82 protein-coding genes, 3 tRNA genes and 1 pseudogene (1 of these 86 running past the window's edge) are annotated in these 97,324 nt (G+C 67.3%); 43 read left to right on the top strand and 43 right to left on the bottom strand.

Annotation, left to right across the window (positions count from 1 at the left end):
* Nucleotides 1-16 precede the first annotated feature (16 nt).
* Nucleotides 17-1,597, top strand: coding sequence for an IS66 family transposase (gene tnpC / locus IE88_RS0106890; RefSeq protein WP_051881615.1), 1,581 nt, complete (start codon nucleotides 17-19; stop codon nucleotides 1,595-1,597).
* A 56-nt stretch (nucleotides 1,598-1,653) separates the two neighbouring features.
* On the opposite strand, the pseudogene IE88_RS18685 reads toward tnpC, so the two are convergent.
* The 4 genes and pseudogenes from IE88_RS18685 to IE88_RS0106870 all read right to left on the bottom strand — a co-directional run.
* Nucleotides 1,654-2,055 (bottom strand): annotated as a pseudogene (locus tag IE88_RS18685) (beta-L-arabinofuranosidase domain-containing protein); the annotation flags it as partial.
* A gap of 90 nt (nucleotides 2,056-2,145) precedes the next feature.
* Entirely contained in the window at nucleotides 2,146-5,028 is a 2,883-nt protein-coding gene (locus IE88_RS0106880) for a TonB-dependent receptor (protein WP_031552091.1), read from the bottom strand.
* A 185-nt stretch (nucleotides 5,029-5,213) separates the two neighbouring features.
* Nucleotides 5,214-6,770 (bottom strand): alpha-N-arabinofuranosidase, encoded by a 1,557-nt coding sequence (locus tag IE88_RS0106875; protein WP_031552087.1) that lies wholly within the window; start codon nucleotides 6,768-6,770, stop codon nucleotides 5,214-5,216.
* A 76-nt stretch (nucleotides 6,771-6,846) separates the two neighbouring features.
* The gene (locus tag IE88_RS0106870) at nucleotides 6,847-7,881 is read right to left on the bottom strand and encodes a LacI family DNA-binding transcriptional regulator (RefSeq protein WP_081871487.1); all 1,035 of its coding nucleotides are present in this window, start codon (nucleotides 7,879-7,881) and stop codon (nucleotides 6,847-6,849) included.
* A 226-nt stretch (nucleotides 7,882-8,107) separates the two neighbouring features.
* On the opposite strand from IE88_RS0106870, the gene IE88_RS0106865 reads away from it, so the two are divergent.
* From IE88_RS0106865 to IE88_RS0106840, 6 genes are all read left to right on the top strand, one after another.
* The gene (locus tag IE88_RS0106865) at nucleotides 8,108-9,124 is read left to right on the top strand and encodes an arabinan endo-1,5-alpha-L-arabinosidase (protein ID WP_036766721.1); all 1,017 of its coding nucleotides are present in this window, start codon (nucleotides 8,108-8,110) and stop codon (nucleotides 9,122-9,124) included.
* Nucleotides 9,125-9,182: 58 nt separating this feature from the next.
* Entirely contained in the window at nucleotides 9,183-10,835 is a 1,653-nt protein-coding gene (locus tag IE88_RS0106860; RefSeq protein ID WP_031552080.1) for a sodium:solute symporter, read from the top strand.
* Between the two features lie 118 nt (nucleotides 10,836-10,953).
* Nucleotides 10,954-12,450: an L-arabinose isomerase gene (araA, locus tag IE88_RS0106855; RefSeq protein ID WP_031552077.1), complete on the top strand. Its 1,497-nt coding sequence runs from the start codon at nucleotides 10,954-10,956 to the stop codon at nucleotides 12,448-12,450.
* 28 nt (nucleotides 12,451-12,478) lie between these two features.
* Nucleotides 12,479-13,171 (top strand): L-ribulose-5-phosphate 4-epimerase AraD, encoded by a 693-nt coding sequence (gene araD / locus IE88_RS0106850; protein ID WP_031552074.1) that lies wholly within the window; start codon nucleotides 12,479-12,481, stop codon nucleotides 13,169-13,171.
* A gap of 23 nt (nucleotides 13,172-13,194) precedes the next feature.
* Complete coding sequence (locus IE88_RS0106845) at nucleotides 13,195-14,856, top strand: ribulokinase (protein WP_031552071.1); 1,662 nt, start codon at nucleotides 13,195-13,197, stop codon at nucleotides 14,854-14,856.
* A complete protein-coding gene (locus IE88_RS0106840) occupies nucleotides 14,853-15,647 on the top strand; it encodes an inositol monophosphatase family protein (RefSeq protein WP_031552069.1) in 795 nt (264 codons plus the stop codon). Before IE88_RS0106845 ends, IE88_RS0106840 begins: the two co-directional genes overlap by 4 nt.
* On the opposite strand, the gene IE88_RS0106835 is transcribed toward IE88_RS0106840, so the two are convergent.
* The 3 genes from IE88_RS0106835 to gltX form a co-directional block, all read right to left on the bottom strand.
* Complete coding sequence (locus IE88_RS0106835; protein ID WP_031552065.1) at nucleotides 15,631-15,864, bottom strand: hypothetical protein; 234 nt, start codon at nucleotides 15,862-15,864, stop codon at nucleotides 15,631-15,633. The genes IE88_RS0106840 and IE88_RS0106835 overlap by 17 nt on opposite strands.
* Nucleotides 15,865-16,113: 249 nt before the next feature.
* Nucleotides 16,114-17,403 carry a citrate synthase gene (gltA, locus tag IE88_RS0106830; protein ID WP_031552062.1) on the bottom strand — a complete coding sequence of 430 codons (1,290 nt, stop codon included), beginning with the start codon at nucleotides 17,401-17,403 and terminating at the stop codon, nucleotides 16,114-16,116.
* A gap of 108 nt (nucleotides 17,404-17,511) precedes the next feature.
* Nucleotides 17,512-18,903 carry a glutamate--tRNA ligase gene (gene gltX / locus IE88_RS0106825; RefSeq protein WP_031552059.1) on the bottom strand — a complete coding sequence of 464 codons (1,392 nt, stop codon included), beginning with the start codon at nucleotides 18,901-18,903 and terminating at the stop codon, nucleotides 17,512-17,514.
* A gap of 26 nt (nucleotides 18,904-18,929) precedes the next feature.
* On the opposite strand from gltX, the gene IE88_RS0106820 reads away from it, so the two are divergent.
* Nucleotides 18,930-21,059: a ComEC/Rec2 family competence protein gene (locus IE88_RS0106820; protein WP_156032444.1), complete on the top strand. Its 2,130-nt coding sequence runs from the start codon at nucleotides 18,930-18,932 to the stop codon at nucleotides 21,057-21,059.
* On the opposite strand, the gene ubiG is transcribed toward IE88_RS0106820, so the two are convergent.
* Nucleotides 21,044-21,850, bottom strand: coding sequence for a bifunctional 2-polyprenyl-6-hydroxyphenol methylase/3-demethylubiquinol 3-O-methyltransferase UbiG (ubiG, locus tag IE88_RS0106815; protein WP_238319272.1), 807 nt, complete (start codon nucleotides 21,848-21,850; stop codon nucleotides 21,044-21,046). The two genes, IE88_RS0106820 and ubiG, sit on opposite strands and share 16 nt — an antisense overlap.
* Before the next feature lie 104 nt (nucleotides 21,851-21,954).
* On the opposite strand from ubiG, the gene IE88_RS0106810 reads away from it, so the two are divergent.
* Together IE88_RS0106810 and ptsP are read left to right on the top strand one after the other, a co-directional pair.
* Complete coding sequence (locus tag IE88_RS0106810) at nucleotides 21,955-23,205, top strand: aspartate kinase (protein ID WP_031552050.1); 1,251 nt, start codon at nucleotides 21,955-21,957, stop codon at nucleotides 23,203-23,205.
* Nucleotides 23,202-25,493 (top strand): phosphoenolpyruvate--protein phosphotransferase, encoded by a 2,292-nt coding sequence (ptsP, locus tag IE88_RS0106805; protein WP_051881614.1) that lies wholly within the window; start codon nucleotides 23,202-23,204, stop codon nucleotides 25,491-25,493. Before IE88_RS0106810 ends, ptsP begins: the two co-directional genes overlap by 4 nt.
* A 3-nt stretch (nucleotides 25,494-25,496) precedes the next feature.
* Here the strand turns inward: ptsP and IE88_RS0106800 are convergent, their stop codons facing one another.
* The 5 genes from IE88_RS0106800 to IE88_RS0106780 form a co-directional block, all read right to left on the bottom strand.
* Entirely contained in the window at nucleotides 25,497-28,052 is a 2,556-nt protein-coding gene (locus IE88_RS0106800) for an HWE histidine kinase domain-containing protein (protein WP_031552044.1), read from the bottom strand.
* Nucleotides 28,049-28,585, bottom strand: coding sequence for a biliverdin-producing heme oxygenase (locus tag IE88_RS17220; protein ID WP_051881613.1), 537 nt, complete (start codon nucleotides 28,583-28,585; stop codon nucleotides 28,049-28,051). The genes IE88_RS0106800 and IE88_RS17220 overlap by 4 nt, the downstream gene beginning before the upstream one ends.
* Nucleotides 28,586-28,657: 72 nt before the next feature.
* Nucleotides 28,658-29,398, bottom strand: a complete 741-nt coding sequence (locus IE88_RS0106790) for a slipin family protein (RefSeq protein WP_031552039.1) — start codon at nucleotides 29,396-29,398, stop codon at nucleotides 28,658-28,660.
* A gap of 24 nt (nucleotides 29,399-29,422) precedes the next feature.
* Nucleotides 29,423-30,805 carry an NfeD family protein gene (locus IE88_RS0106785; RefSeq protein WP_051881612.1) on the bottom strand — a complete coding sequence of 461 codons (1,383 nt, stop codon included), beginning with the start codon at nucleotides 30,803-30,805 and terminating at the stop codon, nucleotides 29,423-29,425.
* Between the two features lie 53 nt (nucleotides 30,806-30,858).
* Complete coding sequence (locus IE88_RS0106780; RefSeq protein ID WP_031552034.1) at nucleotides 30,859-31,557, bottom strand: hypothetical protein; 699 nt, start codon at nucleotides 31,555-31,557, stop codon at nucleotides 30,859-30,861.
* Nucleotides 31,558-31,673: 116 nt separating this feature from the next.
* Between IE88_RS0106780 and lpdA the strand changes: the two genes are divergently transcribed.
* From lpdA to IE88_RS0106765, 3 genes are all read left to right on the top strand, one after another.
* Entirely contained in the window at nucleotides 31,674-33,083 is a 1,410-nt protein-coding gene (gene lpdA / locus IE88_RS0106775; RefSeq protein ID WP_031552029.1) for a dihydrolipoyl dehydrogenase, read from the top strand.
* A 10-nt stretch (nucleotides 33,084-33,093) separates the two neighbouring features.
* Nucleotides 33,094-33,360 (top strand): CBU_0592 family membrane protein, encoded by a 267-nt coding sequence (locus IE88_RS0106770; RefSeq protein ID WP_202900447.1) that lies wholly within the window; start codon nucleotides 33,094-33,096, stop codon nucleotides 33,358-33,360.
* A 114-nt stretch (nucleotides 33,361-33,474) separates the two neighbouring features.
* A complete protein-coding gene (locus IE88_RS0106765; RefSeq protein WP_202900446.1) occupies nucleotides 33,475-35,091 on the top strand; it encodes a peptide MFS transporter in 1,617 nt (538 codons plus the stop codon).
* A 100-nt stretch (nucleotides 35,092-35,191) separates the two neighbouring features.
* Here the strand turns inward: IE88_RS0106765 and IE88_RS0106760 are convergent, their stop codons facing one another.
* On the bottom strand, nucleotides 35,192-35,995 hold the full coding sequence (locus tag IE88_RS0106760) for an inositol monophosphatase family protein (protein WP_031552024.1): 804 nt from the start codon (nucleotides 35,993-35,995) through the stop codon (nucleotides 35,192-35,194).
* Between the two features lie 37 nt (nucleotides 35,996-36,032).
* Nucleotides 36,033-36,437 carry a helix-turn-helix domain-containing protein gene (locus tag IE88_RS0106755; protein ID WP_031552022.1) on the bottom strand — a complete coding sequence of 135 codons (405 nt, stop codon included), beginning with the start codon at nucleotides 36,435-36,437 and terminating at the stop codon, nucleotides 36,033-36,035.
* A gap of 174 nt (nucleotides 36,438-36,611) precedes the next feature.
* Between IE88_RS0106755 and IE88_RS0106750 the strand changes: the two genes are divergently transcribed.
* The gene (locus tag IE88_RS0106750; RefSeq protein WP_031552020.1) at nucleotides 36,612-37,391 is read left to right on the top strand and encodes an SDR family oxidoreductase; all 780 of its coding nucleotides are present in this window, start codon (nucleotides 36,612-36,614) and stop codon (nucleotides 37,389-37,391) included.
* 3 nt (nucleotides 37,392-37,394) lie between these two features.
* Here the strand turns inward: IE88_RS0106750 and IE88_RS0106745 are convergent, their stop codons facing one another.
* Genes IE88_RS0106745 through IE88_RS16400 form a run of 3 tightly spaced genes read right to left on the bottom strand, consistent with a single transcriptional unit; the run spans nucleotide 37,395 to nucleotide 40,769 of the window.
* On the bottom strand, nucleotides 37,395-37,736 hold the full coding sequence (locus IE88_RS0106745; RefSeq protein WP_031552018.1) for a YdbL family probable chaperone protein: 342 nt from the start codon (nucleotides 37,734-37,736) through the stop codon (nucleotides 37,395-37,397).
* A 22-nt stretch (nucleotides 37,737-37,758) separates the two neighbouring features.
* On the bottom strand, nucleotides 37,759-37,944 hold the full coding sequence (locus tag IE88_RS0106740; RefSeq protein ID WP_031552016.1) for a YnbE family lipoprotein: 186 nt from the start codon (nucleotides 37,942-37,944) through the stop codon (nucleotides 37,759-37,761).
* 53 nt (nucleotides 37,945-37,997) lie between these two features.
* The gene (locus tag IE88_RS16400) at nucleotides 37,998-40,769 is read right to left on the bottom strand and encodes an intermembrane phospholipid transport protein YdbH family protein (RefSeq protein WP_036766719.1); all 2,772 of its coding nucleotides are present in this window, start codon (nucleotides 40,767-40,769) and stop codon (nucleotides 37,998-38,000) included.
* A 225-nt stretch (nucleotides 40,770-40,994) separates the two neighbouring features.
* Here IE88_RS16400 and IE88_RS0106730 point away from each other — a divergent pair, with 225 nt between their 5' ends.
* The 5 genes from IE88_RS0106730 to IE88_RS17215 all read left to right on the top strand — a co-directional run bounded on the left by IE88_RS0106730 (nucleotide 40,995) and on the right by IE88_RS17215 (nucleotide 46,948).
* A complete protein-coding gene (locus tag IE88_RS0106730; RefSeq protein ID WP_238319271.1) occupies nucleotides 40,995-41,729 on the top strand; it encodes an SRPBCC family protein in 735 nt (244 codons plus the stop codon).
* 9 nt (nucleotides 41,730-41,738) lie between these two features.
* On the top strand, nucleotides 41,739-42,914 hold the full coding sequence (locus IE88_RS0106725; RefSeq protein ID WP_031552011.1) for a zinc-dependent alcohol dehydrogenase: 1,176 nt from the start codon (nucleotides 41,739-41,741) through the stop codon (nucleotides 42,912-42,914).
* 13 nt (nucleotides 42,915-42,927) lie between these two features.
* Nucleotides 42,928-43,704 (top strand): SDR family NAD(P)-dependent oxidoreductase, encoded by a 777-nt coding sequence (locus IE88_RS0106720; protein ID WP_031552008.1) that lies wholly within the window; start codon nucleotides 42,928-42,930, stop codon nucleotides 43,702-43,704.
* Nucleotides 43,705-43,807: 103 nt separating this feature from the next.
* Entirely contained in the window at nucleotides 43,808-45,004 is a 1,197-nt protein-coding gene (locus tag IE88_RS0106715) for a Gfo/Idh/MocA family protein (RefSeq protein ID WP_051881610.1), read from the top strand.
* 93 nt (nucleotides 45,005-45,097) lie between these two features.
* A complete protein-coding gene (locus IE88_RS17215; protein ID WP_081871485.1) occupies nucleotides 45,098-46,948 on the top strand; it encodes a YbhB/YbcL family Raf kinase inhibitor-like protein in 1,851 nt (616 codons plus the stop codon).
* Between the two features lie 22 nt (nucleotides 46,949-46,970).
* Here the strand turns inward: IE88_RS17215 and IE88_RS0106705 are convergent, their stop codons facing one another.
* Nucleotides 46,971-48,215 carry a cytochrome P450 gene (locus tag IE88_RS0106705; RefSeq protein WP_036766717.1) on the bottom strand — a complete coding sequence of 415 codons (1,245 nt, stop codon included), beginning with the start codon at nucleotides 48,213-48,215 and terminating at the stop codon, nucleotides 46,971-46,973.
* A 150-nt stretch (nucleotides 48,216-48,365) separates the two neighbouring features.
* Between IE88_RS0106705 and IE88_RS0106700 the strand changes: the two genes are divergently transcribed.
* The 3 genes from IE88_RS0106700 to IE88_RS0106690 all read left to right on the top strand — a co-directional run bounded on the left by IE88_RS0106700 (nucleotide 48,366) and on the right by IE88_RS0106690 (nucleotide 53,240).
* Entirely contained in the window at nucleotides 48,366-49,967 is a 1,602-nt protein-coding gene (locus tag IE88_RS0106700; RefSeq protein ID WP_031551996.1) for an alpha-amylase family glycosyl hydrolase, read from the top strand.
* A 265-nt stretch (nucleotides 49,968-50,232) separates the two neighbouring features.
* A complete protein-coding gene (locus IE88_RS0106695) occupies nucleotides 50,233-52,227 on the top strand; it encodes a protein-L-isoaspartate(D-aspartate) O-methyltransferase (RefSeq protein WP_031551993.1) in 1,995 nt (664 codons plus the stop codon).
* A 122-nt stretch (nucleotides 52,228-52,349) separates the two neighbouring features.
* Nucleotides 52,350-53,240 carry a bacteriorhodopsin gene (locus tag IE88_RS0106690; protein ID WP_051881608.1) on the top strand — a complete coding sequence of 297 codons (891 nt, stop codon included), beginning with the start codon at nucleotides 52,350-52,352 and terminating at the stop codon, nucleotides 53,238-53,240.
* A 33-nt stretch (nucleotides 53,241-53,273) separates the two neighbouring features.
* On the opposite strand, the gene typA is transcribed toward IE88_RS0106690, so the two are convergent.
* The 3 genes from typA to IE88_RS0106675 form a co-directional block, all read right to left on the bottom strand.
* Nucleotides 53,274-55,109, bottom strand: a complete 1,836-nt coding sequence (typA, locus tag IE88_RS0106685; RefSeq protein ID WP_031551987.1) for a translational GTPase TypA — start codon at nucleotides 55,107-55,109, stop codon at nucleotides 53,274-53,276.
* Nucleotides 55,110-55,205: 96 nt separating this feature from the next.
* Nucleotides 55,206-55,281: transfer RNA gene (locus IE88_RS0106680), tRNA-Ala, on the bottom strand.
* Between the two features lie 85 nt (nucleotides 55,282-55,366).
* The gene (locus IE88_RS0106675) at nucleotides 55,367-57,211 is read right to left on the bottom strand and encodes an ABC transporter ATP-binding protein (RefSeq protein WP_031551984.1); all 1,845 of its coding nucleotides are present in this window, start codon (nucleotides 57,209-57,211) and stop codon (nucleotides 55,367-55,369) included.
* A 419-nt stretch (nucleotides 57,212-57,630) separates the two neighbouring features.
* On the opposite strand from IE88_RS0106675, the gene IE88_RS0106665 reads away from it, so the two are divergent.
* Nucleotides 57,631-58,665 (top strand): hypothetical protein, encoded by a 1,035-nt coding sequence (locus IE88_RS0106665; protein WP_031551978.1) that lies wholly within the window; start codon nucleotides 57,631-57,633, stop codon nucleotides 58,663-58,665.
* Here the strand turns inward: IE88_RS0106665 and fumC are convergent.
* A complete protein-coding gene (fumC, locus tag IE88_RS0106660; RefSeq protein ID WP_031551975.1) occupies nucleotides 58,662-60,062 on the bottom strand; it encodes a class II fumarate hydratase in 1,401 nt (466 codons plus the stop codon). The genes IE88_RS0106665 and fumC overlap by 4 nt on opposite strands.
* 161 nt (nucleotides 60,063-60,223) lie before the next feature.
* Here fumC and IE88_RS0106655 point away from each other — a divergent pair, with 161 nt between their 5' ends.
* Nucleotides 60,224-60,619 (top strand): RusA family crossover junction endodeoxyribonuclease, encoded by a 396-nt coding sequence (locus IE88_RS0106655; protein WP_162178307.1) that lies wholly within the window; start codon nucleotides 60,224-60,226, stop codon nucleotides 60,617-60,619.
* A gap of 6 nt (nucleotides 60,620-60,625) precedes the next feature.
* On the opposite strand, the gene IE88_RS0106650 is transcribed toward IE88_RS0106655, so the two are convergent.
* The 3 genes from IE88_RS0106650 to IE88_RS0106640 form a co-directional block, all read right to left on the bottom strand.
* Complete coding sequence (locus tag IE88_RS0106650; RefSeq protein WP_031551969.1) at nucleotides 60,626-60,991, bottom strand: hypothetical protein; 366 nt, start codon at nucleotides 60,989-60,991, stop codon at nucleotides 60,626-60,628.
* Nucleotides 60,992-61,030: 39 nt separating this feature from the next.
* Nucleotides 61,031-61,792: a hypothetical protein gene (locus IE88_RS0106645; protein WP_031551967.1), complete on the bottom strand. Its 762-nt coding sequence runs from the start codon at nucleotides 61,790-61,792 to the stop codon at nucleotides 61,031-61,033.
* A 182-nt stretch (nucleotides 61,793-61,974) separates the two neighbouring features.
* Nucleotides 61,975-62,436 (bottom strand): Hsp20 family protein, encoded by a 462-nt coding sequence (locus tag IE88_RS0106640; RefSeq protein ID WP_031551963.1) that lies wholly within the window; start codon nucleotides 62,434-62,436, stop codon nucleotides 61,975-61,977.
* 212 nt (nucleotides 62,437-62,648) lie between these two features.
* Here IE88_RS0106640 and IE88_RS0106635 point away from each other — a divergent pair, with 212 nt between their 5' ends.
* Genes IE88_RS0106635 through IE88_RS0106625 form a run of 3 tightly spaced genes read left to right on the top strand, consistent with a single transcriptional unit; the run spans nucleotide 62,649 to nucleotide 65,070 of the window.
* Entirely contained in the window at nucleotides 62,649-63,764 is a 1,116-nt protein-coding gene (locus tag IE88_RS0106635; RefSeq protein ID WP_051881606.1) for a class I SAM-dependent methyltransferase, read from the top strand.
* Between the two features lie 6 nt (nucleotides 63,765-63,770).
* A complete protein-coding gene (locus tag IE88_RS0106630; RefSeq protein WP_031551957.1) occupies nucleotides 63,771-64,079 on the top strand; it encodes an SCP2 sterol-binding domain-containing protein in 309 nt (102 codons plus the stop codon).
* Nucleotides 64,072-65,070 carry an alpha/beta hydrolase gene (locus IE88_RS0106625; protein WP_051881605.1) on the top strand — a complete coding sequence of 333 codons (999 nt, stop codon included), beginning with the start codon at nucleotides 64,072-64,074 and terminating at the stop codon, nucleotides 65,068-65,070. The genes IE88_RS0106630 and IE88_RS0106625 overlap by 8 nt, the downstream gene beginning before the upstream one ends.
* Here IE88_RS0106625 and dprA read toward each other — a convergent pair.
* Together dprA and IE88_RS0106615 are read right to left on the bottom strand one after the other, a co-directional pair.
* Entirely contained in the window at nucleotides 64,998-66,161 is a 1,164-nt protein-coding gene (gene dprA, locus IE88_RS0106620; RefSeq protein WP_081871484.1) for a DNA-processing protein DprA, read from the bottom strand. The two genes, IE88_RS0106625 and dprA, sit on opposite strands and share 73 nt — an antisense overlap.
* 156 nt (nucleotides 66,162-66,317) lie before the next feature.
* Complete coding sequence (locus IE88_RS0106615; protein WP_031551948.1) at nucleotides 66,318-66,656, bottom strand: P-II family nitrogen regulator; 339 nt, start codon at nucleotides 66,654-66,656, stop codon at nucleotides 66,318-66,320.
* 70 nt (nucleotides 66,657-66,726) lie between these two features.
* On the opposite strand from IE88_RS0106615, the gene IE88_RS0106610 reads away from it, so the two are divergent.
* The 3 genes from IE88_RS0106610 to tig all read left to right on the top strand — a co-directional run bounded on the left by IE88_RS0106610 (nucleotide 66,727) and on the right by tig (nucleotide 69,692).
* Nucleotides 66,727-68,196, top strand: a complete 1,470-nt coding sequence (locus IE88_RS0106610; protein WP_031551946.1) for an NAD(P)H-hydrate dehydratase — start codon at nucleotides 66,727-66,729, stop codon at nucleotides 68,194-68,196.
* A gap of 38 nt (nucleotides 68,197-68,234) precedes the next feature.
* Nucleotides 68,235-68,319: transfer RNA gene (locus IE88_RS0106605), tRNA-Leu, on the top strand.
* A gap of 50 nt (nucleotides 68,320-68,369) precedes the next feature.
* Nucleotides 68,370-69,692: a trigger factor gene (gene tig, locus IE88_RS0106600; protein ID WP_031551943.1), complete on the top strand. Its 1,323-nt coding sequence runs from the start codon at nucleotides 68,370-68,372 to the stop codon at nucleotides 69,690-69,692.
* A gap of 72 nt (nucleotides 69,693-69,764) precedes the next feature.
* Here the strand turns inward: tig and panC are convergent, their stop codons facing one another.
* Entirely contained in the window at nucleotides 69,765-70,646 is an 882-nt protein-coding gene (gene panC / locus IE88_RS0106595) for a pantoate--beta-alanine ligase (protein WP_031551940.1), read from the bottom strand.
* A 60-nt stretch (nucleotides 70,647-70,706) separates the two neighbouring features.
* On the opposite strand from panC, the gene IE88_RS0106590 reads away from it, so the two are divergent.
* Genes IE88_RS0106590 through IE88_RS0106575 form a run of 4 tightly spaced genes read left to right on the top strand, consistent with a single transcriptional unit; the run spans nucleotide 70,707 to nucleotide 74,409 of the window.
* A complete protein-coding gene (locus tag IE88_RS0106590; protein ID WP_031551936.1) occupies nucleotides 70,707-71,624 on the top strand; it encodes an SPOR domain-containing protein in 918 nt (305 codons plus the stop codon).
* 24 nt (nucleotides 71,625-71,648) lie between these two features.
* On the top strand, nucleotides 71,649-72,563 hold the full coding sequence (locus tag IE88_RS0106585) for a division plane positioning ATPase MipZ (protein ID WP_081871483.1): 915 nt from the start codon (nucleotides 71,649-71,651) through the stop codon (nucleotides 72,561-72,563).
* Nucleotides 72,564-72,574: 11 nt separating this feature from the next.
* Nucleotides 72,575-73,054 (top strand): J domain-containing protein, encoded by a 480-nt coding sequence (locus tag IE88_RS17800; protein ID WP_081871482.1) that lies wholly within the window; start codon nucleotides 72,575-72,577, stop codon nucleotides 73,052-73,054.
* Nucleotides 73,055-73,059: 5 nt separating this feature from the next.
* Nucleotides 73,060-74,409 carry a cation:proton antiporter gene (locus IE88_RS0106575; RefSeq protein ID WP_051881604.1) on the top strand — a complete coding sequence of 450 codons (1,350 nt, stop codon included), beginning with the start codon at nucleotides 73,060-73,062 and terminating at the stop codon, nucleotides 74,407-74,409.
* A gap of 24 nt (nucleotides 74,410-74,433) precedes the next feature.
* On the opposite strand, the gene IE88_RS0106570 is transcribed toward IE88_RS0106575, so the two are convergent.
* Both IE88_RS0106570 and tdh read right to left on the bottom strand, forming a co-directional pair.
* Nucleotides 74,434-75,453 carry an alkene reductase gene (locus tag IE88_RS0106570; RefSeq protein WP_420330129.1) on the bottom strand — a complete coding sequence of 340 codons (1,020 nt, stop codon included), beginning with the start codon at nucleotides 75,451-75,453 and terminating at the stop codon, nucleotides 74,434-74,436.
* A gap of 170 nt (nucleotides 75,454-75,623) precedes the next feature.
* On the bottom strand, nucleotides 75,624-76,652 hold the full coding sequence (tdh, locus tag IE88_RS0106565; RefSeq protein WP_031551922.1) for an L-threonine 3-dehydrogenase: 1,029 nt from the start codon (nucleotides 76,650-76,652) through the stop codon (nucleotides 75,624-75,626).
* A gap of 126 nt (nucleotides 76,653-76,778) precedes the next feature.
* Here tdh and IE88_RS0106560 point away from each other — a divergent pair, with 126 nt between their 5' ends.
* Nucleotides 76,779-77,168, top strand: coding sequence for a hypothetical protein (locus IE88_RS0106560; RefSeq protein WP_031551920.1), 390 nt, complete (start codon nucleotides 76,779-76,781; stop codon nucleotides 77,166-77,168).
* Entirely contained in the window at nucleotides 77,165-77,365 is a 201-nt protein-coding gene (locus IE88_RS0106555; RefSeq protein WP_031551917.1) for a helix-turn-helix transcriptional regulator, read from the top strand. Before IE88_RS0106560 ends, IE88_RS0106555 begins: the two co-directional genes overlap by 4 nt.
* Before the next feature lie 3 nt (nucleotides 77,366-77,368).
* Here the strand turns inward: IE88_RS0106555 and kbl are convergent, their stop codons facing one another.
* The 4 genes from kbl to IE88_RS0106535 all read right to left on the bottom strand — a co-directional run bounded on the left by kbl (nucleotide 77,369) and on the right by IE88_RS0106535 (nucleotide 79,551).
* Complete coding sequence (gene kbl, locus IE88_RS0106550; protein WP_031551916.1) at nucleotides 77,369-78,562, bottom strand: glycine C-acetyltransferase; 1,194 nt, start codon at nucleotides 78,560-78,562, stop codon at nucleotides 77,369-77,371.
* A 197-nt stretch (nucleotides 78,563-78,759) separates the two neighbouring features.
* Nucleotides 78,760-78,835 (bottom strand) — tRNA-Trp (locus tag IE88_RS0106545).
* 43 nt (nucleotides 78,836-78,878) lie between these two features.
* Complete coding sequence (locus IE88_RS0106540; protein ID WP_031551915.1) at nucleotides 78,879-79,100, bottom strand: helix-turn-helix transcriptional regulator; 222 nt, start codon at nucleotides 79,098-79,100, stop codon at nucleotides 78,879-78,881.
* The gene (locus IE88_RS0106535; RefSeq protein ID WP_031551914.1) at nucleotides 79,090-79,551 is read right to left on the bottom strand and encodes a hypothetical protein; all 462 of its coding nucleotides are present in this window, start codon (nucleotides 79,549-79,551) and stop codon (nucleotides 79,090-79,092) included. The genes IE88_RS0106540 and IE88_RS0106535 overlap by 11 nt, the downstream gene beginning before the upstream one ends.
* A gap of 198 nt (nucleotides 79,552-79,749) precedes the next feature.
* Between IE88_RS0106535 and secE the strand changes: the two genes are divergently transcribed.
* Both secE and nusG read left to right on the top strand, forming a co-directional pair.
* Entirely contained in the window at nucleotides 79,750-80,127 is a 378-nt protein-coding gene (secE, locus tag IE88_RS17210) for a preprotein translocase subunit SecE (RefSeq protein WP_051881603.1), read from the top strand.
* A gap of 12 nt (nucleotides 80,128-80,139) precedes the next feature.
* Nucleotides 80,140-80,676: a transcription termination/antitermination protein NusG gene (nusG, locus tag IE88_RS0106525; protein WP_031551910.1), complete on the top strand. Its 537-nt coding sequence runs from the start codon at nucleotides 80,140-80,142 to the stop codon at nucleotides 80,674-80,676.
* A gap of 143 nt (nucleotides 80,677-80,819) precedes the next feature.
* Here the strand turns inward: nusG and IE88_RS0106520 are convergent, their stop codons facing one another.
* Together IE88_RS0106520 and ctrA are read right to left on the bottom strand one after the other, a co-directional pair.
* Complete coding sequence (locus IE88_RS0106520) at nucleotides 80,820-82,349, bottom strand: DUF1996 domain-containing protein (RefSeq protein WP_081871481.1); 1,530 nt, start codon at nucleotides 82,347-82,349, stop codon at nucleotides 80,820-80,822.
* A 227-nt stretch (nucleotides 82,350-82,576) separates the two neighbouring features.
* Nucleotides 82,577-83,269 (bottom strand): response regulator transcription factor CtrA, encoded by a 693-nt coding sequence (gene ctrA / locus IE88_RS0106515; RefSeq protein WP_031551906.1) that lies wholly within the window; start codon nucleotides 83,267-83,269, stop codon nucleotides 82,577-82,579.
* Nucleotides 83,270-83,590: 321 nt separating this feature from the next.
* On the opposite strand from ctrA, the gene IE88_RS0106510 reads away from it, so the two are divergent.
* Nucleotides 83,591-84,076 carry a YajQ family cyclic di-GMP-binding protein gene (locus IE88_RS0106510; RefSeq protein ID WP_031551903.1) on the top strand — a complete coding sequence of 162 codons (486 nt, stop codon included), beginning with the start codon at nucleotides 83,591-83,593 and terminating at the stop codon, nucleotides 84,074-84,076.
* 36 nt (nucleotides 84,077-84,112) lie between these two features.
* On the opposite strand, the gene IE88_RS0106505 is transcribed toward IE88_RS0106510, so the two are convergent.
* Both IE88_RS0106505 and IE88_RS0106500 read right to left on the bottom strand, forming a co-directional pair.
* Entirely contained in the window at nucleotides 84,113-84,907 is a 795-nt protein-coding gene (locus tag IE88_RS0106505; RefSeq protein ID WP_031551900.1) for a DUF1338 domain-containing protein, read from the bottom strand.
* Nucleotides 84,908-84,926: 19 nt separating this feature from the next.
* Nucleotides 84,927-87,842: a helicase-related protein gene (locus tag IE88_RS0106500; RefSeq protein ID WP_031551897.1), complete on the bottom strand. Its 2,916-nt coding sequence runs from the start codon at nucleotides 87,840-87,842 to the stop codon at nucleotides 84,927-84,929.
* Between the two features lie 194 nt (nucleotides 87,843-88,036).
* On the opposite strand from IE88_RS0106500, the gene IE88_RS17205 reads away from it, so the two are divergent.
* Nucleotides 88,037-88,909, top strand: coding sequence for an alpha/beta fold hydrolase (locus IE88_RS17205; RefSeq protein ID WP_162178306.1), 873 nt, complete (start codon nucleotides 88,037-88,039; stop codon nucleotides 88,907-88,909).
* Here the strand turns inward: IE88_RS17205 and sciP are convergent.
* Entirely contained in the window at nucleotides 88,906-89,199 is a 294-nt protein-coding gene (gene sciP, locus IE88_RS0106490; protein WP_051881601.1) for a CtrA inhibitor SciP, read from the bottom strand. The genes IE88_RS17205 and sciP overlap by 4 nt on opposite strands.
* A gap of 273 nt (nucleotides 89,200-89,472) precedes the next feature.
* On the opposite strand from sciP, the gene aspS reads away from it, so the two are divergent.
* On the top strand, nucleotides 89,473-91,296 hold the full coding sequence (aspS, locus tag IE88_RS0106485) for an aspartate--tRNA ligase (RefSeq protein ID WP_031551887.1): 1,824 nt from the start codon (nucleotides 89,473-89,475) through the stop codon (nucleotides 91,294-91,296).
* Nucleotides 91,297-92,219: 923 nt separating this feature from the next.
* Nucleotides 92,220-94,280, top strand: coding sequence for a M36 family metallopeptidase (locus tag IE88_RS0106475; RefSeq protein WP_051881600.1), 2,061 nt, complete (start codon nucleotides 92,220-92,222; stop codon nucleotides 94,278-94,280).
* A gap of 85 nt (nucleotides 94,281-94,365) precedes the next feature.
* On the opposite strand, the gene IE88_RS0106470 is transcribed toward IE88_RS0106475, so the two are convergent.
* Genes IE88_RS0106470 through IE88_RS0106460 form a run of 3 tightly spaced genes read right to left on the bottom strand, consistent with a single transcriptional unit; the run spans nucleotide 94,366 to nucleotide 97,011 of the window.
* Entirely contained in the window at nucleotides 94,366-95,208 is an 843-nt protein-coding gene (locus IE88_RS0106470; RefSeq protein ID WP_031551877.1) for an AAA family ATPase, read from the bottom strand.
* 26 nt (nucleotides 95,209-95,234) lie between these two features.
* Nucleotides 95,235-96,116 (bottom strand): isopenicillin N synthase family dioxygenase, encoded by an 882-nt coding sequence (locus IE88_RS0106465; protein WP_051881599.1) that lies wholly within the window; start codon nucleotides 96,114-96,116, stop codon nucleotides 95,235-95,237.
* A gap of 46 nt (nucleotides 96,117-96,162) precedes the next feature.
* A complete protein-coding gene (locus IE88_RS0106460; RefSeq protein WP_031551870.1) occupies nucleotides 96,163-97,011 on the bottom strand; it encodes an aldo/keto reductase in 849 nt (282 codons plus the stop codon).
* A gap of 139 nt (nucleotides 97,012-97,150) precedes the next feature.
* On the opposite strand from IE88_RS0106460, the gene gabT reads away from it, so the two are divergent.
* On the top strand, nucleotides 97,151-97,324 hold the beginning of the coding sequence (gene gabT / locus IE88_RS0106455) for a 4-aminobutyrate--2-oxoglutarate transaminase (protein WP_051881598.1). The gene runs 1,155 nt beyond the window's last position; 174 of the gene's 1,329 nt are visible here — the first part of the coding sequence; it begins with the start codon at nucleotides 97,151-97,153; the stop codon falls past the right edge of the window.

Genomic DNA, 97,324 nt, shown 5'->3' with positions numbered 1-97,324 from the left:
CAGGGTACGCTTTGGCATGCCCGCGATAGAGACGCCTCGTCCGGCAGCGTCCGTCCCGCCCCTCGCGGCGGAGGCGCTGCCGGACGACGTGGGAGCGCTCAAGGCCATGGTCGCGCAGCGCGACGCATCCCTCCGCGAGCAGGGCTTCCTGATCGAGAAGCTAAAGGTACAGCTCGCCATGCTGCGGCGGCAGCGCTTCGGGGCGAAGAGCGAGGGGCTCGACCAGCTCGATCTCCTGATCGAGGCGCTTGAGGAGGAGATCGGTGCGGCTGAAGGCGCGGCACCCGGAGCGGCAGCCGTCGACGCCGACGAGGTGGCTGGCGAGGAAGAGGCGGACGTCCGCGCGGCACCGAAGCGCAAGCCCTTCCCGGATCACCTGCCGCGCGAGGTGGTCGTGCACGCGCCGGACGAGAGTTGCGCCGGCTGCGGCGAGCCTATGCGTCCCCTCGGCGAGGACGCGCGCGAGCTCATCGAGTACGTCCCCGGACGCTTCGTCGTGCACCGCCACGTGCGGCCCAAGCTTGGCTGCCGATCCTGCGGGACGATCGCGCAGGCGCCGATGCCGTCCCTGCCGATCGAGCGAGGCAGCCCCGGTCCTGGCCTGCTCGCGCACGTCCTGGTCTCGAAGTACGCTGACCACGCGCCACTGAACCGTCAGTCTGAGATCTACGCGCGAGAGGGCGTGGAGCTCAGCCGGTCCACGCTCGCGGACTGGGTCGGCCAGTCGGCGGGCCTGCTTCGCCCGCTCGTGGATGCGGTCGGCCGACACGTCATGGCGGGCTCCTCGATCCACACCGACGACACGCCCATCCCGGTGCTCGACCCAGGCCGCGGCAGGACGAAGACGGGGCGCTTATGGACCTACGTCCGGGACGAGCGGCCTTGGGCCGGGCCTGCCCCGCCTGCCGCCTTCTACCGCTACTCGTCGGACCGGAAGGGCGAGCGGCCGCGCGATCACTTGAAGGGTTACTCAGGCCTCCTGCATGCTGATGGCTATGCGGGTTACGACAAGCTGACCGCCGACGGCACCGGCATCACCGAGGTCGCCTGCATGGCGCACGTCCGGCGGAAGTTCTTCGACATCGCGAAGAGCACCGGCTCGCCGGTCGCGACCGAGGCCGTTACCCGCATCGCCGCCCTCTACGGGGTCGAGAAGCGGATCAGAGGCTGCCCGCCGGAACACCGCGCCCAGGTCCGCCAAGCCGAGGCGAAGCCGCTCTTCGAGGACCTCGAGCGGTGGCTCGCCGCGACGCTGCCCAGCTTGCCGGGCCGCTCGTCCCTCGCGCAGGCCATCCGCTACGCCCTGACCCGCATGAAGCGGATGACGACCTACCTCGAGGACGGCACGGCGGCCATCGACAACAACGCGGCGGAACGTTCCTTACGCGGCATCGCGATCGGGCGTAAAAACTGGACTTTCGCAGGCTCCGACCGGGGCGGCGAGCGCGCCGCCGCGATCTACACCCTCACCGAGACCGCCAAGCTCAACGGCATCGACCCACAAGCCTGGCTCACCGACGTGCTCGGACGCATCGCCGACCACCCTGTGAACAAGGTCGACGAGCTGCTGCCCTGGAACTGCCCCTTAGCACGCTGACGGTGCCGTCGGCGTACGCTTACGGTCGTGCCGCCGACATAGCCGTCGCCATGCGCCTCCTGGCAGGCTGCGAGTTCGGAAAGGACATAGGCGGCCCGCTCCCTGGCCCGCCGATCGCCGCGCGCCGCCGTCAGCGACAGCGCGGTCAGGTAGTGGCCGAGCGTGTGCCCGGCGATCCCTCTCGCCTCCCAGCCGCCATAAAGCGCGCCTTTGGGTTCGAGACCGGCGAAGCGGCGGAAATTGTGGAGCAGCCGATCGGCGTCGAGAAAGAGGAGGTAGTCCGTATTCGCATTGACCGCGTCGAGGAAGGGCGAGGGATCGAGCGCCAGGTCCCGGAGCGGAAGCGGCTGGACCGGGCCCGAAGCCAGGGCGCCGGTGCCTGCCGCCGCGCGGCCCGCAAGCCCCAGAAGAGCGATCGATGCGGAGGAGGCGAGGAATGTGCGGCGACGGATCTTCATGACGGCTTCCTTCCGTGACCATGCCTCGGGGCCCGATCGCCCCGCGCGATGTTCCCCCGATCCGCTCGCGCGGGATCGGGGGTTCAGGGCCTAGTACTCGTAGCGTGCGCCGAAGATGAAGCGGCGCCCGATCAGGTAGTTCCGGAAGTTGTGCAGCTCGGGCGTGCCGAAGTCCTCGAAGCGGTAGTAATCCTGCGTCAGCTCATCGGTCAGGTTGATCGCATCGAAGGTCAGCTCGATGTGCTCGCCGATGTCGAGGCTGGTGGACAGGTCGAGGCTCTTTTCGGGTCGGCGCCAGATGCCGAGCGGGTTGGCGAAAAGGGCCGCTTCGTTTTCGAGCAGGAATTCCTCCCGCCAGACATAGGAAAGCCGGGCGCCGATCGGGCCGCGCTCATAGGCGAGCGTCGTGTTGAACGACAGATCGGACACGCCGAAGAAATCGTTCTCCCTTTCATCGACGATCTCGCCCCTATCGTTCGGGATCGGGATCGTCTGGTTGGAGCTCAGGATCGTCGCGCTGCCGAGGAAGCCGAGGCCGTCGAGAGGACCGGGCAAAGCGTCCGGGAACCAGGTGAAACCGACCTCGGCGCCTTCGAGCGTGCCGTCCGACGCGTTGACCGGCTGGGTGACGATGAAGAGCGATGTGTCGGGAAAGCGCGAGTCGTTGATGATCTGCGGATTGCGGATCGTGACGACCAGCCCCTCCACCTCGCGGCGGAACAGCGTCGCGTAGATCGCGTCATTGTCCCCGAAATACCATTCGGCCGAGAAGTCGATATTGGTCGCCTTCGTCGCTTCGAGATCGGGGTTGCCGCCCGCGCCCGAGCCGTAGCCGAGATCGCTCAGATCACCGGTCAGGCCGATATTGGGGTTGAGGTCGCCAAAGGCCGGCCTGCGGATCGATTCGCCATAATTGAACCGGAACAGGAGGTCGTCGGTCGCATTATAGGTGAGGAGCGCGAAGGGCAGGATCTCCCTGTCGTCCTTTTCGACCGAGGTGACCGGCGCCTGACCGGTGTTGAGGAACTCGCCATAGTCCCGGAACTCGATCTCGGTGTTGAGATCGACCAGACGCACGCCGAACTGCGAGGACAACGGACGGCCGAACAGCTCGTGCTCGGCATCGATCTGGGCGTAGAGCTCCATCGTCGTCTCTTCGACATCGAAGGTCTCGAAGAGGTCGAGGTCGTCTTCGAACAGGACGTTCAGATCGGGGAACCTGTCGGCATAGAGCTGTCGGACGGCATCCCGGTTGTCGAGGAGATAGTATCCGTTATTGACCACCCAGCTTTCCGGAATGCTCGCGCGGCCGTCGAAGAAGTTCTCGTTATAATACTGGAGGTCCGGATCGAGCTCTGAGAGCACGACGCCGAGATCGGGGAATTCCTGCGGCTGACCGACTTCGGAGGCGGTCGCGCCGCGGCGGTCCCAGCGGACGCCGAAGCTGATCTGCTTCCACGGCCTGTCTCCGTCCCAGCCGAGGTCGTAATCGACGTCGGTCATGAAGGTGAGCCCGTCGCCGGTATTGGCTGCCTTGTTGTCGAACAGCGCGCCGACGAGCCAGCTGTTCGGATCGGTGAGGTGGGAATTGTCCGGCACCCCGCCAAGAATCGAGCCGCCTTCGGGAATGTCGAGGAAGGTATAGGCGGGCAGACCGTCATCCGCGTTGAAGTCGATGAAGAGGGCGTCAGGGTTCTGCACCGGCACCAGGCGCTGGGCGAAGAACTGCGTGTCGAACTTGCTGTCCTGATAGGACAGGTCGGACACGATGTTCATGCGGCCGTCGAGCACCGTCCAGTCGGCGTTGAAGCCGACCGCATGAGTGTCCGTGCTGGACTTGGTGATGTCGCCGCTTTGAAACCCGGCCGGGGCGCCGACGAAACGCTCGGAGATGATGTTGGTGCCGTCATAGAATTCGGCTGTCGCAGCCGGATTGGGTCCGAGAGCGCCCCAGAAGTCGACGAAGGCGAAGTGCAGGTTGTTGAAGAGCTCGTTGCGGAAGCCCTGGTAGAGATATTCGAGCGTGTAGGTCGTGTCCTCATTGGGCTGCCATTGCAGGGCAGCCGATGCGGCCGGGCGTTCGCGGTCGCCATAGCCGTCGGTATTGATCATGGCGTCCCGGCTCAGGACGTAAGGACGGCCGTCGGGCAGGGTCGCGCCTTCTTCATAAGACAAGCCCGTCGGCAACCCGACCGGCCAGCCATCGAAATAGCGCTGGAGAGGAGTGAATCCGGCAGGGGGATCGTTCGGCGGCGCGAAAGGCACCATGGCGCCGGCGAAGGTCAGCTGGTCGCGATACTCGGTCGACTGATAGCTGAGATTGACCGAGGCGCCGAAGCGGCCGGCATCCGTGTCCCAGGTGTCCTTGATCAGGATCGAACCCGCCGGGGTCCAGCTGTCGCCCTGCTCGTTGTAGAAGGCGCGGCCCTGAAGGTTCAGGTCGAACCCGTCCGTATCGAGAGGGCGCCGCGTGCTGATGTTGATGAGGCCCGCGAGGCCGGCGGGAATCTGCTCGGCCGACCGGGTCTTGTAGACGTCGATCCGGTTGACCAGCGTCGAGGGAATATCCTGAAGCGCGAGCGCGGTGCCGCCGGCGGTGAAGACGTTGCGCCCGTTCCAGGTCGTGGTGGCGTCGGGAAGGCCGCGGATCGTGATCGCGGACGCCTCGCCGGCCTGCCGGTTGGTGACCTGCACGCCGGTGACCCGCTGAAGGGCCTCGATCACGTTGTTGTCCGGGAACTTGCCGATATCTTCGGCGACGATCGAGTCGACGATCTGGGTGGAGCCGCGTTTGAATTCGAGGCCCTGCTCGATCGACTGCCGGATGCCCTCGACGACGATGACGTCCGTTTCGGGCGCATCGAATTGCTGGCTGTCGGCGTCCGCGTCGGTCTCGACCTGCGCCAGGGCCGCGCCTGTCGCCGATAGGGCAAGAGAAGACGCGGTTGCGTAGACGATTCTCTTCAAGATCATGTTTCCGTCCCCGTTTTTGTACGCGATCGTCGCCGCGCTCTTTGTTCGTTACCTACGCTTCCCCTGTCGCATTGGTCACGTTGGAAACGTTTGCGGTCCCCGCAGCGCAGGGGCTTCGCTGCCCCTTCGCGCTGCGGGAGAGGGCGCCGGGCACCGGGGCTTGCGACCCGCTGCCCGGCCGTCAGCTACTCGGTGTCGACCGTCACGACGGCGAGGGAGCGCGGCGGCAGTTCGAAGCGCAGGCCGGAGCGGGTTTCCTCCCCGGTGAAGTCGGTCGGCACGACCCTTTCGGGCGCTTCGAACGTGTTGTGCGCGTCGATCTCGTCAGCTGTCAGGAGCTGCCCTGTCGCAACGCTGCCTCGAAGTCCGGTGCGGATGCGCGCCGGCTCGTCCGGCGACAGGTTCACCATGGACAGGACCACCGTGCCGTCCTCCTGCCGCGCTGCCGAGACGTCGACATGCGGCATCGAGGTCTCGCCGATCTCCACGTTCGGCGAATCGAATTCGACCTCCAGCGGCGTCGCGCCCTTGAAGGGCTTGTACATCATCAGCGAGTGGTAGGTCGGCGTGAGGATCATGTCCGGCCCGTCCGTCAGGATCGAGGCCTGCAGGACGTTCACCATCTGCGCGATGTTCGCCATCTTCACCCGGTCGGTATGCCGGTGGAAGATGTTGAGCGTCAGGCCGGCGACGAGGGCGTCGCGGATCGAGTTCTGCTGGTAGAGGAAGCCGGGGGTGGAGCCTTCTTCGGAGTCGTACCAGGTCCCCCATTCGTCCACATAGAGCGCCACGCGGCCTTCGGGGTCGTACTCGTCCATGCGGGCGACATGCTCGGTGATGAGGTCGTCCATCCGCAGGCTGTTCTTGAGCGTGCTCGCCCAGGCCGCCTCGTCGAAGCCGGTCGCCGCGCCCTTGTTCTCCCAGCTTCCCGGGAAGGTGTAGTAGTGGAGGCTGACCGCATCCATGAGCCAGGGCTTCACGTCGCGCATCAGCACTTCGGTGAAGTTGTAGTCGTCGACATTGGCTCCGGTCGCCACACGCGTCATGTCCATGCCGGGAGGCGTGTCGACGAAGGTCGCATAGCGGTTGTGAAGCTCGGCCGAGTATTCCGGCGTCATGTGGCCGCCGCAGCCCCAGCTCTCATTGCCGACGCCGAAATAGGGCACGTCCCAGGGCTCTTCCCGGCCGTTCTCCGCCCGCTCACGCGTCAGGGTCGTGTCCTCGTCCGAGGTCATGTACTCGATCCAGCGGCTCATCTCGCGCGGCGAGCCGGAGCCCATATTCCCCGCGACATAGGCGTCCGCGCCGATCCGCTCGGCGAAATTGAGGAATTCATGAGTGCCGAACGCATTGTCGTCCGTCACCCAGCCCCAATGCGTGTTGATCCGGACCGGGCGCTCCTCGCGCGGCCCGATGCCGTCGCGCCAGTTGTATTCATCGGCGAAGCAGCCGCCGGGCCAGCGCAGGACCGGCACTTCGAGGTCTTCAAGGGCTGCGAGGACGTCGTTCCGATAGCCGTTCGTATTGGGAATTTCCGAGTCCTCTCCGACCCAGATGCCGCCATAGATCCCGCGGCCGAGATGCTCGGCGAAGTGGCCATAGACCTCCGGCTCGATGGGATCGCCGGCTGCTTCGTCCGAGATCGAGACCCGTATGGTCGGGCCCTGCTGCGCGAAGGCCGCGCAGTGAAGGGTCGCGGCCGCCGTGCCGATGGCAAGCGCTGCCTTGAGCGAGTTGATCATTCCAGTCTCCTCCTTCTCGCCGGGCGCGCTCGCTGACGCCCCGGTCGTCTCGTTGCGATGGCGGATGCCATCGGGTTCAGCCGATGCTGCTTTCCCGAACGATCAGCTCGGGCGGAAGCAGAGTGGTCTGCGCATTGCCGCCATCGATCAGTTTCAAGAGCAGCTCGACCATGGTCACGCCGCCCCGCTCGATCTGCTGGCTGATCGTCGTCAGGGCGGGATCGAAATTCGCTGCCATGCGGATGTCGTCATATCCCACGATCGCGACGTCATCCGGAACCGAAAAGCCGGCCCGCCTCAGGGCGGTCATCGTGCTCATCGCGATGACGTCGCTCGCGCAGAAGAGCGCGTCGAAGTTCACGCCGCCCGCGATGATGCGCTCCGCGGCCGCGCGGGCCTCGCGGCCGTCAAAGGGCGCATCGAAGATGATGCCGTCATCGACCTTGCGGCCCGCGGCCGCGAGCGCCCTCTTATAGCCCTCGAGCCTGAGAGCGATTTCGGGCTCGGCGGGATCGCCGACGAAGCCGACCACCTTCCGCCCGACATCGATCAGGTGCTCGGTCGCCATCATCCCGCCGGAGACATTGTCCGTTCCGACCACGACGTAATTGTGGTCGGGAAGGTGGCCGCCCCAGACGACGATCTGCGGGTACATACTGGCAAAGCGCTGAAGCGCCTCGAGATCCTGGCCCTGTCCCATGATGATGATGCCGTCGGCGCGTCCGCACTGGATCGAGTTCTTCTCGACCCCGTCGAGCCAGGGCGCCTTCTTCGTCAGGAGGAGATCGTAGCCTTGATCGGAAAGCGCGTCCGAAAGCGCGCCGAGCATGTCGAGATAGAAGGGGGCCGACATGTGCTGACGGCCGCGCGTCGCCAGCGGGATCAGGACCTCGATCGAACGGGTTCGCTTCTGGCGCAGGCTGCGCGCATTGATGTTGACGTGGTAGTTCGCGCTCCTCGCGATCTGGAGGACGCGCATGCGCGTCTTCTCGGCGATGAGGGGAGAACCGGACAGGGCCCGCGACACGGTGGCCTCCGATACGCCGGCGAGCTTGGCGATGTCGAACATCGTCGTCTCGGTGCGCGTCCGGCTTGGGCGGTCCTGCTCCATCCGCGGATCACACGACCGATTGCAAGAATTTGCAAGCGGCGCTCCCTTTGTAAAGGTTTGCAACGGGGGCCTCTTCACAAAACTCAGTTTGCGCTCTGGAGGCGGCGTCCACCTCTCGACTATGCAGTGTCAGGGAAGCTGGCGATGAAGCCGGATAACTTCGCGTTGTCTCTTTGCGCCCGACTGCCCCAAGACATGCCGGTCGAGCGCAAGCGGAGGTTCTGAGATGGCAATGGGAGCGGCGTTCATCCTCGCCGGGCTGGCCGGTCTGCTCGCGGCGGGCGCGGACGGGCCTCTGGCGCTCAGCGGGGATGTCGCCCCGGTGCACGACCCGGTCGTCCTGAAAGACAACGGACGCTTCCACCTCTTCAACACCAGCCATCTCGGCGACGGGCCCGGCCTGATCGCATGGCGGACCTCGCCGGACCTCCGGCGCTGGTCGGCGAACGGTGCCGTCTTCCAGGACTTGCCGGAATGGGCGCGCGACTACGTGCCCGGAACCCGCGGGCTGTGGGCGCCGGACGTGATCGCGGCCGAAGACGAGGTCCGCGTCTATTATTCGGTCTCGACCTTCGGAAAGAACCGCTCGGCGATCGGCCTCGTCACCACGCCGACGCTCGATGAGAGCGACCCCGGATTCGGCTGGACCGACCGGGGAATGGTCTATGCCTCGGACGCGGAGGACGACTTCAACGCCATCGATCCGAACATCCTGATCGATGGCGAGGGGCGGCACTGGATGTCGTTCGGAAGCTTCTGGACCGGCCTCAAGATCATCGAGCTGGACCCCGCCACCGGCAAGCCGCTGGAGGGTGCCGAACTGATCGCGATCGCGAAGCGGCACGCCGAAACGGACGAGGAGGCGCCCATCGACGCGCCGAACGCGATCGAGGCGCCGTTCATCGTCGCGCATGAAGGCGACTACTACCTCTTCGCATCGCGCGGCTTCTGCTGCCGCGGCGAGGACAGCACCTACAATGTCGTGGTCGGGCGCGCTGAGGCGCCGACCGGCCCTTATCTCGACCGCCAGGGCATTCCGATGACGATGGGCGGGGGGACGCAGGTCCTTTCCGCTGCCGATGAGGGTGGACGGTTCGCCGGGCCCGGTCACAACGCGGTGCTGCAGCGCCCGTCCGGCGACTACATCCTCTACCACGCCTATGACACGGAGGCCGGTGGCCGGCCGACGCTGAGGATACGGCCGCTCTCATGGGGGCAGGACGGCTGGCCGTCCATCGACTGAGGCCGGAAGACGAACATCAAAAGAGGCCGTGAAGCGCCTTGCTGGGTAGGAAACGAGAATGAGTTTCGGCGTTTTGGATTGGGTCGTGCTCGGCCTGTTCATGCTTGCCCTTCTGGGCATCGTGGTCTGGGTCGCTCTTCAGAAGGAAGACGATACCGAGGACTATTTCCTCGCGGGGCGGAATGCGGGGTGGCTGGTGATCGGGGCGTCGATCTTCGCCTCGAATATCGGCTCGGAGCATCTGGTCGGCCTCGCCTCCGCGGGCGCGGAGAACGGCTTCGCCATGGCCCATTGGGAGCTCCAGTCCTGGATCATCCTGATGCTGGCCTGGATCTTCGTGCCCTTCTACTGGCGCACAAGGATCTTCACGACCCCGGAATTCCTCGAGCGGCGTTATTCGCCGGAAACCCGAACCTTTTTCTCCTTCATCTCGCTCGTCTCCTATGTCCTGACGAAGGTGTCGGTGACGGTGTTCGCGGGCGGGCTCGCCATCCAGGAAATCTTCGGGATCGACCGGATGTTCGGCGTCGACTTCTTCTGGATCGCGGCGATCGGCCTGGTCATCCTGACCGGGATCTACACGGTCGTCGGGGGCATGAAGGCGGTCCTGTGGACGTCCGTCCTGCAGACCCCCGTCCTGCTTCTCGGCTCGATCATCATTCTCTTCGCCGGCCTGACGCAGCTCGGCGCGGGGCAGGGGCTTCTCGAAGGCTGGGCGACGATGAGCGAGGTGTCCGGCGAGCGCATGCATCTCTTCCGCCCGGCCGACGACCCGGAATTCCCGTGGCCGGCGGTGATCGGCGGCTCGATCATCATCGGCCTCTGGTACTGGTGTACCGATCAGTACATCGTCCAGAGGGTGCTGTCCGCCCGGAACATGACCCAGGCTCGGCGGGGCGCCATTTTCGGCGGTTACCTCAAGCTCTTCCCGGTCTTCATCTTCCTGGTGCCCGGCATGATCGCCTTCGCGCTCGCCGAGGAAGGATTGCTGGACCTCTCCGCGGGACCGAACGCGGCCTTCCCCGTCCTGGTCCGCGAGCTCCTGCCTGCCGGCGTGAAGGGGATCGTGCTCGGCGGAGCGATCGCGGCGCTGATGAGCTCGCTCGCCTCGCTGTTCAACTCGTCGGCGACGCTCTTCACCGTCGACTTCTACGAGCGGATGCGGCCCGGCCGGACGCAGCACCACTACCTCAATGTGGGCCGGATCGCGACGGCGGTCGTCGTGCTTCTCGGCGTCGCCTGGGTGCCCGTCATCCCGCTGCTCGGCGACAGCCTCTACGAAGCGCTTCAGAAGGTGCAGGGCCTGATCGCGCCTTCGATCGTGGCGGTGTTCTTCCTCGGCATCTTCTCGAGCCGGATCACGCCCAAGGCGGGCTATTTCGGACTGATCATCGGCTTCTGCGCCGGGATGCTCCGGCTGGTGCTCGACCTGTCGCCGCAACTCGCCACGTCGAACGCGTTCTTCAACAGCATCCAGACGATGAACTGGCTCTACTATTGCTGCGCGCTCCTGATCTTCACGATCCTCGTGATGATCGCGATCAGCCTGATGACGAAGGCCAAGACGGCCGCCGAACTCGGCGGGCTGACACTCGGCTCGACCACGCCCGAACAGCGTCAGGAAGTGCGCGAAAGCTGGTCGGGCTGGGACGTGTTCCACTCCGCGGTGATTGTCGGGATCATCGCGCTGATCTACGTCGTGTTCTGGTAGAGCACGGCCGATCCTCGACAACAGTGCCGGAAGCGGCTCCTGGCGAGCGCTTCCCTTCCTTGAAGAAAACGACAGCGGCGCGCGGCGCTGCGGGTCCATCAGGCCGAGGAGCCAGACAATGACGACTTCCGATCTCAAGCAGCACAAGGTGTGGTTCGTCGTCGGCAGCCAGCACCTCTATGGTGAGGAGACGCTCAGGCAGGTCGACGCGCAGTCGCGCGAAATCGCCGCCCATCTCCACGATGCCAGCGAAATTCCGGTCGATGTCGCGTTCGAGGGCGTCGTCAAGACGCCCGGCGAGATCATGGAGGTCTGCCGCCGCGCGAATGCGGATGACAGCTGCGTCGGCCTGATCTTGTGGATGCACACCTTCTCGCCGGCGAAGATGTGGATCGGCGGGCTGCAATCGCTCGACAAGCCCTTCATGCAGCTGAACACGCAGCATGGCGCGCAGATCCCGTGGTCCGACATCGACATGGACTACATGAACCTCAACCAGTCCGCCCACGGCGACCGGGAATTCGGCTATATCTGCAGCCGCCTCAGGATCGACCGCAAGGTGGTCTGCGGGCACTGGAAGGACCCGTCGGTCCTCTCCCGGATCGGGGGCTGGACCCGCTCGGCCGTCGGCCGCCAGGCCCTGCGCACCACGCGCATCGCGCGCTTCGGCGACAATATGCGCCAGGTCGCGGTCACCGAAGGCGACAAGGTCGAGGCGCAGATCAAGCTCGGCCTCACCGTCGACGGCTATGGCCTGGGAGATCTCGCCACATTCGTCGAGGGCGTCTCCGATGCGCAGATCGGCCGCGAGGTCGAAGCGGTGCAGGAGGCCTATGACGTGCCGGACGAGCTGGCCCCGGGCGGCGAGCGCCACGCATCCCTGACGGACGCGCTGAGGATCGAACTGGGCCTGCGCGGCTTTCTCGACGAGCACGGCTATCACGGCTTCACCGACACCTTCGAGATCCTGCACGGCGTCAAGCAGCTGCCCGGCATCGGCGCGCAGCGCATGATGGCGGACGGCTACGGCTTCGGCGCGGAAGGCGACTGGAAGACCGCCGCGCTCGTCCGGGTGATGAAGATGATGGCGAGCGGCCTGGAAGGCGGCACCTCCTTCATGGAGGACTACACCTACCACCTCGCCGAGAGCGGCGGCCTGGTCCTCGGCTCCCACATGCTCGAGGTCTGCCCGACCATCGCCGCGGGGCGGCCGCGTGTCGCCGTCCACCCGCTGTCGATCGGCGGCAAGGAGGACCCGGTCCGCCTGATCTTCTCCGCGCCCGAAGGCGAAGCCATCAATGTCGCGATGATCGATCTCGGCAACCGCTTCCGCTTCGTGTGCGGCGAACTGGACGTGTTGTCCCTGCCACACGAAATGCCCAAGCTGCCGGTCGCTTCGGCCCTGTGGAAGACCCGGCCCGACTTCGAGACCGGGACGGCTGCCTGGATCCATGCCGGCGGAGCGCACCACTCCGGCTTCTCGATGGCGCTGAACGCGGAGCATATGCGCGATCTCGCCGAGATGGTCGGCGTCGAATTCCTGACGATCTCGAACGACACGACGATCCAGAGCTTCAAATCCGAGATCCGGACGGGCGAGGCCTATTACCGCTGAGGCGCGGGAAGCGCGCCGGGAGAGCAAGATGAGCACGATCGACGATCTCAAAGAGGCGGTCTTCGCCGCCAATCTCGACCTCGTCAGGCATGGCCTCGTCATCCTGACCTGGGGGAATGTCAGCGGCATCGACCGCGAGCGGGGCCTCGTCGTGATCAAGCCGAGCGGCGTGCCCTATGACGGCATGACCAGGGACGACATGGTGGTGATCGATCTCGACGGGAAGGTCGTGGACGGAAAGCTGAAACCCTCTTCGGACACGGCCACCCATCTCGTCCTCTACAAGGCGTTCGAAAGCATTGGCGGGGTGGCTCATACCCATTCGACCCATGCGGTCGCCTGGGCGCAGGCCGGCCGTTCGATCCCGCTTCGAGGCACAACGCAGGCGGATTATTTCTCCGAGGACATTCCCTGCACCCGCGACATGCGGCAGGAGGAGATCGAGAGCGAGTTCGAGCACGAGACGGGGAATGTCATCGCCGAAACGATCGGCGAGCGCGACCCGCTGCACGTTCCCGGCATCCTCCTCAAGAACCACGCCCCCTTCACCTGGGGACGCAGTCCGGGCGAGGCTGTCCGCAACAGCGTCGTCCTCGAAGAGGTCGCGCGCATGGGCGTTCTGACGGAACAGCTCAATCGCGACGCGACCATGAACCCCCATCTCGTCCGCAAGCATTTCGAGCGCAAGCACGGCCCGAATGCCTATTACGGGCAGAAATGACGAAGAACGAAGGAGGCCAGGCGGTGACGGAACGGACGCTGGTTCTGGGACTGGATTACGGCACGGACTCTGCGCGTGCGCTGCTCGTCGACGCGGAGAGCGGCGAGGCCCTGGCGAGCGCCGTCGCGCCCTACAGGCGCTGGGCCGAGAAGCGCTATTGCGATCCGTCCAAGGATCAGTACCGCCAGCATCCGCAGGATTATCTCGATGCGCTGGAAGAGGCGGTGTCAAAGGTCCTCGCCGATGCGGGCGAGGGAAGCGGCCAGCGCGTCGCCGGCCTGTCCTTCGATACGACCGGATCGACGCCCTGCATGGTGGGCGAAGACGGCGTCCCGCTCGCCCTGAAGCCGGAATTCGCCGACGACCCCGACGCGATGTTCGTCCTGTGGAAGGATCACACCTCCGTCGAGGAGGCCGAGCACATCAACAAGACGGCGAGAACCTGGAACACGGACTATCTCAAGCATGTCGGCGGGATCTATTCCTCCGAATGGGGGTGGGCGAAGGCCGCCCATGTCCTCCGGCACAATGACGCCGTCCATAAGGCCGCCCGTTCCTTCGTCGAGCATTGCGACTGGATGCCGGCCCTGCTGACGGGGCGCCAGGGCCTTGTGGACATGCCGCGCGGGCGCTGCGCCGCCGGGCACAAGAACCTCTGGGCCGAGGAATGGGGTGGCCTGCCCGAAGAAGGCTTCCTGACGGCGATCGAGCCGCGTCTCGCAGGGTTCCGCGAGACCTTCGCGCGCGAAACGCTGACGAACGATCAGGCCGTCGGAAAGCTGACGGCGGAGTGGGCCGGGCGCCTGGGGCTGACCGAAGACGTGGTCGTCGGCGCAGGCGCCTTCGACTGCCACATGGGCGCGGTCGGCGGCGAGATCCGCCCGGGCAGCCTGTCGCGCGTCATCGGCACCTCCACCTGCGACATCATGATCGTGCCCGAGGACAAGCTGCGCGACCGGACCGTCGCGGGGATCTGCGGCCAGGTGGACGGCTCGGTCATGCCGGGCTTCATCGGCCTCGAGGCCGGCCAATCCGCCTTCGGCGATCTTTACGCCTGGTATGCGGACCTTCTCGCCTGGCCCCTGCGGGAACGGGCGCGGCGCGATCCGTCCCATGCGCAGGAGGCCGAGGCGCTCAGGGACGAGATGATCGGGATGCTGAGCGAGGCCGCGGCGCGGATAGAGCCCGGCGAGTCGAGCATTTTCGCCATCGACTGGATGAACGGCCGGCGCACGCCCGATGCGAGCCAGACGGTGAAGGGGGCCATTGCGAACCTCTCCATGGGCTCGGATGCGCCGCGCATCTTCCGCGCCCTGGTCGAGGCCACCTGCTTCGGCAGCCGCGCGATCGTCGAGCGCATCCGCGAGGAGGGCGTGGCGATCGAGGAGGTGATCGCGCTCGGCGGGGTCGCCCAGAAATCACCGCTCGTCATGCAGATCATGGCCGATATCCTCGACATGCCGATCCGGGTGGCGCGCTCCGAGCAGACCTGCGCGCTCGGCGCGGCGATGTTTGCGGCCGTGGCGTCCGGGCTGCACGGCGACGTCAATCGGGCGCAATCCGCGATGGGGGCGGGGTTCGAAACCGAATACACGCCCGATCCGGCGCACCGCGACCACTATGAGAAAGTCTATAACGAGCACTACAAGCCGCTCGGCGCGCTGATCGAGAACCAGCTGACATGAGCGGATCGCTGCGCCCCTATCTCGACACGATGATCCGCGCCGCCGAGGCGGCCGGCGAGGGCCTCACCGAGAGCTTTTCGCGCCTCGGAAGCCTGGCGGTCGACAAGAAGAAGCCATCCGACTTCGTCTCGAGCGCGGATCTCGAAGCCGAGAAGACGATCTTCGGGATCCTGCGCGGGGACTGGCCGGAGATCGGCGCGCTGCTGGAGGAGGGGGGCGTCGTCGAGGGCGAAGACCCGGACCATCAGTGGGTGGTCGACCCGCTCGACGGAACGACCAATTTCCTGCACGGCATTCCGCATTATTCGGTTTCCATCGCGCTGACGCGGCAAGGCCGGCCGGTCGCCGGAGTGGTCCTCAACCCCGCAGCGGGCGAGCTTTATTGCGCGACCGAGGGCGGCGGCGCCACGCTCAACGGCGAGCCGATCGCCGTCTCCGCGGACGCGCCGCTTGAGGAACTCGTGTTCGGGACCGGACTGCCGTTCCGCGACAAGCGGGGGCACGAGGCGTTCGCGCGGGAACTGATCGCCCCGATGAAGGCGCTGGCGGGCATCCGCAGATTCGGTTCGGCGGCTCTCGACCTGGCCTTCGTCGCCTGCGGGCGCTTCGACGCCTTCTGGGAACACGACCTGAACCAATGGGATGTCGGCGCGGGCATTCTCCTCGTGCGAGAAGCCGGCGGCGAGGTGACGGAGGCCGACGGCAAGACGGCCGATCTGCCCTACCGCTCCATCCTCGCGACCAATGGCGGGTGCCACCGGCAGGCGCTAGAGCTCATCGCCGGGCGTTGACCGAGGCCGGAGAGGTCAGGCTCCCGTTGAAGACGATCAGCGTCGCAGCGAGGCCGTGAATGAGCGCCAGGACGGCGAACGCCTTCTCGCGCGCCTCGGCAATGGGAAGCGGCAGGATGATCGCCGCGACCAGCGTCGCCAGAAACAGAGCCGCGATCAGCGGCTGTCCCGCGGCCTGCCTGCTCTGACTGTCTGACGGATGTCGGGTCTTGAACATGTCGTGCCCCCTTCCGGGCTCTTCTTCAGCTGGAGGGTCTGACCTCTCCAGCCAAGATATGTTGCAATGCAGCATGAACGACAATGCCGTGTCGCTCCCGACAGTCGTGACGGACAGGCACGAGTGGGCGCTTCGAGCGGCCCTTCCGCGCCGTCCCGCCCCCCGAGAGGGCGGAGAAGGCCGCCTCTGCCGAAAAAAAAGCCGCCGACCCGAGGGCCGGCGGCTTCGATCCGAGCGATGTCTCGCAGATCAGCGCTGATGCATCGGCACGTAATCGCGCTGCGCCGCGCCGGTGTAGATCTGGCGGGGACGGCCGATCTTCTGGTTGGGATCGGACAGCATTTCCTGCCACTGCGCGATCCAGCCTACCGTGCGGGCGAGGGCGAAGAGCGGAGTGAACATCTCGGTCGGGAAGCCGAGCGCCCGCAGCGTGATGCCCGAATAGAAGTCGATGTTCGGATAGAGCTTCTTCTCGACGAAATAGTCGTCCTCGAGCGCGATCTTCTCGAGCGCCACCGCCACGTCGAGCAGCGGGTCCTTGACCCCGACCGCGTCGAGCACTTCGTGACAGGCCTTCTGCATGACCTTCGCGCGGGGGTCGTAGTTCTTGTAGACCCGGTGGCCGAAGCCCATCAGGCGGAAGGGATCGGACTTGTCCTTCGCCTTCTTGACGTATTCGCCGACCCGGTCGGGCGTGCCGATCTCCATCAGCATGCGCAGCGCCGCCTCGTTCGCGCCGCCATGGGCGGGACCCCAGAGGCAGGCGATGCCGGCCGCGATGCAGGCGAAGGGGTTGGCGCCCGAAGAGCCCGCGAGCCGCACGGTCGAGGTCGAGGCGTTCTGCTCGTGATCCATGTGCAGGATGAAGATCTTGTCGAGCGCGGCGGACAGCGTCTTGTTGACCTGATAGTCCTCGGCCGGAACGGCGAAGCACATGCGCAGGAAGTTCTCGGTATAGTGCAGGTCGTTGCGCGGATGCACGAAGGGCTGGCCGACCATGTACTTATAGGCCATCGCCGCGATGGTCGGCACCTTGGCGATCATCCGGTGCGTCGCGATCTTGCGGTGCTCCGGATCGTTGATGTCCGTCGAGTCGTGATAGAAGGCCGAGAGCGCGCCGACCGCGCCGCACATCACCGCCATCGGGTGGGCATCGCGGCGGAAGCCGTTGAAGAACTGCTTGAAGTGCTCGTGGACCATCGTGTGATAGGTGATGGCGTCCCTGAACTCCACGCACTCATCATGGTTCGGCAGCTCGCCGTTGAGCAGGAGATAGGCCGTCTCGATGGAGTCGGAGTTCTCGGCCAGCTGCTCGATCGGGTAGCCCCGATAGAGGAGCGTGCCCTCGTTCCCGTCGATGAAGGTGATCTGGCTTTCGCACGAGGCCGTGGAGGTGAAGCCCGGGTCGAAGGTGAACTTGCCCGTCGCCTTGGTCAGGCCGCGAATGTCGATGACGTCATTGCCGTGCGTGCCGGAGTAGACGGGAAAGTCGTTCCCCTCGATCGAGGCCGTGTCGGTCTGGTTGAGCTTTGATTCCATCGTCAGTCTCCGATTGTGAGCGCGCCCGGCAGGAGGCCGATCGCAGCGTCGGCGGGGCGAAGAAGGCCCCGAAAGGATCGTGTCTTTGTGCGGCGCGACAATACCGAGCTACAGCCGGTCCGCAAGGCGCGCGAGCGCTTCATCCCGTCCTAGGGCATGTAGCGTCTCGCCGAGCGAAGGGGAGGGATGCCCGGCGGTCAGCGCCGCCCGCACTGGCGGGCCGACCTGGCCGAAGGACAGGCCCTGCGCCTCGGCGAAGGCCTGAAGGCGCAGGTCGAGCGCCGCCGCGGACCAGTCCTCGGCGCCTTCGAGGTTCTCGCGCACGCCGCGCAGGACATCGCCCGCCGCCTCCTTCTTGAGCGGCTTGGCCGCCTTGCCCGTCACCTCGAAGGGGCGGGAGAGGAGGAGGAAGGCCGCAGCGGGTCCGATATCCGTCAGAAGCTGGCAGCGCGGCTTGAGGAAGGGGGCCGCCCGCGCGAGCATGTCCCGCTGCGCATCGGTGGGCGGCTCGTCCAGGAAGGGCAGGGCGCGGCTCACGAACTCCTCGTCGGGCAGCGCCGAGAGATGGGCCGCGTTGAGGCTTTTCATCTTGTCGGGGTCGAGCCTTGCCGCGGCCTTGCCGATGCCCGACAGCGAGAACCATTCGAGCGCCTGGTCCCGCGTGATGACCTCGTCGTCGCCATGGCTCCAGCCGAGCTTGAGGAGGGCGTTGAACAGGCCCTCCGGCGAGAAGCCTTCTTCGGCATAGGCCTCGACGCCGAGGGCGCCATGGCGCTTGGACAGCTTCTTGCCGTCCTGGCCGTGGATGAGGGGCACATGGGCGAAGAGCGGCACGTCCCAGCCCATCGCGTCATAGATGTGCTTCTGCCGGGCGGCATTGGTCAGGTGGTCGTCGCCCCGCACGATATGGGTCACGCCCATGTCGCGGTCGTCCACCACGACCGCGAGCATATAGGTCGGCGTCCCGTCAGAGCGCAGAAGCACCACGTCGTCGAGCGCGCCATTGGGAAAGCGGACCTCGCCCTGGACGGCGTCATCTATGACCGTCTCGCCTTCGAGCGGCGCCTTGAGGCGGATCGAGTAGGGCCCGTCCTCCTCGCCGCCTTCGCGATAGGGGCTGGTGAAGCGGGTGTTCGCTTCCCGCGCCTCGGCCCTGGCGGCATCGAGCGCTTCGCCCTGAAGCCAGCATCTGTACGCCTTGCCTTCGGCGAGGAGCTGCCGCGCCACCTCGGCATGGCGCTCCTGATTGGCATGCTGGCTGACCGGCTCGCCGTCCCAGTCGAGCCCGAGCCAGCGGAGGCCGCCGAGGATCGCCTCCACCGCGCTCTCGTCGTGGCGCGCCCGGTCCGTGTCCTCGATGCGCAGCAGGAACTTCGACCCTTCGGGCGCCGCCTTCCCTCTGGCGAGCAGCCAGTTGAACAGCGCCGTGCGGGCGCCGCCGATATGCAGGTAGCCTGTGGGCGAAGGCGCGAAGCGTGTCACGATGGGCGTATCGGGCATGGGTATCCTTGGTTGGGAGCGGGACGGTGATAGGAGCGGCGGCGGGCACTGCCAAGCGGTGGCAGGCAGGGGACACCCTGCCTCAGGCGATCGTGCGCACCGCCCGCGACTGGGCCGGGCGCGAGGCGCAGCGTTTCCTTCTTGCTGCGCCGCTCTTCATGATCGCCGGCATCGCTCTGTGGCTCTTCCTGCCGCGGGACCCGCCGGCCCTGGCCGGACCGGCCCTGCTGGCCGCGGGCATCGCAGGGTGGTGGATCGGCAGCCGCCGGGACCGCCAGCGCCTCCGGCTCGCCTGCCGGATGGCAGCTTTCGTGATGCTCGGCTTCACGCTGATCGATCTGCGCAGCGCCAGCGTCGCCGCGCCGGTGCTGACCCGCGAAACCCCGCCCGTGACCGTCGAAGGCGTGCTCGAAGAGATCGAAAAGCGCGATAGCGGAAGACGCTATACGGTGCGCGTCGAGCGGATCGCCGCCTTCGCGCCCGAACGCACGCCGAAGCGCGTGCGGATCACCTGGCGCGGGCGTCCGACATCCGCCGAGCCCGGCGACCGGGTGCGCCTGCGCGCCGTCCTCTCGCCCCCGCCGCCGCCCGCTCTGCCGGGCGGCTACGACTATGCCCGCCAGCTCTGGTTCGAGGGGATCGGCGGCGTCGGCTACAGCTATACCGGCGCCCGGGTCATCGAAGAGGCGGCGCGCCCGGGCCTCGGCGCCCGGATCGAGCGGCTGCGTGAAGCGGTCGCCGACAGGGTGCAGCGCCTGAGCGGCGAGACGGCTGGCGGGCTCGCCGCGGCGCTCGTCACCGGCAAGCGCGAACGGGTGCCAGAAGAGATCGTCGAGCGGCTGCGCGATACGGGGCTCGCCCACCTCCTGGCGATCTCGGGGCTGCATATGGGGCTCGTCTGCGGCTTTCTCTTCTTCGGCCTGCGCTGGCTCCTGGTGCGCTCGGAGTGGCTGGCTCTGGAATACCCCATCAAGAAATGGGCGGCGGCAGGGGCGCTTCTCGGCGGGGCAGGCTATCTCGTCCTGTCCGGCGCCCCGATCAGCGCCCAGCGCGCATTCGTCATGGCTGCGATTACCTTCACCGCCATCCTGTTCGACCGCCGGGCCCTGTCCTTGCGCAATGTCGCGCTCGCCGCTCTCGTCGTTCTCTTCATTCGGCCCGAAGCCGCCGTGTCGGCCGGGTTCCAGATGTCCTTCATGGCCGTGACCATCCTCGTCGCGGCCTTCGAGGCCTGGGAGCGGCGCGGGAGCGGCGCTGCGGCGGGGGCGACGGGAGCGGGTCGGACAGGGCGTTTCTTCGGCGGGCTGTTCATGACCAGCCTCCTCGCCGGTATCGCGACCGCGCCTTTCGCCGCCTACCATTTCGGCCGGGTGGCCACCTGGGGGCTTCCGGCAAACATGGCGGTGATGCCGCTTGTGACCGTCATCGTCATGCCCGCTGCGGTGCTGGGCCTCCTCCTCATGCCGCTTGGGCTGGACGGGCCGCTCTGGTGGATCGTCGGGCGGGGGCTCGAGATCCTTCTCGCCGTGACGGGGTGGTTCGAGGACCTGCCCCACGCGGTGCAGCTCGTGCCCCAGCCGCCTTTCCTCGCCTTCCTCCTCGTGATCGGGAGCCTTCTCGTCCTCTGCCTGTCTGCGGCGCCCTGGCGCCTGGCGGGCCTGCTCCTCCTGCCGCTCGCGGCGCTCATGGCGCAGAGCGCGGTCCCGCCGGACGCCTTCATCGGGCGGGAAGCCCGGCAGGTCGGCGTCCGCACGCCGACCGGCGAGGGCTTGCGCCTCTCGCTCCTCTCGCGGCGCCGCGACCGGTTCTCCGCCGAGGTCTGGATGCGCACGCTCGGCATCGACCCGGTCATCCGGGACCAGCCGAAATTCGGCGAATGCGATGCGCCCGCCTGTTCGGCTGTTCTTCCGGATGGCGGGCGGCTGGCGGTGGCGCAGAGCCCCGAGGCGGCGGCGCAGGCCTGCCGGGAGGCGCAGGTCGTGGTCTATGCCGGCTGGGCGCCCGAAGCCCTCGCGGGAAGCTGCGATGCTCTTTTGCTCACGGCGGAGACCATCGCGCGCGGCGGGCCGGCCCTCCTGACGCGCGGCCGCCTCGTCACCAGTGCGCAAGGACGGGGCTGCCGGCCGTGGACCCGCTGCGGTCAGGCCGCTCCCTGAGGGGCGGCGGGCTTGGTCGCGAAGATCATGTAGTTGACGCTCGCGTCGTCACTGACCCGCCAGCTGTCGAGGACCGGCATGTATTTGACGCCCTTGACCGCCTCGAGCGTCATGCCGGCCGCTTCGAGCGCGCGGCCCGCCTCGTCGGGGCGGACGAATTTACGCGGATCGTGCGTGCCCGCAGGCAGCCAGCGCAGCACGTATTCCGCGCCGATCTTGGCGGTCAGCAGCGCCTTGAAGGTGCGGTTGATCGTGGCGAGCGCCATCAGCCCGCCCGGCTTCACGAGCTGCGCCGATTTGCCGAGGAACAGGTCCACATCGGCGACATGCTCGACGACTTCGAGATTGAGGACGGCATCGAAGGGGGCCTCGCCGCTTTCGACCAGCGCCTCGACCGTCATCGCGCGATAGTCGATGTCGAGGCCTGTCTCGCGGGCATGGGCCATTGCGGTCTTCACATTGCGCTCCGCCGCATCGATGCCGACGACTTCGGCCCCGAGGCGCCGCATCGGCTCGCAGACGAGCCCGCCGCCGCACCCGATATCGAGGAGCCGCAGGCCCTCTAGGGGTTTCTTCGTATGGCGATCGCGGCCGAAATGCTCGCAGATGCGGTCGCGGATCAGGCCGAGCCTTATGGGGTTGAACTTGTGCAGCGGCTTGAACTTGCCGAACGGGTCCCACCACTCGGCGGCCATGGCCGAGAATTTCTCGATTTCCGCGTCGTCGATGGTCGTCGCGCCGGGGAGGCTTTCGTTCGCCATGTGTTCGGGCTCTCGTCTTGCAGGCGTCATAGCCTTCTCGTAGCTAGACCCGTCGGAGGAGGAGACCAAGTACGGCCGTGACGCATCCTGAGGCGAGACAGACACCGCGCGGCCGCAGGGACGACCGCCTGGTCATGAAGTTCGGCGGCACTTCGGTCGGAGATCTTGACCGGATCGAGCGCGTGGCGCGCCATGTCCGGGCGCAGGTGGCCGAAGGCAAGAAAATCTGCGTCACCGTCTCGGCCATGGCGGGCGAGACCAATCGCCTCGTCGACCTCACCCGCAGGGCGGGCGGCGGCGATGTCAGCCGGACGCCCGATTACGACGCCGTGGTATCGACCGGCGAGCAGGTGACCGCGGGCCTTCTCGCGCTCGTCCTGCAGCGCGAAGGGCTCAAGGCCCGCTCCTGGCAGGGATGGCAGGTGGGCCTGCGCACCGATGCCACCCATGGCGCGGCCGTGATCGAAGGCATCGATTCGGAGCGGCTGGGCGGCTCGCTCGATGCCGGAGAGATCGCCGTCGTCTCAGGTTTCCAGGGTGTCGCGCCGGGCGGGCGCATCTCGACCCTCGGTCGGGGCGGATCGGATACGACTGCCGTCGCACTGGCTGCCGCACTGGATGCTGCGCGCTGCGACATCTACACTGACGTCGACGGCGTTTACACGACCGACCCGCGAATCGTCCCGGGCGCCAGGCGCCTCGACCAGATCTCCTTCGAGGAGATGCTGGAAATGGCGTCGCTGGGCGCAAAGGTCCTGCAGACCCGTTCGGTCGGCCTCGCCATGAATCACGGCGTGCCGATCCGGGTCCTGTCGAGCCTCGAGGAACCGCGGGCCGACGCGCCCTGCACGCTGATCGTCGATGAGGAGGCCATTATGGAAAGAAGAGTCGTCTCCGCCGTCGTGCCGAGCCGCGCCGAAGCGAAGATATCCCTGCTGGGCGTTCCGAACACGCCGGGCAAGTCGGCCATGATCTTCGCGGGCCTGGCGGGCGCCAAGGTCAATATCGACATGATCGTGCAGTCGCAGGCCCGCGCCGGCGAATCGGCCAACGTCTCCTTCACCCTCAAGGAGGCGGACCTCGCCAGGGCCCTGGCCCATCTGGCCGAGGTGAAGGACCAGGTCGGCTACACCGATGTGCTGGCCGACCAGAACGTCTCCAAGGTCTCGATCATCGGCGTCGGCATGAACGACCACACCGGCATCGCCGCGAAGATGTTCGAGACGCTGGCCGAGCGCGGGATCAACATCCAGAACATCTCGACCTCCGAGATCAAGATCAGCGTGCTGATCCCGGCCGAATACACGGAACTCGCCGTGCGCGCCCTTCACGACGCCTTCGGCCTCGGCGCGGTCCGTTCCGAGATGGCGGGCGCCGTGTCGTGAGCGTCTCTTCGTCGACGGGCTATGTCCCTCGGCCCCGGTCATCGCCGCGCGTCCTGCTCAAGCGGCTCCGCGAGATCATGGCCGAGGAGACCGAGCCGGAAGCGCGGCTGAATGCGCTGGTCCGCGCCATCGCGGCGAACATGGTCGCGGATGTCTGCTCGATCTATGTCCGCCGCACCGACGATGCGCTCGAGCTTTTCGCGACGGAGGGGCTGAACCCCCGCGCGGTCCACGAAACCCGCCTCAACTGGGGCGAGGGGCTGGTCGGGCGGGTCGCGCAGGACAAGAAGCCGCTCGCCGTGCGCGACGCACCGGCTCATTCGGCCTTTTCCTACAAGGCGGAGACGGGGGAGGACCCGCTCCACGCCTTTCTGGGCGTGCCGATCGTCCGGTCCGGCCATGTTCTGGGCGTGCTCGTCGTGCAGAACCGCGCCCACAGGCGCTATTCCGAGGACGAGACGGAGGCCGCGCAGATCGTCGCCACCGTTCTCGCCGAGATCGTGCAGGCCGGCGGCCTTCTCGACGAGGCCGATACCGAAAGCGCGCGGGCGCTTCTCGCCGCGCCGGAGGATGCGGTCGGCACCGGCGTGTCGCCGGGGATCGTCACCGGCACCGTGGCGCTGCTCGAGCCGGGGCTGCGCGAGCACAAGGTCTTCGCCGACTCGGTCGCGGCCGAGAAGGAGCGGCTCGAGAACGCGATCGCAGGCCTTCAGAAATCCGTCGACGAGATGATCGCGTCCGATGCCCAGCTCTCGGGCATTTCCCGCGACGTGCTCGAGGTCTACCGCCTCTTCGCCTATGACCGCGGCTGGGTCCGCAGGCTCGAGGAGAAGGTGCTCGCGGGGCTGACCGCCGAGACTGCCGTGGAGCAGGTGCAGGCGGAAAACCGCGAGCGGATGCGGGCCGCGCCCGATCCCTATATCCGCGAACGGCTGCATGATCTCGAGGATCTCTCTCGTCGCCTGATCCGCGCCCTGAATGGCGGGGAGGGGCCTCCGCCCCTGCCGGAGAATGCTGTCCTCCTGGCCGACACGCTCGGGCCGGCCGAGCTTCTGGAGCTGGACCGCGACCGGCTGGCGGGGCTGGTCCTGGGCGATGGCGGGGGAACGAGCCATGCGGCCATCGTGGCCCGCACGCTCGGCCTGCCCTTCGTCTCGGGCGTGCCGCAGATCGTCGAGAGCGCGCGCACGGGCGACACGATCATCGTCGACGGCGATCACGGCGAGGTGCATCTGCGCCCGCCCGACGACCTCATCCGCACCTACGAGCAGAGACGCGAACTGCGTTCGGCGCGGCTCGCGGACTATGCGGCGCTGCGCGATAGCCCGGCCCGCACGCTCGACGGCGTGGAGATCGACCTCCAGATGAATGCGGGCCTCGTCCTCGACATGCCCCATCTGAGAGAGACCGGCGCGAGCGGCGTGGGGCTGTTCAGGACCGAACTGCAATTCCTGATCGGCTCGACCCTGCCCACCGCATCCGAGCAGGAGGCCCATTACCGGGAAATCCTGGATGCGGCGGGGGGCAAGCCCGTCGTCTTCCGCACGGCCGATATCGGCTCGGACAAGCGCGGCGGCTACATGCTGCATCCCGCAGAAGCCAATCCGGCCATGGGGTGGCGAGGCCTCAGGCTGTCGCTCGACCGCGAAGGCCTTCTGCGCACGCAGGTGCGGGCGCTGATCGCCGCGGCCGACGGGCGGGAGCTTCGCGTCCTCCTGCCGCTCGTGACCGCCTGCAGGGAAGTGCGCGCCGCGCGCGGCGTCCTCGGCAAGGAGCTCGCGCGCCGCGAGCGCATGGGGAAAAGCCTGCCGGAGCGCGTCCTGGTCGGGGCGATGATCGAGATTCCCGCCGCGGCATGGGAGGCGGGACGGATCGCCGAGGAGGCGGATTTCCTGTCGATCGGCGGCAATGACCTCGCCCAGTTCTTCTTCGCCGCCGACCGGGAATCGGAGCGGGTGTCCCGCCGCTACGATCCGCTCTGTTCGGGATTTCTCAGCTTTGTCGGCCATGCCGCCCGCGAGGCGCAGGCGGCGGGCAAGCCGATCGGCTATTGCGGCGAGCAGGCCTCCGATCCCCTCATGGCGCTCGCCCTTCTGGGGCTCGGCCTGCGATCCCTCTCGGTCACCGCTTCCGCCATCGGCCCGCTCAAGGCGATGATCCGCACCGTCGACCTGGCGGCCCTTAGGTCCTGGCTCGAGCGTGCGGAAGATGGCGCGGAGGGCTCGCTGCGCAGAGACATGGATGTCTATGCGCGGCAATCGAGAATCGTCCTGCCGGACTGGAGCTGACCGTCAGGCGCGCTGCGCCTCGGCGAAGGCCTTGCGGACGGCATCGACGACATAGGGCTTGCGCAGGATCGGAACGTCGAATTCGCTCGTGAAGCTGTCCGCCTCGCCATAGCCGGTGGCGAAGACGAAGGGCACGCCGTCCTGCTCGAGGCGCTCGGCGACGGGCTGGCTGGTCTCCGATCCGAGATTGACGTCGAGGAGCGCGAAGTCCGGACGCTCCGTCTCGATTGCCGAAAGCGCGTCGCCGACGCTCGAGGTCAGCACCACCTCCTCGCCGCCGAGGTCCTGCGCCATCATCTCGGCGTCGAGGCCGATGATCATGTTGTCCTCGACGATCAGCACCCGGCCATGCAGCCCGGCCTCTGCTGCCGGACCCGCCGCGTCACCGGGTCCGGCCCGGTCCTGTCGCGTTCCGGCGACACACCCCGCGGGAATGACGAACCGGCCGCGCAGGCCCGACAGCTCATAGGTCAGCTCGGCTTGGCCCTTGAGATCGAAGGGAATCGAGCGCTCGATGATGGTGCTGCCGAAACCGCGCCGCTTCGGCGCCTGCACGGGGGGACCGTTCCGCTCCTGCCATTCCAGCACCAGCGCGCCGGTCTCGTTCAGCGCCAGATCGATCTGGACCGAGCCGCGGGAGTCCGACAAGGAGCCGTATTTCATCGCATTGGTGAGCAGCTCGTGGATCACCAGTGACACCGTGGTGAAGGCGAGCGGCTCGATCAGGACATCGGGGCCGCGGACCTCCACCCGGTCGCTCTTTTCGTCGCAATAGGCCTTGGCCTCGGTCTCGATGAGATCGCAAAGCGATCCTGCCTGCCACTGCTTTTCCGTGACCTGGTCATGGGCGCGGGCCAGCGCCTGGATGCGGTGGCCGACCGTGTCCATGAAGTCTTCGGGCGTTTCGGCATTGCCCCGCGACTGGCTGACGAGGCCGCGAATGAGGTTCAGAATGTTCCTCACGCGGTGATTGAGCTCGGCGATGAGCAGCTCCTGGCGCTCCTGTGCTGCCTTGCGTTCCCGCGCCGCCTCGTCGGACAGGCGCAGGATCACTTCGAGCATGGTCACGCGCAGGTCCTCTGCGGCAGCCCGTTCGGCAGCGCTCCAGGGCTCCGACCGTCCCGCAACGGCTTCCTGCCATGCGGCGAAGCTCTTACGGGGGCTGAGGCGGGGGCCGCTTGGGCCCTCCTCGACCGCCTTATCCGGCCGTCCCGCCCAAGTCACGGTGCGCGCGACCTCCTGCCGGAAGAGGATCAGGTGGTCGCGCGGGGTGCGCGAGATCGGCAGCGCGAGAATGCCCGCCGCCCGGTCCGCATAGCGTTCCGCCTCGGGCAGGTGCCCGGCGAGATGGTCAGTGGCGAAGATCTCGCTCGCGCTGCCGCGGTTGAGGAAGCGGATGATGGCCCGGATATCGTCCTCGGCCGGCTTGCTGCCGCTCGTCTGGATCTCGCCGTCGAGCGAAAGGGCGAGCCCGTCAAAGGGGATGACGCTGCCTAGATGCTTGGCGAACTGATCGAAATTCTCGCTGAAATCGCCGCCCTCGGCGAGAATCATCGACAGGGCCTGATGCGACGCGCGCGTCCGCTCGGCGAGAACCCGCTCGAGGTCGGCTTCTTTCTGTTCGAGCGCGTAGGAGAAGAACTGTCCGAACAGCTCGCAGAGCGTTCGGGTCGAGTAGGGCAGCACGCGCGCCTTGTCGTGATGGCAGGCAATGAGGCCCCAGAGCTTGCCGCGCTGGATGATCGAGATCGACATGGACGCGCCCACGCCCATGTTTCTGAGATATTCGATATGGACCGGAGAGACCGCCCTGAGCGTGCTCAGCGACAGATCGAGCGGCTTGCCGTCGGGATCGAGATAGGGCTCGACCGGCACGGGCGTCAGCGAAACGTCCGGCATGATGCGAAGGAGGTTGCGCAGATAGAGGGCGCGCGCTTGCTTCGGGATGTCCGTCGCCGGGTAGCGGAGATTGAGGAAGGGTTCGAGATGGTCGGCCCTGGCCTCGGCAACGACCTCGCCCGCTCCGTCTTCGGCGAACTTGTAGATCATCACTCGCGAGAAGCCGGTGAGGAGCTGGACCTGCCGCGCGCCGATGTCACACATCTCGACCGGCGTCCTGGCGCGGTTGAGGCGGTCGATCAGGGGGCGGATGCGGCTTGCGTCATGTCCGGTCCTTCCGCCCTGGCTCGGCTCCATCTCGATGACGATGCGGGAGCCGGAGACATGGATCGCCATGTCGTAGGGGCGCCCGCCCTCGATCAGGCGCTGCTGGAAGACCCGTTCGACCGCATCGGGAAAGCCGAGCTGCCGCATCCGGTCGGCAATGGCTTCGGCCGCTTCTCCGATGAGATAATCCGACAGGCGCGAGCCGATCAGATCCTCATGCGCGACCGGCAGGACGTCGGAGACGTTTCTGGATGCCGCCGCCACGATCCAGTCCGAGGACATCGCCACCAGCACGCCGAAGGGCTGGATTCCGCCCGGGATATGAATGGGCTCGCGGTCGCAGTTCGTCAGATCGGCGTCGGGCACCGCCTGCTTTTCGAGCACTTCATTCATGCGGAGACGGCCTCGTTGCCCTGTTCGGCAAGGCCTGCGCTATGAAAATGATCGAATGTGCGCAAGGCGCCGTCGAGGACCGAAGAGGGGCGCATCGCCCCCTCCTGGCGCAGGAATGCGGTCAGATCCCGCCAGGCGTCATGCGATGCCTCGTCGCTCAGATAGCGGCCCGCCGACAGAAGCACGCCGTCCGCGCCCTCGCGCCATTGCCGCGCCAGCAGGCGGCTGCCGAGGCGGGAGCCGGCGACGACGTAATAGGCCCCGAGCGCTTCCGCCTCGCCCGAGAAGCGGGGCGCAGGCAGCGGCGCGGGAAGCGGTTCGCCGAGGGTCCGGAGATCGGCTGCGACGAGCTCCATGAGCCCGAGAGGCTTGAGGCCGAAGGGAGCGGGGTCGAGCGGCAGGCCGAAGAGGCCCCGGTAATGCGCGCGCAGAAAGGCGGTATAGCCCTCCCGCCGCGTCAGGTCGAAACGGCCGAAGACCGCATCCACCGCCTCGTGGGCGGTGCGCGTTCCCTCCCGCAGATAGTCTCTCATCCCTCGGTCCATCCGGGCCTTATGAGGAAAAACCATTTAGCGGACAAATACTTCCTGATCTCGCTTTCGTGATCAGCGCTTCAGGAGCTGCCCCACCTCGTCGGGCGCGAAGGGGAAGACAATCGTATTGGTCCGGTCGCCGGCGATCTCCTGCAGCGTGTTCAGATAGCGCAGCTGCATGGCGCTCGGCTCCTTCGCCAGCATCGCGGCGGCCTCGGCGAGCTTGGCGGCGGCCTGATGCTCGCCTTCGGCCAGGATGATCTTCGCGCGACGTTCGCGCTCGGCCTCGGCCTGCCGCGCGATGGCGCGGATCATCGAGGGGTCGACGTCGACATGCTTGATCTCGACATTGGCGACCTTGATGCCCCAGGCCTCGGTCTGCTCGTCGAGGATGACCTGAATGTCGCGGTTCAGCTTGTCGCGCTCCTGCAGCATCTCGTCGAGCTCGTGCTTGCCGAGGACCGAGCGCAGCGTGGTCTGGGCGAGCTGGCTGGTCGCGCCCTTGTAGTTCTCGACCTGGACGGTCGCCTTCACCGCGTCGACCACGCGGTAATAGATGACGGCGTTGACCTTCACCGAGACGTTGTCGCGGCTGATTACGTCCTGGCTCGGCACGTCATGGACCAGGGTCCGCATGTCGATCTTCTGGATGGTCTGGATGCCCGGCAGGATGAAGACGATGCCGGGACCCGCGCCGCGCCGCGACACCTTGCCGAGCGTGAAGACGACGCCGCGCTCGTATTCCTTCAGGATGTTGACGGCCGCGAACAGGATGACGACCGCCAGCACGATCGCGAAGAAGATGATGGGCATGCGGGTGTCCTTTCGCCTTGCGGATCAGCTGTGCGGTGCCGGGTCGGGCTGGGCGGGGGTGCGGCGGGGGGTTCCGCCGAGCGACCGCAGCGGGACGACGTCGAGAACGAGCCCGTCGGCCTCGGTCACCACGACCTGGTCGCCGGGCGCGAGGACCGCCGCGGCGCGCGCGCGCCAGCGCTCGCCATCGAGGATCACCCAGCCCGAATCGCCTTCCCAGACATCGACCCGGGCCTCGTGCCCGGGCAGCGCCTCGTCGCCCGTCATCGGCTTGCGCCGGCGCGTGCGCATGAAGGTGAGAAGCGCGGTGCCCAGGAAGGCCGCTGCAAGCAGGAGGAGGCCAGCGACCACCCAGAGGGCGATCCGAAGCTCGCCCGGGAAGAGGAAATAGAGGCCGATGCCGAGCAGGATCAGCCCGGCGAGGCCGACGAGGCCGAAGGTCGGCGTGAACGCCTCGACCGTCATCAGGACGGCGCCGAGCAGGAGGAGGGCGAGATAGACGCCCTCGAAGGGCAGGACCTGGAAGCTGTAGAGGGCGAGGAGAAGGCAGATCGCGCCCATCAGGCCGGGAAAGATGCTGCCGGGGTTCCACAGCTCGACGATCAGCCCCGTCACGCCGAGCGTCATCAGGATCGCCGCGACATTCGGATCGGCGAAGAAGGAGAGGATCTCCTGCACGAGGGTCGGCTCGACCCGGTCGAAGGCCAAGTCCGCGGTCTCGAACGTCACAGGACCCGAAGCCGTCTCGACGGTCCGCCCGTCCAGCTGTGCCAGGAGATCGGCGCGGTCCTGCGCCACGATGTCGATCACACCGAGCTCCAGCGCCTCGCGCGCGGGCACATTGGCCGAGGGCGGGCGCACGGCATCCTCGGCCCATTCGGCGTTGCGGCCGCGCTCTTCGGCCAGGGCGCGGATATAGGCGACCGCGTCCTCGATCACCTTGGCGCGCATGGAGGCCTCGTTCGAGGTGTCGCCGCCGTCTTCGCCCGCCGGTTCGCCGCCGAGGCCGACAGGCGTCGCCGAACCCGTATTGGTGCTCGGCGCCATGGCCGAGAAATGGGCGGCATACATGATGTAGAGCCCGGCCGATGCCGAGCGCGCGCCGTCCGGCGAGACATAGGTGACGACCGGAACGGGCGAGGCCAACGTGGCCTTCACGATCGACTTCATCGAATCCATCAGGCCGCCCGGGGTGTCGATCTCGACCAACAGGAACTGCGCCCCGCTCTGCGCCGCTCGCGCCAGCGCGTCCTCGAACAGCTCCGCGCTGACCGGCGTGATCGGGCCGTCGAGGCTGACCACCGTGGCCGTGCGCGGGCCTTCGGCACGCTGGGCCGCGGCATGACCGTTCCAGGCGAAGAGGATCGCGAGGACCGGAAGGAGCCCAAGGATTGAGCGCGCTGACATGGATGTAATCTAGGAAGAGCGGGGCGCTGCCACAATGGACAAGCCGCCGCGCCTCAATCGAGCGTTGCGGGATCCCAGAAGAGACCGAGCGCCACCGCCCCGACGATCATCGCTTCGCGCAGCGCCGGCTCGGCGGTCGTCGGCATGAGCACGCTCGGCGCGCCGTTGAGGTCGACCGCACCGATCACCGCCCCGTCCCGCAGCACGCGATAGCCGAGCGCGTCGGCGGTGCCGAGCGGGCTGCCCTCGATCGCGTGGACGGATTCGAAGTCGAGGCGGATGTTCTCCCAGGTCAGCATGCCCCGCCGCGCATTGCGGAAGAGTGCGTCGCGGCCGCGCGCCTCCTGGACTTCCATGATGTCGGTGACGCTCCCGCCGCGCGACAGGCGGCAGGAATAGGCGAGGGGCAGGACATCCGCGCTGACCCCCCAGCGGGGAAAGCCGACCGTCTTGAGCCGCGTCTCGCACTCGCCCGAGAGGACCGGTCCTCCGCCGGCCGGGGTCAGAGCGAAGAACGCGCCGCCGCCGCTGCTCGAATAGCGTCCGGAGAGATCGAAGCGGCTGGCGGAGCGCTCGAACGGGCCGCTGAACCCGGCAGCGGTCACCGTGCCCGTGCGTGCGCTGCCAATGCCCGACAGAAGTATGCGCTGCGTGCTTTCCCGAACGCCGTCGGGCAGCGCCATCTCGGCGGGACGGACCGCGCTGCAGGCGCAGAGGGCAAGGGCCAGAAGGGCCGCGGGAAGGGCGCGCATGATCGGCGAAGCTGCGCGCGCGCCCCCGGCCGGTCAAGCGAAAGCCGCCGCTCGTGTTGACGCCCCCGGAGGCGCGGATTACCTGCGCTGGAACCGGATCACGGGCGGGAAGACACATGGCTCAAGACTACGATGTCGTCGTCATCGGCGGCGGCCCCGGCGGCTACAATGCGGCGATCAGGGCCGCGCAGCTCGGCCTGAAGACGGCCTGCATCGACGCGCGGGAGACCGCGCGCTTCGGCGGGACCTGCCTGAATGTCGGCTGCATTCCCTCCAAGGCCATGCTGCATGCCTCCGAGGCCTTCGAGCACGCCGACAAGCATTTCGCCGATCTCGGGATCGAGACGGGCAAGGTGAAGCTGAACCTCGAGAAGATGCTGGCGCAGAAGGCCGACGCGGTGAAGGGCCTCACCGACGGCATCGATTACCTGTTCAAGAAGAACAAGGTCGAGGGCATTCACGGCCGCGGCCGCATCGCCGGGCCCGGCAAGGTCGTCGTGACGACCGAAGAGGGCGACAGGACCCTCGAGACGAAGAACATCCTGATCGCCACGGGATCGGACATCCTGTCCCTGCCGGGTGTCGAGATCGACGAGGAGCGCATCGTCTCCTCGACCGGCGCGCTGTCCCTGTCGAAAGTCCCAAAGAAGATGATCGTCGTCGGCGGCGGCTATATCGGGCTCGAGATGGGCTCGGTCTGGCGGCGCCTGGGCGCGGAGGTCACCGTGGTCGAGTTCCTCGACCGCATCACGCCGGGCATGGATGCGGAGCTCTCCAAACAGTTCATGCGCGTCCTCAAGAAGCAGGGCATGGCCTTCAAGCTCGGCACGAAGGTCACGAAGATCGACAAGACCAAGACCGGCGTGAAGGTCTCGGTCGAACCCGCCAAGGGCGGCGACGCGGAAACGCTCGACGCCGATGTCGTGCTGATCGCGATCGGCCGGAAGCCCTATACCGAAGGGCTCGGCCTCGACGAGGTCGGCATCACCACCGACAAGCGCGGCTTCATCCCGGTCGACGATCACTGGCGCACCGGGGCGGAGGGCATCTATGCGATCGGCGACGTGACGCCGGGGCCGATGCTGGCGCACAAGGCCGAGGAAGAGGCCGTCGCCGTCGCCGAGGTGATCGCGGGCAAGCCCGGCCATGTCGATTACGGCATCATTCCGGGCGTGGTCTACACCGACCCGGAAGTTGCCACGGTCGGCAAGACCGAGGAGCAGCTCAAGGAGGAGGGCGTCGACTACAAGGTCGGCAAGTTCCCCTTCACCGCGAACTCCCGCGCCAAGACGAACCATGCGACGGACGGCTTCGTGAAGGTCCTGGCTGATGCGAAGACGGACAGGGTGCTCGGCGTTCACATGATCGGCACGGGCGTCGGCGAGATGATCGCCGAGGCCTGCCTCGTCATGGCCTTCGGCGGCGCGTCCGAGGACATCGCGCGGACCTGCCACCCGCACCCGACCCGCACCGAGGCGCTGCGCCAGGCGGCGATGGGCGTCGAGGGCTGGACGATGCAGGCCTGACGGATCGGTCGTGCAGGACTGGTCTCTCACACTGCCCGACGCCGTGGGCTTTCTCGGCGTCGGGCTCCTGATCGGCACCTATGCCGCCTTGCAGTTCGGCAGGCTGGCCGCGGAGAACCCGTGGTATTCCGCGCTCAACGCGCTGGCGGCGGTGCTGATCACGGTCAGCCTCTTCTACAGCTTCAATGCCGCGAGCTTCGTGATCGAGGTCTTCTGGTTCGCGATCAGCGCCTACGGGCTCTGGCGCGCGCTCAGGCGGCGCCGCGCGGAGGGCTGACGAGCTTTTCCCGCAGGCGGGTTTTCACACCTGTGCGAGTCCCCTAGTGTCAGCCCTTCTTCATCTTGATAGCGGGCGCCGCATGCCCCGCACCTGAGCAAGGGCAGTGCTCGTATGACATTCATCCTCATCCTGAGCGCGATCGGCCTTCTGGGGGTCGGCGTCGCGCTCTATCTGATGCGGCACCAGCCGAAGGGGCTTTACATCCTCTTCTTCGTGGAGCTGTGGGAGCGCTTCTCCTATTACGGGATGCGCGCGCTGCTGGTCTTCTACCTGACCAAGCACTTCCTGTTCGATCAGAGCGCGGCCTACGGCCTGTACGGGGCCTATACGGCGCTCGTCTACATCACGCCCGTGATCGGCGGCATCCTGGCCGACCGCTATCTGGGCCAGCGCAGGGCGGTGACGCTCGGCGCCATCCTCCTGGTGGCGGGGCACGGCCTGATGGCCGTCGAAGGCGAGCCCGCGACCAGCCCCGACGAGGTCAATCCCTTCGTCATCAACACGTTCTACATGGCACTCGCGCTCATCATCATGGGCGTCGGCTTCCTCAAGGCGAACATCTCCGCGCTGGTCGGCGAGCTCTATCCCAAGACCGACAAGCGGCGGGACAGCGCGTTCACCTATTTCTATGTCGGCATCAATGCGGGCTCCTTCTTCGGCGCGCTCTATGCCGGCTATCTCGGCGAGACCTTCGGCTGGTCCTATGGCTTCGGCCTTGCGGGCATCGGCATGCTGGCCGGCCTCCTCGTCTTCATCTGGGGCAAGCCGCTGCTCGAAGGCGCGGGCGAGGCGCCCGATCCCGCCGCGCTCAAGCAGAAGCGCTTCGCGGGCCTTTCGACCGAGTGGCTGATCTATATCGGCACGGCGATCGGCACGGTCGCGGTCTGGCTCATGGTGCGCGACCAGGACACGGTGGGCGTCGTGCTCGGCCTGACCGGCCTCGTTACCGTCGGCTACATCCTCTACCGCTCGGTCTTCACGCTCGAGCCGCATGCGCGCGACCGCATCTTCGCCGCGCTCTTCCTCATCTCGGTGCAGATCCTGTTCTGGGCCCTGTTCGAACAGGCGGGCAGCTCGCTCAACGTCTATGCCGACGAGCGGGTCGACCGGACGCTGTTCGGCGAAGAGGTGCCGGCTTCGGTCTTCCAGTCGCTGAATGCGATGTACATCATCTATCTGGGGCCGGTCTTCGCCGCGCTCTGGGCGTTCCTCGCCAAGCGGAACCTGGACCCGAGCGCGCCGCAGAAATTCGGCCTCGGCGTCATCCAGCTCGGCCTCGGCTTCCTCGTGCTGGTCTGGGGCGCGAACAGCGCGGCGGGCCTGACACCGGTGCTGTTCATCTTCCTCATCTACCTGCTGCACACGACCGGCGAGCTCTGCCTGTCTCCGGTCGGCCTGTCGGCGATGACGCGCCTGTCCGTCCGCTCCATCGTGGGCCTGATCATGGGCACCTGGTTCCTCGCCTCGGCGGGCGGGAACTTCGTGGCCGGCCTCATCGCGCAGGCGACCGAGGCCCCGGGCGCCGATGTCCTGCAGGTCTACAGCAATGTGGGATGGCTGGCCGTGGCGGTCGGTATCGGGCTGATCGTGATCTCGCCGGGCATCAACTGGCTGATGCATCTCAAGACCCTGTCCGACGACCCCGAGGCCGGCCTCCGCAGGGGCGACGCGGAAGTCGCCGGTGCCGCCGAGGCGCACGGCGTGCCGCTCGACCGGGCAGCGCCCTAGGCGGCTCGGCGCGGCCAGCCCGCTGGCCGTACAGGTTCTCGAAAAAAGAAGGCCGCTCCTCAAGGAGCGGCCTTTTTCGTTCGGCCCGCAGCAATTGGCGTCAGGCGGTCATGACCGCCCGCGCCGCTTCGGCGAGCGCCAGCGACGATGCGGCGATGCAGGTGCCGTCCCAGCCTTCGCGCGGGCGCTCGCCCTGCCAGTCCGTGACGGTGCCGCCCGCCGCTTCGACCACGGGAATGACGGCCGCGATGTCGTGCCAGTGAAGTCCCGCCTCGACCACGAGGTCCATCCTGCCGGAGGCGACGAGGCCGAAGGCGAAAGAATCGAGGCCCTGCCGCAAGAGGCGGCAGCGGCGCCACAAGGCGGCGAGGCGCCCGGCCTGGCTTTCGGAGAGATACCCCTCCGGCGCCGTCCTGATATCGGTGATCATCAGCCGCGCGTCCTCGAGCCGTTCGCAGCCGGAGGTGCGTGCCGGATCGCCGTTGAGGAGGGCGGGGTTGTCCATGCCGCCGGTCCAGCGCTGGCCGAGAACCGGCTGGTCGATGACGCCGTGAACCGGCACCCCCTCATATTCGAGTGCAATCAGCGTGCTCCAGACCGGCACGCCGCAGACGAAGCTGCGCGTGCCGTCGACCGGATCGACGACCCAGCGCCAGGGGGAGGCGCCGCCGGAGGCGCCGTCTTCTTCGCCGAGAAAGGCATGATCGGGAAAGCGGTCGGCCACGGCGGCGCGGAGCGCGCGCTCTGCCTGCCGGTCCGCCTCGGTGACCGGGTCGTAGCCGCGATCGGGCGTCTTGTTCTGGGCATCTGCGGCGTCACGGAAACGGGGCAGCGTTTCGGTGGCGGCGCGCTCTGCGAGCGCTTCGGCGAAGCGGGCGAGGTCGGCGGGAACGGGATGCGTCATCCGCTCCGTCTGCGCCGCCGGGCGGGCGGCGGCAAGATCACGCCGCCGCGCTGCTCGCCAGCGTCTTGGCGAGGTCGAGGAGCCTGCGCCGGGGCGCTTCCTTGAGGTTGTAATAGGCCCGGATGAGGTCGAGCGTCTCCTTGGAGGAGAAGACTTCCGGCGCGATATACTCCTCGCGATCCTCGGAGAGCTCGTGGCGTTCCTCAAGCTCAGCCCGGTCCTCGCGCGAGAGGCCTTCGAAGAAATGGCTCACCGGCACTTGCAGCGCCTCGGCCAGGACCCAGAGGCGCGAAGCGGAAACGCGGTTGGCGCCGCTTTCATATTTCTGGATCTGCTGGAACTTGATTCCGACTGCGTCCGCGAGCTTCTGCTGCGTCATGCCGAGCAGGCAGCGCCGCTGACGCAGCCTCTGGCCTACGTGAAGATCGATCGGATGGGCCATCGCCGACACTCCTTGTGGTTCTCGTCACGGTGGCAATGTTCAAGATGCGTGCCGGTCGGACGTGTAAGCGGCAAGATTGCGGCAAAGGAGCGATCTGCACGGAATGCTGGCCAGCGCGCTGCGTCCCTGCGACGAGCGTTGCTCGCAAAGCACAAGAAGGAGCGCCCCTTGAGCATGAAAGCTTCGGATCTCTTCGACGTCACCGGCCGCGTCTGCGTCGTCACCGGCGGCACGCGCGGCATCGGCCTCGACATGGCGCGGGTTCTCTGCGCGAACGGGGCGGAGGTCATCGTCAGCTCCCGCAAGGCCGATGCGGTCGAGGCGGCGACGAAGGAGCTGTCCGATCTCGGAACGGCCCACGGCATCGCCGCCGACCTCGGCACGCGCGAGGGAATCGAGGCGCTGAAGGGCTTCGTCGCCGAGCGGACGGACACGCTCTCGGTCCTCGTCAACAATGCCGGCGCGACCTGGGGCGCGCCGCTGGAGGACTTTCCCGAAGCGGGATGGGACAAGGTGATGGACCTGAACGTGAAGAGCCCGTTCTTCCTGACCCAGGCCCTGTTGCCGCTCCTCAAGGCGGGGGCGAGCAGGGAGCGCCCGGCCAAGATCGTCAACATCGCCTCGGTCGAGGGGATGCGCGCGGGCAATATGGAGACCTATAGCTACGGCGTTTCCAAGGCGGGGCTCATCCATCTGACCCAGCAGCTCGCCGTCCAGCTCGCGCCGCGCAACATCACGGTCAACGCCGTCGCGCCGGGGCCGTTCGCGACCAAGATGATGAAGGGCACGCTGGAAATGGCCGGAGAGGACGCTGTGGCCGGCATGGTCCCGCTCGGGCGGCTCGGGCGCCCGGAGGATGTCTGGGCAACCACGCTCATGCTGGCGTCCTCGGCCTCGGACTACATGACCGGCAGCACGATCCCCCTTGGCGGCGGGCTCGGCCCGATCGCCTGAGGCTCAGGGAACCTCGATCCACTCTCCGGCGGCGTTCTGGACGCAATTGCCGGAGGGGGCGGAGTTGATCAGACGCTCCGCCGTCGCCTTGGCCGCCGCCTGCACCGTCACGCCGTTGCGATTGGCGAGGCCCTCATAGGCGGCGGCGCGCTTCTGGTTGACCTCGCGCATGCGGCGCAGCGTGGCGGCGTCGGCATTCTCGCCCGCCACGACGCCCAGATAGCCGTCGATGCGCTCGCCGATGATGCAGTCGGCCTTGGCCTGTTCGAGGCCTTCCTGCGCCTGGGCGGGAACGAGGCTCAGCGCGAGGAAGAGGCCCGCAAGGGTCGAAATGATCCGTTTCACGTCGCGTTCTCCATTCCGGCCATCAGAAGATGTCCGGATTCTCGTCGATCAGTTCCTCGATATCGCGGTCGAGCCGGACGCGGACTTCCTGCTCGATCTTGACGTTGAGGTTGATCTCGATGGGCTCTTCGGGCGCCCTGACCTGAACGGTGGCGCAGGCGGGGAGGGCGAGAAGCACTCCCAGGCTCGCATATCCCGCTGTTTTCATGCCGCTCCTCGCGCCCCTATTCCTGTCTAAGCTAAGCATGGCCGGGCGCGGCATCAACGGTCGCGGTCCTCGAGCGCCCGGTCGATCTGCCGGCGCGCATCGGTGGACAGGCGCGCCTGGTCGATGAGCTGGAGGAGCGGCGCCTCGATATTGATGTTGTAGAGGATCGGCGCCACGACCGGCTCCTTCACGCGCGTCCCCCCAAGGTCGACCGCGCTCGTCCCCTCGATCCGGAAGCTGAAATTCAACGCGCCGCTCAAGGGACCGTCCACTGTGCCGGAGAGACGCTCGAAATGCAGCTCTTCGAGGGCATCGAAGGCGAGTTCGGTCTGCTCGCTGCGCGAGGCGACCGCATCCGTGGCCTGGCCCTTGTAGCGCAGCACGCCCGCTTCGGTTGAGGAGAAGCGGCCCTGATCGATGCCGACCGAGAAGGCGTCGAGGGTCAGCGGCAGCACGGCCTCCACCTCGCCTTCGCCCGACAGGCCGGGCACGTCGATCTGCGCCAGCGCCTGCGCGATATCGACACCCTCGGCCCGCAGGACCGCCTCGCCGCCGCCGGCGAAATCGATCTGGGTCTCATAGGCGCCGAGCGTGCCGCCGAGCCAGGGGAAGGCGGCCCGCTCGAGCAGGACCGTTCCGTCGCCGGGCAGGGCGAAGGTGGCCTCTCCGTCCTCGAGTTGCAGCGCCCGCAGATCGAGGAGGCCGATATCGAGCGTCTGCAGGCCTTCCGTCGCGACGGGCGCCAGAGAGGAGAGGGTGACGGTGCCGCTCACGCCGCCCGTTCGCGCGACGGCGACGCCGGGTCCTCGGAAGGACAGATCGTCGAGGCTCAGGACCGCGCCGGAGCTGAGACCCTCCTGCGACCACTGCGCCGTCAGATTCGCCGAGACCGTGCCCTCAGCCGCGCTGACGATACCGCTGAGCGGCGGGAGCAGGCGGGTGGGCTGCAGCGCGCCTGGGGCGAAGGCGAGCGGGCGGCTGCCGAAGCGCAGCCGGCCTTCGCCGGAGGCGAGGGCATGGCGCCCCTCTCCCTCGCCGAGCGGCAGGCCGTCCGGCAGGGACGCAGCGAGCGAGAAGCGGAGAACGTCCTCAGCGATCCGGCCATTCCCCTGCAGGACGAAGGTGCCGAGGAAGGGGGCTTCGCCGCGCTGCCGCAGCACGGCCCGTTCGAGGGCGATGCGGGCCGTCACCTCCGGCTGGGAGAGCGGCAGGACGATCCGGCCTCGCAGATCCTGCGCCTCGAGCGCGGCTGGCAGGACTGCCGTGCCGTCCCGGAGGGCGATGCGGACGGCCCGCTCGGGCCCGCTGCCGCCCAAGGAGACGTCGAGGCGCGGCGTCATCAGAGGAATCTCTGTCTCCCCCGCCTCGATTGCGAGGCGTCCCGCCCCGGCTTGCAGCGCCAGCGCAGGCTCGGCCCCAGCGGTGAAGAGCGGCCCGTCGCCCGCACAGAGCCGGACCGCCTCGGCACTGGCGGTCACCGCGCCGCCGGGTAGGGCCAAATGAGCTGACGGGGCCGTGACGCACTCGCCCTCCTGCACGGAAACGGTCAGCCCGGCATCGGCCGATTGGCGGAGGACCAGCGGGGCTTCGATGTCGGCGCGGGTCACCGTCAGGCCGCCGAGATCGGCGGTCCGCAGCCTGCCATCGAGATCGAGCGTCGCGGCGAGGCCGCTCTCGCCGAAGCGTCCTGCCGCCTCCGCCTCAAGGTCCGAAAAGGCGCTGCCGAAGAGATTCGCCCTGTCGAGCCGCGCCGAGCCGCGCAATTGCCAAGGAGAGCCGTTCTTCCTCGTGGCGGCAACGAGCGCCTCGCCTTCGGCCAGCGGGGTATCCGCCAAGATCCGGGCATCTGCGCTGACGGCATTCGCCTCGAGCCGCAGGAGCGGACGGCCTTCTGGCGCCAGCACCGTGATTTCGGCGCCATCCGGCGTCCGCGCCGAGAGGCGGCTTCCGGGCCCGATCATCGCCTGCCCCTCTGCAAGCGTCACTGCGGCCTCGCCGGACAGGTTGAAGGGGCGCGGGCCATCGCCGCCGAAGAGCTGTGCCGGGAGGCTGTTTTCCGGCGCTTCGATCCTGGCGGAGCGCAGGTTAAGGGCCGCTTCGACCGGCGCTGTCGTCGAGCCGCCGCCGAGGAGGGGGCGCCAGGCCGGCGTGAGCGCCGTCAGAGCGAGGTCGGCATCCTCGACCCGGACTCCCTCGAACGTGCCGCTGCCGCGCATCCCTGCGGCGAGGGCGGCGCTGCCGTCTTCTGCCAGGGTGAGGCGTCCGTCGGCTCCGGCCCCTTCGAGGCTTAGGCCCGCCGCGCCGGCGCGATCGGTCCGCAGAGAGAACCGGAATGCGCCTTCCCCCGAAGGCGCGAGACGGCCCGACAGGGTTCCGCGCGCCTGTCCCTCGGGCAGTGCGATTTCGGCGGAGGCATTTTCGATCCGCAAGGCGTCGAAGGGCAGGGCGCCCGCCCCGCCGCCGCGGGTCGGCAGATCGAGGCCGGCGATCGCGATCCGCCCATCGGAGCCGACCCTGACCTGCGCTTCGAGTTCGCGCAGCACCACCTTCTCCGCGACGCGGTCGCGCAGCAGGCGCCGCCAGTCGTAATCCACCGTGAGCACGCCGCTCAGCGCGCCGTCCCCGGCAGACAGCGACAGCTCGGCCCCGCCCAGCGTGAGCTCTTCGACCTCGACTTGCGGCCGGTCGAGGCCGGCAGCGGGAAGTAGGCGTTCCAGAACGGCCTCCGCCGCCCGTTCCCGCCAGAAGGCGACAGCGAGCAGGAGCGCCATGAGGACGAGTGCCAGCGACAGGAGCGCCGCTGCGGCTGCCTTGCGCAGAGGCACTCTCAAACCGTCCGCTCGTGCCGGGCCGCTCTTGCGGCGCGTGCTGCCCTGCCCCTGCTCACGCTGTCCTCCGATCCCGCGGCCTGAAGGCCTTCTAGCGCGCTCGGAGCCGCTGCACGAGGCAGGCTGCGACATCGCGCGGACATGACCGTCCGCTCATGCCGGAACGTCCGGCCGGAGAATTTGTTGGAGGAGGACGGAAGATCAGCACACGAGAGGTCCGCGATGGACGAGAGAGAGCGCCCTATAGACCCCGCCGGCACCTATGGCCGTCCCGGCAGATCTGCGATGCCCGCAAGAGGCGGGGGTGTCCCTTCACGAAGCCATGATGACGGCTCGCACGGCTCGTCGCGCGACCTCCAGATCGCGGCGGCCCTCGTTCTTGGGGGCGCCGTGGGCACGATCTTCGGCGCGAAGGCACTGCGCGAGCGTCGCACGGGCCATCCCGACGACGATGCCCCGATGACCGCCGCGCGGCGACAGGGCGGGGATTTCGACCTCGTCGGACGGAGCGTGACGATCAACAAGCCCCGTGCCGAACTCTATGCCTTCTGGCGGGATTTCTCCAACCTTCCGCAGGTCATGGAGAACGTCGAGCGGATCGAGCCCAAGGGCGCCAAGATCAACAACTGGGTCATCGACGCGCCGGCCGGGCGCACGGTGAACGTGGTCACGGAGACGGTGGACGACGTGAAGGACGAGCGCATCGGCTGGCGCTCGACCCCGGACTCCGACATCCAGACCCACGGGCACGTGACCTTCCGCGACGCTCCGGGCGGCCGCGGCACCTATGTGGACCTGGTCATCGCCTACGACCCGCCGCTCGGAGAGATGGGGCGGCTCGCCGCCAAGCTCTTCCAGCGCGAGCCGGAGATCCAGGCGAGGCGCGATCTGAAGCGCTTCAAGATGCTGATGGAGACCGGAGAGGTCGCCACGTCCCGCAACCGCAAAGCTTCCTGAGGTTTACCCATGCGCGCACTCACCTGGCATGGCACGCACGACGTCCGCGTCGACAGCGTTCCCGATCCCGAAATCGTCAATCCCCGCGACGCGGTCATCAAGGTCACCTCGACCGCGATCTGCGGCTCTGACCTTCACCTTTATGACGGCGTCATTCCCGGCATGCAGTCGGGCGACGTCCTCGGCCATGAATTCATGGGCGAAGTCGTCGAGACCGGTTCCAAGAGCACGCTGAAGAAGGGCCAGCGGGTCGTCATCCCCTTCACCATTTCCTGCGGCTCCTGCTTCTTCTGCGAGAAGCAGCAATATTCCGCCTGCGACAACTCCAATCCGGTCGCCAAGCAGGACGCCTCGGAGGCGCTCTACGGCCACGCGATGAGCGGGCTGTTCGGCTACAGCCACCTGACCGGCGGCTATGCGGGCGGGCAGGCGGAATATGTCCGCGTGCCCTTCTCGGATGTCGGGCCTCTCGTGGTTCCCGACCACCTCGAGGACGACAAGGTCCTGTTCCTGACCGACATCCTGCCGACCGGCTGGATGGCGGCGGACAATGCCGATATCGAGCCCGAGGACACCGTCGCGGTCTGGGGCTGCGGACCCGTCGGCCTGTTCGCGGTGCAGAGCGCGCTCCTGATGGGGGCGCACAAGGTGATCGCGATCGATCATTATCCGCACCGCCTGGAGCTTGCGAAGAAGCTCGGTGCTGAGACCATCGACTTCCAGAAGACCGATGTGCGCGAGGCGCTGATGGAGATGACCGGCGGCATCGGCCCCGATGCGGTCATCGACGCGGTCGGCATGGAAAGCCACGGCTTCGGCGTGCAGAACGTCTTCGACAGCGCCAAGCAGAAAGTCGGCATCGGCGCGGATCGTCCCGATGCGCTGCGCCAGGCGATCCTGGCCTGCCGCAAGGGCGGGCGGGTCTCGATGCCGGGCGTCTATGGCGGCCTCGTCGACAAGTTCCCGCTCGGCGCCCTGATGGAGAAGGGCCTGCAGCTTCGCACCGGCCAGACCCATGTGCAGCGTTACATCAAGGACCTGATGGACCGGATCGAGAAGGGAGAGATCGATACGACCTTCCTGATCAGCCACCACCTGCCGCTCGAGGAGGCGCCCACGGGGTACAAGAACTTCTCCGAGAAGCAGAACGAATGGACGAAGGTCGTCCTTCGTCCCGGTCAGTGAACGGAGGTCCGATATGACGAACGGCAAATTGGCAGTCGTGACCGGCGCCTCGAGCGGCATCGGCTACGAACTCGCAAAGCTCCTGGCGCAGGACGGCTATGACCTGATCCTCGCCGCGAACGAAGCCGAGATCGACAGCGTCGGCGAAAAGCTGCGCAGCGGCGGCGTGGCCGTCGAGACGGTGCGGACGGACCTTGCGACCGAACATGGCGTCACCGCGCTGTGGGAGAAGATCGCGGGCAGGCCGGTGGACGTCCTCTGCGCGAATGCGGGCCGGGGGCTGGGCGAGGCCTTCCTCGATCAGGAATGGGACCGCATCAAGGAAGTGATCGACCTGAACACGACCGGCATGGTTTCGCTGGTCCACAAGGTCGGGCGCGGGATGCGGGAGCGGAACGAAGGCCGCATCCTGATCACCGGCTCGATCGCGAGCTTCCTGCCTGGCGCCTATCAGGCCGTCTACAACGCGACCAAGGCGTTCGCCGAAAGCTTCTCCTATGCGATCCGCAACGAGTTGAAGGACACGGACGTGACCGTAACCTGCCTCATGCCGGGGCCGGTGGATACCGAGTTCATGGAGCGGGCCGACCTCGAAAACACGCCTGTCGGCGAGAGCGACTCCAAGTCCGATCCGGCCAAGGTGGCGAAAGACGGCTACAAGGCCATGATGAAGGGCGAGCCCGGCATCGTCAGCGGGTTCATGAACAAGGTGCAGGTGGCCTTCGCGGGCGTCCTTCCCGAGACGATGCTCGCCGAGATGCATCGCCACATGGCGAAGCCGAAGGACTGAAGCCTTAAAAGCCGCGAGCGACAGGAATGCGGGGTCCCGATCATGGCCGGCCCCGCATGCCGTCTTGCGGCGGCTGGCACGAAAAGGAAAAGGGGCCGGAGCGATGACACAGGAGCAGGAGCGGAAGCCGGGTCCGGGCGCTCTTCGCGACCATGCGGTCGGCCGGCCGTTCCCGACATCCTTCGACGCTTCGCGCCTGCCCTCCGCCAGAAGCGTTCCAGCGCTTGGGGTCGGGCCGGCGCCTGAGGGCGGAACGGGCAGGATCGGCATCGCCTTGATGGGGCTCGGCGACTTCACGTTGCGCACCGTGCTGCCGGAACTCATGCATTCGGAACGCTGCGCGCTCGCCGCCCTCGTCTCGGGGAACCGCGAGAAGGCGTTGCAGGTCGCGGCGGCCTACGGCCTGCCGGACAATGCGGTCTACGACTATGACGGGTTCGACGCCATCGCGGAGGACGAGCGCGTCGATGCCGTCTACAACGTCCTGCCGAACGGTCTGCATGCGGACTGGACCGTGCGCGCCTTCGCCGCGGGCAAGCATGTCCTTTGCGAGAAGCCGATGGCGAACACGGCCGAGGAGTGCCTGCGCATGATCTCGGCGCGCGACGAGGCGGGCAAGGCGCTGATGATCGCCTATCGCGCCCATTTCGAACCTCATAACCAGCGTGCGATCGCCCTGATCCGCGAGGGGGCGCTGGGCGAGTTGCGGACGATCGTCTCCGATCATCACCGCATTCTGGACCTGTCCGACAGCCGCGATGTCTGGCGTGCCGATCTCGGTCTCGCCGGCGGCGGCGCGCTTCCCGATCTCGGCATCTACGGCCTCAACGCCGCCTGCTATCTGACGGGCCATGCGCCCGAAGAGGTCTTCGCGCGCATCTCGACACACAGGGAGGATCCGCGCTTCTCCGAGGTCGAGGACCAGACCGCGATCCAGCTGCGTTTCCCGGGCGGGGTGCTCTGCACTCTCACGACGTCCTATTCGGCGGCGGGCGTGAACACGGCGGCCGCATTCGGGACGGAAGGAAGCTTCTTCATGCAGCCCGCCACCTCCTATCGCGGCAATACGCTGACGCTGCGCAAGGGCGGGAAGACGGAAGCCATCGATGCCGGTGACGGCGCGATCCAGTTTCCACGCCAGTTCGACCACTTCGCTGCGGCGATCCTCGACGGCACTGAACTCCTCACCCCTGCGGAGATGGGCCTGCGCGACATGCGGCTGATCGAGGCGATCTATGCGTCCGCCCGCGAAGGGCGCCCTTTGTCGCTGAACCCCGACGGGACGGTTCGCGGCCCCTGAAGCAGCGGGAACGCTTTGCCGCGGAAGGCCTTAGGGAGGAGCGTCCGTCCTTCCGGCGGGCGTGAACTTTCGGACCGCCAGCGGAGAGTGATCATGTCGGCCTCGCTTATTCTACCCTTGTTGGGCGCCGCCGCCCCGCTTGCGCTCGCCGCGCCGCAACAGGCAGCCGCTCCCGATGCCATGGTCCCGCCGGTGGATGAGCAGCTCGAGACACCGAAAGAGGCGAATGTCACCGTCGTCGGCCATGTGCTGCAGCCCGTGCAGCTCGAGCCGACGCCCGAACGCCTCGCCGGGCTGGACCTGCCCGAAGGGTTCGAGATCTCGGTCTTCGCGACCGGATTGAAGAACCCGCGCATGATCGCCGTCGCGGATGACGGGACGGTCTATGTCACCCGCCGCGAAATCGGCGATGTCGTCATGCTGAGGGACGAGGATGGCGACGGGCGCGCCGATGGTGCGCGGGTCGTCGCCTCCCGTCCGATGATGCACGGCATCGAGGTCGATGGCGACGAGGTTTATCTGACCACGGTGTCCGAGGTTTTCCGCACGACCCGCAATGCCGACGGAACCTTCGGCCCTCTGGAGCGGATCGTGGACGACCTGCCCGCAGGCGGCCAGCACCCGAACCGGATGGTCAAGAAAGGGCCGGACGGCAAGCTTTACGTCTCGGTCGGCTCGACCTGCAATGCCTGCGGGGAGACCGATCCCGAAAACGCCACCATGGTCACGATGAACACGGATGGGTCGGGCCGGACGATCTTCGCGAGCGGCCTGCGCAACACGATCGGCTACGGCTTCGAGCCGCAGAGCGGCGAGCTCTACGGCATGGATCACGGCATCGACTGGCTCGGCGACAATGTTCAGCACGAGGAGCTGAACCATCTCGTGCAGGGCGCCAAATATGGCTGGCCCTATGTCTATGCCGACGGGCAGGCCAACCCGCAGGACTATCCGCCGGGCGGCATCTCGATGGAGGAGTGGGCGGCCCAGAGCATCGAACCCGTCGGTCTCTACACGCCCCATGCCGCGCCCATGCAGCTCGCCTTCTATACGGGCGACGCCTTCCCGCAAGCCTATCGCGGCGATGCCTTCATCGCGATGCGCGGATCGTGGAACCGTCAGCCGCCGTCCGGTTATGAAGTGGTGCGGATCGATTTCGAGAATGGCGAGCCCGTCCGGTTCGAACCTTTCGTGACGGGCTTCCTCGTCCAGGAAGACGGGAAATGGGGGCATCTCGGCCGCCTCGCCGGCATGGCGCAGGGGCCGGAGGGCGATCTCTACCTGTCGGACGATACGGGCGGCGTCGTCTATCGCATCAGCTATGCGGGCGGCGGCGAGCCCGGGGAGCGCGCCCGGGCGCAGCCGACCGGAGAGGGCGAGGCGGATGTGCGCATGACCGGCACGATCTCGAAGCCCGCTGCGCTGAAAGGTCCCGAAACCATTGCGTCCGAAGCCGTAGGCGCCGAGGCGGCCAGCCTCGCCGTTTCGTCGCCGGCCTTCGATCAGGGCGAGCGCATCCCCGAGAGGTTCGCCGCCGAAAAGGAGAACATCTCTCCCGCCATCGGCTGGGCGGAAGGGCCGGAGGGCACGCAGAGCTATGCCCTTCTGCTCGAAGATCCCGATGCGCCGATGCCGAAGCCCTTCGTGCACTGGGTGGCCTACAATATCCCGGCGGGCACGACCTTCCTGCCCGAGGCCGTGCCGGGGCAGCCCCGCCTGTCGCAGCCAGAGGGTGTCCTGCAGGGGCCGAACAGCTATGGGAGCATCGGTTATTACGGACCCCGTCCGCCCAAGGACGATCCGGCCCATCACTACCACGTGCAGGTCTTCGCGCTCGACACCATGCTGGACCTGCCCCACGGCGCCAGCCGGGCTCAGGTGATCGAGGCGATGGAAGGCCACATCCTCGCCCGGGGCGACCTCGTCGGCACCTATCGGCGATAGGGCGCGCAGCCGCGGCGGGCGTTCAGCCCGCCGCCGGCTTGATCACGATGCCGCTGCCGGGGAGGGCGGGGAAGCGGGTGAGCTTCACGCGGAGGTCCTGTTCCGGCAGCACGTAATCCTGCGCGATCAGGACCCTGAGCGCAGCCTCCATCAGCGCGATCGTCGCGCGTTCGCCCGGGCAGCGGTGCGTGGTCTCGTAAGGGCCCGCGCCCTGAGGCGCCATGGCATAGGCATCGCCCGGCCAGTCCGCGAAGCGCTCGGGACGGAACTCCTCCGGCGCCTCCCACGCGGCGGGGTCGCGGTTGGTGCCGTAGAGGTCGAGGATGACCCAGTCCTCTTCCGCGAAGTCCTCGCCCCGCCACGAGAAGGGCTTAAGAACCCGCCCCGCTATCACCGGAAAGAAGGGCGACAGGCGCCGCACTTCCTGCGCGAAGGGGCGGATCATCGCCTCGTCCTCGCGCAGTCGGCTCTTCCATTCGGGGTGCTTGTGGAGTTCGAGCGCGGCGAAGGCGACGAAGCGGGCGACGGCCACGGCGGGCCGCAGTGTATTGAGCAGCTCCACGACCGCCGAAGTCTCGTCGAGCGGCTGGCCGTCCGCATCCCGATGCTCGGCGAGCATGCGCAGCGGGGATCCCTCGGCCGCGCGGGAAGGGTCCTGAAGGACCGGCGCCATGACGCCGCGCGCCCAGCGCTCCGATCGCTGGCGCAGGATCTGACCGCGCAGCTGGGCCCCGCCGAAGGAGCCCGCGCCGTCGATCATGGCCGAGAACTCCTTCTTGCGCTGCTCGAGCTCTGCGCCCTCCTGCGGCAGGCCCACCCATTCGCAGGCGGCTTCCGTCAGCGCCCAGCGGGCTTCGTCATGCAGGACGAGGCCCGCTGGCGGCGCCGTCTTCCAGCGCTCTGCCCGCCTGGCGAAGGCTTTCTCGAAGCGGGAGGACAGGTCGCCCACCGCCTCTTCGCTGGCCGCCAGGCGCATCCACAGCGCCTTGCGCTGCCGGTGTGCCTCGCCATCCAGCGCCTGCACGCTTCCGCGATCCTGAAGCAGGGTCAGCGTGGTGACGGGCATCGCGCCGCGGCGGGTGAAGCGGCCGGGGGCGTAGAACATCTCCGCCGCGGCGCGGCCGCTGACGAAGGTGACGGGCTGCAGGCTCAGGCGAGCCTTGAAACCGTCCGCGCCCAGGCGCGCGCAGCGCGAGCGCACGAAGGGGTAGCCTTCGCGGAGAAAGGCCAGGGTGACATCGGGCTCGGGCGCGTGAGGCAGGGACATCCGGTCTCTTCGAAGTGGCGGTTGCCGCTGCGAACGCCCCGGGCGGCGCGAGGGTTCGCCGAAAGCTGCCGCTGCGCCTGAATAGGAAGCGGCCGGAACGCGTCAGCGCCTCGCCCTGTTTTCTCCTTTTGGCGAAGGCAGGAGAGGGGCATGACCCGCTGGTGGCACGACGAGGCGATCTATCAGATCTATCCCCGGTCTTTCCAGGATAGCGACGGCGACGGGGTCGGCGATCTCGAAGGCATCCGCCGCCGTCTGCCCCATATCGCGGAACTCGGCGTCGGCGCGATCTGGCTGTCGCCGATCTTCCTCTCGCCCATGCGCGACTATGGCTACGATATCGCGGATTACCGCGCCATCGACCCGCTCTTCGGCGATATGGAGGATTTCGACCGACTGCTCGAGGAGACGCATGCGCAGGGCCTCAAGCTGCTGCTCGACTTCGTGCCGAACCACACCTCGGACGAGCATGAGTGGTTCAAGGAGAGCGCGAAGAGCCGCGAGAATCCTCGGCGCGACTGGTATATCTGGAAGGACCCGGCGCCCGATGGCGGGCCGCCCAATAACTGGCAGAGCAATTTCGGCGGTTCGGCCTGGGAATGGGACGAGGCGACAGGCCAGTACTACTACCACGCCTTCCTGAAGAGCCAGCCGGACCTCAATTGGCGCAATCCGGCCGTGCGTTCGGCCATGCTCGACCATCTGCGCTTCTGGCTCGACAAGGGCGTGGACGGCTTCCGGGTCGACGTGATCTGGCACCTGATCAAGGACGCGCAGTTCCGGGACAATCCGCCCAACCCCGACTGGCATCCCGGGCGGCCCGACATCGACCGCTATCTTCAGACGCACTCTGCCGATCAGCCGGAGGTGCACGGAGTGATCGCGGAGATGCGGGCGGTCATCGACGCCTATCCCGGCCGCCTGCTGATCGGCGAGATCTACCTGCCGATCGAGCGCCTCGTGACCTATTACGGCGAGGCCGGAGAGGGCGTGCACCTGCCTTTCAACTTCCAGCTTCTGAGCGCGGCGTGGGAACCCCAGCATCTCGCCGCGCTCATCGACGAATACGAGGAGGCGGTGCCCGGCCATGGCTGGCCGAACTGGGTCCTCAGCAACCACGATCAGCCGAGGATCGCCGCGCGGGTCGGCGAGGCGCAGGCCAAGGTCGCCGCCATGCTGCTTCTCACCCTGCGCGGGACGCCGACCCTCTATTACGGCGACGAGATCGGCATCGGCCAGGTCGAGATTCCGGCCGACCGCATTCATGACCCCTGGGCGAAGCAGGAGCCCGATACGAGCTTCAACCGGGACAAGGCCAGAACGCCGATGCAGTGGTCCGAAGCCGAACATGCAGGCTTCTCGACCCAGGAGCCCTGGCTGCCGCTGACCGATGACCGGGCCGGACGCAATGTCGCGGCGCTTGCGCGGGACAATAGCTCGATCCTCTGCCTCTACCGCGCGCTGCTGGGCCTGCGGCGTCAGGAAGAGGCGTTGCGGACGGGCAGCTACCGCCTGCTTTGCGCCGATGAGTCCGTGCTTGCCTATGAGCGCTGCACGGCGGAAAGCCGGATCGGTGTTGTCCTCAACATGACGGACCGGCCCGCCGAGATCGTTCTGCCCGACCGCTTCGGGGGCGCTGAGGTCCTGTTCGGGATCCTCCCGGGCGCGGACCGGCCTTCGGGCGATGGGCGGCTGTCCGTGCGGCCCGGCGACGGGATCATCCTGCGCGGCAAGGCAGGCGAGGGGTCGTGATCGGAAACCTGCGACGCGCAACGCGGTCTGCCGCTTCCGCGGCACAGGTGGCGCCCGCGCCGGCCACACTATGGGTTCCTGCGGCTTCCGTTCGGCCTGCCCGCAGGATCGGTCTGCCAGGCGTCTTCGCACCGCGCTGAGGCGGTCTCGCACCGCGCGGCTGTCCGGCAGGAAGCAGGCAGTCGGCGCTGAGAGCGGGCACCGGTCGCCCTGCACGGTGTTGGCGTGAGTGACCGTCTCGCCGCCTGCCAAGGATGTGACCGCCATGACCGACCACGATACCGCCCGCGAACGCATGGTCGCGCGCCAGATTCGGGCCAGAGGCATCCGGTCGCCTGCGGTGCTTCGCGCGATGGAGACCGTGCCGCGCCACCTCTTCGTCGCGCCGGGGATGGAGGAGTTCGCCTATGAGGACGGGCCGCTCTCCATCGGAGAGGGGCAGACCATCTCGCAACCTTATATCGTCGCCCTGATGATTGACGCAGCCGAGCTGTCGCCCGGCTCGCGCGTGCTGGAGGTCGGTGCGGGGTCGGGCTATGCGGCGGCGGTGGCGAGCCGCATCGCGGCTACCGTCTTCGCGATCGAGCGGCACGAGAGCCTCGCTTCGGCGGCGGCCGAGAGGCTCCATCGCCTCGGCTACGACAACGTGACGGTGCGCGCAGGAGACGGCACCAAGGGTTGGGAGGAACCCGCGCCCTTCGATGCCATCCTCGTCGCGGCCGGAGGAGAGGACATACCGGCACCGCTCAAGGCGCAGCTCGCTCCGGGCGGCAGGCTCGTGCTGCCGGTCGGCTCGGCAAGCGGCGTCCAGGCCCTGCGCAAGATCACCCGCACCGGTCAGGACAGCTTCGAGGAGGAAAGCCTCGGCGCGGTGCGCTTCGTGCCCCTCGTCAGCGACCCGCCGCCGGAGGACGGAACACGCTCGGCCAGCGACCTTCGGCCCGGCCGGTCCAGGAACCGCAGTCCCGTCCAGCTGGTCGCGGAGAGCGCCGAAGCGCTGCCCGACATCGACGATCCCGCCTTCGGCGCGATGTTCGAGCGCTTCGCGGATGCGCGCGTCGTCCTGCTCGGCGAGGCGAGCCACGGCACTTCGGAATTCTACAGGGCGCGTGCCGCCATCACCAAGCACCTGATCGAAAAGCACGGCTTCACGATCATCGCCGCCGAAGCGGACTGGCCCGACGCAGCGGCAGTGGACCGCTATGTGCGGCATAAGGAGAAAACCGATGCGCCGGCGCCTTTCCAGCGCTTTCCTACCTGGATGTGGCGCAATACCGACATAGCGGCGCTGACCGGCTGGCTGCGCAGCTACAATGCCGACCGGGAAGAAGAAGGGCGAGCGGGCTTCTACGGTCTCGACCTCTACAGCATGAACGCCTCGATCGGGGCGGTGCTCGACTATCTCGACGAGGTCGATCCGCAAGCGGCGGCGGTGGCGCGGGAGCGCTATGGCTGCCTTACGCCCTATCAGAACGAGCCCGCGGCCTATGGCCGTGCCGTCCTCACCGAAGACTACGAGGCGTGCGAGGAGGAGGTGATCCGTCAGTGCCGGGAGCTTCTGGAGGCGCGGCTGGCCGACGGGGGCGGGGAAGGCCTGTTTGACGCAGCCCAGAACGCGCGCCTCGTCGCCTCGGCGGAGCGCTACTACCGGATCATGTATCATGGCGGCGCGGAGAGCTGGAACCTGCGCGACACACACATGGCCGAAACGCTGGAGCAGCTTCTGGAGGCGAAGGGGCCGGGAGCGAAGGCGGTCGTCTGGGCCCATAACAGCCACATCGGCGACGCGCGGCACACCGAGATGGGCGCGGTCCGGCACGAGGTGAACCTCGGTCAGCTCTGCCGGGAACGCATCGGGGACTGCGCCCTGATCGGCTTCGGCACCCATGCTGGGACCGTCGCCGCAGCCTCAGACTGGGACGGCGACATGGAGGTCAAGCGCGTGCGCCCCTCGCTGGAAGGCAGCGTCGAACGCCTGTGCCACGATGCGGGCGAGGCCGGGGCGGGGCCCGCCTTCCTCCTCGACCTGCGCGAAGGACGGAACGAAGCGATGCGTCGCGTGCTGCTGAGCGAGCGCATCGAGCGGTTCATCGGCGTCATCTACCGGCCCGAGACCGAAAGGCTCAGCCACTATGCCGATGTCTCGCTGGCCCGCCAATTCGACGCCTATGCCTTCTTCGACGAGACGGAGGCCGTGACCCCGCTCGGGCCGGACCACGCTGCGGGGGGCGTGCCAGACACCTATCCGTTCGGCCTCTAGGCTGCGCCCCGGACCGTGCGGAGGCCAAGCGGGCGCGCGGCGATCCCGGAGGTGCGGGAAGGCGGATTCGCCGGCGGTCCTCCCAGCCCTAGACTCGGCTTTCCTCCAGGAGGGCAAAAGCCATGGACGACCTGCCGGTCAATATCGAAAATCTCACCAGCCTGACCCATCCGCAATATCAGATCGTCGCCGTCCTCCTGATGGTCGGCTACGGCGCGCATTTCGCCTTCACCCTGTTCTTCCTTTCGACGTCGACGCTGATCGCGCCGCGCTATCGGCTCGTTCCGTGGATGTCGGCCGTCGTGATGGTCGCCGCCGGGCTGAGCCTCCTGCGCGAATCCATGGTCTTCACGGACAGCTACAGCTTCGTCGGCGGGCTCTGGATGCCTGTCGCCGATCAGGTCTTCTCGAACGCCTATCGCTATGCGAACTGGACGATCACGATCCCCCTCCTGATCGCGCAGCTGCTCTTGGCGCTGAACCTGCCCGCCAAGACGACCCGTCACCGCTTCTACGCGCTCACGGCCGCGGCGATCGCGATGATCTGGACCGGACTGATCGGCCAGTTCTACGAGAGCCAGGCCGTCGGGACCATGCTGCTCTGGGGGTTCATCAGCACGATCCCCTTCGTCTATCTCGTCTGGGGCGTGCGTTCGGCGCTGAAGGATTCGGAGGCGAACAGCCCGGTCCAGCTGCACCCGTGGACGCGGAAGCTCTTCTTCTACTTCCTGTTCTTCTGGGGGCTCTACGCCCTCGCCTATATGGTGCCGGCCTTCGGCGACGGCGGGAACGCGGTGGTCGTCCGCCAGTTCATGTACACGGTCGCCGACATCTTCTCGAAGCTGGTCTACGGGATCATCCTCAGCCAGTTCGTCCTGCGCCGCTCCGCGCTGGAAGGCTTCGGGCCGGCCGAGCAGGCGCTGACCAAATGGGCCGGCGGGCCGGGCGGCGTCGATGCCTCCACGCTTCCCGACGAGGTGGCGACACCCACGCCGGACAGAGGAGCAAGCTGAAAGACGAGGAGGAAGGCCGGAAGGCCTTTCTCCTCAGGCCGCGCGGGCGGCCTTCTTGCGCTCATGCGGGTCGAGGTGGCGCTTGCGCAGGCGGATCGACTTCGGCGTCACCTCCACGAGCTCGTCGTCCCCGATATAGGAGATCGCCTGCTCCAGGCTGAGGCGGCGCGGCGGGGTCAGGCGGACCGCATCGTCCTTGCCCGCGGCCCGCACATTGGTCAGCTGCTTGGCCTTGAGCGGGTTCACTTCGAGGTCCTGCGGCTTGGCGTTCTCGCCGATGATCATGCCCTGATAGACCGGCGTGCCCGGATCGATGAACATGACGCCGCGCTCTTCGAGGTTCCAAAGCGCGTAAGGCACGGCCGTGCCGGAGCCGTTGGAGATCAGGACGCCGTTGCGGCGGCTCTCCACCGTGCCCCTGTGGGGCCCGTGCTCCTTGTAGACGCGGTTCATCACGCCGGTGCCGCGCGTGTCGGTCAGGAACTTGCCGTGATAGCCGATCAGCGAGCGGGCAGGGCCTTCGAGGACGAGGCGCGTCTTCCCCCCGCCTGCGGGCTTCATCTCGACGAGGTCGCAGCGGCGCTGGGTCAGCTCGTCGATCACCGCGCCCGAATAGTCCTCGTCGACGTCGATGACGATCTCCTCGATCGGTTCGAGCGTCTGGCCGTCTTCTTCGCGCAGCAGGACGCGGGGGCGGGAGACCGAGACCTCGAAGCCTTCCCGGCGCATGTTCTCGATCAGGACGCCAAGCTGGAGTTCGCCGCGGCCCGCGACCTCGAATGCGTCGCGCTCGGCCGTTTCCGTGACCCGGATGGCGACGTCGCCCTCGGCCTGGCGGAGGAGGCGCTCGCGGATGACGCGGGACTGCACCTTGTCGCCCTCGCGGCCCGCAAGCGGGCTGTCATTGGCCGACAGGGTGACGGACAGGGTGGGCGGATCAATCTCGCGTGCAGGCAGGGCCTCGCCGATCGAAGGGTCGCACAGCGTGTCGGAGACCGAGGCCTTGGAGAAGCCGGCGATCGCGACGATGTCGCCGGGCTCTGCCGTCTCGACCGGCTGGCGGCCGAGGCCGCGGAAGGCGAGGACCTTGGAAACCCGCGCCTGCTCGACCAGCTCGCCGCCGACCGAGAGCGCCTTGAGGGTCTGGCCGACCTTGGGGCGGCCTGACACGATGCGGCCGGTCAGAAGGCGGCCGAGGAAGGGATCGGCCTCAAGCGTCGTCGCCAGCATGCGGAAGGGCTGCTCGGCCGCGTCCGCGTCGAGCTTCGGCGCGGGCACGCGGTTCAGGATGGCCTCGAAAAGCGCGGACAGGTCCTTGCGCGGCCCGTCCATGCTGTCATCGGCCCAGCCTTCCTTGCCGCTGGCATAGAGGGCAGGAAAATCGAGCTGGTCCTCGTCCGCGCCCAGGGCGGCGAAGAGGTCGAAGGCTTCATCGAGCACGCGGTCGGGATCGGCGTTCGGACGGTCGACCTTGTTGAGGACCACGATGGGCTGGAGGCCGAGCGAGAGCGCCTTTGAGAGGACGAACTTGGTCTGCGGCATGGTGCCTTCCTCGGCATCGACGAGGAGGACGCAGCCATCGACCATGGACAGGATGCGCTCGACCTCGCCGCCGAAATCGGCGTGGCCGGGCGTGTCGACGATATTGATGCGCGAGGGGCCGTGTTCGGCGCTGGTCCATTCGACAGAGGTCGCCTTGGCGAGGATGGTGATGCCGCGCTCGCGCTCGATATCGTTGGAATCCATCGCGCGTTCGGCCATCTCGGCGTTCTCGCGCACGGCGCCCGACTGGCGCAGGAGGGCGTCGACGAGCGTCGTCTTGCCGTGATCGACATGCGCGATGATCGCGACGTTGCGAAGCGTGGTCATGAGTAAGCTTTCCGGAGTTCGAGCCGCCCTCTAGCAGCCTTCCCGAGAAAGGAAAGGCACCGGGGATGCATCACCGCAACGGCCGCAGGAAGGAAGTGGTGGAGCTAGGCGGAATCGAACCGCCGACCTCTTGAATGCCATTCAAGCGCTCTACCAACTGAGCTATAGCCCCGATGCAGCGCCGCAGCGCCGCTTCGAAGGGCCTCAATAATCATCTGCCGCGGCCTTGGCAACAGGGTTTCTCGAAGAAGGTGGCGTCATTGCGCGGCCACCTCGTCGGCGGCGAGGAAGCCGCCCGACTGGCGCGCCCAGAGCCCCGCATAGACGCCGCCGGCCGCCAGAAGCTCCTCATGCGTGCCCTGCTCGACGATGCGGCCGGCATCCATGACGACGAGGCGGTCCATCGCCGCGACCGTCGACAGGCGGTGCGCGATGGCGAGAACCGTGCGGCCCCGCGTCAGATCCTCCATCCGGTCCTGGATCGCCGCCTCGACCTCGCTGTCGAGGGCGGAGGTCGCTTCGTCGAGCACCAGGATCGGCGCGTCCTTGAGGATGACGCGGGCGAGAGCGATCCGTTGGCGCTGGCCGCCGGAGAGCTTCACCCCGCGCTCGCCCACCATGGCGTCGAGCCCGCTTCGGCCTTTCTCGTCCTCCAGCGCTTCGATGAAGTCCCACGCCTCGGCGCGGCGCGCGGCATCGACGATCTCCGCCTCGCTGGCGTCGGGGCGGCCATAGGCGATGTTCTCGCGGATCGTGCGGTGCAGGAGCGAGGTGTCCTGGCTGACGACCGCGATCTGGCGCCGCAGGCTTTCCTGGCTGATCCCGGCGATGTCGTGCCCGTCGATCAGCACCCGGCCGCTTTCGGTGTCGTAAAGGCGCAGGAGGAGGGAGACGAGGGTCGACTTGCCCGCGCCCGAACGGCCGACGAGGCCCACTTTCTCTCCCGGTGCGATCTTCAGGGTCAGCCCGTCGATGACGGCCGTGTTCCGGCCATAGGTGAAGCGCACATCCTCGAAGGAGACAGCGCCATCGGGCACCTCCAGCCGGCGTGCGCTGCGGTCCGCGACCGCGACCGGCTGCGCCAGGGTCTCCATGCCGTTCTGCGTCATTCCGAGGTTCTCGAACAGGTTCGAGACCTCCCACAGGAAATAGTGGCTGAGGCCCTGGATGCGCAGGGCCAGGGTCGTCGCGAAGGCGACGGCGCCGAGCGACAGCGCTCCGCCGGACCACAGCCAGATGCCGAGGCCGAGCGTGGCGGCGATCATGGCGCCGTTGATGGCCTGAAGGCTCACCGAGAGGAGCGTCGCGAGGCGCATCTGCGGATAGACCGTGCCCAGCATGCTCCGCATGCTTTCGGCGGCATAGGCATCTTCCTCGGCGGAGGAGGAGAAGAGCTTCACCGTCGAGATGTTCGTGTACGCATCGACGATCCGTCCGGTCAGCTGCGAGCGGGCCTCGGACTGCGCCTCCGACACGCGTTGCAGGCGCGGCAGGAAGAAGCGCATGATGACGCCGTATCCCAGGAGCCAGAGGATGAGGGGCACTGTCAGCCGCCAGTCATTCGCCGTGAACAGCACGAGGGCCGAGCCGAAATAGACCGTCATGTAGACGATGATGTTCGCCAGCTTCACCACCGTGTCGCGAACGCCGAGCGCGGTCTGCATCAGCTTGGTCGCGAGCCGGCCGGCGAAGTCGTCGGCGAAGAAGGACGCAGACTGACGAAGAAGGTAGCGGTGCCCCCGCCACCGGATCGACATCGCCATATTGCCCATCATGCCCTGCAGCATGATCATCTCGTCGAGCAGGGTGAGAAGAGGCCAGAGAAGCGCGATCATCAGGCCGATCGCGAGGATCCGGCCGCCATAGGCGTTCCAGAAGCCCTCGGGGCCCGTGGCGCCCATCCAGTCGACGATCCGCCCGACCAGCTCGAAGGCGAAGACCTCGAGAAAGGCGATCGAGGCGGCGGTCAGGATGGAGGCGAGCAGGAGGAAGCGGAACGGCCGGACATAATGCCACACGAATGGCAGCAGCCTGCCCGGCGGCGGTGTGGGCGCCTCGTCCGGCAGAGGCGGGACGGCGGATTCGAAAAGGCGGAAGAGCATCGCGGCAACCTGAGGGAAAAGGACGCAAGGGGAGCCGCCCTCATGCGTTTCATGAGTCCTTAAAGATGCGCCCGAGCTGCAACGCAACTCTGACTCTGTTGTTCACACGCCCGTGATGGGTGACGATTCGTGGCAAGGTTGCGGAAACGCGGGGGCAAAATGAAGGCATGCGCGACGGGCAGCTATGTCCATGTCTGCGAAGGCGAAGAGGAATGCGGGCTTTTCGGCCTGCCGCATCTTCTTTGCGTACCTGTTCCTCCTTATGCGGTGCGGCGGGAGACCCCGGAGCGTCAGCCCTGCCGTCCCATGCGGACCGGCGCCCGGAGCGATGGGCCGCAAGGCCGGCTGACCAAGCCGTAAGCTGGCACAAAGGCAGCGCCGCGTCCTAGGGTCCCGATCCGCAACCCGGAGCGAGCCGCATGAGACGCGTCCTTCTTTCCTGTATCCTCGCCGCGGCGGCCTGCACCGCGGACGGTCCGGCCGGGTCGTCCGCGCCCGGCGCGCCCGCGGCCCGGCCGGATGCGGCGGTTGCGCCGAGGCGCGCACCGGCCGCTGCGCCGAACGCGCCGGTCGACCTCACCCTGGGCAGCGGCGATGATCCTTGCGCCGGCGAAATCGTCATGCGCGGCGGGCAGCGGTTTCTGGAGCTCGATGACGGCACGCTGATCGCCATGGCGCCGATGACGGTGACGGTGGCCGGCGCGAAAGACGCATTCCACCCGGACAATGCCGCGGGCGGCGCGCTCCTCCACCGCTGCAATGCCGGAGAGGTCTTCCTGCCGGGCGGGACGGCCTATGAGGGGGCGGCGAGCCCCGCCACCTGCACCGGGCGCTTCGAGGAGGACGCGGCGAGAATCGAATCCGCGGGCTGGGACGATCCGCAGACCGGCGCGATCCGCTGGCACGGCATCACCGCGCAGGGCAGCGCCCGCATTTCAGGGGCGCGCGTGCCGCGGGTCGAGCCCGTGCTGCAGGCGGACGGATCGGGCTTCTATGTCAGCCGGACCGGGCTTCAGGACACCCGCTATGCGCCGGACGATGCCCGCCGCTTCGTCGACAGCGGCGAGGTGCCCTATGCGGCGCTGCGCCGCGATCAGGGCGTGCCGCTCGGCACGTTCGGCGTCGCCTACAGGACGCGCGGCTGCCCCTATAACCGCGACTGCGAACCCGTGCCCTTCATCGTCGCCGATCATGCGCCCCGCGCAGGGTCCGGCTCCATGGCGCTGGCCCGCGCCGTCAGCGGCCTGCCGCCGGAAGAGCCGAGCCGCGAGAATCGCTATGACGGAGAGGCGCGGCGGCAGGATGTGCTGACCGTCTTCTTCGGCGGAGCCCCGGCCGGCGCGCCCTATACGTCCGATGCGGTTCGGGAGCGGGCGGCGGAGGCCTTCGAGGCCTGGGGCGGCACTGAGCGCCTGTCCCGCTGCCGCCGCCGCTACATTCCCGAGGCCGGTTAGCGCGGACCGATCATCTTCTCGGGGCGGACGATGTCGTCATAGTCCTCCTCGGAGACGAAGCCGAGCTTCACCGCCTCTTCGCGAAGCGTCGTGCCGTTCTGGTGCGCGGTCTTCGCGATCTTGGTCGCATTGTCGTAGCCGATGGTCGGCGCGAGGGCCGTGACGAGCATGAGCGAGCGCTCCATCAGGTCCTGGATGCGGCCTTCATTGGCTTCGATCCCCGAGACGCATTTCTCGGTGAAGCTTCGCGCGCTGTCCGCGAGGAGGCGGATCGACTGGAGCACGTTGTAGGCGATCACGGGCTTGAAGACGTTGAGCTCGAAATGCCCCTGGCTGCCTGCGAAGGAGACGGCGGCATTGTTCCCCATCACCTGTGCGCAGACCATGGTCAGCGCCTCGCACTGGGTCGGATTGACCTTTCCGGGCATGATCGAGGAGCCGGGCTCGTTCTCGGGCAGGGCGATCTCGCCGAGGCCAGAGCGCGGGCCCGAACCCAGAAGCCGGATGTCGTTGGCGATCTTGAACAGGCTGACGGCGACCTCGTTCAGGCTGCCATGCGCCTCGACCATGCCGTCATGGGTCGCCAGCGCCTCGAACTTGTTCGGCGCGGTGACGAAAGGCAGGTTCGTATAGCTCGCGACCTCACCGGCGAAGGCTTCGGCGAAGCCGGGCTTGGCGTTGAGGCCCGTGCCGACCGCCGTGCCGCCCTGGGCGAGCTGGTAGAGCCGGGGCAGGGCGCCCTCGACCCGCTCGATCCCGTTCTCGACCATCGCGACATAGCCCGAGAATTCCTGGCCGAGCGTCAGGGGGGTCGCGTCCTGCAGGTGGGTGCGGCCGATCTTGATGATGTCGCGGAACGCCTCGGCCTTGTCGTTGAGCGCGTTGCGCAGCTGCTGAAGGGCGGGCAGCAGGCGGTGCGCCACTTCCTCGGCCGCCGCGATATGCATGGCGGTGGGGAAGGTGTCGTTCGAGGACTGGCTCTTGTTGACGTGGTCATTGGGGTGGACCGGGTCTTTCGAGCCGATCTCGCCGCCGAGGATCTCGATCGCGCGGTTCGCGACCACCTCGTTGGTGTTCATGTTGGACTGGGTGCCCGAGCCCGTCTGCCAGACCGAGAGCGGGAAATGCCCGTCGAGCTTGCCCTCGGCGACTTCGCCGGCTGCTTGGACGATCGCCTTGCCCAGCCTGTCGTCGATATTGTCGAGCGCCATGTTGGCGAGGGCGGCAGAGCGCTTGACGATGCCGAGCGCGCGGATCAGCGGCGCTGGCATGGTCTCCGTGCCGATGTCGAAATTGATGAGCGACCGCGCCGACTGGGCGCCGTAATAGCGGTCCTTGGGCACTTCGAGCGGGCCGAAGCTGTCGGTCTCGGTGCGGGTCGCCTTGTTCTCGGCCATCATGTCCTCCTGGGAGTCTCCGATCTGCCGCCGCTCGTAGGCCAGAGCGCCGCGAAGGTCACGCCGCTGGTTGACCTGAGGCTGCGCGGCCCCATCGTTCTTTCGCAGAAACAGGATGGCGCGCCGGTTCCGGCATCGCCGGCGAGGGGATGGGCGGGAGCATGGGCAGCGGATCGGGCAAGCTGAAGGTCTGGAGCAGCCGCGAGGGCAGCCTCGTCGTCTTCGACGCCGCGACGACGCAGGTCCGTGCGCTGAAGAAGATCATGGCGGCGGCCGTGCGCAGAGACGGCGGCAAGGTGCGGCCCGTCCTCGGTCCCTGCGAAGTCCGGATCTGGACGTCGGTGCTGGCCGAGAAGGCGGGCGCCCATGATGTGGACAATATCGCCAAGGCGGTTCTCGATGCCTTGGGCGGCGTCTTCTATCGCGACGACCGGCAGGTGGTGCGGCTGGTCTCCGAGCGCTTCGAAGGCAGCGCCAACCGCATTGCCGTCAGGATCCGGCCGCTGGACGGTCCGGTCGCGCCGGTGGCGCTGGACGAGGCCCTCTTGGCGGAATGAGCCGGGTCAGCCGTCCTGCTCGGCGGCCTGTCCCGCGGTCATCACGGGGCGCCGGCCATGCAGCGCCAGCCGAAGGCGCCAGAGCAGCACGATGGCGAAGTAGAGCAGCAGGAAGCGCACTCCCAGCGCAACGGCGTCCTGCGGCAGCGTCGAGAGCTGATGGCTCGCGGCAGCCCGGATCGTGCCCTCGTCATAGGACCGGCTCATCGTCCAGAAAGGCAGGAGGCGGTCCAGCAGGAAGGCGGCCACGGCGATCCGCCAGGGCTTGAAGCGCGTCGTCACCAGCAGCGAGGCGAGGCCCGCGATCCAGACGAGGCGGCCGATATCGCTGCCGGACACGGCGAGAGAGAGAAGGTAGCTTGGATCCGTCATCACGGCGCCCAGGCTCGGCCCGCCATGCTTAAGCCGGGGTTAACCCTGTCCGCCCGCAAGGTCCGCGACGAACCGGCGGACCTTGGTGTCGATCTCGCGCCATTCGGGCAGATAGGGGCGCTTGAAGTAGTATTTCACCGACACGCCCTCGGTCAGCTCGTATTGCCGGTAGCAGTCGGGGGGAACGATCTTGTCGCCGGTATCCTTGTAGCAGAAGAGAATCGCCTGCTTCCCGTCCTCGGCTGTGCCCAGCAGCATCTCCTTGTCGACATAGCCGGAGGCCGGATTGGTGGGGGTTCCTGCCGGAAAGGTGAAACGGGTCAGGTCGTGCGCGGCGGGCACGCCTTCCCGCTCGATCGCCTGGGGCCGGTAGAGGAGCTCGAGCCGGTCGGCCTCGCTCAGCGGCAGGTTGCGTTTTTCGATGACGATGTCGATGCGCGGCGCATCGGCCCTGTTCTCGACGAAGTCGGCGCGGCGTGCCGGTGTATAGCCGTCCATGCGCGGCCATGACGCGTAAAGAGACAGGGCTTCACGCTCGCCGGGACGCCGGTCGCGCGGGTAGACCGTATAGTTGGCGGGCACGGAGAAGCTGACATCACCGACTGTGATGACCGTCCGGTCGTCCGACACGGTCGGCTTGGGCGTCAGGCCCTGCAGATCATCCACGTCGGGGCCGACATAGTGGTAGAGGACGACCACGCAGAGGACGAGGGTGATGAAGAAGATGAGGAGCGGATAGCGCCACGAGGATTCCTCGCGGATCTCGTCTCCTCCTACGGTATAGCCGCTGCGCCCTGTCATGCCGTCCTGCCGCTGGCTGAGGAGCCTTCCCGTCCCTGGAAGAGCAGGCTAGCCGCTCTCGCCTCCTGCGGGAAGACATGGCCAACGAAAAGAGGGGCCAACAAAAGGGGGGTCGCCGAAAAGCGGCGCAACAAAAAGGGGCGCTGCGAGAGCGCCCCTCCTGCGGGTCAGGCCGTCGTGGTTCAGGCAGCCCGGGTCTTCGCCTCGATGACCTCGGCGGAGGACCGGCCGGTGCCGATCTCGACCTTGCGCGGCTTCATGGCCTCGGGGACCTCGCGGGCCAGCTCGACATTGAGCAGGCCGTTCTCGAGGCTCGCGCCCGTCACCTTGACGTGCTCGGCCAGCTGGAAGCGGCGCTCGAAGCTGCGCCCGGCAATGCCGTGATGCAGGAACTGGCGCTCCGTGTCATCGTCGGGACGGCGGCCGGTGATCTTGAGAGCGCGGTCGGTCACCTCGATCTCGAGGTCGTCCTGCGCGAAGCCGGCGACGGCGAGGGTGATCCGGTAGTCGTTCTCGCCGAGAAGCTCGACATTGAAGGGCGGGTAGCCGTTCTCGGCCTTGCCGGCGCTGTCCATCAGGTCGTTGAACAGGCGGTCGAAGCCGATCGTCGAGCGAAGCAGGGGGGTCATGTCATAGGTACGCATGTCGTTCTCCGTAGAAGCAATGACTTGGCCGACGCCTTCTCGCACCCCGAAAGGCGGTGCCCGCGACGTCGTCCCGGCGCCTCGCGGCCGCCGGTGCAGGAAAATTGGGAAGGGAGCGCGCCGATTTCAAGGCCCTCCTGCGGGCCGAGGTGGGAAGGATGGCCGCTGCGCGCTAACTGCTCTGCGAAGACCAGCCAACCGGGAGTAACGCCATGCGCGCCTCGACCCTCGCCATCCTGCTCGCTCTGCCCGCGCTCGCCGCTTGCGGAGAGCAAGGCCCCTCCGAAGAGATGCGGACGAACGAAGGCACGGCGAACGCGCCAGGCACGACAATCCCCGACCAAGCGCCCGAAGGCCGCTATGAGACCGTGGACCGGGAAGGCGAGGAGACGATCATCGCGCTGCCGCCGGGCGGCGAGGGCGAGGATGACGGCTATGATGCCCGCGCCTCGCAGGACGAGGAGGGCATGGTCCGCGACGGCGTCGCCTATTCCCCCGATATCCTCTCGGACGAGGACCGCGACCGGCTCGATCCCGGCCAGGCGAGCCTCGAGCAGATCGCGCAAGGCGACTGGCGCTCCGAGGACGACCGCGCCCGGGACCAGTACCGCAATCCGGTCGAAACGCTCGAATTCTTCGGCCTGCGGCCCGACATGACCGTGGTCGAGGTCTGGCCCGGCGGCGGCTGGTACACGGAGGTCATCGCGCCCTATCTGGCGCAGGGCGGCGGCACCTATTACGCGGCGGGCTTCGATCCGGAGACCGACAGCCAGTACCAGCGGGATTCCATCGCGGCCTTCGAGCGGGAATTCGCCTCCGACCCCGACACCTATGGCGACGTGAACATGACCGTCCTCTCGCCGCAGGAAGCGGAAGTCGCGCCGGCGGGCAGCGCCGACATGGTCCTGACCTTCCGCAACGTGCACAACTTCGTCATGAACGGCTTCGCCGAGAACGCGTTCGAAGGTTTCTACGAGGCGCTCAAGCCCGGCGGCGTGCTCGGCGTCGTCGACCACCGCCTGCCCGAAGACGCCGACGACGAGATGGAGCGGAGCTCGGGCTATGTGAAGCGGTCCACGGTCATGGCGCTGGCCGAGGAGGCCGGCTTCGAATTCGTCCGCGAGGCGGAGATCAACGCCAATCCTCAGGACACGGCCGATCACCCCTTCGGCGTCTGGACCCTGCCGCCCACCTCCCGGACGCAAGGGTCTGACGGGCAGATGCCCGAAGGCTTCGATGCCGAACGCTATGCCGAAATCGGCGAGAGCGACCGCTTCACCCTCATGTTCCGCAAGCCGCTTGCCGCCGACGGCGCGCTGATGGAATAGGCGCTCATGCTCGACGAGTTGATGGATGCGGCCCGCAGCTTCTTCACGCGCGGCTTCGACGGCGTTTTGCGGGTGGAGGCGACCGACACCCCCGAAGCCTTCTGGGTCGATGGGCGCCACGATGCGCCGCTCATCGGCCCGGACAGCCCGCCGGGTCTCGAAAGCGGCTTCTGCTTGTGGCGCGGCCGCTTCGAGACCTTGCAGCGGCTCTTCACCAAGGAGCAGCGGCGCCTCGAGAGCACGTTCATCTCGGGCCGCCTCAAGATCAGCGGCGATATGAGCGTGATGGCGCGGCTGGAGGTTGCCGATGGTTGACGCGCCGCTCATCCGCATCCCGGCCGTACCCCAGCCCGAAGGGGCGGAGGCGCATTATCTTGAAGCCGCCGACGGCGCGAGATTGCGCGTCGTGCGCTATCCGCTGCCTGCGGGCACGCCCCGGCGCGGCGCGGTGCTGGTCATGCCGGGCTGGTCGGAGTTCTCGGAGAAATATGCCGAGGTCGCCCGCGACCTGCATGCGCGCGGGTTCGCCGTCGTCGTGTGCGATCCGCGCGGGCAGGGCTATTCCCAGCGCCTGGACGGGGACGACAAGCGCGGTCACATCCGCGACTTCCGCATCTTCGTCTCGGACCTCTCGACCTGCATGGATTATGTCCGGCGCACCGAGGAGGGGCCCTATGCCCTCATCGCGCATTCGATGGGCGGACTGGTCACCCTGGAATGGCTGGCCGAAGGCAAGGGGAACGATCTTGCGGGCATCGCTCTCTCGGCGCCGCTGACCAATCTCTTCCCGAGCCGCATCAAGAAGCGTCTCGTCCGCATGGTCACGGTCGCCGGCGCCATGGCGGGGCGGGGCGAGAGCCCGCTGCCCGGCCTCAAGGAGCAGGCCTACAGCTTCGAGGGCAATGTGCTGACGCAGGATCCGGTGCGCCATGAACGGTTCCGCCAGCTGCAACTGGCGGCGCCCGAGGCGCGGGCAGGCCTGCCCAAATTCGACTGGCTGCGCGCGGCGCTGGCCGGCATGGACAGGATCCAGGCGCCGGGGGCCTTGGGGAGCCTTCCGTCCGAGGTGCTTCTCGTATCGGCCAGCCGGGACGAGACGGTCGATGCGACCCATCACCCGAAGCTCGCGAGCGCCTATCCTGACAAGATCCGCCTGGTCACGGTCGAGGGTGCGCGGCACGAGCTGCTGATGGAAGCCGACCGGTTCCGCGACCAGTTCTGGGCAGCATTCGATCAGTACATGGACGAGCGCATCCGGCCGCCCTCGGCCGGTTCCAGCGCCGCTTCGTCGGTTCCCCGGGCATAAAGCCCGCCCGACATCTCCGCGGCCCGGCCCGTGAGGACGAGTTCGAGGAGGGCATCGGCGATCGCCGCATGGCTCTCTCCGGCTTCGCGCACCAGGACATCGATGTGGACGGGCGCATAGCCGAGCAGGCTGAGGACATAATCGGACAGCGCCCGGCGCCCTTCGGCATCGGGCAGGTCGGACTGTGCGCTCTCATACTCCGTCTCGTCCTCCGCGACGCGGGCGATCAGGCTGCCGACATTCTCGAGGACATCCTCGGCGTTCTGAATCAGGATCGCGCCGTGCCGGATCAGGCTGTTGGTGCCGTGGCAGCGCGGATCGAGAGGAGAGCCCGGCACGGCGAAGACCTCCCGTCCCTGCTCGGCCGCCATCCGCGCCGTGATCAGCGTGCCGGAGCGCTCTGCGGCCTCGACCACGATGACGCCGAGCGAGAGGCCGGACACGATTCGGTTGCGCTTGGGAAAGTCCCGCGCCTTCGCCGTATGGCCGAGCGGCATTTCCGAAACGACGGCGCCCTGCTCGATGATGGCGGCCATCAGGCGATCATGCTCGGGCGGGTAGACGCGGTCGAGGCCGCCTGCGACCACCGCCACAGTGCCCGAGGGCAGGGCCGCTTCATGCGCGGCCCCGTCAATGCCGCGGGCGAGGCCGGAGATCACGACGAGCCCGCCCTTGCCAAGATCCTGGGCGAGTGTCGCGGCCATGCGCCTGCCGGCGGCCGAAGCGTTCCGCGCGCCGACGATCCCCACGCCGTTGGCGGACAGCATGCGCAGATGGCCGCGGACCCCGATGACGGGCGGCGGGTCGGGGATGGCCCTGAGGGCCGCCGGATAGGCCGGCTCGCATGAGGCGAGGAACTTGACCCCGAGGCGTGCGCCGCGGGACAGCTCCGCCTCGACAGCCGCCTCGTCGGCGAGGACCAGCCCCTTGCGGCCGGCAGCGCGCGCCAGCTCTTCGGTTCCGGCAAGCGCTTCGGACGCGCTGCCGAAGCGCCTCAGGAGCTGGGAGAAGGTCTGGGGACCGACGCCGCGGGAGCGCGACAGGCGCAGCCATGCGGCGCGTTCCTTGTCATCCAGCTCCCTCTGCGCCATCGCTCCGCGCCTTTCTCCCTGCGGCGGGCCGGATTCGGAGGCGAATCGGCCCGGTCCGTTCTTTTCGCAGGAGAGAGGGACCCGCGTCCAGCGCGAGGGGGCGTCCGGCCTGCACGTTTCGCGCGCAGGAGCCGTCCGCTTTTCGAGACGAAGGGATCAGAGGGCCTGCCGGCCGGTCTCGCCGGTGCGGATACGCACGACCTGCTCGACGGGGGTGACGAAGATCTTGCCATCGCCGATCCGCCCCGACTGCGCCGCCTCGGTGATGGCGCGCAGGGTCTCGTCGACCACGTCGTCGTCGACCACGACCTCCAGTTTCAGCTTGGGCAGGAAGTCGACCACATATTCCGCACCCCGGTAGAGTTCGGTGTGGCCTTTCTGGCGCCCGAAGCCCCGCGCCTCGGAGACGGTCATCCCCTTGAGCCCCAGCCCCTGCAGGGCCTCCTTCACGTCGTCCAGCTTGAACGGTTTGATGATGGCTTCGACCTTCTTCATAGCCTGAGCTTACTCCAATGCTTCGGGCACAGCTTAGCGTAATCTTCGCAGAAAAGGCAGAAAACTTCACATGAGAGCGATTTTCGAACCAAATCGGTCGGCAAATGTGCTCCTGCCGCAGAGCATGGCGGCTGTCGACGCGGCCGCGATCTCCGCCGGAGCGGACGGTTACGCCTTGATGCGGCGCGCCGGCGGCGCCTGCGTCCGCGTGATTCGCGGGCGCTTCTCCCGCCGCCCCGTCTCGATCCTCTGCGGCCCGGGCCAGAACGGGGGCGATGGCTGGGTCATCGCGGAGGCGCTCCGCCAAGCGGGCTGGCCGGTGCGGGTGCACAGCCTCGTTCAGGTGGATGCCCTGGCCGGCGCCGCGCGGCAGGCGGCGGAGCGGGCGATGATCGCGCCCGAACCTCTCGAGGCTTTGGAGGTCGAAGAGGCGGGGCTCGTGGTCGACGCCCTGTTCGGAACGGGCCTGACGCGCGACCTCGAGGGCGCGGCTCGCGCCGTGATCGAGCGGGTGGCTGCAACGGATCTGCCCGTCATCGCCGTCGATATGCCCTCCGGCGTCGATGGGGCGACGGGCGAGATCAGAGGCGCTGCCGCGCAGGTCGTGCTGACCGTCACCTTCCATATGGCCAAGCCCGGCCAGCTCCTCTGGCCGGGTGCGGGAATGTGCGGCGACCTTCTCGTCGCCGATATCGGCCTTGCGGGCGGAGCGCCGGACGCGCTGCGCAACGGCCCCGAGCTATGGACACTGCCGCGCCCCGAAGCGCCGACCCATAAATATGAGCGCGGCCATGTCGTGATCTTCGGCGGCGGCCCCCATAGCGGCGGCGCCGCGCGGCTGAGCGCCCATGCCGCCGCGAGGGCCGGGGCGGGGGCGGTGACCCTCGCCGCGCCCGAAGAGGCGCTCGGCGTCTATGCCAACCATCTCGACGCGATCATGGTCCGCGACAGCGGCGCGCCGGCCAAAGCAGGCGCCCTTGTGAGGAACGCGAAGGCCAAGGCGGCCGTGATCGGGCCCGGCGCAGGCCGGACGGACGAAACGCGCAGCCGCGTGCTGGCGCTTCTTGCGCAGAAGACCGCCCTCGTTCTCGATGCCGATGCCCTGACCGTCTTCGAGGACACGCCCGACACGCTGTTCGCGGCGCTTTCCCCTGAGACGGTCCTCACCCCGCATGAGGGCGAGTTCTCTCGCCTCTTCGGCGACATCGCCGGCGACAAGCTCACCCGCTGCAAGGCGGCGGCGGAGCGGGCGGGCGCGACCGTGCTCCTCAAGGGGCCTGATACCGTCATCGCTGCGCCGGGGGAGGTGCCGGTCATCAGCGATCATTCGACGCCCTGGCTCGCCACGGCCGGAGCGGGCGACGTCCTCGCCGGCGTGATCGCCGCGCTCCTCGCCCAAGGGCTGCCCGCCCGCGAGGCCGCGGCGGCCGGCGCCTATATTCACGGGGAGGCGGGGCGGCGCGGCGGGGCGGGCCTGACGGCGGATGTCCTGCCCGGCCTCGTGGCGGAGGCCTATCGCGACCTCCTGCCTGCGGGATAGACAGGGGAACCTCGCTGTTGTACCGCGCCCGCTCGCGCGCGGATGTGGCGGAATTGGTAGACGCGCTGGATTTAGGTTCCAGTGCCGGAAGGCGTGGGAGTTCGAGTCTCCCCATCCGCACCAAGCGCAGAGAAGAGATTCAGAAAGAGGCGGGACGCGCCCGCAGGATGGTCATGCAAGTCACCCAGAAGAGCGCCGAAGGTCTGTCGCGCGAATATCACGTCTCGATTCCGCAGAGCGACCTCGAAGAGAAGCTGAACACCAAGCTCAACGAGATCAAAGGTCAGGTCCACCTCAAGGGCTTCCGCCCCGGAAAGGCGCCGGTCTCCTTCCTCAAGAAGATGTACGGCCGGAACCTGATGGGCGAGCTGGTCCAGGAAGAGATGCAGGCGGCCCAGGCGAAAGCGGTCGAGGAGGCGGGCGCCCAGCCGGCCATGCAGCCGCACCCCCATCTCGATCAGGAGCTGGTCGAGCGGGTCGTCGCTGGCGAGGCGGACCTCGAATACGACGTCCATTTCGAAGTGCTGCCGGAATTCGAGCCCGCCAATCTCGACGACCTCAAGCTCGAGCGGATGGTCGCCGACGTGCCGGACGAGGAAGTCGACGAAGAGCTTCAGAAGCTCGCCGAGAACAACCGGCAATATGAAGAGAAGGACGGTGCCGCCGAAGAGGGCGACCGCGTCAAGATCGACTTCGTCGGCAAGCTGGACGGCGAGCCCTTCGAGGGCGGCGCCGGCGAGGATACCGAGCTGGTGCTCGGCTCGAACAGCTTCATCCCCGGCTTCGAGGATCAGCTGACGGGCGTGAAGGCCGGCGACGAGAAGACGATCGAAGTCACCTTCCCCGAGGAATACGGCGCGGAGCACCTGGCGGGGAAAGACGCCACCTTCGACATCACCGTCAAGGACGTGCAGGCGCCCAAGGAGGTGTCGGTCGACGACGAGTTCGCCAAGGGCCTCGGCTTCGACGACCTCGCCGCCCTGCGCGAGCGCGTGAAGGAGCAGGTCTCCTCGCGCTATGAAGGCCAGTCGCGCATGCACCTCAAGCGGGCGCTGCTCGACGAGCTCGACGAGAAGCACGACTTCGACCTGCCCCCGGGCATGGTGAACGCCGAGTTCGACCAGATCTGGCGCCAGGTCGAAAGCGCCGAGCGCGACGAGGAAGACAAGGACAAGACCGAGGACGAGCTCAAGGAAGAGTATCGCAAGATCGCGGAGCGCCGCGTGCGCCTCGGCCTCGTCCTCGCCGAGATCGGCAAGCGTGCCGATGTCCAAGTCCCGCAGGAAGACCTGACCCGCGCCCTGCAGATGCAGGCCATGCAGTACGGCATGCCCGTCCAGCAGCTCGCGCAGTTCTATCAGGAGCGCCCCGAGGCGCTGGCCCAGCTGCGTGCCCCGATCTTCGAGGACAAGGTCGTCGACTACATCGTCGAGAAGGCCGAGGTCACCGAGCGCAAGGTCAGCAAGGACGAGCTGATGGAGGAGCCGGGCGAGTAAGCTCGCGCGGCCCCGTCGCTGAGACCATGGACCGGCCGGCGCGGTGCGCCGGCCGGTTTTTTCATGGGCGGGCTAGGCGCGCGTCAGCGGGATGTTGTCGATCAGCCGGGTGCGCCCGAGCATGACGGCCGCGAAGAGGCGCGCCTGCTCGATTTCCTGACGCCGTAAGGGGCGGGAGGGGAGGGGGGTGAGATCGTCGGCCCGCCGCAGCTCGAGATAATCGACCGGGGCGAGGCCTGCATCTTCGAGGTCGCCCAGGCCCTGAAGCAGCGCGGTGTCGGTCGCCACGCCGCCGGCGATGCGCGTCGCCACCTTGTTCAGGATTTCCGGCAGGCGCCCTGCGATCCTGCGCTCGGGCGGGGTGAGGTAGCGGTTGCGCGACGACATTGCGAGGCCGTCCGCTTCACGGATGATCGGTGCGCCAATGATCTCGACGGCCAGGGCCAGGTCTTCCGTCATGCGCCGGATGATGGCGAGCTGCTGGAAATCCTTCTCGCCGAAGACGGCGAGGTCGGGCCTCACCTGTCCGAACAGCTTGGCGACGACGGTGCAGACGCCGGTGAAGAAGCCGGGCCGGGAGGCGCCGTCGAGCGGCTCTGCGAGCGCGCCGGGAACGACGCGCGTCTGCTCGCCTGCGGGATACATCTCTTCGGCGGCGGGCAGATAGGCGAGGTCGCAGCCTGCCGAGGCCAGCTTGGCGAGATCCGCTGCCTCGTCTCGGGGGTAGCTGGCGAAATCCTCGTTAGGGCCGAACTGCGTAGGGTTGACGAAGATCGAGGCCACAACCCTGTCGGCCCTGCGGCGCGCCGCCGCAATCAAGGACAAGTGACCGTCATGCAGAGCGCCCATGGTCGGCACCAGCGCGACCCTTTGGCCCTGTGCCTGCCAGGCTTTCGTCGCCTCCCGCACCGCCGCCTTGGAGCGCGCGAGCGGCAAGGGGTTGTGATCGGACATTGTGATACTCTTTACCGGCGTAAACGATTCGTAAACCATAAAGGTTAACGCTGGGGTCCCATGAGACAGACCGCTTCATTCCGCAAGCTGCTTCCGCTCCCTGCGCTTCTGGCGTCGCTGGCCGCCTGTGCGTCGGATGGCGAGGCGCAGCGGCCCGTCGTTCAGGCGCCCGAGGCGCGCGTGAACATGGCGGCCCTCTACAGCACCGGCTACAACGCGCCGGTGCGGGAACCTGCCGCCTTCGAGCCGGAGCAGGCGGTGGTGCAGGCGCCCTCGCTGCCCGCCGCGGCGCCGACGCAGCTTCAGCCGCAGGAAAGGGCGGGGCAGCCCGACTCCGCGCCGGAGCGGGCGCTCGGGGATGATCGTTCCGAAGCGCGGGGCCCTGCGGCGCAGCCGGAACGCGCATCGCAGCCGCAACGTTACGCCGCTCCCGAAGTGCCTGCCGCGCCCTGGCAGAGCCGCAGCGTCCGCCCGCAGCGCGAGCCGCTGCCGGACCTCGATGCCCTGATCATGACCGAGGGGCGGCCCGGCGAGGCGAAACCGCTGCAATATGCAGAGGCGGAGCAGCGTTTCGGCGGAGAGACGCGCTCGATCCTGGATGAAGCGCGCGACGAGGATGCCTCCGAAGAGATGCCCATCGAACCCCGCCCGGAGCCGCGTGCCGCCGCGCCGGCCAACTCCGCTCCCGTCATGCCGGCGGAACCGAGGCGGGCGGGCGGCTACGGCCTGCACCTCGCATCCTATCGCGCGGAAGAGGACGCCCGCAGGGGCTGGGACGTTCTCACCGATGAGCACCCCGCGCTCCTCCTGCCGCTCGATCCGCAGGGCGTGTGGGTCACGCTTCCCGAACAGGGCGATTTCGTCCGCCTCCTCGCCGGACCTTTCCCCGATGAAGGGTCCGCATTCGACACCTGTGGCCGCCTCAAGGCCGAAGGCACCTTCTGCTCCGTCGTCCCCTATGACGGCACACCCCTCTGATCCCTCCAATCAGGACGAGAACCTATGACCGATACACATGTCATCGTCGTCGGAAACGAGAAGGGCGGCTCCGGCAAGACCACCGTCGCCATGCACCTCGTCATCGCGCTTCTGCGCTCCGGCTATAATGTCGGCGCGCTCGACCTCGACCTGCGCCAGAAGAGCTTCAGCCGCTATCTCGAGAACCGCGCCAAATGGGGCGTGGCCAAGGAGCTGACGCCCGAAGAGCTGCCCATGCCGCGCTTCCTGCCGGTGCAGGGCTCGAACCATGACAGCCGTTCGCTGGCCAAGCAGCAGGAGGCCGACGCCTTCGGCCAGACCCTCATGGCTTATGAGGGCTGCGACTTCGTCGTCATCGACAGCCCCGGCGCCGACACCCACCTGTCGCGCCTCGCGCACATGCATGCCGACACGATCCTGACGCCGATGAATGACAGCTTCGTCGACTATGACCTGTTGGCCCGGATCGATCCCGCGACCGGCGAGATCGCGGGGCCGAGCCTCTATGCCGAGCTGGTTTGGACGGCACGCCAGGCGCGGGCGCGCTCCGGCGTGATGGGCGGTATCGACTGGGTCGTGGCGCGCAACCGCCTCTCGGCCACGAACGCCAAGAACAAGAAGGCCGTCGGCACCAAGCTCGACGAACTCGCCAAGCGCGTCCAGTTCCGCCAGGCCCGCGGCTTCGGCGAGCGCGTGATCTATCGCGAGCTCTTCACCGCCGGCATGACGCTGCTCGATCTGGGCGGCAAGGGCAGCCCGCGCAAGCTCGGCTCCATGTCCCACCTCGCCGCCCGCCAGGAAGTGCGCAGCCTGCTCGCCGCGCTCCGCCTGCCGCAGCTGCGCGAGCAGGTCTCGAAGGACCTGGCCCCCGACGAGCCTTCGCATGCGGCCGCCCCGGAGACTGAAGAAAGCGAAGCGGACGCTCTCGAAGCGGCGTAAGGGAAGCCGGCATGGCCGGCTTCCTTCTCCTCGCATTGCTCCTCTGCGCTTTCCTCGTCCTGCCCCGGCGATCGGGCAGGACGGGCGCGAAGCCCGGGCGGCGCAGCGTCTATCTCCAGGCAGCGGGCTTCGGCGCCGCCGCGCTGCTTCTCCTGAGCCTCCGCCTTGTGCCCCTGGCGATCCTCACCCTGGCGGCGGGAGCCGTCTTCGTCCTGTCCGGCCTTGGCCGTTCGGCGGGTGGGGCGCCGCCTCCTCATGCCTCGGATCGGGCGAAGCCGCCGCCGGGGCGCAGGGCCGCCGAAACCGGGATGAGCCGCCGCGAGGCGCTCGCCACGCTCGGCCTGAACGGAAGGCCCGGCGCTGAGGACATCACCCGCGCCCATCGGCGGATGATCGCGAGGGCCCACCCCGACGCGGGAGGCTCCGACGCGCTGGCGAGCCGGGTGAACGAGGCCCGGGACGTTCTTCTGCGACACGCCGAGGATGGCTGAGCGGCATGGAGCAGGCTCTTCCCATCGTCGCAGCCGCCCTCGTCGTCGCGGCCTATTGTTTCGCCTCGAGACCGCTCGAGCGGCATGCGATCACCGCGCCGCTCGTCATGACCGTGGCGGGTCTGATCCTCGGCAGGGGCGGCGCCGATGTGTTTCCGCCGCTCGGCTCCTCGCTCGTCAGGACCCTCGCAGAGGTGACGCTGGTCCTCGTGCTCTTCGCCGATGCCTCGCGGATCAAGATCGGCTCTCTCCGGCGCGAAGGCGGGCTGCCGATCCGGCTTCTCCTGATCGGCCTGCCGCTGACCATTCTCTTCGGGACCGGTGCGGGCCTCGTCCTGCTGCCGGCCCTGGGCGTGGCGGGCGCGGCTCTCCTCGCCTCGATCCTCGCGCCCACCGATGCCGCTCTCGGCCAAGCGACGGTGTCGGACCCTTCAGTGCCAGAACGCGTGCGGCAGACCCTGAACGTCGAGAGCGGCCTCAATGACGGGATCGCCCTTCCGGCGGTCCTCTTCTTCGCCGCCCTGACCGCGCCCGAGGCCGCCGAGGTGACGCATCGGGACGGGCTTGGCTGGACCGGTTTCGTTGCGAGCCAGTTGCTGCTCGGGCCGCTGGCGGGCGGCGTCATCGGATTTGCGGGCGGCAAGGCGGCGCAGATGGCGCGCGAGCGGGAATGGGTCACCGACACCTACAGCGCGATCACGGCGCTCGCGATCGCCGCGCTCGCCTATACCGGGGCGGAGATGGTCGGCGGAAACGGCTTCATCGCAGCCTTCGTCGCAGGGCTCGCCTTCGGGCACAGCTCGGCCAAGCCCGGCGATTTCGTGTCGGAATTCACCGAGAGCGAAGGACAGGTCCTGATCCTGATCGCCTTCCTGGTCTTCGGCGCGACTCTGTTGCCGGACGCGCTGGCGAGGGCGGAGCCCGTGCATCTCGTCTATGCGCTTTTCAGCCTGACATTGGTCCGGATGGTGCCGGTCGCCCTCGCGCTGCTCGGGGCGGGGGTGAAGCCGGCCACCGGCCTCTTCATCGGCTGGTTCGGCCCGCGCGGCCTCGCCACCATCCTCTATGTCGTGATCGTGGTGGAGGATTTCGCCCGGGATCCCGAAGGCACGGTGGCCGTCGTCGCCTCGCTGACCGCCGCGGTCAGCATCGTCCTGCACGGGGTCAGCGCCTCTCCGCTGTCCGAGCTCTACGGTCGCAGCCTTGGCGGGCAGGCCGCGCCGGAGGAGGCGAAGCGCATCCAGCCGAGCCCCGTCCGGGTCTTCGCGAAGCCGATGCGTCCGGACGCCGACACGGCCCCCGATGCGAGCATGGCCGAAGAGCCCGCGCCGGGCGACGGAAACACCGCCCATTGATCCCGGCGCGGGCCGTCCTTCGGCTCAGTCTTCGAGAGACGGGTAGTCCGTGTACCCTTCAGCGCCGCCGCCATAGAAGGTCGACTGATCCGGCTCGTTGAGGGAGGCGCCGCGGGCAAAGCGCTCCGCGAGATCGGGATTGGCGATATAGGCTCGTCCGAACGCCACGGCGTCGGCCCGGCCTTCGCCGATCCATTCGGCGGCCTGCCCGGCGGAGAAGTCTCCATTCGCGATATAGCGGCCGGTCCAACGCTCGCGCAGCCGGGCGAGGATGGCTTGCTCCTCTGCCGGCACGTCGAGGCCCGGGAAGAGTTCCACGACGTGCAGATAGGCGAGCCCCAGCGGCGACAAACGATCATAGGCGAGGCCGAACGTGGTCTCCGGGTCGCTGTCGTTCATGTCGTTGAAATGCCCCGTCGGGGACAGGCGCAGGCCGGTGCGGTCCGCGCCGACCTCTTCGGCCACGGCCTTCACGACTTCGACGAGGAAGCGCGTGCGCCCTTCCGCATCTCCGCCATAGGCGTCGGTGCGGTCGTTGACCCCGTCCTGCAGGAACTGATCGATGAGATATCCGTTCGCCCCGTGCACCTCGACCATATCGAAGCCGGCGCGGATCGCGTTCGCCGCCGCCCGCACATAGTCTTCCACGATGCCGGAGATTTCGTCCGTGCCAAGAGCGCGCGGCTCGGAGACGTCCTGGAAGCCCTCTTCCGTGAAGGTCTGTGTCTTCGCGCGCTTCGCGGTGGAGGAGACGGGCTGCGCGCCGTCCGGCAGCAGGCTGGTATGGCTGATCCGGCCGACATGCCAGAGCTGCATGGCGATCCGTCCGCCTGCCTCGTGCACGGCGTCCGTGATCGTCTTCCAGCCCTCGATATGGGCGTCGTCGTGAATGCCGGGCGTATCCTTGTAGCCCTTGCCCATGGGCGAGATCTGCGTGGCTTCGGAGACGATGAGGCCCGCGCCCGCACGCTGGCGGTAATAGGTCTCCGCGAGCTCTCCGGGCGTGCCGTCGGGCCGCGCCCGGTTCCGGGTCAGCGGCGCCATCAGGACGCGGTTCGGCAGGGTGAGGGCGCCCAGCTGCAGGGGCTCGAACAAGGGGTTCAGATCGGGATCGGTCGCTTGCAACGCATCCTCCTATGGGTCCTGGCGCTCCTCCGGCGGAGCGTCAGGACCAGATGGACCGAAAATGGTGCGGCGCAAGAGCGACCGGCCGGTCAAGCGGCCCAGTCGAGGACAACCTTGCCCGATTGCCCGGTCCGCATGACGTCGAAGCCTTCTTGGAACTCCGAGGCGGGCATCCGGTGCGTGATGATCGGGGACAGGTCGAGTCCTGATTCGAGCAGCGCGCCCATCTTGTACCAGGTCTCGAACATGCGCCGGCCATAGATGCCGTGCACTTCGAGGCCCTTGAAGATGACCTTGGACCAGTCGATGCCCGCGCCGTCGGGCATGATGCCGAGAAGGGCGACCTTGCCGCCATGGTTCATGGTGCGGAGCATGTCCGAGAAGCCCGCCGGAACGCCCGACATTTCGAGACCGACATCGAAGCCTTCGCTCATGCCGAGTTCGGCCATGACGTCGTCGAGCGTTTCGTTCTTCACGTTGACCGTGCGCGTCGCGCCCATCCGCTTCGCCAGGTCGAGGCGGAAATCGTTGAGGTCCGTGATGACGATATTCCGGGCACCCGCGTGACGGGCCACCGCCGCGGCCATGGCGCCGATAGGCCCCGCGCCCGTGATCAGCACGTCTTCGCCGACGAGATCGAAGGTGAGGGCGGTGTGAACCGCATTGCCGAAGGGATCGAGGATCGCGCCCATATCGTCGGTGACCGCATCGGGCAGCTTGTAGACGTTCATCGCCGGCACCGAGACATATTCGGCGAAGGCGCCCGGCCGGTTCACGCCGATGCCGACCGTGTTGCGGCAGAGGTGCCGCGCCCCAGCCCGGCAGCGGCGGCAATGCCCGCAGGTCACATGGCCTTCGGCCGACACGCGGTCGCCTTCGTGAAGGCCCCGCACCTCCGAGCCCATCTCGACGATCTCGCCCATGAATTCGTGGCCGACCGTCATCGGCACGGGAATCGTGCTCGCCGCCCAGTCGTCCCATTCATAGATATGCACGTCCGTGCCGCAGATCGCGGTCCGTTTCACACGGATGAGGACGTCGTTCGGGCCGATCTCGGGCTTGGGGACGTCTTCGAGCCAGATGCCCTGCTCGGCCTTCGCTTTCACCAACGCGCGCATGCAATCGCTCCTGCTTCGTGTCCCGGAGATAGCAGCGAGGGCAAGCCGCGCCAATGCGGAGCCGTTGTCAGGCTTCCTTGACATGAGATTATGTCATGTATACCTGACATACGACAGGAGGACTTTATGGCCGGACAAACCGTCATTCGTACCTATCTCATCCGGGGCGCTGTTTTCTTCGGTGCCTATGTCGCGATCAACGCAGCCGCGATCACCGGAGCCTTCGACGATCTGCAGGCGCCGGGAAGCTACGTTCTCGCGCTCGCAGTCGCGGCGCCGGTGATCGGGCATATCTGGGCGATACTCGACCTGATGCGCTGTGCGGACGAGTATCTGCGCGCGCTCTATGCCAGGATTTTCATCATCGCCGCGGGCCTCGCCCTAGCGCTGTGGACGGGGTGGGGCTTCATCGAGAGCTATGCGGACGCGCCGCATCTTCAGGGCTGGCTGATCTATCCGCTGTTCTGGGCGCTCTACGGCCTCGCATCGCCCTTCGTTCTGCGGGGTGCACGTTGAAGGGGCGTCTCCGCGAGCTGCGCGAGGCGGCGGGGCTGTCGCAGAAGGCGCTGGGCGAGCGGGTCGGCGTGTCGCGCCAGGCGATCAACGCCATCGAGAACGCCAAGCACGTACCCTCGCTCGACCTCGCATTCCGCATCGCCGCGGTGTTCAGCACGCCGACCGAGGAGATCTGGCCGAACCCGCACCGCGGTTGAGCCTCAGTCGATGACGTCCAGCTCGCGGCCGACCTTGATGAAGGCCGCGATGCAGGCGTCGACCTGGTCGTCGCTATGGGCGGCGCACATCTGGGTGCGGATGCGCGCCTTGCCCTTGGGAACCACGGGGTAGAAGAAGCCTGTGACATAGACGCCTTCTTCCATCAGCCGCGCCGCCATCTTCTGGGCGAGCTTGGCGTCGTGCAGCATGACCGGGATGATCGGGTGCTCGCCGGGGATGAGCTCGAAGCCCGCCTCGGTCATCTGTGCCCGGAAACGCTCCGCATTGCGGAAGAGCTGGCGGCGCAGATCGTCGCCTTCGCGCACGAGCGCGATCGCACGGCGCGATGCGCCGACAAGCGCCGGGGTGAGGGCGTTCGAGAAAAGATAGGGCCGCGCGCGCTGGCGCAGCAGGTCCACCACTTCCTGGCGCGCGCAGATGAAGCCGCCCATGCCGCCGCCGAGTGCCTTGCCGAGCGTGCCGGTCAGGATGTCGACCTGCCCCATGACCCCTGCATGTTCATGCGTGCCGCGGCCATGCTCGCCCATGAAGCCCGTCGAATGGCAGTCGTCGATCATGACGAGCGCGTTGTGGCGCTTGGCCACCTCGCAGAGCCTGCCGAGATCGCAGACGATGCCGTCCATCGAGAAGACGCCGTCCGTGACGACCAGCTTGGTGCGCGCGCCGTCGGCATCGGCCTGCTTCAGCTGCGCCTCCAGATCGTTCATGTCGTTGTTGGCGTAGCGGTAGCGCTTCGCCTTGCAGAGCCGCACCCCGTCGATGATCGAGGCGTGGTTGAGGCTGTCCGAGATGATCGCGTCCTCGGCGGTCAGAAGCGGCTCGAACACGCCGCCATTGGCATCGAAACAGGCCGCGAAGCTGATCGAATCGTCAAAGCCGAGCCACTCCGCGATCTCGCGCTCCAGCGCCCTGTGAATGTCCTGCGTCCCGCAGATGAATCGGACCGAGGCCATGCCGAAGCCGTGGCTGTCCATCGTCTCCTTGGCGGCCTCGGCGAGGGCAGGGTGATCGGCGAGGCCGAGATAGTTGTTGGCGCAGAAATTCAGGACGCGCCGCCCATTGACCGTGATCTCCGGCCCCTGCGAGCCTTCGATCAGGCGCTCGGTCTTGAACAGACCCTCGTCGCGGATCTCGTCGAGGGTGTCGGATACGCGGGCGTAGAAGGCTTCGGACATGCGCGGGCTCCTGGCTTTGAGGCAGCATATAGAGATCGGCGCCCGGGGCAGTACACCCGTCGCGGCAAGACCGTGCCGCTTCGGCTTCTGGCATCGGCAGAGGGCGTGGAGGTCGATCAGGGGGGCAGCGCCGCGAGAGGCGGCGGGTCACCCTCTGGCAGGGATGATTTTCGCCTGCAACATCATGATCTTAGGCCTGGCAGGGGCAGAGGGACTCGAACCCCCGACCCTCGGTTTTGGAGACCGATGCTCTACCAACTGAGCTATACCCCTAGGCGTGCGGGTGTGTAGGCGAAGCTTGGGCGCTGCGCAAACGCTAAGCGCTCTTTTCGAGAAAGAAGACCTCCTCGACCCGCACGCCCAGAACGGCGGCGAGCTTGAGCGCGAGCACGGTCGAGGGGACGAAGCGGCCCCGTTCGACCGTGTTGATGGTCTTCCGGGTCACCTCCACGGCCTCCGCCAGCGCTTCCTGCGTCAGCCCCCGCTCGGCGCGCAGCTCCTTGAGGCGGTTGGCGAGCCCCGTTCCCTCATGCCGCATCGCGGGATTCCAGCACGACGAAAAGGCTGAGCACCACGGTGACGCCGAGCCAGATCATGGCGAGGCCGAGCGTCTTGCCGGTCAGGACGACGCCGAACCCCACCTCCAGGGCGATCGCGGCGGCCGCGAGGCCGGTCAGAACCCAGAAGCCCGCAATGAAGGCGCGCTCGGTGTTCTGGCGAGAGCGCTCGTCGTTCAGGGCCGTGCGGGCCTTGGGGTCGGCGCCGATCCGCCGGCCGAGGAGGAACAGGCAGAGGCCCGATGCCGCCCAGCCGAGGAATCCTCCGACCGTGCCGATCAGCAGCAGGAGCGCGACCGGATCGGGGACGGCGCGGTCCTCGATGACGAAGACGAACAGGCCCGTGAGCGCACCGGCCCACACGAAGAAGGTGGCCGCATAGGCCGTCATCAAGGATCGGCGCATTCTTTCATATTGCTCGATGGTCTTCATGGCCCGGCCTCGCTGTTGTAACGCATGGGTTACATAGCGCTCCAGCGCCCCGATGTCACCTCCGGGTTACATCGAGCTCCGCCGGGATTGACATCCCCGTGCACGGCGCTATCCCAGCCGTCTTCCCGGACAATCGAAGCTTCCCTCAGGCGCCGGGCGCCACCGGGCGGCTGTCCGGAACGCCAGCCTGGAGCCGAGATGCCGAAGTCGAAGAACCGCAGGAAGCCTCAGAAGCGCGCTGCCTCGTCGGGCACGCCGCGGAACAACCGTTCGGCGGCCACTGGCGCGCAGAACCCTGCCGCAGGCGGCATTCCGCCCGTTCCCGCGACCGATGAGGGAACCAAGCGCTCGGCGCGGTCCGAAGCGGGCGCGCGCCCGCGCAAGAAGGTCGGGCCGGTCGAGTTCTTCCGCCAGGTCCGTGCCGAGGCGCGCAAGGTGACGTGGACGTCGCGCAACGAGACGATGATCTCGACCATCATGGTCCTGATCATGGTCATCATCATGTCGCTCTTCTTCTTCCTGGTGGATCAGATCCTGCGCACGATCGTCCCCATCATCCTCAATCTCAGCTTCTAAGGAGGCGCTCCCGTGTCCGCCAAATGGTACATCGTCCAGGCCTATTCGAACTTCGAGAAGAAGGTGGCCGAAGGCATCCGTCAGGCTGCTGAGGAGAAGGGGCTCGGCGAGCAGGTCGAGGAGGTGCTCGTGCCCTCCGACACCGTGAAGGAGACGCGTCGCGGACGCACACAGGAGGTCGAGCGCCGTTTCTTTCCGGGCTATGTCCTGGTGAAGATGGTCATGAACGACCAGACCTTCCACATCGTCAACAACGTGCCCAAGGTCACGGGCTTTCTCGGCTCGGGCAAGAAGCCGCTGCCCGTCAGCCAGAAGGAAGTCGACCGGATCCTCGGCCAGGTCGAGGAATCGGAGGCGGCGCCGGCGCGGCCTTCGGTGCTCTACGATGTCGGCGAGACGGTGAAGGTCATCGACGGCCCCTTCGCCAGCTTCTCCGGCGTGGTCGAGGACGTCGACGAAGAGGCGGCGCGCCTCAAGGTGTCGGTCTCGATCTTCGGCCGCGCGACGCCCGTCGAGCTCGAATACAACCAGGTCGACAAGGTCAGCTGACGGATCGGCCTCTGCCGCCGGGTGCGGGCCCGCGCCTTGAGCGGGCGGCATCGCGCGGAGGCCTTTCGATCCGCCGACGAAAAAGGGGGCGCTGCTCCGGTAAGCAGCGCCCCGCGGGCTTTCTCATTCGCTTTGCGTCTTCGTCAGTGGCCGGACATCTGGTGTCCGCCCAGCATCGGCTTCAGGCTGTCGCCATAGGGTGTGCGGTCGAAGCCCGGCGAGAAGACGTTGTAGCGGTAGACCTCGATGCCGTCCGGCGACAGGAAGCGCTCCGGCAGCTGGCCCCGTCCGACCCAGCGGCCCCATTTCCACTCCGCGAATTCGCAGGAGCGGCCTTCGACATTGCACCGCGTGACCTCTTCCATGACGTCCGGCTGCCAGGCGGCGATATAGTCAGCATGCATTGAGCTGCCCTTCGGCTCGCCCGGCATGTCCGATGCGAGACGCCAGTCGCTGTCCGGATCGATATCATAGTCGAAATGCATCAGGAGGCCCGGAATCCGGTAGGGGTGCGAGTCCGGGCAGGAATTGCCCGTGCGGTCCCACGGCGTCTGATAGGCGACATGGCTGTTCGGCGTCTGCGCAGCGGCGCCCGGCATGTCGCGGTAGTCGAGGACCGGCTTGCCGGCCGCATCCACCGCCAGACAGACCGGGAACTCGGTGGTCAGCTGGAGGTGCCCCTTGCCGTTCCGGCCTGCGCGGATATCGCCGGCCTCGAAGTTCTTGGTGTCGCGGCTGGCGAGCATGGCCAGCCCGTCCGGAATGGTCCGGATCGTGTTGGGCGGAAGCTGGTCCGGGGTCTGACCGACGAGGAAGGTCTTGTAGTAGAGGACCACGTTCTCCGGCAGCACGACCTCGTTATCGGCATTGAACAGGGCGGGCATCCAATAGGCGGAATTGTTGTTCGTGCCGCCTTCGCAGGAGGTGCGCGGATTGCTCATCAGGCTGTCGAGCGTGCTGTGAGCATCGGCGCCCGAATTGCCGACGAAGACATGCAGGTGGGATGCGCCGGACTGCCCCGGATAGATGAGCGGGTCGTCATAGGCGAAATGGCTGGTCGTGCACCAGATCCGGGCGCCATGATCGCGCCGGTTGCCCTTGGGGCCGACCTGCAAGGGCGCGGTGTCGGCGGTTCCCCGCGTCAGCTGCTCGCGCAGCGCGGCGGACGTCGTCGGCGGCGCCGATTGCGGCGCGGTTCCCCCTTGCGCGGCCACCGGATCGATCGTGAGCGAACGGATGGTCCCCTGCCACCCCCAGCTCGTCGGGCTCTCCCAACCCGTAACGACCCAGGTGCAGCGCTCGTCTCCCGTCACGTCGAATTCGAAGGGAGGCGCCGTATCGTCGGTCCGCTGACTGTTCTGCGGCAGGATGCGGCAGGAGGAGGGGGATCCGGACGCCGTCTCGAGGCGGATGCGCCCCGATGCCCGCTCGGCGGAGGTCGTGATGCGCAGCTTGTAGCTGTCGAGCGCGGAGACCTGGAGTTCGGCATCGCCGGTCGCGGTTTCCAGCACGGCGCCGCTGTCGGGATCGACGATCTCGACGGTGGCGAAATTGGGCGTGCTGGCCGCCTGGGCGGAGAGGGCCGCTGCCACGAGGAGGGCGGCGGTTGTGGAGGCGGAGGCGCGCAGGAAATGTCGGCGCAACGCGCTGGGGGGCTGTCGCTTGGTCGTCATTATAGGAGGAACCTCTGTGGATGCCCCGGGAGGAAAGAAAGGGAGAGCCGGGGCAGCTCGGAGATGCGCGCCTAATTTCACGATTTAGTGAGCGGAATGGGGAGGTTTTGTGGCGAGTGGGGCGACAGGCCCGCTGCGCTGACACCGCCACCACATCTGGCGACCGGGGCAAGAAAAAACCCCGCCGGAGCGGGGTTCAGGCTCTCTTCGTCGCGCGGAGGCGCAGCTCAGGCTGCAACCTCTTCGGCCGGGTCGCGCAGGACATAGCCGCGGCCCCAGACGGTTTCGATATAATGTTCGCCGTCCGTCGCGGCCGCGAGCTTCTTTCTCAGCTTGCAGATGAAGACGTCGATGATCTTGAGTTCGGGCTCGTCCATGCCGCCATAGAGGTGGTTCAGGAACATCTCCTTGGTCAGGGTCGTGCCCTTGCGCAGGGAGAGGAGCTCCAGCATCTGGTACTCCTTGCCGGTCAGGTGGACGCGCTGGCCGTTCACGTCGACGGTCTTGGCGTCGAGGTTCACCGACAGCATGCCGGTGTTGATGACCGACTGGCTGTGGCCCTTGGAGCGGCGGACGATGGCATGGATGCGGGCGACCAGCTCGTCCTTGTGGAACGGCTTGGTCATGTAGTCGTCGGCGCCGAAGCCCAGGCCCCGGACCTTGTTCTCGGTGTCGCCCAGACCCGTCAGGATCAGGATCGGCGTGTTCACCTTGGCGACGCGCAGCTGCTTGAGCACGTCGAAGCCGGTCATGTCGGGCAGGTTCAGGTCGAGGAGGATGATGTCGTAGTCGTACAGCTTGCCGAGATCGACGCCCTCTTCGCCGAGATCGGTCGTGTAGCAGTTGAACCCATCGGACTTGAGCATCAGCTCAATGCTCTGCGCGGTTGCGCCGTCGTCCTCGATCAGAAGTACCCGCACTGGCCTTGCCCTCCTAAGGTGATGCGTGAGGACCCTGGCCCCGGGGGCCTGCCTCTCGGATCGGTAATCAGCGTAGACGGACCGTAACGATGATTTACTTTCGTAAAGATTAACGGCGGTAACGATTCCCGCTGCCGACCAACCTCACGACCACGCTTTCGTGAGAAAGGTTAACGCGTAAATCCGCTGCTGAACAAGTCTTGACGAAGCGGAATTCATGCTTCCCGCCTGACGTGTGTGAACGGCGTTCAGACCCCTTTGCGAAGGATGAAGCGGCGTGGCACGGGGAAAGATGAATGTGAGGCACGAGAGGAGAGCCCAATGCCGTCTTTCGACATCGTATCCGAGGTCGACCAGGCCGAGGTCGACAACGCCGTCCAGAACGTCATGCGCGAGATCAGCACGCGCTACGACTTCAAGGGCTCGAAGACCGAGGTCAGCGTCGATGGCAGCGTCATCAAGATCGAGGCCGATGACGACCTGAAGCTCAAGCAGGCCAAGGAAATCCTTCAGGGCCACCTTCAGAAGCGCGGGATCGAGCCCGGCCAGCTCGACTATCAGAAGGTCGAACCCGCCGCCGGTCAGTCCGTCCGCCAGCGCGTGCTGGTGAAGGAGGGGATCGACAAGGAGATGGCCAAGAAGATCGTTAAGGACATCAAGGGGACGAAGACCAAGTGCCAGGTGGCGATCCAGGGCGAGGAGCTGCGCGTCACCGGCAAGAAGCGCGACGACCTGCAGGAGGTCATCGCGCATGTGAAGGGGATGGGCCTCGAACAGCCCGTGCAGTTCAAGAACTTCCGCGATTGAGGCTGGCGCCCCGGCGGAACCGCCGGGGCGAACCGCTCAGCGGTTCGTGCTCTCGAAGATCTTGTCCGCCGAGGCGGCGACGAAGCCCTGATAGAGCTGCCCGTCCGGCTTCGCGAAGCGCTTGGCGAACTCGTAATAGCAGGACGGGATCGTCAGATCCCCATCGGTGAAGGCGGTCGGCACCTCGGTCGCCATGGTCGAGCACTGCTCGAGCAGGACCTCCGGGCTGCCCTTGATGAGGCCGCCCGAGCGGTTCATCCGGAAGCCCGCATCCTCGATGAAGGCCGCGAGGGAGGGCAGGTCGTCGAAGCTCTTCAGCGCGTTGACGAAGATCGTGAAATGGTTGGCGCAGAAGCCGAAGGCGGCCATCCAGCCGGCATATTCGGATTCCTCGTAGAGCGCTTCATAGGTCTGGGTGTCGACGTTCCAAAGCCGCCCGGCCGTGACGAGATCCGGGCTCTGGAGATCCTCCTCGGAGAGCTGCGAGATCAGCTCGCGCACGGTCTCCTGCAGCTTGCCGCTGAACTCCGCGAGCAGGAGCTCGGAGATGAAGACCTTGGGAAGCTCGGGGTCCTCATGGGCGTAGTAGCGCGCGAAGAGGCGCTTCTGCTCGAACCGGTACTCGTCGCGCGGCGAGTAGCCGAGTTCGAGGAATGGGCGGGCGAGGGCATCGATCCCGAGGCGCGGATCGTCGAAGGTCCGGAAGGCGACATGGTCGTTGACCACATGCTCGCCGCGCTCCTCGAGCAGGCTCCGGATCTTCTGCGCCTGCGGGGTCAGCTTGGCGTATTGCGCCCAGAGCTTGTCGAACAGCGCTTCGGGAGTGGCCATGACGGCGGTCCTTCTGAAATCAGTCTTCGTTCTTCAGCGCGGCGAGCACGGCGAAGGGGGAGTCCGGGTCGGCGGCCTTCTTGCGCTGCGGGCCGGAGGAATAGGTGCGGGGGCCTTTCTGCGGCGGCTTGCCCTTGCGCGGCCCCTTGCCGCCGGGCTTGCCCTTCTGCCCCTCGCCCTTGCCGCCGGGGCGGCCCTTCTGCGCGCCCTTCCGTCCGCCGCCCTGCGTGCGCCGCTGCGGCGGAGCCCAGCGCCAGAGGGTGACCGTCTCGGTGGTGGGTTCACCCTTGGCTTCGGCGCCTTCGGCCTCGCCGTTCCCGGATGCTGCGGGCTGCGCAGGCGCTTGCGGTTCGCCGGCGGCCTCGGCAGGCGTTTCCGGCGCAGCCGTTTCCGCGGGCTCGTTTCCGGCAGGGGAGGCCGCCGTCTCCGCCGCCTTGCCATCCTCAGGCGCGGCCGGGGCCTCCGCAGGCGCCTGCTCGGCTTCGGGGGCGGCGGGCGCGGGCGCCTCGACCTCGCGCGTCACCGTCGACTTCTTGTAGCCGAGGCTCTTGAGCACGCCTTCGAAGGGCTCGCCGGACACCCCGACAAGGCTCATCATCCGAGAGCCGGCCTCGAAGCCTTCCTTGCCGGCATCCGAACGCGCGCTGCGGATTTCCTGCGCGAGGCGCTCGAGCATGTCGATGCGCACCGCACGCTCGCCCGAGGGGCGGTAGCCATAGGCGTAGTAGAAGGCATGCGGGGTCTGCTCGTCGGCCTCGACGCTCGTCGCGCCGGCCTTGGGCGGCGCAAAGGCGTCGGGCTCGGTCTCGGTCCACAGGGCCCAGAGGAGGGCGAGGAACTGGGCCGGAGCCGGCTTGAGGAGCGCCGGCAGGAAGATCGTGTACTCGCCGAAGCGCACGCCGAGATCGCGCAGCTTGGCGCGCTCGTCCTGTTGCAGCGCCTTGATCTCGTTGGCGATCTGGCGGCGCGAGATGGCGCCGAAATTCTCGATCAGCCGGAAGGCGACGCCGCGCGCTCCGGGGGAGAGGACGTCCGGCCCCTCGCCGCCGCGGTTCACCGCCTTCTGAAGCGCGACCAGCGGCCCTGCGAGGCCCTCGACGCGGTCGGCGATCCAGTCGCGGACGCGGTCCTCGATCACGGGCAGCGCGTTGGGAGGCAGATGCTCGATGCCGACCAGGCGGAAATCGGGCCGCAGGGGCTGGGGCCCCTTTACGAGCCGCGCGATCTCGGACCGGCGCCACCAGACCGTTCCGCCCTCGCCGAGCGAGAATTCCTCGTTCTTGGCCGCCGCCAGCGCCGAAGCCCGCGCCGCCAGTTCCGGTCGCAGCGCCTTGAGCGCCGCGAAGCGCACCGCCTTGGCATGAGGGCCCTGGGCGCGTGGATCCAGGACGAACTGGAACCCGAGCAGCCGTCCTACGAATTCGCCTTCCACGATCACTTCTCCGCCTTCGGTGACGCCCGCAAGGAGAGGAGCGTCGTCTTTGAGTTTCTTGAGCAGAACAGAGGTGCGCCGGTCAACGAAACGCTGTGTCAGCCGTTCGTGAAGCGCGTCCGAAAGCGCATCCTCGATTCGCCGGGCTTCGTCCTGCCAATGGCTCGCCCGCTCCAGCCAGCCGGGGCGGTGCGAAAGATAGGTCCAGGTCCGCACATGCGCGATCCTCGTGGACAATGCATCCACATCGCCCGCCGTGGAGCTGAGTTTCTGCAGCTGCGCGCTGACGAATTCCTCCCGGATGCGGCCGCGCTCGAGAAGCTGGTGATAGACCTCGCCGAGCATCACGGCATGCTGGTCGGGCGTGACCTTGCGGAAATCGGGGACCTGGCAGACCTCCCAGAGAAGCTTCAGCGCCGCCCCGCCGCGCGCCATGTCGCGGATGTCGTGGCGCTTGGACAGGCGCCGCAGCGCATCCTCGTCGTCGCCCATGCGCGCCCGGACGAGCTCACGGCGGTCCGGCGTCGTCTCCAGGCTGCGCAGGAGGTTGGGCAGGCTGTCGAAGCGGAGGCGGTCGGAGCGCCATTGCAGCGCGGTCACCGGCTCGAAGCGGTGCTCCTCGACCTGTTCGACGAGATCTTCGGGAAAGTCCGGACAGTCCGCCGTGGAGCCCCAGCTGCCATCCTTGACGTGGCGGCCCGCGCGCCCGGCAATCTGGGCGACCTCGGCCGGGAAGAGATTGCGGCTCTGCCGTCCGTCGAATTTCCGCGCGCCGGCGAAGGCGACATGGTCGATATCCATGTTCAGCCCCATGCCGATCGCGTCGGTCGCGACGAGATAATCGACCTCGCCTTCGTTGTAGAGCGCCGCCTGCGCGTTGCGGGTGCGCGGGCTGAGCGCGCCCATGACCACGGCCGCGCCGCCGCGCTGCCGGCGGATCAGCTCGGCGATGGCGTAGACGTTGTCCGCCGAGAAGGCGACGATGGCCGAGCGGCGCGGCAGTCGCGTGACCTTCTTGTGGCCCGCATATTCGAGATGGCTGAAGCGTTCGCGGCTGACGAAGTCGATATCCGGGATCAGCCGCGCCAGTATGCCCCGCATCGTGTCCGAGCCGAGCAGCAGCGTCTCGTCCCGCCCGCGCGCGTGAAGGATGCGGTCGGTGAAGATGCGGCCGCGTTCGGCATCGGCGGCAAGCTGCACCTCGTCGATGGCGAGAAAGCTGACATCCCGTTCCAGCGGCATCGCTTCGACGGTGCAGACGAAATAGCGGGCTGAACGGGGGATCACCTTTTCCTCGCCGGTGACCAGGGCGACCGCCTGGCTGCCCTTGCGGGCGACCATCTTGTCGTAGACCTCCCGCGCGAGGAGGCGCAGCGGCAGGCCGATCATGCCGGAGCTGTGCGCCGCCATGCGCTCGAGCGCATAGAAGGTCTTGCCCGTATTGGTCGGCCCGAGGACGGCCGTAACGGGCCGCTCGGCGGAGGAGAGGAAGCTGGAGGGCATGAATCTGTCGAAGGGGACTTAGCGCAGGCGTGCGGTTCGAACCAACACCTGGATGCGGGGCCGCGCTCTTCGGCGGGAAGGACGCTTTTCACCGGCCGGGCGCAGCGCGTAAGCAGCGGCAGCGCGAAGCGGGAAGGGCCGGTGATGCAAGCGACCGAACGCGATACCAGCCACGAATGGGCGCGGGGGGCGCGATGACGCGGCCCGTTCTTCAGGAGCGCCGTGTCGCGGTCGCGCCCGGGCGCCGCCTGCACCTTGCGGGGCTGGAGCCGCAAGACGCGGCGCCTGATGCGCCCTTCGTCCTCTATGATGCCGGCGCCTTCGGGATCTATGCCGACGGGGCCCATGTCGTGCGCGCGCTCGCGGCTCGCGGCGCGCGCGCCTGGGCCTATTCGCGGGCGGGGCTCGGCGACAGCGACGACCTGCCGGGCGGGGTCGTGCCGGACCCTTACTGGCATGCGGGCGACATGCTGCGGCTTCTGGAAAGGCTCTCGCCGCGGGGGCCGCTCGTCCTCGTCGGCCACTCGATGGCGGGCCTGCGCCTGCATGCCCTCGCGGAGATCGCGGGCATCGAGCTTGCGGGACTGGTCCTTGTCGATGCGGTGACGCCGAGCTGGATCGTCTCGCGGACCCAGCGGGCCGGAACCCGGTTTTTCGGCAGCGCTCTGGCGCTGGCGGAAGGGGCCGTGCCGCTCGCCCGCGGCCTCGCGCCGGTCTATCCGAACGGGATGCGGCTGACGGGCAAGGAGCGGGAGGACAAGCTGCGCTCGGTCGCCTCGCCGCGCCACTTGCGCACGACGCGGGCCGAGCTGTCAGCCGTGGGCGGAAGAGGGCTCCGCTCCCGCCTGGCGGCGCGTCATGGCGTGCCCATGATCTTCATGCCGGCGGGCATGGTCGCACGCGGCACGGCGGCGCTGGCCGAGGAGGGCCGCAGCAATGGTTCGCGCGTGGAGATCATCGATATGAGCGGCTGGGGCCATGCGAGCATCCTGTCCCCCGAGCCTGCCGAAGCGATCGCGGAGGCCGCGCTCCGCCTTGCGCGAAGCGCGGCCTCCGCGGGCGCTTAGCGGTATTGCTGGATGCGGGTGGCGCGCAGCCCCTGCATGCCGTGGCGGTCGATCGCCTTTTCCCAGGACATGTATTCTTCCTCGGTCAAGCTGTACCGGTCGCAGGCGCTTTCGAGGCTGAGAAGCCCGCCCCGGACGGCGGCGACCACTTCGGCCTTGCGGCGGATGACCCAGCGCTTCGTCGTCCTTGGCGGCAGATCGGCGATCGTCAACGCCGTGCCGTCCGGGCCGATCACGTAGGGCTGCTTGCTCTGAGCCGCTGCCGCAACATTCCCTTGTGTTCCAGCCATCGAACCTACCACTCCCAGAAACTGTGTCGTCTTGAGGAGGCACAGTAGTGCGGCGTTCTGAAGAAACGGCTAAGTTCAAAGGTGAACATAGGCTTACCATGAATGTAGAAAACTGCGTGCAAAGGCCAGATTCTGTTCTTCCTTGGCACAAACGCCCCATGGCGGAGCAGGTTTCGGCCAAGCCATGCCATTCGCTTGACGGGGAGGCCGGGGGAGGCCATGCGAGCGCCTTCTCAGTGCCCCACACCTTACCGCCCCGTTCAGGAGGTCCCGATGAACCCCTATCGCACGCATAATTGTGGCGCCCTGCGCAAATCGGATGTCGGCGAGACCGTCACCCTTTCGGGCTGGGTCCACCGCAAGCGCGACCATGGCGGCCTGCTCTTCATCGACCTGCGCGACCATTACGGCCTGACGCAGATCCTGTGCGAGCCCGAGGCACCCTTCTTCGATCAGGTCGAGGCGGTGCGCGCCGAAAGCGTGATCCGCATCGAGGGCAAGGTGGTCGCCCGCGACGAGGGGCAGGTGAACGAGACCCTGCCCACCGGCGAGATCGAGGTCCGCATCACGAAGTTCGAGGTCCTGTCGGCGGCGGGCGACCTGCCCCTGCCGGTCTTCGGCGAGCCCGACTATCCCGAGGACATCCGGATGCGGCACCGCTATCTCGACCTGCGCCGCGAGACGATGCATTCGAACATCATGCTGCGCAGCCGGGTGATCAGCGCGCTGCGCCAAGGGATGGAGCAGAACGGCTTCACCGAGTTCCAGACGCCGATCCTGACCGCGTCGAGCCCCGAAGGCGCGCGGGACTTCCTCGTGCCCTCCCGGCTTCACCCGGGCAAGTTCTTCGCGCTGCCCCAGGCGCCGCAGATCTTCAAGCAGCTGATCATGGTGTCGGGCTTCGACCGCTACTTCCAGATCGCGCCCTGCTTCCGCGACGAGGATGCGCGGGCGGACCGTTCGGCGGGCGAGTTCTATCAGCTGGACGTCGAGATGAGCTTCGTCGAGCAACAGGACGTCTTCGACGCCACCGCGCCGGTCGTCCACCGCGCCTTCGAGCTCTTCGCGGGCGAGCGGAACGTCGATCCTTACGAGGACTGGCCGCACATTCCCTATGCCGACGCCATGCTGAAATACGGCTCGGACAAACCCGACCTTCGCGTGCCGCTCGAGATGCAGGTCGTCACCGAGCATTTCCGCGATTGCGGCTTCAAGATCTTCGCCCAGATCGCGGCCGACGATCAGCAGCAGATCCGCGCCATCCCGGCACCGGGCGGCGGCTCGCGCGCCTTCTGCGACAGGATGAACTCCTGGGCGCAGAAACAGGGCCTGCCGGGCATGGCCTATATCATGTTCGACGAGGGCGACGGCAAAGGACCGGTCGCGAAGAATATCGGACCCGAGCGGACCCATGCAGTCCGCGACCAGCTCGGCCTGAAGGCGGGCGACGCCGTCTTCTTCGTCGCGGGCAAGCCGAAGGACTTCGAGGACGTGGCCGGCAAGGCGCGCGTCGTCATCGGCGAGGAACTCGGCCTGATGGACAAGGACCGCTTCGCCTTCTGCTGGATCGTCGATTTCCCGATGTATGAGTGGGACGAGGATCACAAGAAGGTCGAATTCGGCCACAACCCCTTCTCCATGCCGCAAGGGGGCCTCGCCGCGCTCGAGAAGGCGAAGACGGCCGAGGAGCAGCTCGCGCTCAAGGCGAACCAGTACGACCTCGTCTGCAACGGCTATGAATTCGCCTCTGGCGCGATCCGGAACCACAAGCCTGAGATCATGTACAAGGCCTTCGAGGTGGCGGGCTATGGCGCGGAAGTGGTCGAGGAGAAGTTCGGCGGCCTGCTGAACGCCTTCAAATACGGCGCGCCGCCGCACGGGGGCATCGCCTATGGCGTCGACCGCATCGTCATGCTGCTCGCCGAGCAGGAGAACATCCGTGAGGTGACGATGTTCCCGCTGACGCAAGGGGCCGAGGACCTGCTGCTCGGCGCCCCGGCGGAGGTTTCGCCCGAGCAGCTCAAGGAGGTGCACATCAAGCTCTCCAAGCCGATCACCGAGAAGGCGGCGCCGCCGCCGATCGACGTTCAGGAGTAGGAATAAGGAGCGCCGATGAGAGAGCCGGTGTCTTGCTAGGCTTACCTCTGGGCGTCAGTGCTTGCGAAGGATCTCTATAAGTGACCTGCCTTTGCGGATGTCACTCGTCTTCGCGTTCATGTTCCTTTGCTCGGGTGCGGCTGCTTTCTTGGCGGCCGCGTCGCGGCGTGAACGGTTCGTCCTTCCGGCGAGCATAGAACTCGTTACTGCCGTAATAGCCGAGATGCTGTGGCCAAGCATTAGATGGCTCGACGATCGCGCAGGGGAATCTCCGCAGTAGTAGAAGTCATGGCGGCAGCTGACCTCTACCTACGGCGACGGAACCAAAAACGCATCAGGCGAGCGATAGAGACAAATAAGATAACGGTAAATAAGTTTCCCAACCAGCCGAAATGTCGAAACAATATATCTGATATATATAGAAAAAATGCTGCTATGAATGGAAAAGATATGAATAGTATCAGTAGATTCTTCTTTTCCCTATCCGTGTAGGTATGAAAATCTTCATCATTCATCGGTAGTTTTTTCCATATGAGGTAAAGTCAGTTATGGTATTACATGGAGGCATGAATCAAGAAGTTTTCTGTTAAATTCTCGGCGCAGTGCACAATTTACCGGGTGTCTTGAGCCGGGCAAGTTTTCTAAGCCGATCTTATGACATAGTCATCTAAGTACAATGAGAATGCGAGATCAGCCCCACTTCGGCGGGGCTTTTTCTTGGCGCGCCCGAAGCCGGGAGGAGGCGAGCGAATATTTGCCAGCGGCTGCGACCCTAAGCGTTTGGAATAATCCACCAAATCTGCCTCCCGCGGCGCAAAAACGCGCTGACGGGGCTTTACCGAAGCGTCATTGTCTGCATGAATTCCCCTGCCGGTTGTAAAGGCGCGGCCGGCGACCGCAGGCCGATAGGCAGGGAAATTCCTATGAAACTGTTCCGTACGCTGCTTCTTAGCAGCACGATCCCGCTCGCCCTGACGAGCGTCGCTGCTGCGCAGCAGGCCGATCCGCTTATCGCGGACCGGGACACGGTCAGCTTCGATGCGGCCGATCTGAAGATCGCGCCGCGCGGCGCGTCCCGGTCCGAGCGGGTCCGCGCCTTCCTGAGCACGAAGGTCGATGCGCAGGCGGCGGACGATCTCGTCCTCGTCGAGGAGCGCGTGGGACGATCGGGCCGCGTGCACCAGCGCTTCGAGCAGAAGATCGGCGGACGCAGGGTCTATGGCGCGAATGTCACCGCCAGCTTCGGCGAAGACGGAGAGATGGTCCGGCTGCACGAGCGCGTGCGCCGCGGCGCCGACCGGCGCATCCTGCCCGCCGGCATAGACGCGCAAGAAGCGCTGCGCATCGCGCTCGCCGAGCATTTCCCGCAGGCGCCCGTGCCCCGGGCCGCGACGGCCGAAGGCGTGACGACCGGGTTCGCGCCCGCAGCCTTCTTCTATGACGCGCCGGAGGTCGAAGAGGTTCTGGTCGCGCGCGGGCGGGGCGCCCTGCAGACGGGCTTCCTCGTCAAGGCGTGGAGCGCGGAGACCAACGAACTCTACCACACGCTGGTCGACGGCCGCGGCAAGATCGTCCATGTCGAGGACCGCACCGCGCGCGATAGCTACGGCATCTTCCCTGACCACCCCGGCAATTCCGCGCAGACTGTGGTGCAGGGCCCGGGCGCGGGGAATGCGCAGTCGCCTGCCGGATGGCTCTTCTCGGGCAGCCATTCGCGCTTCGACATCAGCGGCAACAATGTCCGCGCCTATCTCGACACCAATAATGACAACAGGCCCGATGGCGGCGGCGCCACCGTGTCGAACGGCAATTTCACGACCGCGGCCAATCTGAGCGGCGATCCGTCCACGACGCAGAACCGCGAAGTCGCGATCCAGAACCTGTTCTACCTGAACAACCGCATCCACGACGTCCTCTACGATCACGGCTTCACCGAGAGCACGGGCAACTTCCAGGAGGACAATTTCGGCCGCGGCGGCCGGGGTTCCGACTCCGTCAATGCCGAGGCGCAGGACGGCGGCGGCGTGAACAACGCCAATTTCGCGACGCCCTCGGACGGCTCCAATCCGCGCATGCAGATGTATATCTGGGATCTGACCAATCCGCGGCGGGACGGGGACCTCGACTCCGATATCGTCTGGCACGAATACGGACACGGCCTAACCTGGCGCATGATCGGCTCCATGTCGGGCCCCATCTCGGGCGCCATCGGCGAGGGCATGGCGGATGTGCTGGCGATCCTGCAGAACGATGACGACCGCGTCGGAGAATATTCCGCGAACAACTCGCGCGGCATCCGCCGGGCGCGCTACACGAACTACCCTTACGACCTGTCCAATTTCACCGGCCAGTCGGTGCATAGCGACGGCGAGATCTATGCGGCGGCCATCTGGTATCTCAAAGGCCTGTTCGAGCAGGAGGGGCTGACCAGCGGCGACCTCCTGGACACGCTGATCGAGGGGATGAACTTCACCGCTCCCGGTCCCGACTACATGGACATGCGCAACGGCATTCTCGATGCGGCGCCCGCATCGCAGGACTGCCTCGTCTGGGAGGCCTTCGCCCAGTTCGGCATGGGGCAGGGGGCGAGCATGTCGTCCTATTCCGCCAATGCCAGCTACTCCGTTCCGAGCACCTGTTCGGGCGGCGGCGGCACGCCGGACCCGCAGCCCGGCACCGGACCCGAGCTCAGCAATATCGCGGCCGGCACGGCCTCGATCTGGTGGGGCTACTACTGGTACGCCCAGACGCTGCTGACGGTGTCCGAAGGCGGCGCGCCGAAATCCGGCGTCTCCGTCACCTTCGACTGGTCGGGCACGGCCGGGTCCTGCACGACCGACGCGAACGGTCAGTGCCGGGTCGACTCGCCGACCTATCGCAGCAGCCGGGTGGGCTACACGACCTTCACCGTGCGGACGATCGCGGGCGAGGCGCCGACGGCGGCGAGCGGCATTCCGCTCAGCTTCCAGGTCAGCCGGCCGTAGGACACGCGAAGAGCCGGGCGCAGCGCCCGGCTCTTCGTCCGATCTGGGAAAGGCGGCTTCCCGTGCGGGAGCCGCCTTCTTCGTGTCAGCCCTGGCGCCGCGCGAGAAAGGCGAGGCGCTCGAAGAGGTGCACGTCCTGCTCGTTCTTGAGGAGGGCGCCGTGAAGCGGCGGGATCGCCTTGCGCGGGTCCTGCTCTCTCAGCGTGGCAAGGTCGACGTCCTCGACCATGAGAAGCTTCAGCCAGTCGAGAAGCTCCGACGTCGAGGGCTTCTTCTTGAGGCCCGGCGTCTCGCGCAGCGCGTAGAAGCGCGTCAGCGCGTCGCGCACGAGATCCTGCTTGATCGAGGGGAAGTGGACATCGACGATGTCCTTCATCGTCTCCTCGCCCGGGAACTGGATGTAGTGGAAGAAGCAGCGGCGCAGGAAGGCGTCGGGCAGCTCTTTTTCATTGTTCGAGGTGATGACGATGACCGGCCGCTGGCGTGCACGGACGGTCTCGCCGGTCTCGTAGACGAAGAACTCCATCCGGTCGAGTTCCTGGAGGAGGTCGTTCGGGAACTCGATATCCGCCTTGTCGATCTCGTCGATCAGCAGCACGGGGCGCTCCTCGCTGGTGAAGGCCTCCCAGAGCTTACCCTGCTTGATGTAGTTCGAGACATCGGTCGCCCGCTCCTCGCCGAGCTGGCTGTCGCGCAGGCGCGCCACCGCGTCATATTCGTACAGGCCCTGCGCCGCCTTGGTGGTCGACTTCACATGCCAGGTGATGAGCGGCATGCCGAGCGCCTTGGCGACCTCCTCGGCCAGCACGGTCTTGCCGGTGCCCGGCTCGCCCTTGACCAAGAGCGGCCGCTCCAGCGTGACCGCGGCATTGACGGCGACCTTGAGGTCGTCGGTCGCGACATAGTCTTTCGTGCCTTCGAACTTCATGGCTGTCGTCTCTTTGGTTGGGGACCTTATTTCAGGCCGATGGCTTCGAGCCGCTGGCGCAGGAACTCGCCTGCCGTAATGTCGGGGTCCTCGCTCCCGTCGCGGCAGCTCTCGAAGACCGACAGGACCGCATCGGGGCGCGGGTGCAGGAAGAAGGGCATGGAATAGCGCGAGGTGTTCGGCCCCTCGGGATTGACTACCCTGTGGGTCGTGGCTGGCAGGCGGTCATTCGTGATCCGCGCCAGCATGTCGCCTGAGTCCACGATGACCGCATCCGCCGGCGCCTCGATGGCGCGCCAGCTGCCGTCGCGCTCCTGCAATTCGAGCCCGGCCGAGGAGGCGCTGACGAGGAGGGTGATGAGGTTGATGTCCTCATGCGCCGCCGCGCGGATCGAGCGGGGGTCGGCGTCCTCTTTCAAAGGCGGGTAGTGCAGGAGGCGCAGGACGGAATTTCCGCCCTCGGCCATCTTAGAGAATGTATCCGCAGGCACGCCGAGCGGACCTGTCAGCGCGTGCAGGAGGTGCAGGCCGAGCCTGTCGAGCGCATCGTAGAGCCACTGGACCTCGGCCTCGAAGGCTTGGGGCCGCTCGGGCCAGACATTGGGCGCGATCGCGTCGCGCCCGACATGCCAGAACTCTTTGAGGTCCGGCGCGTCGCTGTCCTTGGCGTGCTCCCGGCCGAAGGCGGTGTAGCCGCGCTGGCCGTCGCGGCCGACGACGTAAGCCATCTTCTCGTCCTCGGGCAGGGCGAAGAAGGCTTCGATGGTGGCATAGGCGTTGTGAAGGCGCGTCAGGTCGATGCCGTGATCGGTGACGACGACGAAGCCGGTCTCGGCCAGCGCGTCATGGAGCCGCTGGCCGAGGGTCTCTCCGGCGGAGGAGAGCGCGATCTGGGGGACGGTTGTCATGGCCCCGTCAATAGAGGCAGATCGCGCTTCCGGGCAATGGCCGGGCTCAAGCGGCCTCGACGCCCGTATCCCATTTCGGCGACCAGTCCGGGTTCACCATCCGTCCGTCGGGGCGCATCAGGCCGTAGAGCGTCTTCATGTCCGCCGCGCTCAGGTCCCAGCCGAAAATGTCGAAATTCTCCCGCAAATGCTCTTCGGAGGTGGCCTTGGGGATGGCGGCGACATTGGCCTGTTGCAGGTGCCAGCGCAGGACGACCTGAGTCGGTGTCTTGCCGTGATATTCGGCGACGCGTTTCACCGCGGGATTGTCGAGCACCGTCCCCCGGTCGCCGCGGCCGAGCGGCGAATAGCTCGTGAACAGCATGTCGAAGCCGCGCGCGGTCTTCAGGATCGGGTCCTGATCGAGTAGGGGGTGGTATTCGCACTGGATGTTGGAGAGCCGCTCCGAACAACTGGTCAACGCTTGCAGGAGCTGGTCCTGATTGTAGTTGGAGACGCCGATCAGCTTGGCTTTGCCGGAGGTCTTGCAGGTGGCGAGCTGGCTCACCTGGTCCTCGATCGGCATGTCGCCCACGGGCCAGTGGAGGAGCGCCATGTCCACCTGGTCCATCTGGAGCTTGTCGAGGCTCTCAGAGAGCGCGCCGACGACTTCCTCTTTCTTGATCCGGTCCATCCAGACCTTGGTGGTGACGAAGATCTCCGACCGGTCGATGCCCGAATCGCGGATGCCTTTGCCGACCGCTTCCTCGTTTTCGTAGACCGCGGCCGTGTCGATGTGGCGGTAGCCGATCTCGATCGCCTTCGCGACGGAACTCGCGCAGGTCTCGCCTTCGAGTTTCCAGGTGCCGAGGCCGAGGCGCGGGATCTTCGCGTGATCGGTCGTATGGTAGAGCATGTCTGCCTCCGTGGGTTGTCCGTCGGTCGTGCAACACGGTCCGGCGGCGCCCGGTTCGGCCCCGACGGCGCGAGAGGCTTGAGGCGAAACGACGCCTCCGGCAGGAGGGCAGGAACACGTCTTATCTTCGGAGGTCTTCATGGCGAGCGGCGACGCGACCGGTAACGAGTTCCTCAGCAACGACTTGCTGGTGGCGCGCAGGAACGAAGCCTGCCCCATGGGCCTGCCGTCCAAGTCCGGCATCTATGCCGACCGCGCGGAAGGCGCGGAGCTGTGGGACGTCGAGGGCAAGCGCTATATCGACTTCATCGCC

This window comes from Parvularcula oceani (genome assembly GCF_000733125.1).
Taxonomy (GTDB): Bacteria; Pseudomonadota; Alphaproteobacteria; order Caulobacterales; family Parvularculaceae; genus Parvularcula; species Parvularcula oceani.
Note: the sequence above shows the minus strand (reverse complement) of the source record. Positions and strands in the feature narration are given on the sequence as shown.

Excerpts from the sequence above, each read along its gene's own strand:
- IE88_RS0106860 (WP_031552080.1), top strand. The coding sequence starts at position 9,183 with ATGAGTTTCGGCGTTTTGGATTGGGTCGTGCTCGGCCTGTTCATGCTT.
- IE88_RS0106575 (WP_051881604.1), top strand. The coding sequence starts at position 73,060 with ATGGAGCAGGCTCTTCCCATCGTCGCAGCCGCCCTCGTCGTCGCGGCC.
- tdh (WP_031551922.1), bottom strand. The coding sequence starts at position 76,652 with ATGCGCGCGTTGGTGAAAGCGAAGGCCGAGCAGGGCATCTGGCTCGAA.
- IE88_RS17205 (WP_162178306.1), top strand. The coding sequence starts at position 88,037 with ATGACGCGGCCCGTTCTTCAGGAGCGCCGTGTCGCGGTCGCGCCCGGG.
- IE88_RS0106870 (WP_081871487.1), bottom strand. The coding sequence starts at position 7,881 with ATGGAGCAGGACCGCCCAAGCCGGACGCGCACCGAGACGACGATGTTC.
- IE88_RS0106625 (WP_051881605.1), top strand. The coding sequence starts at position 64,072 with ATGGTTGACGCGCCGCTCATCCGCATCCCGGCCGTACCCCAGCCCGAA.
- IE88_RS0106465 (WP_051881599.1), bottom strand. The coding sequence starts at position 96,116 with ATGACAACCGTCCCCCAGATCGCGCTCTCCTCCGCCGGAGAGACCCTC.
- lpdA (WP_031552029.1), top strand. The coding sequence starts at position 31,674 with ATGGCTCAAGACTACGATGTCGTCGTCATCGGCGGCGGCCCCGGCGGC.
- IE88_RS0106875 (WP_031552087.1), bottom strand. The coding sequence starts at position 6,770 with ATGATCAACTCGCTCAAGGCAGCGCTTGCCATCGGCACGGCGGCCGCG.
- IE88_RS0106695 (WP_031551993.1), top strand. The coding sequence starts at position 50,233 with ATGACCGACCACGATACCGCCCGCGAACGCATGGTCGCGCGCCAGATT.
- tnpC (WP_051881615.1), top strand. The coding sequence starts at position 17 with ATGCCCGCGATAGAGACGCCTCGTCCGGCAGCGTCCGTCCCGCCCCTC.
- ubiG (WP_238319272.1), bottom strand. The coding sequence starts at position 21,850 with ATGACGCCTGCAAGACGAGAGCCCGAACACATGGCGAACGAAAGCCTC.
- gltA (WP_031552062.1), bottom strand. The coding sequence starts at position 17,403 with ATGGAATCAAAGCTCAACCAGACCGACACGGCCTCGATCGAGGGGAAC.
- IE88_RS0106570 (WP_420330129.1), bottom strand. The coding sequence starts at position 75,453 with ATGGCGCCGCTGACCCGGAACCGGGCGCGGCCCGACGGCACGCCCGGA.
- IE88_RS0106615 (WP_031551948.1), bottom strand. The coding sequence starts at position 66,656 with ATGAAGAAGGTCGAAGCCATCATCAAACCGTTCAAGCTGGACGACGTG.
- IE88_RS0106635 (WP_051881606.1), top strand. The coding sequence starts at position 62,649 with ATGCGCGCCTCGACCCTCGCCATCCTGCTCGCTCTGCCCGCGCTCGCC.
- IE88_RS0106510 (WP_031551903.1), top strand. The coding sequence starts at position 83,591 with ATGCCGTCTTTCGACATCGTATCCGAGGTCGACCAGGCCGAGGTCGAC.
- IE88_RS0106865 (WP_036766721.1), top strand. The coding sequence starts at position 8,108 with ATGGCAATGGGAGCGGCGTTCATCCTCGCCGGGCTGGCCGGTCTGCTC.
- IE88_RS0106585 (WP_081871483.1), top strand. The coding sequence starts at position 71,649 with ATGACCGATACACATGTCATCGTCGTCGGAAACGAGAAGGGCGGCTCC.
- panC (WP_031551940.1), bottom strand. The coding sequence starts at position 70,646 with ATGTCCGATCACAACCCCTTGCCGCTCGCGCGCTCCAAGGCGGCGGTG.
- sciP (WP_051881601.1), bottom strand. The coding sequence starts at position 89,199 with ATGGCTGGAACACAAGGGAATGTTGCGGCAGCGGCTCAGAGCAAGCAG.
- IE88_RS0106645 (WP_031551967.1), bottom strand. The coding sequence starts at position 61,792 with ATGACAGGGCGCAGCGGCTATACCGTAGGAGGAGACGAGATCCGCGAG.
- IE88_RS0106655 (WP_162178307.1), top strand. The coding sequence starts at position 60,224 with ATGGGCAGCGGATCGGGCAAGCTGAAGGTCTGGAGCAGCCGCGAGGGC.
- IE88_RS0106650 (WP_031551969.1), bottom strand. The coding sequence starts at position 60,991 with ATGACGGATCCAAGCTACCTTCTCTCTCTCGCCGTGTCCGGCAGCGAT.
- araD (WP_031552074.1), top strand. The coding sequence starts at position 12,479 with ATGAGCACGATCGACGATCTCAAAGAGGCGGTCTTCGCCGCCAATCTC.
- IE88_RS0106700 (WP_031551996.1), top strand. The coding sequence starts at position 48,366 with ATGACCCGCTGGTGGCACGACGAGGCGATCTATCAGATCTATCCCCGG.
- IE88_RS0106840 (WP_031552069.1), top strand. The coding sequence starts at position 14,853 with ATGAGCGGATCGCTGCGCCCCTATCTCGACACGATGATCCGCGCCGCC.
- IE88_RS0106880 (WP_031552091.1), bottom strand. The coding sequence starts at position 5,028 with ATGATCTTGAAGAGAATCGTCTACGCAACCGCGTCTTCTCTTGCCCTA.
- IE88_RS0106675 (WP_031551984.1), bottom strand. The coding sequence starts at position 57,211 with ATGCTCTTCCGCCTTTTCGAATCCGCCGTCCCGCCTCTGCCGGACGAG.
- IE88_RS0106690 (WP_051881608.1), top strand. The coding sequence starts at position 52,350 with ATGGACGACCTGCCGGTCAATATCGAAAATCTCACCAGCCTGACCCAT.
- IE88_RS0106835 (WP_031552065.1), bottom strand. The coding sequence starts at position 15,864 with ATGTTCAAGACCCGACATCCGTCAGACAGTCAGAGCAGGCAGGCCGCG.
- IE88_RS0106475 (WP_051881600.1), top strand. The coding sequence starts at position 92,220 with ATGAAACTGTTCCGTACGCTGCTTCTTAGCAGCACGATCCCGCTCGCC.
- IE88_RS0106785 (WP_051881612.1), bottom strand. The coding sequence starts at position 30,805 with ATGTCAGCGCGCTCAATCCTTGGGCTCCTTCCGGTCCTCGCGATCCTC.
- tig (WP_031551943.1), top strand. The coding sequence starts at position 68,370 with ATGCAAGTCACCCAGAAGAGCGCCGAAGGTCTGTCGCGCGAATATCAC.
- IE88_RS0106810 (WP_031552050.1), top strand. The coding sequence starts at position 21,955 with ATGAAGTTCGGCGGCACTTCGGTCGGAGATCTTGACCGGATCGAGCGC.
- araA (WP_031552077.1), top strand. The coding sequence starts at position 10,954 with ATGACGACTTCCGATCTCAAGCAGCACAAGGTGTGGTTCGTCGTCGGC.
- IE88_RS0106780 (WP_031552034.1), bottom strand. The coding sequence starts at position 31,557 with ATGCGCGCCCTTCCCGCGGCCCTTCTGGCCCTTGCCCTCTGCGCCTGC.
- IE88_RS0106705 (WP_036766717.1), bottom strand. The coding sequence starts at position 48,215 with ATGTCCCTGCCTCACGCGCCCGAGCCCGATGTCACCCTGGCCTTTCTC.
- IE88_RS0106730 (WP_238319271.1), top strand. The coding sequence starts at position 40,995 with ATGGACGAGAGAGAGCGCCCTATAGACCCCGCCGGCACCTATGGCCGT.
- IE88_RS17215 (WP_081871485.1), top strand. The coding sequence starts at position 45,098 with ATGTCGGCCTCGCTTATTCTACCCTTGTTGGGCGCCGCCGCCCCGCTT.
- IE88_RS0106800 (WP_031552044.1), bottom strand. The coding sequence starts at position 28,052 with ATGAATGAAGTGCTCGAAAAGCAGGCGGTGCCCGACGCCGATCTGACG.
- fumC (WP_031551975.1), bottom strand. The coding sequence starts at position 60,062 with ATGGCCGAGAACAAGGCGACCCGCACCGAGACCGACAGCTTCGGCCCG.
- IE88_RS0106720 (WP_031552008.1), top strand. The coding sequence starts at position 42,928 with ATGACGAACGGCAAATTGGCAGTCGTGACCGGCGCCTCGAGCGGCATC.
- secE (WP_051881603.1), top strand. The coding sequence starts at position 79,750 with ATGCCGAAGTCGAAGAACCGCAGGAAGCCTCAGAAGCGCGCTGCCTCG.
- IE88_RS0106755 (WP_031552022.1), bottom strand. The coding sequence starts at position 36,437 with ATGGCCCATCCGATCGATCTTCACGTAGGCCAGAGGCTGCGTCAGCGG.
- IE88_RS17220 (WP_051881613.1), bottom strand. The coding sequence starts at position 28,585 with ATGAGAGACTATCTGCGGGAGGGAACGCGCACCGCCCACGAGGCGGTG.
- IE88_RS0106665 (WP_031551978.1), top strand. The coding sequence starts at position 57,631 with ATGAGACGCGTCCTTCTTTCCTGTATCCTCGCCGCGGCGGCCTGCACC.
- IE88_RS0106760 (WP_031552024.1), bottom strand. The coding sequence starts at position 35,995 with ATGACGCATCCCGTTCCCGCCGACCTCGCCCGCTTCGCCGAAGCGCTC.
- IE88_RS0106470 (WP_031551877.1), bottom strand. The coding sequence starts at position 95,208 with ATGAAGTTCGAAGGCACGAAAGACTATGTCGCGACCGACGACCTCAAG.
- kbl (WP_031551916.1), bottom strand. The coding sequence starts at position 78,562 with ATGTCCGAAGCCTTCTACGCCCGCGTATCCGACACCCTCGACGAGATC.
- IE88_RS0106500 (WP_031551897.1), bottom strand. The coding sequence starts at position 87,842 with ATGCCCTCCAGCTTCCTCTCCTCCGCCGAGCGGCCCGTTACGGCCGTC.
- IE88_RS0106560 (WP_031551920.1), top strand. The coding sequence starts at position 76,779 with ATGGCCGGACAAACCGTCATTCGTACCTATCTCATCCGGGGCGCTGTT.
- IE88_RS0106765 (WP_202900446.1), top strand. The coding sequence starts at position 33,475 with ATGACATTCATCCTCATCCTGAGCGCGATCGGCCTTCTGGGGGTCGGC.
- dprA (WP_081871484.1), bottom strand. The coding sequence starts at position 66,161 with ATGGCGCAGAGGGAGCTGGATGACAAGGAACGCGCCGCATGGCTGCGC.
- IE88_RS0106460 (WP_031551870.1), bottom strand. The coding sequence starts at position 97,011 with ATGCTCTACCATACGACCGATCACGCGAAGATCCCGCGCCTCGGCCTC.
- IE88_RS0106520 (WP_081871481.1), bottom strand. The coding sequence starts at position 82,349 with ATGACGACCAAGCGACAGCCCCCCAGCGCGTTGCGCCGACATTTCCTG.
- IE88_RS0106590 (WP_031551936.1), top strand. The coding sequence starts at position 70,707 with ATGAGACAGACCGCTTCATTCCGCAAGCTGCTTCCGCTCCCTGCGCTT.
- typA (WP_031551987.1), bottom strand. The coding sequence starts at position 55,109 with ATGACCACGCTTCGCAACGTCGCGATCATCGCGCATGTCGATCACGGC.
- aspS (WP_031551887.1), top strand. The coding sequence starts at position 89,473 with ATGAACCCCTATCGCACGCATAATTGTGGCGCCCTGCGCAAATCGGAT.
- IE88_RS0106640 (WP_031551963.1), bottom strand. The coding sequence starts at position 62,436 with ATGCGTACCTATGACATGACCCCCCTGCTTCGCTCGACGATCGGCTTC.
- IE88_RS0106725 (WP_031552011.1), top strand. The coding sequence starts at position 41,739 with ATGCGCGCACTCACCTGGCATGGCACGCACGACGTCCGCGTCGACAGC.
- IE88_RS0106505 (WP_031551900.1), bottom strand. The coding sequence starts at position 84,907 with ATGGCCACTCCCGAAGCGCTGTTCGACAAGCTCTGGGCGCAATACGCC.
- IE88_RS0106750 (WP_031552020.1), top strand. The coding sequence starts at position 36,612 with ATGAAAGCTTCGGATCTCTTCGACGTCACCGGCCGCGTCTGCGTCGTC.
- IE88_RS17800 (WP_081871482.1), top strand. The coding sequence starts at position 72,575 with ATGGCCGGCTTCCTTCTCCTCGCATTGCTCCTCTGCGCTTTCCTCGTC.
- IE88_RS0106790 (WP_031552039.1), bottom strand. The coding sequence starts at position 29,398 with ATGCCCATCATCTTCTTCGCGATCGTGCTGGCGGTCGTCATCCTGTTC.
- IE88_RS0106610 (WP_031551946.1), top strand. The coding sequence starts at position 66,727 with ATGAGAGCGATTTTCGAACCAAATCGGTCGGCAAATGTGCTCCTGCCG.
- gltX (WP_031552059.1), bottom strand. The coding sequence starts at position 18,903 with ATGCCCGATACGCCCATCGTGACACGCTTCGCGCCTTCGCCCACAGGC.
- IE88_RS0106540 (WP_031551915.1), bottom strand. The coding sequence starts at position 79,100 with ATGCGGCATGAGGGAACGGGGCTCGCCAACCGCCTCAAGGAGCTGCGC.
- IE88_RS0106715 (WP_051881610.1), top strand. The coding sequence starts at position 43,808 with ATGACACAGGAGCAGGAGCGGAAGCCGGGTCCGGGCGCTCTTCGCGAC.
- IE88_RS0106740 (WP_031552016.1), bottom strand. The coding sequence starts at position 37,944 with ATGAAAACAGCGGGATATGCGAGCCTGGGAGTGCTTCTCGCCCTCCCC.
- IE88_RS0106535 (WP_031551914.1), bottom strand. The coding sequence starts at position 79,551 with ATGAAGACCATCGAGCAATATGAAAGAATGCGCCGATCCTTGATGACG.
- IE88_RS0106630 (WP_031551957.1), top strand. The coding sequence starts at position 63,771 with ATGCTCGACGAGTTGATGGATGCGGCCCGCAGCTTCTTCACGCGCGGC.